At 40.8% G+C, this 115343-nt stretch carries 87 protein-coding genes, 1 tRNA gene, 2 pseudogenes and 1 CRISPR repeat array (2 of these 91 cut by a window edge); of the genes and pseudogenes, 31 read left to right on the forward strand and 59 right to left on the reverse strand.

Translation table 11 applies throughout. The annotated features are described in order from the left end of the window. Positions 1-8206: direct repeats of the CRISPR family, unit length 37 nt; unit sequence GTTTCAATCCCTGATAGGGATTTGTAGTAATTGAAAT; it begins 367 nt to the left of the window's first position. 235 nt (positions 8207-8441) lie between these two features. From cas2 to SYN7509_RS0219345, 8 genes are all read right to left on the reverse strand, one after another. Further along, positions 8442-8732 carry a CRISPR-associated endonuclease Cas2 gene (gene cas2 / locus SYN7509_RS0219310; protein WP_009632569.1) on the reverse strand — a complete coding sequence of 97 codons (291 nt, stop codon included), beginning with the start codon at positions 8730-8732 and terminating at the stop codon, positions 8442-8444. Between the two features lie 6 nt (positions 8733-8738). After that, positions 8739-9743 (reverse strand): type I-D CRISPR-associated endonuclease Cas1d, encoded by a 1005-nt coding sequence (gene cas1d / locus SYN7509_RS0219315; RefSeq protein WP_009632568.1) that lies wholly within the window; start codon positions 9741-9743, stop codon positions 8739-8741. Between the two features lie 20 nt (positions 9744-9763). After that, entirely contained in the window at positions 9764-10357 is a 594-nt protein-coding gene (gene cas4, locus SYN7509_RS0219320; RefSeq protein WP_009632567.1) for a CRISPR-associated protein Cas4, read from the reverse strand. A gap of 25 nt (positions 10358-10382) precedes the next feature. After that, positions 10383-11210 (reverse strand): CRISPR-associated endoribonuclease Cas6, encoded by an 828-nt coding sequence (gene cas6, locus SYN7509_RS0219325; protein WP_009632566.1) that lies wholly within the window; start codon positions 11208-11210, stop codon positions 10383-10385. 173 nt (positions 11211-11383) lie between these two features. Continuing rightward, positions 11384-13660, reverse strand: a complete 2277-nt coding sequence (gene cas3 / locus SYN7509_RS0219330) for a type I-D CRISPR-associated helicase Cas3' (protein WP_009632565.1) — start codon at positions 13658-13660, stop codon at positions 11384-11386. Beyond that, a complete protein-coding gene (cas5d, locus tag SYN7509_RS0219335; RefSeq protein WP_009632564.1) occupies positions 13650-14411 on the reverse strand; it encodes a type I-D CRISPR-associated protein Cas5/Csc1 in 762 nt (253 codons plus the stop codon). Before cas5d ends, cas3 begins: the two co-directional genes overlap by 11 nt. 3 nt (positions 14412-14414) lie before the next feature. Continuing rightward, a complete protein-coding gene (gene cas7d / locus SYN7509_RS0219340; RefSeq protein ID WP_009632563.1) occupies positions 14415-15431 on the reverse strand; it encodes a type I-D CRISPR-associated protein Cas7/Csc2 in 1017 nt (338 codons plus the stop codon). Between the two features lie 13 nt (positions 15432-15444). After that, positions 15445-18138 carry a hypothetical protein gene (locus tag SYN7509_RS0219345; RefSeq protein WP_009632562.1) on the reverse strand — a complete coding sequence of 898 codons (2694 nt, stop codon included), beginning with the start codon at positions 18136-18138 and terminating at the stop codon, positions 15445-15447. Positions 18139-18472: 334 nt separating this feature from the next. On the opposite strand from SYN7509_RS0219345, the gene SYN7509_RS0219350 reads away from it, so the two are divergent. Continuing rightward, positions 18473-19321, forward strand: coding sequence for a helix-turn-helix transcriptional regulator (locus SYN7509_RS0219350; protein ID WP_009632561.1), 849 nt, complete (start codon positions 18473-18475; stop codon positions 19319-19321). 55 nt (positions 19322-19376) lie between these two features. Here SYN7509_RS0219350 and SYN7509_RS0219355 read toward each other — a convergent pair whose 3' ends face one another. After that, on the reverse strand, positions 19377-19766 hold the full coding sequence (locus SYN7509_RS0219355; RefSeq protein WP_009632560.1) for a CAAD domain-containing protein: 390 nt from the start codon (positions 19764-19766) through the stop codon (positions 19377-19379). A 90-nt stretch (positions 19767-19856) separates the two neighbouring features. Next, the gene (locus SYN7509_RS0219360; protein ID WP_009632559.1) at positions 19857-20453 is read right to left on the reverse strand and encodes a DUF1517 domain-containing protein; all 597 of its coding nucleotides are present in this window, start codon (positions 20451-20453) and stop codon (positions 19857-19859) included. A gap of 71 nt (positions 20454-20524) precedes the next feature. On the opposite strand from SYN7509_RS0219360, the gene SYN7509_RS0219365 reads away from it, so the two are divergent. Further along, positions 20525-21367 carry a prephenate/arogenate dehydrogenase gene (locus SYN7509_RS0219365; RefSeq protein WP_009632558.1) on the forward strand — a complete coding sequence of 281 codons (843 nt, stop codon included), beginning with the start codon at positions 20525-20527 and terminating at the stop codon, positions 21365-21367. Positions 21368-21491: 124 nt separating this feature from the next. Here the strand turns inward: SYN7509_RS0219365 and xseB are convergent, their stop codons facing one another. From xseB to SYN7509_RS0219410, 9 genes are all read right to left on the reverse strand, one after another. Then, positions 21492-21728: an exodeoxyribonuclease VII small subunit gene (xseB, locus tag SYN7509_RS0219370; RefSeq protein ID WP_009632557.1), complete on the reverse strand. Its 237-nt coding sequence runs from the start codon at positions 21726-21728 to the stop codon at positions 21492-21494. Further along, a complete protein-coding gene (gene xseA / locus SYN7509_RS0219375; RefSeq protein ID WP_009632556.1) occupies positions 21728-22960 on the reverse strand; it encodes an exodeoxyribonuclease VII large subunit in 1233 nt (410 codons plus the stop codon). Before xseA ends, xseB begins: the two co-directional genes overlap by 1 nt. A 163-nt stretch (positions 22961-23123) precedes the next feature. Beyond that, positions 23124-23714 carry a sulfite oxidase-like oxidoreductase gene (locus tag SYN7509_RS0219380; RefSeq protein ID WP_009632555.1) on the reverse strand — a complete coding sequence of 197 codons (591 nt, stop codon included), beginning with the start codon at positions 23712-23714 and terminating at the stop codon, positions 23124-23126. A gap of 94 nt (positions 23715-23808) precedes the next feature. After that, positions 23809-23982 (reverse strand): 50S ribosomal protein L32, encoded by a 174-nt coding sequence (gene rpmF, locus SYN7509_RS0219385; RefSeq protein WP_009632554.1) that lies wholly within the window; start codon positions 23980-23982, stop codon positions 23809-23811. 98 nt (positions 23983-24080) lie between these two features. Beyond that, entirely contained in the window at positions 24081-24836 is a 756-nt protein-coding gene (locus SYN7509_RS27790; RefSeq protein WP_009632553.1) for a hypothetical protein, read from the reverse strand. A 300-nt stretch (positions 24837-25136) separates the two neighbouring features. Further along, positions 25137-25463: a Mo-dependent nitrogenase C-terminal domain-containing protein gene (locus SYN7509_RS0219395; RefSeq protein ID WP_009632552.1), complete on the reverse strand. Its 327-nt coding sequence runs from the start codon at positions 25461-25463 to the stop codon at positions 25137-25139. Positions 25464-25740: 277 nt separating this feature from the next. Continuing rightward, positions 25741-27510, reverse strand: coding sequence for a ribonuclease J (locus SYN7509_RS0219400; RefSeq protein WP_009632551.1), 1770 nt, complete (start codon positions 27508-27510; stop codon positions 25741-25743). Positions 27511-27674: 164 nt separating this feature from the next. Beyond that, the gene (gene dapA / locus SYN7509_RS0219405; RefSeq protein WP_009632550.1) at positions 27675-28580 is read right to left on the reverse strand and encodes a 4-hydroxy-tetrahydrodipicolinate synthase; all 906 of its coding nucleotides are present in this window, start codon (positions 28578-28580) and stop codon (positions 27675-27677) included. Between the two features lie 25 nt (positions 28581-28605). After that, positions 28606-29652, reverse strand: a complete 1047-nt coding sequence (locus SYN7509_RS0219410) for an aspartate-semialdehyde dehydrogenase (RefSeq protein WP_009632549.1) — start codon at positions 29650-29652, stop codon at positions 28606-28608. 453 nt (positions 29653-30105) lie between these two features. On the opposite strand from SYN7509_RS0219410, the gene tig reads away from it, so the two are divergent. From tig to SYN7509_RS0219430, 4 genes are all read left to right on the forward strand, one after another. After that, positions 30106-31536: a trigger factor gene (gene tig / locus SYN7509_RS0219415; protein WP_009632548.1), complete on the forward strand. Its 1431-nt coding sequence runs from the start codon at positions 30106-30108 to the stop codon at positions 31534-31536. Between the two features lie 144 nt (positions 31537-31680). After that, positions 31681-32358 (forward strand): ATP-dependent Clp endopeptidase proteolytic subunit ClpP, encoded by a 678-nt coding sequence (gene clpP, locus SYN7509_RS0219420; protein ID WP_028954445.1) that lies wholly within the window; start codon positions 31681-31683, stop codon positions 32356-32358. Between the two features lie 13 nt (positions 32359-32371). Next, positions 32372-33712, forward strand: a complete 1341-nt coding sequence (clpX, locus tag SYN7509_RS0219425; protein WP_009632546.1) for an ATP-dependent protease ATP-binding subunit ClpX — start codon at positions 32372-32374, stop codon at positions 33710-33712. Between the two features lie 3 nt (positions 33713-33715). Beyond that, positions 33716-34624 (forward strand): alpha/beta fold hydrolase, encoded by a 909-nt coding sequence (locus tag SYN7509_RS0219430; RefSeq protein WP_009632545.1) that lies wholly within the window; start codon positions 33716-33718, stop codon positions 34622-34624. A gap of 50 nt (positions 34625-34674) precedes the next feature. Here SYN7509_RS0219430 and SYN7509_RS26460 read toward each other — a convergent pair. Next, positions 34675-35368 (reverse strand): annotated as a pseudogene (locus tag SYN7509_RS26460) (IS1 family transposase). Positions 35369-36029: 661 nt separating this feature from the next. Between SYN7509_RS26460 and SYN7509_RS0219445 the strand changes: the two are divergent. Beyond that, complete coding sequence (locus SYN7509_RS0219445; protein WP_158506171.1) at positions 36030-38141, forward strand: M4 family metallopeptidase; 2112 nt, start codon at positions 36030-36032, stop codon at positions 38139-38141. 95 nt (positions 38142-38236) lie between these two features. Here SYN7509_RS0219445 and SYN7509_RS0219450 read toward each other — a convergent pair whose 3' ends face one another. Further along, entirely contained in the window at positions 38237-41080 is a 2844-nt protein-coding gene (locus SYN7509_RS0219450) for a UPF0182 family protein (protein ID WP_028954446.1), read from the reverse strand. Between the two features lie 352 nt (positions 41081-41432). Between SYN7509_RS0219450 and SYN7509_RS0219455 the strand changes: the two genes are divergently transcribed. Further along, complete coding sequence (locus tag SYN7509_RS0219455) at positions 41433-41804, forward strand: hypothetical protein (protein ID WP_009632541.1); 372 nt, start codon at positions 41433-41435, stop codon at positions 41802-41804. Positions 41805-41845: 41 nt separating this feature from the next. On the opposite strand, the gene SYN7509_RS0219460 is transcribed toward SYN7509_RS0219455, so the two are convergent. The 3 genes from SYN7509_RS0219460 to SYN7509_RS0219470 are packed head-to-tail and all read right to left on the reverse strand — an operon-like array spanning position 41846 to position 46646. Next, positions 41846-42622 carry a peptidoglycan recognition protein family protein gene (locus SYN7509_RS0219460; RefSeq protein WP_009632540.1) on the reverse strand — a complete coding sequence of 259 codons (777 nt, stop codon included), beginning with the start codon at positions 42620-42622 and terminating at the stop codon, positions 41846-41848. Between the two features lie 49 nt (positions 42623-42671). After that, entirely contained in the window at positions 42672-43787 is a 1116-nt protein-coding gene (gene recF / locus SYN7509_RS0219465; RefSeq protein ID WP_028954447.1) for a DNA replication/repair protein RecF, read from the reverse strand. A 54-nt stretch (positions 43788-43841) separates the two neighbouring features. Continuing rightward, positions 43842-46646 (reverse strand): cation-translocating P-type ATPase, encoded by a 2805-nt coding sequence (locus SYN7509_RS0219470; RefSeq protein ID WP_009632538.1) that lies wholly within the window; start codon positions 46644-46646, stop codon positions 43842-43844. 234 nt (positions 46647-46880) lie between these two features. On the opposite strand from SYN7509_RS0219470, the gene SYN7509_RS0219475 reads away from it, so the two are divergent. From SYN7509_RS0219475 to rpsU, 3 genes are all read left to right on the forward strand, one after another. Beyond that, positions 46881-48548, forward strand: a complete 1668-nt coding sequence (locus SYN7509_RS0219475; protein ID WP_009632537.1) for a transglutaminase domain-containing protein — start codon at positions 46881-46883, stop codon at positions 48546-48548. Positions 48549-48732: 184 nt separating this feature from the next. Next, a complete protein-coding gene (locus SYN7509_RS0219480) occupies positions 48733-49056 on the forward strand; it encodes an RNA recognition motif domain-containing protein (protein WP_009632536.1) in 324 nt (107 codons plus the stop codon). A gap of 139 nt (positions 49057-49195) precedes the next feature. Continuing rightward, positions 49196-49375, forward strand: a complete 180-nt coding sequence (gene rpsU, locus SYN7509_RS0219485) for a 30S ribosomal protein S21 (protein ID WP_009632535.1) — start codon at positions 49196-49198, stop codon at positions 49373-49375. A gap of 117 nt (positions 49376-49492) precedes the next feature. Here rpsU and pth read toward each other — a convergent pair whose 3' ends face one another. The 3 genes from pth to psbH form a co-directional block, all read right to left on the reverse strand. Beyond that, a complete protein-coding gene (gene pth / locus SYN7509_RS0219490; RefSeq protein WP_009632534.1) occupies positions 49493-50128 on the reverse strand; it encodes an aminoacyl-tRNA hydrolase in 636 nt (211 codons plus the stop codon). A gap of 18 nt (positions 50129-50146) precedes the next feature. Continuing rightward, a complete protein-coding gene (locus tag SYN7509_RS0219495; protein ID WP_009632533.1) occupies positions 50147-50461 on the reverse strand; it encodes a TatA/E family twin arginine-targeting protein translocase in 315 nt (104 codons plus the stop codon). Between the two features lie 128 nt (positions 50462-50589). Continuing rightward, complete coding sequence (gene psbH / locus SYN7509_RS0219500; RefSeq protein ID WP_009632532.1) at positions 50590-50799, reverse strand: photosystem II reaction center phosphoprotein PsbH; 210 nt, start codon at positions 50797-50799, stop codon at positions 50590-50592. 84 nt (positions 50800-50883) lie between these two features. Between psbH and psbN the strand changes: the two genes are divergently transcribed. Next, entirely contained in the window at positions 50884-51015 is a 132-nt protein-coding gene (gene psbN, locus SYN7509_RS0219505; RefSeq protein ID WP_009632531.1) for a photosystem II reaction center protein PsbN, read from the forward strand. Positions 51016-51120: 105 nt separating this feature from the next. Here psbN and SYN7509_RS0219510 read toward each other — a convergent pair whose 3' ends face one another. Continuing rightward, positions 51121-54339, reverse strand: a complete 3219-nt coding sequence (locus SYN7509_RS0219510) for an alpha-mannosidase (protein WP_009632530.1) — start codon at positions 54337-54339, stop codon at positions 51121-51123. A gap of 82 nt (positions 54340-54421) precedes the next feature. Here SYN7509_RS0219510 and SYN7509_RS0219515 point away from each other — a divergent pair, with 82 nt between their 5' ends. Beyond that, positions 54422-55834: a hypothetical protein gene (locus SYN7509_RS0219515; RefSeq protein ID WP_009632529.1), complete on the forward strand. Its 1413-nt coding sequence runs from the start codon at positions 54422-54424 to the stop codon at positions 55832-55834. Positions 55835-55900: 66 nt separating this feature from the next. Here SYN7509_RS0219515 and SYN7509_RS0219520 read toward each other — a convergent pair whose 3' ends face one another. Continuing rightward, positions 55901-58003 carry a cytochrome-c peroxidase gene (locus tag SYN7509_RS0219520; protein WP_009632528.1) on the reverse strand — a complete coding sequence of 701 codons (2103 nt, stop codon included), beginning with the start codon at positions 58001-58003 and terminating at the stop codon, positions 55901-55903. Positions 58004-58605: 602 nt separating this feature from the next. After that, the gene (selD, locus tag SYN7509_RS0219525) at positions 58606-60774 is read right to left on the reverse strand and encodes a selenide, water dikinase SelD (protein ID WP_009632527.1); all 2169 of its coding nucleotides are present in this window, start codon (positions 60772-60774) and stop codon (positions 58606-58608) included. 182 nt (positions 60775-60956) lie between these two features. Between selD and SYN7509_RS0219530 the strand changes: the two genes are divergently transcribed. The 3 genes from SYN7509_RS0219530 to SYN7509_RS0219540 all read left to right on the forward strand — a co-directional run bounded on the left by SYN7509_RS0219530 (position 60957) and on the right by SYN7509_RS0219540 (position 65485). Then, the gene (locus tag SYN7509_RS0219530) at positions 60957-62291 is read left to right on the forward strand and encodes an efflux RND transporter periplasmic adaptor subunit (protein WP_009632526.1); all 1335 of its coding nucleotides are present in this window, start codon (positions 60957-60959) and stop codon (positions 62289-62291) included. A 3-nt stretch (positions 62292-62294) separates the two neighbouring features. Beyond that, on the forward strand, positions 62295-65375 hold the full coding sequence (locus SYN7509_RS0219535) for an efflux RND transporter permease subunit (protein ID WP_009632524.1): 3081 nt from the start codon (positions 62295-62297) through the stop codon (positions 65373-65375). A gap of 38 nt (positions 65376-65413) precedes the next feature. Then, positions 65414-65485: transfer RNA gene (locus SYN7509_RS0219540), tRNA-Gly, on the forward strand. Between the two features lies 1 nt (position 65486). On the opposite strand, the gene SYN7509_RS26465 is transcribed toward SYN7509_RS0219540, so the two are convergent. From SYN7509_RS26465 to SYN7509_RS0219555, 3 genes are all read right to left on the reverse strand, one after another. Further along, complete coding sequence (locus SYN7509_RS26465) at positions 65487-66053, reverse strand: hypothetical protein (RefSeq protein ID WP_009632523.1); 567 nt, start codon at positions 66051-66053, stop codon at positions 65487-65489. Positions 66054-66122: 69 nt separating this feature from the next. Beyond that, positions 66123-66689, reverse strand: a complete 567-nt coding sequence (locus SYN7509_RS0219550) for a RidA family protein (RefSeq protein WP_009632522.1) — start codon at positions 66687-66689, stop codon at positions 66123-66125. Positions 66690-66722: 33 nt separating this feature from the next. Next, positions 66723-68273 carry a flavin monoamine oxidase family protein gene (locus SYN7509_RS0219555; protein ID WP_009632521.1) on the reverse strand — a complete coding sequence of 517 codons (1551 nt, stop codon included), beginning with the start codon at positions 68271-68273 and terminating at the stop codon, positions 66723-66725. Between the two features lie 664 nt (positions 68274-68937). On the opposite strand from SYN7509_RS0219555, the gene SYN7509_RS0219560 reads away from it, so the two are divergent. Both SYN7509_RS0219560 and SYN7509_RS26470 read left to right on the forward strand, forming a co-directional pair. Then, positions 68938-69759, forward strand: a complete 822-nt coding sequence (locus SYN7509_RS0219560) for an ABC transporter ATP-binding protein (protein WP_009632520.1) — start codon at positions 68938-68940, stop codon at positions 69757-69759. A gap of 51 nt (positions 69760-69810) precedes the next feature. After that, positions 69811-71148, forward strand: a complete 1338-nt coding sequence (locus SYN7509_RS26470; protein ID WP_009632519.1) for an MlaD family protein — start codon at positions 69811-69813, stop codon at positions 71146-71148. A gap of 107 nt (positions 71149-71255) precedes the next feature. Here the strand turns inward: SYN7509_RS26470 and SYN7509_RS0219570 are convergent, their stop codons facing one another. From SYN7509_RS0219570 to topA, 3 genes are all read right to left on the reverse strand, one after another. Beyond that, positions 71256-71930 (reverse strand): vWA domain-containing protein, encoded by a 675-nt coding sequence (locus SYN7509_RS0219570; RefSeq protein WP_009632518.1) that lies wholly within the window; start codon positions 71928-71930, stop codon positions 71256-71258. 110 nt (positions 71931-72040) lie between these two features. Continuing rightward, complete coding sequence (locus tag SYN7509_RS0219575; RefSeq protein ID WP_009632517.1) at positions 72041-72877, reverse strand: SWIM zinc finger family protein; 837 nt, start codon at positions 72875-72877, stop codon at positions 72041-72043. Positions 72878-72968: 91 nt separating this feature from the next. Further along, positions 72969-75593: a type I DNA topoisomerase gene (gene topA / locus SYN7509_RS0219580; RefSeq protein WP_009632516.1), complete on the reverse strand. Its 2625-nt coding sequence runs from the start codon at positions 75591-75593 to the stop codon at positions 72969-72971. 325 nt (positions 75594-75918) lie between these two features. Between topA and SYN7509_RS0219585 the strand changes: the two genes are divergently transcribed. From SYN7509_RS0219585 to SYN7509_RS0219600, 4 genes are all read left to right on the forward strand, one after another. Beyond that, complete coding sequence (locus SYN7509_RS0219585) at positions 75919-77049, forward strand: peptidylprolyl isomerase (protein WP_009632515.1); 1131 nt, start codon at positions 75919-75921, stop codon at positions 77047-77049. Between the two features lie 128 nt (positions 77050-77177). Beyond that, the gene (locus tag SYN7509_RS0219590; RefSeq protein WP_009632514.1) at positions 77178-78062 is read left to right on the forward strand and encodes a class I SAM-dependent methyltransferase; all 885 of its coding nucleotides are present in this window, start codon (positions 77178-77180) and stop codon (positions 78060-78062) included. A 60-nt stretch (positions 78063-78122) separates the two neighbouring features. Then, entirely contained in the window at positions 78123-78638 is a 516-nt protein-coding gene (scpB, locus tag SYN7509_RS0219595) for an SMC-Scp complex subunit ScpB (RefSeq protein ID WP_009632513.1), read from the forward strand. A gap of 200 nt (positions 78639-78838) precedes the next feature. Continuing rightward, entirely contained in the window at positions 78839-79183 is a 345-nt protein-coding gene (locus SYN7509_RS0219600) for a DUF760 domain-containing protein (protein ID WP_009632512.1), read from the forward strand. 2 nt (positions 79184-79185) lie between these two features. Here SYN7509_RS0219600 and SYN7509_RS0219605 read toward each other — a convergent pair whose 3' ends face one another. Together SYN7509_RS0219605 and dnaK are read right to left on the reverse strand one after the other, a co-directional pair. Next, positions 79186-80676, reverse strand: a complete 1491-nt coding sequence (locus SYN7509_RS0219605) for a SagB/ThcOx family dehydrogenase (protein ID WP_009632511.1) — start codon at positions 80674-80676, stop codon at positions 79186-79188. Between the two features lie 114 nt (positions 80677-80790). Beyond that, positions 80791-82707 carry a molecular chaperone DnaK gene (gene dnaK / locus SYN7509_RS0219610; RefSeq protein WP_009632510.1) on the reverse strand — a complete coding sequence of 639 codons (1917 nt, stop codon included), beginning with the start codon at positions 82705-82707 and terminating at the stop codon, positions 80791-80793. A 481-nt stretch (positions 82708-83188) separates the two neighbouring features. Here dnaK and SYN7509_RS0219615 point away from each other — a divergent pair, with 481 nt between their 5' ends. Then, positions 83189-85159: a serine/threonine-protein kinase gene (locus SYN7509_RS0219615; protein WP_009632509.1), complete on the forward strand. Its 1971-nt coding sequence runs from the start codon at positions 83189-83191 to the stop codon at positions 85157-85159. Between the two features lie 116 nt (positions 85160-85275). Next, on the forward strand, positions 85276-86013 hold the full coding sequence (locus tag SYN7509_RS0219620; protein WP_009632508.1) for a Uma2 family endonuclease: 738 nt from the start codon (positions 85276-85278) through the stop codon (positions 86011-86013). Between the two features lie 52 nt (positions 86014-86065). Here SYN7509_RS0219620 and SYN7509_RS0219625 read toward each other — a convergent pair whose 3' ends face one another. From SYN7509_RS0219625 to SYN7509_RS30505, 5 genes are all read right to left on the reverse strand, one after another. Then, on the reverse strand, positions 86066-86401 hold the full coding sequence (locus SYN7509_RS0219625) for a DUF5615 family PIN-like protein (protein ID WP_009632507.1): 336 nt from the start codon (positions 86399-86401) through the stop codon (positions 86066-86068). A gap of 2 nt (positions 86402-86403) precedes the next feature. Beyond that, the gene (locus SYN7509_RS0219630; RefSeq protein ID WP_038021040.1) at positions 86404-86745 is read right to left on the reverse strand and encodes a DUF433 domain-containing protein; all 342 of its coding nucleotides are present in this window, start codon (positions 86743-86745) and stop codon (positions 86404-86406) included. A 199-nt stretch (positions 86746-86944) separates the two neighbouring features. Further along, positions 86945-88675 carry a DUF262 domain-containing protein gene (locus SYN7509_RS0219635; RefSeq protein WP_009632505.1) on the reverse strand — a complete coding sequence of 577 codons (1731 nt, stop codon included), beginning with the start codon at positions 88673-88675 and terminating at the stop codon, positions 86945-86947. 480 nt (positions 88676-89155) lie between these two features. Continuing rightward, positions 89156-90184: a zinc-dependent alcohol dehydrogenase gene (locus SYN7509_RS0219640; protein WP_009632504.1), complete on the reverse strand. Its 1029-nt coding sequence runs from the start codon at positions 90182-90184 to the stop codon at positions 89156-89158. A 71-nt stretch (positions 90185-90255) separates the two neighbouring features. Next, entirely contained in the window at positions 90256-90420 is a 165-nt protein-coding gene (locus SYN7509_RS30505) for a hypothetical protein (RefSeq protein ID WP_192819842.1), read from the reverse strand. Between the two features lie 387 nt (positions 90421-90807). Here SYN7509_RS30505 and SYN7509_RS0219645 point away from each other — a divergent pair, with 387 nt between their 5' ends. Continuing rightward, the gene (locus SYN7509_RS0219645) at positions 90808-92232 is read left to right on the forward strand and encodes a slr1306 family protein (RefSeq protein ID WP_009632503.1); all 1425 of its coding nucleotides are present in this window, start codon (positions 90808-90810) and stop codon (positions 92230-92232) included. Between the two features lie 18 nt (positions 92233-92250). Here the strand turns inward: SYN7509_RS0219645 and SYN7509_RS27795 are convergent, their stop codons facing one another. The 11 genes from SYN7509_RS27795 to SYN7509_RS0219700 all read right to left on the reverse strand — a co-directional run bounded on the left by SYN7509_RS27795 (position 92251) and on the right by SYN7509_RS0219700 (position 104971). Next, positions 92251-94149: a diguanylate cyclase gene (locus SYN7509_RS27795; protein ID WP_009632502.1), complete on the reverse strand. Its 1899-nt coding sequence runs from the start codon at positions 94147-94149 to the stop codon at positions 92251-92253. A gap of 446 nt (positions 94150-94595) precedes the next feature. After that, positions 94596-95309, reverse strand: coding sequence for a DUF4336 domain-containing protein (locus SYN7509_RS0219655; protein ID WP_009632501.1), 714 nt, complete (start codon positions 95307-95309; stop codon positions 94596-94598). Between the two features lie 68 nt (positions 95310-95377). After that, entirely contained in the window at positions 95378-98344 is a 2967-nt protein-coding gene (locus SYN7509_RS0219660; protein ID WP_009632500.1) for a type I restriction endonuclease subunit R, read from the reverse strand. 156 nt (positions 98345-98500) lie between these two features. Then, positions 98501-98707 (reverse strand): hypothetical protein, encoded by a 207-nt coding sequence (locus tag SYN7509_RS0219665; RefSeq protein ID WP_028954451.1) that lies wholly within the window; start codon positions 98705-98707, stop codon positions 98501-98503. Between the two features lie 5 nt (positions 98708-98712). Continuing rightward, positions 98713-99090, reverse strand: a complete 378-nt coding sequence (locus SYN7509_RS0219670) for a GIY-YIG nuclease family protein (RefSeq protein ID WP_028954452.1) — start codon at positions 99088-99090, stop codon at positions 98713-98715. Between the two features lie 166 nt (positions 99091-99256). Further along, positions 99257-99661, reverse strand: a complete 405-nt coding sequence (locus tag SYN7509_RS0219675; protein ID WP_009629844.1) for a type II toxin-antitoxin system VapC family toxin — start codon at positions 99659-99661, stop codon at positions 99257-99259. Continuing rightward, positions 99658-100002, reverse strand: coding sequence for a hypothetical protein (locus SYN7509_RS26480; RefSeq protein WP_009629845.1), 345 nt, complete (start codon positions 100000-100002; stop codon positions 99658-99660). The genes SYN7509_RS0219675 and SYN7509_RS26480 overlap by 4 nt, the downstream gene beginning before the upstream one ends. Before the next feature lie 11 nt (positions 100003-100013). After that, positions 100014-100148, reverse strand: coding sequence for a hypothetical protein (locus SYN7509_RS31420; RefSeq protein ID WP_009629846.1), 135 nt, complete (start codon positions 100146-100148; stop codon positions 100014-100016). Positions 100149-100608: 460 nt separating this feature from the next. Continuing rightward, positions 100609-101208: a Uma2 family endonuclease gene (locus SYN7509_RS0219690; protein ID WP_009630366.1), complete on the reverse strand. Its 600-nt coding sequence runs from the start codon at positions 101206-101208 to the stop codon at positions 100609-100611. Positions 101209-101336: 128 nt separating this feature from the next. Beyond that, entirely contained in the window at positions 101337-102635 is a 1299-nt protein-coding gene (locus SYN7509_RS0219695) for a restriction endonuclease subunit S (protein ID WP_009630364.1), read from the reverse strand. Beyond that, positions 102635-104971: a type I restriction-modification system subunit M gene (locus SYN7509_RS0219700; protein ID WP_009630363.1), complete on the reverse strand. Its 2337-nt coding sequence runs from the start codon at positions 104969-104971 to the stop codon at positions 102635-102637. Before SYN7509_RS0219700 ends, SYN7509_RS0219695 begins: the two co-directional genes overlap by 1 nt. 227 nt (positions 104972-105198) lie before the next feature. On the opposite strand from SYN7509_RS0219700, the gene SYN7509_RS0219705 reads away from it, so the two are divergent. Further along, on the forward strand, positions 105199-106563 hold the full coding sequence (locus tag SYN7509_RS0219705) for a GTP-binding protein (RefSeq protein WP_009630362.1): 1365 nt from the start codon (positions 105199-105201) through the stop codon (positions 106561-106563). 227 nt (positions 106564-106790) lie between these two features. After that, positions 106791-107237 carry an ATP-binding protein gene (locus tag SYN7509_RS0219710; protein ID WP_009630361.1) on the forward strand — a complete coding sequence of 149 codons (447 nt, stop codon included), beginning with the start codon at positions 106791-106793 and terminating at the stop codon, positions 107235-107237. Here SYN7509_RS0219710 and SYN7509_RS0219715 read toward each other — a convergent pair. After that, complete coding sequence (locus tag SYN7509_RS0219715) at positions 107226-107528, reverse strand: DUF6439 family protein (protein ID WP_009630360.1); 303 nt, start codon at positions 107526-107528, stop codon at positions 107226-107228. The two genes, SYN7509_RS0219710 and SYN7509_RS0219715, sit on opposite strands and share 12 nt — an antisense overlap. Positions 107529-107563: 35 nt before the next feature. On the opposite strand from SYN7509_RS0219715, the gene SYN7509_RS0219720 reads away from it, so the two are divergent. Both SYN7509_RS0219720 and asnS read left to right on the forward strand, forming a co-directional pair. Beyond that, positions 107564-107926: a sll0565 family protein gene (locus SYN7509_RS0219720; RefSeq protein WP_009630359.1), complete on the forward strand. Its 363-nt coding sequence runs from the start codon at positions 107564-107566 to the stop codon at positions 107924-107926. 19 nt (positions 107927-107945) lie between these two features. Further along, on the forward strand, positions 107946-109334 hold the full coding sequence (asnS, locus tag SYN7509_RS0219725) for an asparagine--tRNA ligase (RefSeq protein WP_009630358.1): 1389 nt from the start codon (positions 107946-107948) through the stop codon (positions 109332-109334). 28 nt (positions 109335-109362) lie between these two features. Here the strand turns inward: asnS and SYN7509_RS0219730 are convergent, their stop codons facing one another. Further along, complete coding sequence (locus SYN7509_RS0219730) at positions 109363-109617, reverse strand: DUF2283 domain-containing protein (RefSeq protein WP_009630357.1); 255 nt, start codon at positions 109615-109617, stop codon at positions 109363-109365. Beyond that, positions 109614-109799 (reverse strand): hypothetical protein, encoded by a 186-nt coding sequence (locus SYN7509_RS31810; RefSeq protein WP_369792315.1) that lies wholly within the window; start codon positions 109797-109799, stop codon positions 109614-109616. The genes SYN7509_RS0219730 and SYN7509_RS31810 overlap by 4 nt, the downstream gene beginning before the upstream one ends. A 194-nt stretch (positions 109800-109993) precedes the next feature. Here SYN7509_RS31810 and SYN7509_RS0219735 point away from each other — a divergent pair. Then, a pseudogene (locus SYN7509_RS0219735) lies at positions 109994-110188 on the forward strand (amino acid--tRNA ligase-related protein); the annotation flags it as partial. 16 nt (positions 110189-110204) lie between these two features. Here the strand turns inward: SYN7509_RS0219735 and SYN7509_RS0219740 are convergent. Then, entirely contained in the window at positions 110205-111743 is a 1539-nt protein-coding gene (locus tag SYN7509_RS0219740; RefSeq protein WP_009630355.1) for a uracil-xanthine permease family protein, read from the reverse strand. A 166-nt stretch (positions 111744-111909) separates the two neighbouring features. On the opposite strand from SYN7509_RS0219740, the gene SYN7509_RS0219745 reads away from it, so the two are divergent. Further along, positions 111910-113094: an RNA-guided endonuclease InsQ/TnpB family protein gene (locus SYN7509_RS0219745; RefSeq protein ID WP_028954175.1), complete on the forward strand. Its 1185-nt coding sequence runs from the start codon at positions 111910-111912 to the stop codon at positions 113092-113094. 164 nt (positions 113095-113258) lie between these two features. Here the strand turns inward: SYN7509_RS0219745 and SYN7509_RS0219750 are convergent, their stop codons facing one another. Then, on the reverse strand, positions 113259-115343 hold the 3' portion of the coding sequence (locus tag SYN7509_RS0219750) for a chloride channel protein (RefSeq protein WP_009631458.1). Its footprint extends 591 nt past the window's final position; the window shows 2085 of its 2676 coding nt (coding positions 592-2676); its start codon lies off the right edge, out of view; it ends in the stop codon at positions 113259-113261.

Consider the following 115343-nt stretch of genomic DNA (forward strand, 5'->3'; position numbering starts at 1 on the left):
TTCAATCCCTGATAGGGATTTGGATTAATTGAAATCATTGGTTAAAGTCTTAGTAAAAATAGCACTGCCTGTGTTTCAATCCCTGATAGGGATTTGTAGTAATTGAAATTACCGTTATGTCTGGATGGAGGGCAGGCAGCTAAGTTTCAATCCCTGATAGGGATTTGTAGTAATTGAAATCAGGCTACGATTCTGGTTTCCCCGGCGCTGCACCTTACGTTTCAATCCCTGATAGGGATTTGTAGTAATTGAAATTTGCGCCGAAAGTAGGTAGCGTATCCAAGTCTAGAAGTTTCAATCCCTGATAGGGATTTGTAGTAATTGAAATGATTTTCTAATCTTGTAAAGGAATCAAAAGCAGAGGTTTCAATCCCTGATAGGGATTTGTAGTAATTGAAATGCTCATCTATTAATTCGGTATAAGGCGAAGAATTGTTTCAATCCCTGATAGGGATTTGTAGTAATTGAAATTTTCTGGTGTTCCTGCTGCTGCTATGGCTATAGCTCTGTTTCAATCCCTGATAGGGATTTGTAGTAATTGAAATACATTTATATGCTAAAAATGGCAATTGGGCATAGCGTTTCAATCCCTGATAGGGATTTGTAGTAATTGAAATTTTCCCGATGAAAGTTTATACAGTTCTTTTAGGTGATGTTTCAATCCCTGATAGGGATTTGTAGTAATTGAAATGCTGGAAAAGCCAGATTTAGCGTACTTTTTGCCACGTTTCAATCCCTGATAGGGATTTGTAGTAATTGAAATTTGTTTTCTTCTCCACTTAAAATTTCTTTTGTACGTTTCAATCCCTGATAGGGATTTGTAGTAATTGAAATTAGAGTAGACATTAATATTATTCCTAGATTTGCAAGTTTCAATCCCTGATAGGGATTTGTAGTAATTGAAATCGAACTTTTGCAGTATTATAGAAATCATGGATCTGTTTCAATCCCTGATAGGGATTTGTAGTAATTGAAATATTTTGGAATCCACGCAGATATGAATGTTCAAGGGTTTCAATCCCTGATAGGGATTTGTAGTAATTGAAATCAAGTAGTTTACGCGATGCGCTTTCGCTTGCTCGTTTCAATCCCTGATAGGGATTTGTAGTAATTGAAATAGTGCGATCGCGTACCTTATTTAATAAAGTAGCTGTTTCAATCCCTGATAGGGATTTGTAGTAATTGAAATTTGAATACGATCCATAATTACTGCCTCAATTATTTGTTTCAATCCCTGATAGGGATTTGTAGTAATTGAAATCAACTATTGGCTATTCTGTAAATGCGGTTATCAATGTTTCAATCCCTGATAGGGATTTGTAGTAATTGAAATGCTAACGCGAGACATAAAGACTTTTCATCAAAGCACGTTTCAATCCCTGATAGGGATTTGTAGTAATTGAAATGAGAATTACCCCTAGCCGGTAATTATCAAAAGTGCTGTTTCAATCCCTGATAGGGATTTGTAGTAATTGAAATCATATCGTCATGAGGCGAAATCGGAATATTATGCGTTTCAATCCCTGATAGGGATTTGTAGTAATTGAAATCATTTACTCTTTGTTTATTAGCAACAGCAAAGCTCGTTTCAATCCCTGATAGGGATTTGTAGTAATTGAAATAATATTGAATAGCTATTTGCTTGTTATCTTTGCCCTGTTTCAATCCCTGATAGGGATTTGTAGTAATTGAAATTTCCATTGGCTCAGTAGATGGAAAAAAGGGAATTGGTTTCAATCCCTGATAGGGATTTGTAGTAATTGAAATACTCATGCCCCAAATGCAAGTTAGAGATATGCAGAGTTTCAATCCCTGATAGGGATTTGTAGTAATTGAAATCTTAAAAATTTTACAAGAAATCCAGGCGATCGCTTTTGTTTCAATCCCTGATAGGGATTTGTAGTAATTGAAATGCTTTTTTATAAGCTTTTTATTTGTACCTCAAAAAATGTTTCAATCCCTGATAGGGATTTGTAGTAATTGAAATAATCTTGCATACACTTCGTGGGATTGAATGCCTTTGTTTCAATCCCTGATAGGGATTTGTAGTAATTGAAATACACGAACATATATATAGATCGCGCGCGTGTATTAAGTTTCAATCCCTGATAGGGATTTGTAGTAATTGAAATATTAGCTATAACCCTTATTAATTACGCACCTTAAGTTTCAATCCCTGATAGGGATTTGTAGTAATTGAAATCTGTTTGCGGCCCAACTTGTGGTTCTGGCAATTGACGTTTCAATCCCTGATAGGGATTTGTAGTAATTGAAATAGTAAACTAATGAGAAACAACAACCCAGCACACCACGTTTCAATCCCTGATAGGGATTTGTAGTAATTGAAATTTACAGACTTTTGGTGGTATTTCTTCAGTTAACAAGTTTCAATCCCTGATAGGGATTTGTAGTAATTGAAATCTGGAGTTACATTTTCATCGCATTGTATATCATTTAAGTTTCAATCCCTGATAGGGATTTGTAGTAATTGAAATTGGTAAGTATGGAGATAAGTTGGTATACAAAATCCGTTTCAATCCCTGATAGGGATTTGTAGTAATTGAAATATATATATTGAAGAATTAAGAGAATGGAAATTCAGCGTTTCAATCCCTGATAGGGATTTGTAGTAATTGAAATAAAAGGGTCACATACTTTTTCTTCAAGCATCGCATGTTTCAATCCCTGATAGGGATTTGTAGTAATTGAAATCCAAAGTATCCAAAGCTTTTCGATGGTTTCTGCCCCGTTTCAATCCCTGATAGGGATTTGTAGTAATTGAAATAATTGCTTCAATCTTTGAGCAATTCACTGAAAAAAAGGTTTCAATCCCTGATAGGGATTTGTAGTAATTGAAATAGGTATTGGTAGCGCTAATAATTGCTGCTTCTTTATTGTTTCAATCCCTGATAGGGATTTGTAGTAATTGAAATAGCCCCAGACGCAAATAAGCCTTTACTGTTTATAGGTTTCAATCCCTGATAGGGATTTGTAGTAATTGAAATGATGCCATGTACAACCCATAGTTGCTATCACTGCCAGTTTCAATCCCTGATAGGGATTTGTAGTAATTGAAATCTTTAAGATGCCTTTATTAAGGGCTAATTGCTCCGGTTTCAATCCCTGATAGGGATTTGTAGTAATTGAAATGTTTTTCGACTATTGCTTGCAGCATTTAAAATGGGTTTCAATCCCTGATAGGGATTTGTAGTAATTGAAATCTGAAAGAGTAAAGAAACGAAAGCACACCAACACGTTTCAATCCCTGATAGGGATTTGTAGTAATTGAAATGTAGAGCTACCATGAGATTTAATATTACTATCTAAAGGTTTCAATCCCTGATAGGGATTTGTAGTAATTGAAATTTTTTAACAATTCTACCTATTTTAAGCCAATCTTGATGTTTCAATCCCTGATAGGGATTTGTAGTAATTGAAATTTTACTCCACATAGTTGAGAGTATTCAGGATCAAAGTTTCAATCCCTGATAGGGATTTGTAGTAATTGAAATTACTAGCTAATACAGCTAATTGTTTAAGAACATTAGTTTCAATCCCTGATAGGGATTTGTAGTAATTGAAATGTCTATCGCCCGTACTACGTAGCTGCTTACTTTATGTTTCAATCCCTGATAGGGATTTGTAGTAATTGAAATAGCTAGTTATTCGTCTGTGACTTCTACTGCTGCAATGTTTCAATCCCTGATAGGGATTTGTAGTAATTGAAATTAAGCTTCACTTATTAAGGCTTCCATCCCGATAGGGTTTCAATCCCTGATAGGGATTTGTAGTAATTGAAATGATGATCCCAACTGGCTTACCAGGAGGCGGTACAGGTTTCAATCCCTGATAGGGATTTGTAGTAATTGAAATCAGTGCAAGCTCTGTAACACCAAAGCTTGCACCTTAACGTTTCAATCCCTGATAGGGATTTGTAGTAATTGAAATCCTTGGGCGGCTAATTGATGACTTTCTGTCCATTGGTTTCAATCCCTGATAGGGATTTGTAGTAATTGAAATCTTGAATCACGAATTGCCGAGATTAAAGCAAAGCGTTTCAATCCTTGATAGGGATTTGTAGTAATTGAAATTAGGAAGTATTACCTTAGTTCTTTGTGTAAAGAAGTTTCAATCCCTGATAGGGATTTGTAGTAATTGAAATCTTTCAAATAGATTATAGAACCGGTACAGGCGATCAGTTTCAATCCCTGATAGGGATTTGTAGTAATTGAAATTATCGTATATACTTGGATGGTGTTCTGGTACAGACGTTTCAATCCCTGATAGGGATTTGTAGTAATTGAAATTATAATCGATCTTCCCTTTGAAGTTCAGCAGTACGAGTTTCAATCCCTGATAGGGATTTGTAGTAATTGAAATCTTTTCTGTAGCCTTTCAGTATTGTATTAAACCCGTTTCAATCCCTGATAGGGATTTGTAGTAATTGAAATTTTCAAAACTTTAGTTTGCTTTACTCTAGTAGTCTCGTTTCAATCCCTGATAGGGATTTGTAGTAATTGAAATCTGCGCAGTATTCACATATCCTAGAATCCTCTGTAGCGTTTCAATCCCTGATAGGGATTTGTAGTAATTGAAATACCTAATTGTGGAGTTTGAGCCAGCTTTGACAAAGTTTCAATCCCTGATAGGGATTTGTAGTAATTGAAATGCTTTTTTGAGCCGTTGCAGCGCCGCCGGAAAATTGTTTCAATCCCTGATAGGGATTTGTAGTAATTGAAATTTGGTTTGCAGCCTTTACATTTTTGTCAAACCTACTGTTTCAATCCCTGATAGGGATTTGTAGTAATTGAAATGCAGTGCAAGGATTAGAATTTGTGAGCTTGTCATCAGTTTCAATCCCTGATAGGGATTTGTAGTAATTGAAATTGTTCCCTCATTTTTACGGTGCTACCTAGAGGCAGGTTTCAATCCCTGATAGGGATTTGTAGTAATTGAAATCTCACGAACGCGATCGCAAGATTAAAGAGGTATTCGTTTCAATCCCTGATAGGGATTTGTAGTAATTGAAATTACTTAATACCGTCACTGTCAGTGGCGGTTATGTGTTTCAATCCCTGATAGGGATTTGTAGTAATTGAAATCTCATTACTCATTGGCGAATCAGCAAGAATTACTCCGTTTCAATCCCTGATAGGGATTTGTAGTAATTGAAATCTTAGTAGAGGCTTTGCAAGCAGCTTGGGCATTTGTTTCAATCCCTGATAGGGATTTGTAGTAATTGAAATTTGAGCAAGGAGCAGAGTACACGGGGAAAATAGGTGTTTCAATCCCTGATAGGGATTTGTAGTAATTGAAATCTTATCCTTTGATTGATTTAGGTATCACCAAAGAAGTTTCAATCCCTGATAGGGATTTGTAGTAATTGAAATAGGAATAAACGGAAGATTGGTAACAAAATTGCTGATGGTTTCAATCCCTGATAGGGATTTGTAGTAATTGAAATCTTAATAGATGACCTAGAGAATAGCAAACTAAAAGTTTCAATCCCTGATAGGGATTTGTAGTAATTGAAATAGGAAACCTTTGGGGGTAATCAGCTAAAAAGGGAGTTTCAATCCCTGATAGGGATTTGTAGTAATTGAAATTTTCGACAATGAATACAAGGCGCTTCTTTTGTGTTTCAATCCCTGATAGGGATTTGTAGTAATTGAAATCTTATTGCCGCCGCGATCGCCTATGCCGCAATCGAGTTTCAATCCCTGATAGGGATTTGTAGTAATTGAAATATTGTGCTACTCACATATTCAGCTTTAACTGCACCTGTTTCAATCCCTGATAGGGATTTGTAGTAATTGAAATTTGCAAGTGGTGCAACAAATCCCTTGAGTTTCAGTTTCAATCCCTGATAGGGATTTGTAGTAATTGAAATGCCTTTAAGAGCGGCATCGTAAGCGCCTGAGATGTTTCAATCCCTGATAGGGATTTGTAGTAATTGAAATCTTTTCAAACACGATTTTCCCCTAAATTCAATATCGTTTCAATCCCTGATAGGGATTTGTAGTAATTGAAATGTAAAGAGCGTTTAGTTGATTCATTTGAATCGGCAAGTTTCAATCCCTGATAGGGATTTGTAGTAATTGAAATAAAAGCCTAGACTTCAGTTAAAAATCCACTATGTCGTTTCAATCCCTGATAGGGATTTGTAGTAATTGAAATCTGTCACTCAAAATCGCATAGTTCACGACTTAGGTGTTTCAATCCCTGATAGGGATTTGTAGTAATTGAAATTTCACCCCATCAGCTTCTAGTAAGTTGTTACTAGTTTCAATCCCTGATAGGGATTTGTAGTAATTGAAATATCTCTTGTTCACTGTTCAACTCGCACCAAATAATAGTTTCAATCCCTGATAGGGATTTGTAGTAATTGAAATATTATCCCAATCAAAACGGGGATCGCTTATTTTGTACGTTTCAATCCCTGATAGGGATTTGTAGTAATTGAAATAGCTGATAGTGCAACAGTTCACCTTGGGGATTATGTTTCAATCCCTGATAGGGATTTGTAGTAATTGAAATCATTCCTGTTGTATGGCAATGATCTATCATCGGAGTTTCAATCCCTGATAGGGATTTGTAGTAATTGAAATATTTAGAGCCGAATAGAAGCCGCCTATCTTTTGCAGTTTCAATCCCTGATAGGGATTTGTAGTAATTGAAATTAAAGAAGAAGCAAGCAAGGAAATTAAAAACTGATGTTTCAATCCCTGATAGGGATTTGTAGTAATTGAAATTGAAGTGCGCGATCGCCTTGGTAGTTTGAGCGATCCGTTTCAATCCCTGATAGGGATTTGTAGTAATTGAAATTTTTCCCCTCACCCACTTCATCGTCTGTACGTCAAGTTTCAATCCCTGATAGGGATTTGTAGTAATTGAAATAAACGGCAAAGACTACACTTCTGCCCTAATTGAAAGGTTTCAATCCCTGATAGGGATTTGTAGTAATTGAAATTTGTCAATTGATGAGGAACGCGATCGCCAACACCTGGGTTTCAATCCCTGATAGGGATTTGTAGTAATTGAAATTTTACCTCAAAGCCCTATGTTTCTACTTAAACCTGTTTCAATCCCTGATAGGGATTTGTAGTAATTGAAATGGATACCATTTGATTGCGCCTTTATTTAATAATGCCATGTTTCAATCCCTGATAGGGATTTGTAGTAATTGAAATAGTTGAACTTCCGCCAAACCCGTTAGCGCATCCTTGTTTCAATCCCTGATAGGGATTTGTAGTAATTGAAATTTGTTGATAATTCTTGATTATTGCCTAACCTTTTGTTTCAATCCCTGATAGGGATTTGTAGTAATTGAAATTTTTTCTAGTTCCTTTGCCTTTTGGATTAAAGAATTGTTTCAATCCCTGATAGGGATTTGTAGTAATTGAAATAGATTACAGGCTTACTTTACGATGGTTCTAAATACGTTTCAATCCCTGATAGGGATTTGTAGTAATTGAAATCTTTTTGGGGGCATGGGAGGATCTAAAGATATTAGTGTTTCAATCCCTGATAGGGATTTGTAGTAATTGAAATGGAAGTACAGAGATACTTTACATCTAATACCCTAAGTTTCAATCCCTGATAGGGATTTGTAGTAATTGAAATTAGCGGGTAGAACTGTTTGCCCATTGCAAGCAGCGAGTTTCAATCCCTGATAGGGATTTGTAGTAATTGAAATAAATTACATTTTGTCTCAATTAGGTACTGCTATCGAAGTTTCAATCCCTGATAGGGATTTGTAGTAATTGAAATATCGCCTCTGATACCCTTGGCGACTCTTTGACCTTAGTTTCAATCCCTGATAGGGATTTGTAGTAATTGAAATGACAGTTTTATACGCACTCGGTTATAGGCTACCAGTTTCAATCCCTGATAGGGATTTGTAGTAATTGAAATAGTTCCATACACCGATACAGCAACACCCAAGGACACGTTTCAATCCCTGATAGGGATTTGTAGTAATTGAAATCTGCTCTTAACGCCATGAAGGATGCCGATGATGCTGGGTTTCAATCCCTGATAGGGATTTGTAGTAATTGAAATCGAAAGCGATCATGTATAAGCAGCAAAGGTAAATTAGTTTCAATCCCTGATAGGGATTTGTAGTAATTGAAATTAGGAGAACTCAAAACACTGCTTTTCGCCTATCTCGTTTCAATCCCTGATAGGGATTTGTAGTAATTGAAATAACGGAAACCTGAAAATCTTACTATATTTGATTTTCAAGGTACAGTTGCGCGATATTAAATAATTATACCATTCAAAACGATAAAGGTTGTCAATATCCATAAGAACGATCGCCTAAAAACCTTACCATCACCAGTTATCAAACACTGCGCGATCGCCCATCCGCCTCCTTGTACCATCAAACTACTATAGAGAAAGACTTTCAGCGATTTTTAGCTTCATCTCAATTAAAACAACTACCCCTCCGCGCTGGAGGCAAAAAATATAGTCTCGTCGCGGGGTTGTTCTCCACCAATTCGCTCTACTTTACCTTGACAACAGGCACACAGAAAATAAAAGCGGATACTGTCAGAATCTGGCTTAATTAACTTACTTAAACGCGATCGCAATTTAGCATATTGCGTATCTGTCAAACTCGGACACTCAAACACGCTCAACTGCACCCATTGACCGTAAGATTTCAAAATATTGAATATCTTAGTTCGTCGCTTATTCTCCGTTATGTCGTAAGTAATCAAAACATTCATGGCTGTTCACTTCAAAATTAAAGGTGGATATTTCTCTATTTCTCCCATCAAATATTTGGCTAATAATCTTGCCTGAATTTCAAAGGCTTCTCGATAGGTACATTGTTTCTGCAAAACTGGATGCTTAAACTTTGACTGCTTTTTGAGTTCGTAAAGACGCAAAAAAGTTCGCAATCCTTCTTTCGTTAAAGAGACAGCATTGCTTAAGGGTTCGGTTGTAAAATCGGTGGGTACAAGACTTCGCTTATTTAACGCCGCTAGAACCACTGCATCGACTACCAAAGGGCGAAACTCCTCCATTAAGTCTAAGGCTAGGGAAGGACGACCATAACGCTCGACGTGCAAATAACCTAAATAAGGGTCAAAGCCTACAATATTGATTGCTCCTTGAACATCGTGACGCAGTAAAGAATAACCAAAGCTGAGTAAGGCATTGACGGGATCGGTAGGTGGGCGACGATTTCTATTTTTAAATTCAAATTCTGAACCTTTAATTAATTGGTCAAAACAACCAAAATAAGCCGCACTCCCCGCGCCCTCTAAGCCTCGCAGCGAATCAATGGCATTTGTTTGGTCAATAGGCGCGATCGCACTTTCTAAACGAGTTATATTAACTTGCAAATCAATTTCGCTACATTCTCTTTGTCTGCGTAAGAGTGTATGACGATAGTTTTTGAGTTTACCTCGCACAAAACCCCGAACTCCATGCACTGCTTGGGGTGATTCGCCTATAGCTTGCCATTGCGCTTTCCTGACAAAGATGTTTTTTGTTACTTCTGGTTCTAAACGTCCCAAATAGCGCCCGTTGGTTGTCAGAAAAGTTAATGGAATGTGTCGCTCTAAAAGTTCATAAATGGCTGCTGGCGAAACTGTAGCCCGTCCGATAACAACTACACCATCTATTTTAATTAAAGGTACGTCTAATAACGTTTCTTTGTTGGCTTTGACACTGAGGCGCTCGTCTATTTTGCCAATAAAAGCATCTTGTTCGGTTATATAAACTGTTCCCACTGGGTAATCTCCTTAAAAACTTATGAGTTGGATTCTTGATAGCGTTTTACTTTGTCGGCGGCTTGGGGTAAACATTGCTCGTAAAGGCTGCATCCCTGACAGCGCTTGCTATAAATAGCTTTGGGCATTGTTCCTGTTTGCAGTAAAGTTTGGACTAATTTGATAGTTGCGATCGCACTATTGCGTAATTCGGCGGTTATTGGTACAGTTTGGCGTTGATGAGAATGGGTGTAGTACAAATATCCTTGAGTAACGGTTTTGCCTGTCATTTCCTCTAAACACAAGGCTTGAGCGCAGACTTGCAACTCGTCGTTATCCCATTCTCCTCGATGTCCGCGTTTGTATTCGATGGGATACCAAACGCCGTTATTTTCTTCGATTAAATCCGCTTTACCAATCAGGCGATATTGCTCGGATTTTAACCAAATTGCCCGAATTTGCCTGATTTCTTCCCGGTGTCCTTCTCCTAAAGTGTGGATGCGATCGTGTAAGCTAGTACCTTCAATGGTGTATTGGTTGTCAGTAAACTCTCCGGCGCAAAACATCCGCCAGCAACGATGAGGACAGTAGGAGTATTGATTTAGGGCGGCAATGGAGATATATTCGTTATCCATAGATAGTTTTTTTAGTTTTTAATTGTCAGATAGTTTTACGGGGGGCAGTTTTTAGCCTTCTTACCATTCCCATTCCCATTGGTGTTTTTCGTCCAACCCCACTAAATAAAGCAAAATCTGTGATCGCATTAATCTGTTTAATTTTCAATGGTTCGACTTCGCCTAAAATCCGATAACAAATATTGCCAACACAGCCGATAAACTTGCTGCGAGCATCGGCAACTATTTCGGTGCGAATATCAAAATAGCTAGGAAAGATAGCTTGGGTAATATCTGGAGATAATTCAATGTTGCTGTATTTATGCCAACGGTTAATTAAACTGCTAAAAATACATTCTCTAGTGGGTAAAGCGCTGTCAAACTCCTGTTGGCGAAAGGCGGTAGGAGTATAAAAACAAAAATTGATTTGGCGATCGCTTTCTGAGGCTTGCTCGTATAGTTGACTGTAAGAACAATAATTTGCCCAAGGTTGCGTTGATTGGGGAGTACCTAAAACGCTAGTAATCTTTAAATCCGCCGCTCCCAGATGCCAAGCACGGGTAGGATTGAGGTTAAGCCAAAGTTGAGTAAGGTTACTAAATAAACCTTCATCTAACAGAGAAATTCTTAGCCAACAAGGTGTACCAGCTTCAATAGTTTTAGTATGTTCCCATTGCAGTTTAGGGTTGCTAGATACTTGTAACGGGCTGAGGGTAAAGGCTTTGTGGGTTTTGTCAGCGTGGAGGCGATCGCCCAGGGTTTTATCTACAGAACTAACTAAGGTTAAAAACAAGGCGTGTACGTGCTTTCCACTCAGATAGCCAGGAGAAATAGGTGATTGAGGAATGATATTAAGGACTAAACTATGTGGCATAGGTTTTTAAAATTAAGTTGTCAATTTGCTGAGAAACAATAGACTTCTTGCGTAATAATATTTTGCCCCCCTAACCCCCCAATCCTGGGGGTAACCGGAGTTTAAAGTCCCCAAACTTGGGGGATTTAGGGGGCGCTCCTGGATTTATATAAGAGGTCTAATGTCCTAAATGCCTAAGCGATGAAACATTCATCATCAGGAAGGCGCAACTGTTTACTTTTCATTGATATAGCTAAGATTCCTGCTAGTTCTGGTAGAAAGCAGTATTCTTTCTCCATGTCGTTGCAAACAACCGTAATTGGGTAGGATACAAGCCTTTCTTTGCGGAGTTGGTAAATAGCCGCAGCATTAGCAATCGGGCAAATAATCACGCCAGCTATTAAATGTTGTTCGAGTTCCTTTAATAAAGGCGTTGGTGCGATCGCTCCTCCCTGTTTGCGGATAATTCGGCAATTAGAAAAAGCAGTTAGCTTGTTGAGTTCTGTGTTAATAAAGTTCTGCCAGGTATCAAGATAACGTAAGCGAAAACTTAATTCATAAGTAGCTTTAGCTCGATCTGTTACTTCAATAAATTCACCATCTTTCTCAAATTCGTAGTATCGCAACAAGTGAATAGGATCTAAAACGGTTTCATCAGATTCATCTAATAACAAGCCTTTAGGATCGCGGATAGGCAAACTATTAAACAAACCAGAGCGGAATTTAAACAAAGGTGCATAACTAGCACTCCAAACTTCAGCAAAGTTTTTTAGTTCTTTAGCAGCTTCAGCATCTTCAAGAAAAAGCTGTTCGTATTCTTCTATCTTTGTCTGTTCTGCTTTCAATTGCTCGGCTTCAGCAGGATAATAGACTTCTAAAAATTTTCTAACAAAAGCCTGACCACCCTTGATATATTTCCACTTAGTTTTTAAAGACTTTTCCGATTCGCGGGCAATGTTTTCAGCACCTATTAAAACTCGCATTCTACGGCGGCAATAATTCCAATCATGACTTCCGCCTAAAGTCATTTTTAGCGTGTCAAAAAGCTGTGAAATAAACTCGTGACTAGATAAACCTGTAAGCAATTCCTCTATTTCTAAGAGGGGGCGCGCAATTTCTAAAAGTGCTTCTGAACGCCAGTAAGCTTGCAAAAAAGGCTTGTCCAGACACGGAATGTTATCGAGAGTGCGTTGAAGGGCTTCCCGTCCTCCCGAACAGTCAAGAGATGATAAGCCTTCGTCCCAGGCGCGATCGCTTAAATAGGCGATCGCATCTGAAGATATATTAGTCTCAGTTTTGCCTAATACCCGTCCCACTCGTCCCAAACGTTGCCAAAATGAAAAGCGATCGCGGGCTGAAAAAATTAACCAATCTAGATTTTGTCTTGTAGGTTGAGGATTTCTCTCAAAGTTAAATCCCACGTCTACGGTACTTGTTGCTAATATAATTGGTTTTTGGGCGGCGGATTTGCGTTCAGCAGAGGGCGTAGAACCTGTAATTCGTCCAAACTTACCGCCGAGTCCTTTTGCATACAATAAATCTGCCAAGCGATTGATATGGTCTTTAGCGTCAAGAATAACAGCACCGTTGCGATCGGGGTGTTTTTGGAAACGTTCGGCTACTTCGTTTGCTAACTCTGTTAACCACTGTTCCTTGTCAGTTTGCGATCGCAATTCAAGATTTACCGATGTCTGCGATGGTAAAAGATGAGAGTTGCAAGTCTCGCCATCAATACGAGCGATCTTGACTCCTTGGGCTTCTAAAGTTTGAAGTGCTGCTGCACAAGCGGGTTCTGGTGTAGCTGTCAACAGGACAACTCGCCGCCCATTTTTAAAGAAGCCAAAAATATGAGAATAAGCTAAATAAAATAGCAACCCAACTAGCTGTTTAGCATCATAAAGATGAAATTCATCGAAAATGACAGTAGCAAACTTACTGTAAAAACTACTAGCTAAATTAACGCGATCGAGCTTGTTATAAGCAAAAAATGTAGCGTAGTAAAAAATATCAGGGTTAGTAATTAAAAGAATTGGCTGATTAGCACCTACATCGGAGAAAACAGTAGCCGGATTGCGAAGAACATTGTATAGTTTTTCTCCAGGACGATTACCAACTTTATCGTTAGCCCATGCTTTAACTTCTTTGGCAGAGGCAGATTTAACTATATGAGGTAAACCCGCTTCTTTGACAAACTTTTCGGCGGCTTCCTTTTGCTGTTCTACTAAAGCATTTGTCGGCGCAATGTAGATAGCATTTTGCTGTGGTTCGTGTAATAAAACTGCTAATCCTGAGTCGGTTTTTCCTGTGCCAGTTGGGGCTATGTTGATGATAATGTCGGCGTTACGAGATTTTTCAAATACTTCTACTTGGTGCTGAAGTGCATTATTTTTAAAAGCCAGTTCATCAGGTAAAGATGCACAGCCGGAAATACTGCGAGGTTCAAGTTTAGTAAATAGGGTTTTATTGGTCATTGCTTGTACTTCCCGCGCAAAAATGTAAGTTAGCAGGAACAATCTTTTCTCCAACTTGCCAAGCTGCACCTCGGAAGTGAAGATTTTTTAGTAAAGGTGCAGGAGGCATAGAAATTAAATCGAAGGATAAAAGCTCTAAGTTTGGTGGTATATCGGCGGCGCTTAGGTAGTGTTGACTTTGATAATCACCATCTGGTAATAAAGTTATGTCAAATTTAGAGATAACATCTACTCTAACTTTGCTCATGAATTTACCCACCCGAATATAGTTTGGTAGTTCTCGATTACCAAATACCAAAGTTTGAAATTTATTGCCACGCGCGATCGTTCTTAATCGTCCAGTTTGAGGAAAATTGCTTGCTCTAAATGAGTTTGGTTTCTTCCCTTGTCTTTGAATTGGTACATCTTCCCGCGCGGTAGCAACACGGTTATTAGTCATTGCGTACCAATAGGAATCAGAAAGAGCATTAAATCGTTCAAATCTGTAATTAATACCGTTTACAGGTGAAGCGGGTAATACATAACATTCTTGTGCCAAAGGGATTAAATCTTCTTTGTAGGTTGGTCGTCCTGTAGCCATACCTTGAAGGCGATAAGGGGAATTTACCCAGCCAAAAGCATAGGCTAAAGCATAATTCCCGATCGCTCCTTCAGTGTAATAGGTATCTGACAACTCCCTAGAGGCAAAAAATACTGGTTCTGCACACCATAACTCAATAAGTCTTGCCTGTTGAAAGGGAAGTGTTGACATAGATTAGCTTTCTGCCTCAACAGTTTTTTTGTTCTTAGCTTTGCTCTTTTTCGACTCCGCCGCAGGTTGGCGAAAAGGCTCGTAGGATTGACTTAATCGCTTTAAAAACTCATCCCGTTGACTTTCCGACCAGTTATTATCTACATCTGCAATCAAATTTGTTATTTCTTCTTCAGATAACTGCACAGAAACACCTCGTTTATTAGTCCAAGTTGAAATTACTTGCTTGGTTGCTTCAATGAGCAAATCGATATTTAGCGGGTGTTCTAATGGTTGTGCTAAAACATCATAGGTAGCTTGTACCAATTCCAGAGAACTAGGAAGTTCGCTGGTACTGCCAAATATGCCTAATATTTGGTTTTCCATACGTCCAACTCGACTAGAAACCGCACCATAGCGGCTTGTGCGATGAATAATCCCAATTACATAACGCAACTCATCGGCGGTTACATCTTTAAGGGTGACTACATCAAGAAAATGAACTCCTGGCTTGATGTATTCGCTGGTATTTAAGGCAGTGGAGGCATTACCATTTTGATCGCGCATAGTGCCATTTTCGTAAATAGCGTTAATAGTGCGATCGCCTAAAATATCCGTAGCAGGTAAAACACTAAAAGCGTCTTCCGTCCAAATTCGGCTTTTTTGAGCGCCACCGCCACCAGCCGCGAAGCCGTAGAGAAAACAATCTACGCACATTTCGCAGGGTGCATTAGTATTTAATGAGCAAAGAGAGCCTTCTTTGGGGCTAGTGTAAAAAAGTTCGTGCGCTCTTAAAAATTCTCGTCCATACCGCCGTTCTGGTGCTACTTGTTTGCGTTTAGTCATTACCAAACGCTGAATTACAGATTTGTCTACTAATCCAGCTTGGACAAATTCACTACACATTGGTTCGCCAGAGCCTTCAGTACGAAAAATTGTTTCAGACTCGGTTTTTCTGAGAATAATTAGACTAATAAACCGTCCTTTGGGGAAGTTTTCGTAAGTTTGGGCAAGGACGGGGGATAGTTTGTTAATTGACATAAAAATCTCCTAATTAATTAGATGTGGTAGTTTCGTCGGCATCGTCTTCGGATTTTTTCTTTAACTGCTGTTGCGCTTCTTGAAAAAAGAACAGATAAGCAGCTTCAAGAGTGTCTTTATCGTTCAAAAGCTTTTCAGGACGAGAGTTATATACATCTTCGTAAAGATTGCGTAGAACTTGGTAATATTGCTTGACTTGCTCATATTTAGTAGAACCAACACCATGTTCGCGGATACGGTCTAAGCGAGTATGATATTGCTGAACTAAAGCAGCAAAAAGTAAGTCTAAGTCCATGTGAGATTTTTGAGAACGCACTGCGGCTGTAAAAGCCGTAAAAGGTTCAGATAAAGAGGTACGTTTAAACGAACTTCCCCGCAAACTAGCAGTAGCAGCAATTTGGCTTGCTTCTCGCAAATACTTAGTTAAAAGTGTATTTTCAGTAGACATAAAACTCTCCAGTAAAGTATTTAAAGGTTCACGAATCCGAATCCAGTTATGTTCTAGATTTGGTTCATTTTGTTCGCGCAAAATCCAGCGCAAGAGAACATAATAAAGTTCAATTGGTCGTGTAGCAGCACGGGCTAAATCGTATAAACAATCATCCGCTTTCTGAATGCTGGCAACAGTTATAGCAAGTTTTCCTATGCAGCGCAGTCTAGTAAGAATCTTCTCCGCATCTTGACGTTTGACATATTGTCCATCGCCAAGTAAAGATTGAAGTGAAGCTGGAATCCTGCTAACTTGACCATACATATTGTTAGCTGAATCTATTTCTAAACTTGAACCTAGAATAAAAGGAAAACCAAATTCTAAAGACAACGAAAGTTCTAAAGCTAATCGCAAAGATTTAAGTAAAGCAACACTTGTATTTGCATCTCCCCAAATTAGAGGAATAATAACAGTTGTATGGACAAAATCAGGACGTTTAGGTAAAGCAAGCCCAACAACTTTGTTAGCCTTAAATTCTAAAAAATTGTCTCGATATAGCTTAACATCATCAACAGTTACCGTACCACCTTCAGCATTTGTAGCCGCAAGTTGTTGTAAATATTCTCTCCATATTAACAACAGTTCTGGACAAGAACCTTTAGGTAAAGCTAGGTGCAAATAAAGCGGATCTTGTTTTTTAACTGCGGGAAAGTTTGCTCCCACTGCCATAATTTGATAGGACAAAGCGGCTATTAAATCTGCTTGCCTTTTTGGTTCTGAACTTATACCCCCAGGCAAACGATTAGAAAATATTTGCACTTTTGTACCTGGCGGCATATTGTCCGAAATCAAGTCATCTGTTTCGCCCAAAGTAGACCCTAAAGAACAGCGCTGTCTAGGATTTGTTTCTATATAAGAATCTAAATAAGCGCCTCCATTAAGATAATTAGTATTAGGTAAATTCAGCATTCGAGCAACGGCTGTCACCATTTCTGTAGAGGCTTCCGCAAATTGGCTTTTTTGCGTACTTTCTTTTCTCAGTTGGAAAGATTCATGTAGGGCTGCAATAATACTCTCGTTTCCATTAACAACGGCTTTTGCGGCAAAAAGCGATCGCCCATACTGTCCGTTAAATGGCTCAAGGGCTGTTCTTTGTTGCTCTGTAAGCCCCACATGACTAGCGATTTTGTCCCAAACATCTTTTGGTGATAGTCCCGTTTCTCGGTAGCTAAGATACGCGGCTTTCAACCCTTCGGCGATCGCAAATTCTTCGGCATTACTTACAGGCTGTAAACCAACATTGGCAGCATTTTTTACCGCATCATCCCCTGCTGTCTCTCCCCATTTTATAATGTCTTTTGCTACTTTTTCTGCTTTAAATCCAGCCTTCTTTTTTTCTAAAAGAGCCTGCACATTTAGCAGCACTTCTTCTATATTCTGTTGTATGGCTTGATGAGCAATTTTGATTCCATCTTTAGTAGGTCGTACTAATTGTTGAATGTTATTGCCAAAAACTTCATCTATTTTCGTTTGCCAAACTGCGGCTATTTCTGTAGTTAAATCAACCTCTGGTAAAGCTTCACCTTCAAATATTTCTCCATCAGGAAAAATTGCTAAAGGAGTCAGCCCATACTTTTTAAAGACCTCCTCGCAAGCACCTAGTAAGAGCGCTGTAATGTAACCCTTGTCTTCAGATAAGCGCACCCGCAAAAGTTTACAAGGTCGTCCTAAAGCAACGGTCAATTCTGTTTGAACTTTACGAAAGCGATCGCGCTCAGGAATCCCTAAATCGAACAAATCCGCCCCGGTTATCATCGCCGCCCAGCGATCTATTGCTGGATCTTCAGGTAAAAATATTGCCCCGTCGCTGCGGTTATGTCCAGAATGACGCTCTATTAGCTTTCTAACTAGCTCAAAGTCATCTTCAGTGACAACAAACTGACTAACACAAGCCAAGTTCAGTTGTTCTTGTAAAAATGCCCGATCTCTAGCTAAAGTTTTGACGTTGCGCCCTTTGGGATCTAGTTTATTGAGGTCATGAACCGCCGTTGCAGCTAATAGTTTTGGTCGTTTGTCTTCTGGTACTCCTGCGAGGCGACTAACGGTTAACATGAATTGACAAGCCGAATCTAGATGTTCAGCTAGGGTTGTCCCGGTTCTGACTCCATACTGATAATGGGCTGCATGGCGATCGTACAGTAAGGGTCTAATTTCACTAAAATATATTTCCTCTAAGCTTTTTGGAGGACGGTTTAAAAGCCGACGCTGATTTAACATTTAAAAATATTCCAATTAATGACTCGTGTGTTTCAACAAAAAATTTCAATTTTTCAAAAACATCTCAGGGGTAATAAACTTCTTATCTAAAATTGGAGTCTTATTTGTAACGAGTTTCTAGGCTGAATGCGTAGATATCAGCAATCAGCAAAGTGTAGAGGTAATTTGCAAATTACCAACTAACAACCTTAGAGTTCCCAAATTATTCAAAAAACAAACAATCTCAAATTATCTTTTAGCTTGCAGTGTTTTCTTATTTGCTAGTGCCTTCAACTACAGCTACAATAACTCTAAAACCTGGATGATGTCAAGTAGTGCATTTACACTTTAGTTAATGGCAAGAAAAAAAGAGACAATTACACTTTCAATTCCCCCAGGAACAAAAGAGCAATTAGAAGAACTCGCCCGTCGCCTAAACATCCTGTGGGGCAAAGAGCCGAGCGTTTCAGGGCTAATAGTTGCGATCGCCCAAAAACAGCTAGAAGTGGGGCAACCCTTTACTCTCAACCGCGAACGAGTCAACGCTTTAATGCCAGCAACTACAGGCTTAGTTGATGCTGGTAATATAGAAGCCGCCCAAATTGTACTTGCACTTTTATTGGATAAAGGTACACTTGAAACTCCTCTGCGTCAGTCTCTACTTAAGCAAGTTAGCGATTCTAGGAAGGGATGGCGGTTAGAAATTGATAACCTAATCGACAAAAAACAGCCTTTCCATCTTCTTTATCGCAATCCCCAAGACCAAGAACTTGAATATACCGTTCGTTACGGGGAGATTTGTTTCTACGAAAAACGCTCTTATTTATTGGTTTGGTGTGACGAAACCCAAGATGCTGAAAAAACTATCCCTAATTTACCTGAACTTTGGCATAATCGCTGTTTGCGTTTAGACCGAGTTGTGTCAATTTTGCCCATTAGTGGCGATTGGCGGGGTCAATTAGATTACTTAAAAGTGCAGTTACACTTTAAAAGGGGATTAGTAAAATCTTACGAATTTAAAGAGGATGACTTAGAGGAGGAAATGAATGGAGAAGTGCGGCAGGTGGTGCGGAAAGTAGTAAATTATTTTTGGTTGAATCGGGAAGTACGACGATATGGAAAAGATTGTGTAATTGTGTCGCCAGAAAATGTCCGCGACTGCTTTAAACAAGAACTGCAAGAGCTTTACAATCTATATTTTTAACTAGAAAAGCGATCGCACTTGGCAATTAAACTAGCGCGATCGCCTACAATTAAACCTACTTGTCTAGAAATCCTTGGATTTTTTGCCCCAACTCTTGTCGATTTGAGGTGTTGAGTAAAAATCGGCTGATAAACCAAATAGAATAGCCAATTCCAACTAATTCAAAGGTTGGTGCTACTAAAGGAATCTCATTAATAGCTGCAATCACAGCTAAACTTACTCTAAACGCAATAATTGCGCCGAAAATTAGTCCCAAGTTGATTAGTAGTTGTTGATTCTCGCCGAAAAAACTACCTAAGTTCTCTGATAGTTGCGATAAAAAGCTGACAACTTTACCAACTATCCATTGTCCTTTTTCTAGAGGTTTACCAAGCGGAGGTTCAGGCTCTATAATTACCTTGACTTCAGGAGTTTCAGTTACTGGTGGGGTTGGAGGTTCTTGCATAATTATGTGTTTTTTAACTCATCGAATAAGTGTAAATTACCATGCAAAGTTTAGGATTATGCTAGGCGATCGCACTTGTTGTATTTCTCTTTAAAGTGGGATTAATTCGGTAAAATTTTGCAACAACTGATCGTTGGTCAATTCGTCGCCTAGTTGCGCCGGGGAAAAATGGACTTGAATTGCTTGTAATTTCTCTTGGTAATGCAGATTAATCAAGGCTTTCAAGCCATCTTTGAGAGCGGTAATATTAGATAAATCGGTTTCAAGTTCTGGAACTTCTCCAGTAAACGCCGCCGTAATCATCACTACCAAGTTACGAGTTATAGGTATAGATAAAGGCTCGTCAGTGGGAGTGTTGCTAAAATCTGGTTCGCTGAGGTAGCGTTGGGCGGAATCGGTAAATAATTCATTAACGTAGTCTCCTGCTTCCCCTTCACTCCAAAATACATCGCCTTCATTCGCCGCCGAAAGCCAGTATTCATCGTATTGCAGCAGAGTTTGACATATTTCGACTAACCCCTCTCCCAATACCTCTAAGTCGCCATCAGCGTCCATAGCCGATCTAGCTGTACGATTTAAAACCCCTAATATTGGTGCTACTTCTTGTCCCGCCAGGTGTAAAAATAAACGAGAAACAACATAACGAGTACCACCCGTTAATTTACTAAAGCGATCGCGTAAACCCATATTTATTTACTCCACAACTTAACCTACTGTATCCCTGGCAAGATAATACTAACTAAGTTTTATTTTGAACTATGAATATTGGCATTATTGGACTGGGATTAATTGGCGGCTCTTTGGGGTTAGATTTACGCGCTTGTGGTTACAAGGTTTTGGGTGTAAGTCGGCGCGAACAAGTCTGTCAAAAAGCCAGCGATCGCGGTGTGGTAGATTTGGCAAGTATAGACTTTGCTATCCTCAAACAGGCGGAAGTTATATTTATTTGTACGCCCATAGCGGCGATTCTGCCTACCGTAAACCAACTAATTCCCTTTCTCAATCCATCCACCGTATTAACCGATGTTGGCTCGGTTAAAGCGCCTGTAGTCGAAGCTATTGCGCCTTTATGGTCAAACTTTGTCGGCGGACATCCTATGGCGGGAAACTCTGAATGTGGGATTGAAGCGGCGCAAACTAATTTATTTGTCTTTAAGCCTTACGTGCTTACACCAACTGCATCAACTCCGCTTACCGCCGTTGCTAAAGTTGAGAACATTGTAAAAAGTCTGAATGCAAACATTTATCACTGTACTCCTCAAGATCACGATCGCGCCGTTAGTTGGATTTCGCACTTACCAGTAATTGTCAGTGGCTCGTTGATTGCTAGTTGTCAAAGTGAAGCTAACCCAGAGGTTTTAAAATTAGCCCAAAACCTTGCTAGTTCTGGTTTTCGAGATACAAGCCGCGTAGGTGGGGGAAATCCTGAATTAGGCTTAATGATGGCAAGTTATAACCGCGATGAATTGCTCAGAAGTTTGCAATACTATCGTCAAAACTTAGATAGAATGATTCACCTAATTGAACAAAAAAACTGGGTAGAGTTAGAGCAGCAATTGCAATCTAATCATGCAGGGCGATCGCACTTTGTGCGGGAATAGAAAAGTTTAAACTACATTGAGTTATCGTATTGATAAGTTTACTTTTGCCAGTCATGGCAGCTTTCGATTTGCAAAAAGATATGATTCTTTGTTGCAAGTTACTCTATGACTTTTAAGTTAGTTTTTAAAAAGAATCGGTTTGCTCTGTCAAAGTTTCAACTAACAAAGTCATTTGCTGCTGCTTTTGGTTTAAAAACGCCTCGCACTCGCGCAAATACTCAACAGCCGTAGTAAATTCTGTAAATACTTCCGCAAGCTCTAATTCACCGGATTCTAGCTGGTTGATAATTTTCTCAACTTTGGCAACGGTTGCCTCATAATTCCAATTTGCTTTCTTTTTAGCGCGAGGAGAATCGGTCATTATTTATCGAAAATTTCTGTTACTTTGACTTTAACTTGACCTGTACCTAGTTGGACAAGCAACTCTTGCTCCTTCGCAAGTTCAGAACTAGAACGCGCGATCGCCCCTTTTTCTGTTCTCAATACCGCATATCCCCGTTTTAATACCGCTTTGGGGTCTAAAGTTGCAAGCTTTTCTTGTAAAAACCTACAGTGCAAAGTCACATTTTGTAACTGATTTTGCGTTACTTGAACTAACTGCTGTTTTTGCCAACCAATTAGCTGTTTTTGTTGCTGGATTTGCCGCTCTAAAGGTAAACGTTGCAAGCGACTTTGCAAACGATGTAGACGATTTTGGACGCTAGCAATTTGCCCTGTAGCGGCTCTTTGCAGACCTTGTAGGCGCTCTTGATGCTCGGCGTAAAGGGTCGTGAGTTCTGGTACAACTTGTTCGGCGGCGGCGGTGGGAGTATGAGCATAGGCATCGGCGACTAAATCGGCTAAAGATTCATCGCGTTGATGACCAATCCCAGTAATTACAGGAATTGAACAATTGGCGATCGCTCTTACTACTCTTTCGTCATTAAAACAAGCCAATTCCTCTGTTGCACCACCACCACGAGCTAATATTAGTACCTCCGCACGTTTATCTTTTTCTACTCGCTCTATGGCTTTGATAATTGATGCTGGGGCTTGTTCCCCTTGGACAATTGCCGGAGAAAATAGCACGTGTAAACCTGGGTAACGCTGTCCTAAAGTTTTTTGCGTATCTCCCCAAGCGGCGGCGGAGGCTGAAGTAACTACAGCGACGATTTGAGGGTGCGGCGGTAGGGGCTTTTTGCGTTCATTGTCAAATAACCCCTCTGCTTGCAAAAATCCGCGCAACTGTCGATAGCGCAATGCTAATAAACCAACTCCTGCGGGCAAACTTTGCCACACCGTTAACTGGTATTGTCCGCGCCCAGGATACAACCGGATACTACCTAAAACTATTACCTGCTCTCCCATTACAGGAATTTGTGCCAATTTTTCTAATTGACCATTCCAAGCAACACAACTAATTGCCGCTTTATCTTGAGGATCGGTGAGGGTAAAAAACAATCCCCGGCGGTGATGATTGGTACTAGAAACTTCCCCAGTAATCCAAACTTGGCGCAATTGCCCATCTTGCTCTAATAATTCTTGAATGTAGGCAGTAATTCCGCCTACAGAAATCGGTGCTAGTTCTGGTGCAGTATCCAGATTAAACGTCATTATTAATCCACGAACAAAAGTTAAAGAGCATTTAACAGCTTAAAGTACCGTTGGCGATCGCTAGAGCAATAGATAACTGCTGAACTGGCACTTTTTCCTAGAGCAAATTATTTATTTAATAGTACAGCGACACAAACCCGCGATGTCTGTGTCGCTGTACTTATCAGCTATAACGTTCTTCTGCCCAGGGTTCGCCCCGGCTATTGTAACCATTGCGTTCCCAAAAGCCTAATTCTTCTTTGTCTAGAAACTCCAAGCCATTAATCCATTTGGCGCTTTTCCAAGCGTAAATATGCGGAACAACTAGCCGCATTGGGCCTCCATGTTCGGCGCTTAGAGGTTCGTCAAAAACTGTATGGGCAAAAAAGTTTTCTTCCTTCAATAAGTCCGACATCGCAATATTGGTAGTGTAACCGCCATAGCAATGTTCCATCACATGAACAGCTTTCGGATCTATCTCAATTAATTTGATAAAGTCGGTTACTTTAATCCCTTTCCATTTGACATCGAGTTTAGACCAACGCGTAACACAGTGGAAATCGGCGGTAAACTCGTGTTGGGGTAAAGCCATAAAGTCCGACCAACTAAAAGTTGCCTCTTTTGCCAAACCCCAAACTTTAAACTGCCAAGTTTCCATATTGACTTGAGGAGTTTGCCCGTAAGTAAGTACAGGAAACCCTTTAGTTAAATATTGACCAGGAGGAACGCGATCGCTCTGTTCCTCGTTAGGTTTTTTAAAAAATTTTCCTAGCATTATTTCAGTTGCTTCAGCTTCCTACTCTATTGTGGAGTAAAATCTTTTAACTTACATTTTTGCTTTTCTAGTTAGTTAGCAACAAGTGATGAGTTTATTCTTCGGCTTCGTCTTCTTCCTTGGTAGGATATACAAACTTAGAGCGTCCGCTTAAAATCGATTTACCCAAGGAAAGAGCTTTTTGAGCCTCTACTACTGCTTTATGTTTCCAGGTTGCTTTACGCTTATCTCGTTTTGATTTGGATGTTTTCTTCTTAGGAACTGCCATAATAGCCACTACAATTTTTGACAACCTTTCTAGTATAAAGTCAAAAAGCCAGACCTACAACTTCAGGTATTGCCTAACCAAATTACTCTGTAGAGATTTTAAGGTTGATTAGGTGCTGGATTAGCTGGATCTACTTGGGGTAAGTTTTGAGGGGCTGGTGTTGTTATGGGGGCGACAGGGGTTGGTGTGGGAGCGATATTATCACCAGGGGAAGTTACGGGCGGTATTCCTGGCGCTTGAGGGCGGGGAACCAAAGCTGGACTTCCAGGAAGTGGAGCAGTTTCAGGATTGACGGGTTCAATAGGAGCATTATTAATAACTTCCCTAGCGCTACCGGGAGGATTATTTTGTTGTGGTGTGGGTGGTGGTGGAGGGGTACTTCCTGTTCCCTGGGGAGAATCGGCGGTAGCTAATTGTGGCTCCTCTAAACGTAAAAGACTGCGCGCACTATTGAAATATGTAAATCGATCGTTACCATCGCTCCATTGCGGACGACTCAAACCTATAGCTAAAACTGGCGCAATTACACCCTGATTTTGACCTAAAATAACTACCGAAACGTCAGTAACTTGAGAACCTTGGCTAAAGCCTTGTGAAAGGGCGGAAGTAGCTGCGAGTTCTGCTCTTTGGATTAGACTATCGTAGGTTTCATCTGGTTGGCGATCAATAGTAATATTATCAATCCGAGCCGTTTCAGCTTGAACAGTTTGTTGGCGGAGAAAACTAAATCCTATAAGTATTAACGATAAAGAAGTTAGTTGAGTTATTCTAGTCAGCGATCGCCCAAAATTAAGGCTATTTTTATTTTGGTGCTGCTCGGTCTTTGAGGCTTGGGGGCAAAAAATCAACCTCATAACTGCGATTGCTCCTTAAAGTAGTGATTTTACAATTAATTGCTTATATCTAACTGTATTAACACTGCTTTGCCGAGTATTGTTAAATATAGATAGATTTATTAAAATTTTTGGATGATTAAAAACCTTAAAATAGCTATTTTAGCTATAAGTAGTATGTTTTACCTGTTTTGCTAATTAGCTTGGAGAGAAAACAGTATTTTTTATACTAAGAAAAAAGAATTATATTTGAGTACCCAGCTAGGGTGGGGTTTTGTAATGAGGAGCAATTAAATTTCAACTAAGATCAAGTAAATATTTTTAGCAGTAAGCTGTCACATCTTCGCCGCATTCATCAGCCAAATAGCAGAGCGCCCGAAAACGTAAACCTACAACTTCCTCGTATACTGGGTTGAGTTTGCACATGGGAGGAATACGGAACAATTTACGACCAAATAGTTTGATATCGCGTTCAAAGGGACATTGAGCAGGAATTAGTTGGCATAAACGATGAGCTAGTTTTGGGTTACATACTTGGATGCGATCTAAGCGTTGACGCAGGGATTGGAAAATATCAAATTCTGCTTTTTCGCCTAGCATCCAGTTGTTAAGTGGGAAGTCTTGGTTTGCTTGTTGTGATAAGTTCATAATGCCTCTACTTAAATCGGGTAATTTGGGTGTTCTAAGAATATCTACAATTTGTCAGCGAATTTTTCGCAAGAACAAGGAAAAAGTTGATTTGTTATCATCTTGCTCAAAGTTACAAGATTACGAATTAGAGACATTACTGAACTTTTGCAGGGGTAAACTACTAATTTCCGTAAATGCACCCAAGAAAGTCAGCAAAATAGCAAAAATAAAGAGTGGAAAGAAGTTGTTAGCTTCTTCCCACCCCCTATTTAATTAGTAATGACGCTTGATAAACCTAAGAAGCTGCCACTTGTGGCGCTGTAGTGCGTCGCCGTCTTCTCCCATCTAAGGCTTTGGTGGGTTCATCAGGGGTTTGCATCAATAAAGTAACTGTCGGTTGGGTTTGCAATTCTCGGCGAATTTGACGCTGTAATTCCCGTTCTAGCTGCACTTGTACCCCTACCCAATCTACTTCTACAGGTTCGCCATTGACCGATTGAGTAAAACTTGACCAGCGATCGCTTAATACTCTTTCCATCCGCTCTTGTACCCACTGTTGCAGCTTAGGGCGATCGATGGTAGTAACTACACCCCGCAGGTGAATTTCTGGTTTCATCATCAATTTACCATTCCAATCTACCGCCGCCGCAATCGTAATAATGCCTTCTCCTGCCAATTGCTGCCGCTCTTTGAGGACGCGATCGCTCACTATTCCCGTGCGTGACATATCCACCAACTCTATTCCCGCCGGCACTTTCCCGGTGACGCGCATCGCCTCTGGTGAGACTTCTATCACGTCGCCGTTTTGAACAATTAGCATATTTTCGGCGGGAATGCCTGTACTTTGAGCCGTTTCGGCGTGCTTGACTAGCATCCTATGTTCGCCGTGAACGGGTAAGAAAAACTTAGGCTTAGTTAGTCCAATCATCAATTTTTGGTCTTCTTGGCAACCGTGACCGGATACGTGCAAGCCTTTATCTTTACCGTAAATAACGTTTGCACCCTGCATCATTAAGCGGTCAATGGTATTGACAACTGCAATAGTGTTTCCCGGAATCGGGTTAGCGGAAAATACTACCGTATCGCCAGGACGAATTTTAATTTGCTGGTGTTCGCCGTTAGAAATGCGGGTCATTGCGGACAATGGTTCGCCTTGAGAGCCTGTAGTTAGAATTAATACTTTTTCTTCCGGTAAGTTCCGCAAGGCTTGCAATGGTTGTAGCAAGTTGTCTTCGCACTTGATATAACCCAAGTTTCGGGCGTGAGCGATTAAGTTAAGCATTGAGCGCCCTACTACCCCCACCACGCGATTTTGTTTTCTGGCTATGTCCAAAATCATGTTGATGCGGTGGACAGAAGACGCAAAGGTTGTAACTAAAATCCGCCCTTTAGCTTGACTAAATACCCGTTCTAGGTTTGGATATACCGACCGCTCAGAGGCTGTATAGCCTGGTACTTCGGAGTTTGTCGAGTCGCTAATTAAGCAAAGTACGCCTTTTTCGCCGTGTTCTGCTAACCTTTGCATATCAAAAAATTCACCATCTACGGGAGTATGGTCAAACTTGAAGTCTCCGGTGTGGATAATTACTCCGGCGGGTGTGTGTAAGGCAATGGTAAAACTGTCAGCAATAGAATGAGTATTGCGGATGAATTCGACAATAAATTGCGAACCTAGTCTTACTGTTTCGCGGGGTCTAACGGTTCTCAATTCTGTGCGATCGCGCATTCCGGCTTCTTCTAGTTTACCTTCTAGCATTGCTAGTGCCAACCTTGGCCCGTAAATTACCGGAATTTCTAGCTGTCGGAGGTGAAAAGCTATACCACCAATATGATCTTCATGACCGTGAGTGACAATCATGCCTTTAATTTTATGGCGATTTTCCCGCAAATAAGTCATATCTGGCAGCACAATATTTACTCCGTGCATACCATCGGTGGGAAAAGCTAACCCTGCGTCTAGCAAAATTATTTCGTCTTCGCACTCAAATACACAGGTATTTTTACCAATTTCATGCAAGCCACCGAGAGGAATAATTTTTACTGTTGGTGATGTGTTTTTTGCCATGTCAATCCTTTTGTTAATTGTGTTTAATAGAAAAAACTGTAGAAGTTCTCTTTTTTCCCGTAGGTATCTAAAGTTTCTAGCAAATTTTTTAGGTAAAATTTCTGCAATTAGAGGTAAATTAAGACCTCATTTTTATGTATTCTTTCTGCCTTTTTAGAAAGTAGTTAATAATCCAAATCTTTGTTTTTGCTATCCATAGCTTGCAAGACTTTTTCTAAGGTATTACTTACCTTTTCTTCCTCTTCGCACTGTAATGGTAGACGAGTAGAACCGACATCCCAACCTTTCATTTTTAAAGCCATCTTGACTGCAATTGGATTAGTAGTAATAAACAAAGCTTTAAATAAGGGAAATAATTGTAAATGAATGCTAGTCGCTTGTTGAACTTTTCCAGTTTCAAAAGCTTGAATCATTTGTTGCAATTTTAGTCCTACTAAATGACTAGCGACGCTGACTACGCCTTTAGCACCCACCGCTAACATCGGCAAAGTTAGGGAGTCATCACCGGAGTAAATTTGAAATTCTCTAGGCGTTAGGCGGCTAATTTCACTGGCTTGGTCTAAGTTGCCCGTTGCTTCTTTGATGCCTACAATGTTATCAATTTCGGCTAACCGAGCTACCGTCTCAGGCAGGAGATTTTGGCTGGTACGACTGGGGACGTTGTACAACACTATCGGCAAATCGGGAGAAGCGGAAGCGATCGCCCGAAAGTGATGGTATAATCCGCCTTGAGGTGGTTTGTTATAGTAGGGAACGACTTGTAAAGATCCATGTACTCCTATTCTAGCTGCTTTTTGGGTGGCGGCAACAGCTTCGCTGGTCGAATTTGACCCTGTACCTGCCATTACCAGTGCTTTTCCTTTTACCGCCTGCAATACAACTTGAAATAACTGATATTCTTCGTCCCATGTTAGGGTTGGCGATTCTCCGGTTGTCCCGCACACTACGATTGTATCGCTGCCATTGGCGGCTAAATGTGCGGCTAATTGTTCGGCTACAGCATAATTTACACTACCGTCGGCTTTAAAGGGCGTAACCATTGCTGTTACAACTTTTCCAAAATCTACCACCCGTTTTTACTCCTCACCGTAGCTTTTAGCTATTTGCTGTTTGATATTTTGGCGCTGACAGTAGATTTTTTTCTACTAATAATTCAGCAATTTGGACGGCGTTTAGGGCTGCACCTTTACGTATTTGGTCGCCACACAGCCATAGTTCTAAACCGCACTCGTGGGATATGTCTTGACGGATGCGACCTACTAACACTTCATCAATGCCTGTAGCATCTATAGGCATGGGAAAGTAATTTGCTTCCCAATCTTCCACTACTCGCACGCCGGGAGCTTTGCTTAATATGGCTTTGGCTTCCATAGCGCTCATTGGCGATTCAAACTCTAGGTTAATTGCTTCCGAGTGGGCGCGGAGTACGGGAACCCGAACGCAGGTGGCGGTAATTCTTAGATGGTCGGCATTAAATATTTTTTTAGTTTCGTTGACCATTTTCATTTCTTCTTCACAGTAACCATTTGCAGTCATGGGGGAGTTGTGAGGAAATAAATTAAATGCTAAAGGATAAGGGAAAATTTCTGGAGTTGGAGACTTTCCTTGTAAAATTTCTTGAGTCTGGTTTAAAACTTCTGCCATTGCCATCGCCCCCGCACCGCTAGCAGATTGGTAGGTAGAAGCAACAATTCGGTTGATTTTCCTAGCTTTGTATAGTGGATACACCGCCACCGCCATCAAAATTGTTGTGCAGTTGGGGTTAGCAATTATCCCTTGGTGGTGGGCAATTGCGTCAGGATTAACTTCGGGGACTACTAGAGGAACTTGAGGGTTTAAACGAAAAGCACTAGAATTATCTACTACTACCGCCCCGGAAGCTACGGCGATGGGTGCGAGGGTTTTGGAAATAGAACCCCCCGCCGATGCTAGTACCAAGTCTATGTTATTGAAAGAGCGATCGCTCACCTCCTCAATTACTAAATCTTCTCCTTTAAAACTCATAGTTTTCCCCGCACTGCGAGGAGAAGCTAGTAGCTTTAGCTCTGCTACCGGAAAATTCCGGCTTGCGAGTAATTCTAATAATTCTGTACCTACAGCCCCCGTTGCGCCTAAAATTGCCACGCGATAGGATTTTGTCAAGTTTTGCTCCTAATCAGATTGATTTAATTTTGTTTAGATAATATAGCCAGCTTCAATAAGGAATTAAATTTATATAGTTAATTATTTTAGGGGAATATTAAACTTTTAGTTAAGTTATAACAGTTTGATAAAATTCTTCAAGCAACTTCAATATTCTGTGGTTACTAGCTTATCAGCAAACGTGCGATTGAAACAGCACGGGACAAAAGTGTAAAGGATTAGGCGATCGCATCAAATTATCGCTAAACTAAGAACTGCTCGAAAAGCCACAAATTTTATCTATACTGGCTAGGATATCACGGTGTCGTTGCCTCTGCCCTGCCAAGATAAAAATACTTTTAGCCCGTAGTAGGGATAAAACCGTTGTAGGCTTATAGCTTTCTCCGTCAGCAATCAGAGCAAGCCTAAGTAATCTAGTTCCCTTTAGTCAAATTGTCAGATAAAACTGTAAACATGAAAGTCACCCAGGAAAAACTCCCCGCAAGTCAAGTCGGTTTGGAAATAGAAATTCCCCCCGAAAAGTCCAAACAGGCTTACGAGCAAGTAATTCAAAACTTTGCTCGCTCTGCCAATATTCCTGGGTTTCGTAAAGGCAAAGTTCCGCGCCAAGTATTAATTCAACGGCTAGGAGTAGTCAGAATTAAAGCCGCAGCTTTAGAAGACTTAATCGAAAGCGGCTTAACAGAGGCTCTCAAGCAAGAAGAAGTTAAAGCCATTGGTCAACCTGAACTACGCACCTCTTTTGACGAATTAATCGGTCAATACGAACCCGGCAACCCCTTGACTTTTAAGGCGGCGGTAGACGTGCAGCCAGAGGTGAATTTGACGCAGTACAGTGGCTTGCAGGTACAAGCAGAAGAAGTTAAATACGACCCCGCCAGCGTAGACAAAGTTATTGAAGAAAATCGGCAAGAGATGGCAACATCAATACCCGTAGAAGGACGCGCGGCGCAAATGGGTGATGTAGCAGTAGTAGACTTTAAGGGTATTTTAGTCAGCGACGACGAGGAGGCGGAAGTAGAGGAAATTCCTGGGGGTGAAGCGACGGATTTTCAAGTAGAGCTACACGAAGATCGATTTATTGAGGGTTTTATTCATGGCATAGTGGGCATGAATATCGGTGAAACTAAAGAAATCAACGCTAAATTTCCGGCGGAATATCCTCAAACAGAGTTGGCAGACCGCAAAGCCATGTTTACCGTGACTTTGAAGGAATTAAAGGAAAAAGAACTGCCAGAAGTTAATGATGAATTTGCTCAAGAAGTTGGCGAATTTGAAACTTTAGACCAATTGAAAGCATCCCTGGAAAAAAGGTTCACTGAAGAAGCAGAAAACAAGACCAAAGTCAACAAGCAAAAAGCTTTAACAACAGAATTGGTCAAAAATGTTGAGGTAGATTTGCCGGAAACATTAATTAACCAAGAAGTTGATGCCATGTTGACTCAAACTGCCATGCAGTTGAGCAGACAGGGAATTGATGTTAAAAAGCTATTTACCCAAGACATCATACCTCAACTAAGAGAGCGGTCGCGCCCCGAAGCCATTGACAGCATTAAACGCACTCTGGCATTACAAGAAGTAGCAAAACGCGAATCAATTGAAGTTGAAAGTGCGGCTATTGAAGCGCGGTTTACGGAAGTGATGGCAGAATTCACCGAAAAGGATAAAGATATTGACCAAGATAGGTTACGGGAAGTTCTCGCTGATGAATTGCTCACAGAGAAAATTTTTGATTGGCTGCAAGCAAACGCCACTATTGAACTGGTGGAGGAAGGGACTTTAACCAAGCCAGAAGAACTCCTTGAGGAATTTGGCGAAGAAGACACTTTGAATCCGCCCGTAGAAATAGCTGAAGATGCTACCGAAGAAATAATAGCAGAATAAATGTATTGGGGCGATCGCTCGATAAAAAGGGCGGCTTCTCCATCTCTAAAATGGATAAGCCATAATAGGTTACAGATAGGTTAATTAATTAGAGTTAAAACCTACTATGCTTTCCATCGGTGACATTTTTTAAGTTTGTGATTTATGCTTGAATCAAAATCTATGTATCCTCCCATCAGCAGCGCCAACTATCTAGAAATTAATAACATCGTTCCTACCGTTGTAGAACAGTCGGGTATGGGGGAACGGGCTTTTGATATTTACTCTCGGCTGCTAAGAGAGCGGATTGTATTTTTGGGAACGCAAGTAGATGATGCTGTCGCGGACTCAATTGTGGCTCAGTTATTATTTTTGGATGCTGAAGATCCAGAAAAAGACATTCAGTTATACATCAATTCTCCGGGCGGTTCCGTAACGGCAGGAATGGCAATTTATGACACAATCCAGCAAATTCGTCCAGATGTTGTTACTATTTGTTTTGGATTAGCTGCAAGCATGGGAGCATTCTTATTAACAGCCGGAGCAAAGGGTAAAAGGATGTCATTGCCCAGCGCCCGAATTATGATTCACCAACCATTAGGTGGCGCACAAGGTCAAGCGGTTGATATCGAAATTCAAGCAAAAGAAATTCTTTATCACAAAAGTAGATTAAACGAGTTACTAGCTCATCACACAGGTAAGCCTTTAGAGAGAATTGAAGCTGATACGGAAAGAGACTTTTTTATGTCCGCCGAAGAAGCAAAAAATTACGGCTTAATCGACAGCGTGATTTCTCGGCAAAATATCCCCCAAGCAGGCGCTACAGTTACTCCAGTTAACTAATTCGAGGCTTTTTATGGTAAAGTACGACTCCCATCTTAAATGTTCATTTTGCGGCAAGTCTCAAGAACAGGTACGCAAGTTGATTGCGGGGCCGGGAGTCTACATTTGCGACGAATGCGTTGACTTGTGCAATGAAATTCTCGATGAAGAATTAATTGAACACAACACAAGCAGCGCCGCCGCTCCAGCACCCCGTCCTGAGCCACCCCAAAAGCGCCGTCCTCGCTCGGCAAATTTATCGTTTAATCAAATCCCCAAGCCGAGAGAGATTAAAAACCACTTGGACGATCATGTAATTGGTCAAGAGGAAGCTAAAAAAGTATTATCAGTAGCAGTCTACAACCATTACAAGCGCCTCAGCCTCCTACAAAATAAAACTAATGGCAAAGGCGCAGAAGAAGCGATAGAACTGCAAAAGTCAAATATTTTGTTAGTGGGTCCCACAGGTTGCGGGAAAACCTTATTAGCTCAAACTTTGGCAAAAATATTAGACGTACCTTTTGCCGTTGCTGATGCTACAACTTTAACGGAAGCGGGATATGTGGGCGAAGATGTGGAAAATATCCTGCTGCGCTTATTGCAAGTGGCGGATTTGGATGTAGAGGAAGCCCAACGGGGAATTATATACATTGATGAAATAGACAAAATTGCCCGCAAAAGCGAAAATCCTTCGATTACCCGCGATGTTTCCGGGGAAGGCGTACAGCAAGCTTTGTTGAAAATGCTGGAAGGCACGATCGCTAATGTACCACCTCAAGGCGGGCGCAAGCATCCCTATCAAGACTGCATTCAAATTGACACCAGCAATATATTGTTTATTTGTGGTGGGGCTTTTGTGGGGTTAGATAAAGTGGTCGAACAGCGCATTGGTAAAAAATCCATGGGCTTTATTCAACCAGGGGAAGGGATATCGAAAGAAAAACGCGCAGCAGACGTGCTGAAGAACCTAGAACCGGGGGATTTGGTTAAGTTTGGGATGATTCCCGAATTCATCGGACGCATACCTGTTGCGGCGGTAGTAGAGCCATTAGACGAAGATACTCTAGTGGCAATTTTGACCCAGCCGCGCAGTGCTTTAGTCAAGCAGTACCAAAAGCTGCTGAATATGGATAACGTACAGCTAGAGTTTAAGCCGGATGCTTTGAAAGCGATCGCTAAAGAAGCTTATCGGAGAAAAACTGGTGCTAGAGCGTTACGTGCCATTGTCGAGGAATTAATGTTAGAGGTGATGTACGAATTGCCCTCAAGAAAAGATGTTACTTGCTGCACAATTACGCGAGAAATGGTAGAAAAACGCTCTACGGCGGAATTGCTAGTACATCCATCTTCTTTACCTAAACCGGAATCTGCCTAAATCATGCCTTACATTCGCGTTCGCGGCGTTGACCATTATTATGAGTGGGTCAAATCGCAATCAAGCTCTAAAGTTAAGCCAGTAATGGTATTTATTCATGGTTGGGCAGGGTCTGCTCGTTATTGGCAAAGTACCGCCAAAGCTTTGAGTGAAGATTTTGACTGTTTGCTGTACGATATGCGGGGATTTGGACGCTCTAATGGCAAATCGCCTCTACTTAAAACAACCGAGGCAGTGGCGGACTCTCTAGCGACCCCAGAACAAACAGAAACTATAGTAGCATTGACCTACGAGCTTGAGGAATACGCGATAGATTTGGCAGCTTTGCTCGATAGATTAGAGCTAAAAAAAGTTTATCTCAACGCTCATTCAACGGGTGCATCAGTAGCGACATTATTTTTAAACCTTTATCCAGAGCGCGTAGAGAAAGCAATCTTAACCTGTAGCGGCGTTTTTGAGTATGACGAGAAAGCCTTTGCGGCTTTTCATAAGTTTGGCGGCTATGTAGTTAAATTTCGCCCCAAGTGGTTAGCTTTAATTCCCTTTGTGGATCGAATGTTTATGGCGCGATTTTTAAAGCGTTCAATTCCAAAGTGCGATCGCAAAGCGTTTTTAGATGACTTTTTGATGGCAGATTATGCTGCCGCGATCGGTACAATGGTTACGGCGGTAAGTGAAAATGCGGCAAAATTTATGCCCGGAGAATTCACTAAATTAAATGTACCCACACTTTTAGTTGCTGGAGAATACGATCAAATTATTCCGCCAGCTATGGGTCGTCAAGCCGCCGCCTTGAGCGATAAAGTAGAATTTGTGTTGATGCCGAATACAGCACATTTTCCGATGCTGGAAGATCCGCAAACTTACCTTGGTTGTGTACAGCAGTTTTTGCAGGGACCAAACAAGGCGTAAGATGTAAATTATTTTATTTATTTACGGGCGTTGCTGAATGAAGAGATGAATCATCCGGGGACAGGGACATCCCCAAATTTGAGATAATGAAGTAGCAATTTAATCGAGTGTCTCAGCATTTCCTCGGTCTTGGAATAACACAATGTTTTGCGATGTAATCGAGCGAGATAGTGCCGTAGCCGTGTGTTTTCACCTTTCACTCGTGTCATGTACGTCTTGCTAATAATCTGATCGCCATTGGGAATAAAGCTAGGGTAGACTGACCAGCCATGGGTAACGTAGAAATAGCACTGCCAAGGGGCTACAATCTCTCATAAAGGTCGAAAGGTTTCAGCACTGTGGTCGCCCAAAACCCAACCTAAAATTCCGGCTTTGAAGTGGTCAACAGCTGTCCAGAGCCAAATTTTGTTTTTTTTGACCTGACAAAGGTTTCGAGTACACCCTCGTTCACCAACTTGGGGAATGGTTTGCGGTTCGTAAGCATCCGGGAGCAACTGTCCCACCGCTTTAACCCAGCTAATCACCGTCGTGTGATGAACTCCTTTGACCCGTTCAATCCCTCGCAAGCCCATGCCATTGACGTACATCTTCAAACAGTCTCGCTTAATTTCCTCTGAGTAGCCTTTCGGGGGTTCATAGCCATCGATGAACTGGCGACAGCAATCAACACAAATGTGATGGGTGTTTACCTTTTCTTTTCCCATTTTTACGGATATGAGTTGAGTTACATTCAGGACACTGCATCAGGATTGACCTTAATTTATCTCTCTATTATGCAACGCCATTAATTGAATATTTTACAACCCAGCTAGACTTATTCGCCAGCAAAGGCTAAATACCAATATTCAGCGACCTACATGAAAAAAATGTAAAGAAAAACACAAGACTTTGTAATCTTTGCGGAATTCTTCGTGCATAGATTGAATACCTAAGATATCAAAGCAAGTTAAAACCTTGTTTAACCAACAAAACTATTGTTCATTTGGAGTTATAGTTATTAGTAACATTTTACACGCTGTATATGAGTAAATACGTAAATAGCCTTTAGTTCAAGCAAACGTAGGTTGATTGTATTGGCAGTAATAAATAACCATCATTTTTTAGCTCAAACCTATCTGCTTTTAAGTGCATTGTTTTTATCTGTGCGATTTAGTGCAGCTAATTGTTGAGCTAGGCATGACTAAAGACTTCGTTAGTAGGGATTCTAAGTTGCGATCGCTTTTTTCAATTCAATTTTCCTTCTTTAGTTCTTCTCGATCGCCCTCTAAATTCAAAACCTAAAGCCACAAGAGTAAATCTATTCCCAAAAATTACTTTGAGGCATCCCCCAAATTTAACTGTAAGTACCATGATAAATAACAAACATTTTTTGGCTAAACCTTCTCTACTTTTAACTGCATTACTTTTGTCTATACAATCAGGTGCAATAGCTGCTCCTAATAATGATGCAGGATTACAAAGTTCTGGTGCTACTTTCAAACAAGACCCCACAACTGGCAAAGTCACTTTTATTGGCAGTGGTTCACCTCAAGGAATCAAACTTCCTTCCACTGTTCCTAGCTTTGCCAGCAATCCCCAAGAGAAAGCTAGAGATTTTGCTAGAGCCTATGCGCCTTTGTTTGGTGTAAATAACCCTGATACAAATTTAGTTGCCAAAAAGTCATTTACAATTGACTCTTTACCCACAGTCAAGTATCAACAACTTTATAAAGGCATACCAGTATTTGCTTCGGAGATTAACGTTAATCTGGACAAAACTGGCAACTTGCTAGCAATGTCTGGTGAAGCAGCATCAAATCTAAACTTAGATGTAAAAGCTAAAGTTAGTTCTGCCCAAGCATTGAAGACAGCATTAGGAGTTGTCAAAAAATACTATAAGTTGACCGCATCAAGTGTAAACGCCTCCACACCAGAGCTAAATATTTATCAGCCCGAACTCATTGGCCCTGGTAATGGTCGAGCAAAGTTAGTCTATTTGGTGATAGTAAAACCAAAAGCCCTGAAACCAATTCAACAGTATGTATTTGTAGATGCAACAAAACCAAATACCGTTGCCCTCACATTCAATAACAACCCCGATGCTAGAAATCGCTTAACTTACACAGCTAATCATACCGAGATATTGCCAGGAACGTTGGTATGCAATGAGGCTAATGTAACCGCCAACTGTGCAGCCGCCGGAACTAGCGATGCGGCTAAAGCCCATACGTTTGCACGCGATACTTACGACTTTTACTTTAGTAACCATCAACGAGATAGTATTGACGGCTATGGGTTGCCGTTAGTCTCTACAGTACAATTTGGCGTTAATCTTCAAAACGCCTTTTGGGACGGGATTCAAATGGTCTACGGTGACGGCTTTTCCAAGGCAGATGACGTTGTTGGGCATGAACTTACCCACGGAGTAACCCAATATACCTCTAACTTGTTGTATTACTACCAATCTGGAGCAATTAATGAATCTTTTTCAGATGTGTGGGGGGAATTTATTGACCTAACAAACGGTAGAGGTAACGATACAGCAGCAGTGCGCTGGAAAGTGGGAGAAGATATTCCTGGTATTGGCGCAATCCGGGACATGAAAAATCCACCCCTATTTGGCGATCCCGATCGAATTCTTAGCCCCCTTTACTACAAAGATAGTGATGACAATGGAGGAGTACATTTTAATAGTGGAGTCAATAACAAAGCTGTTTTCTTAATGGTTGATGGCGGCACTTTCAATGGTAAAACTGTCGTTGGGCTGGGAGCTGCAAAAGTTGCCAAGATTTACTACAGAGCGCAAACAACTTTATTGAGTTCTGGTTCTAACTACAACGATTTGTATACTTATCTCAATCAAAGTTGCACAAGTTTAGTTGGAACTTCAGGAATCACCGCCGCAAACTGTACGCAGGTAAATAATGCGCTTTTGGCTGTGCAAATGAATTTGCCACCCTCTGGTGGTTTCCAACCACAAGCCGCCCTTTGTCCGGCGGGTAAAACTGTCTCTAACACTTTCTTTGATAACGTGGAAGGCAGTTTGAAGTGGCATCCTTTAACTTTAGCAGGCAATAATCTTTGGACAATAGGTACAAATTTTGCTGCTTCTGGGACTAATTCTTTGTTTGCGGCAGATATCGATGGTAATAGCGATTCTATTGCAGTCCAGAAGACAGGAGTGCTGATTCCCGCCGGTGCATACTTGTACTTTAAACATTCCTTTGATTTTGAAGCACCTAACTATGATGGAGGAGTTGTAGAGTACAGTATAGGCGGTACAGGCGTTTGGCAAGATGCAAGACCACTATTTTTAGCTGGTCAAAATTATAACGGCACTATCGATACAACTTCTGGCAATCCTCTTAAAGGACGACTTGCCTTTGTTGGTGTTAGTCATGGCTATGTTTCTAGCAAGTATAACTTAGCTTCCCTTGCAGGTAGGGTGGTTCGTTTTCGCTTCCGTCAAGCTAATGATGCTTCTGTGGGCGCTGGAGGCTGGGATGTAGATGATATAAGGGCTTATCGCTGTTTATAACTCCCATAACTTGCTTAACTAATACTCAATAAGGTTGGATGCAGAAATATAAAAGCCTGCATCCAACCTTAAATTGCATCAAAGGGGAAAGTTCGCTACGATCCTGGAGACTCTACAGGACGAATAATTGCTGGGGTAGTCGTTTCTGATGCTTGAAAAATTGCCCTCAAAGCTTGGTTTAAGGTTTCTGCCATTACAATCCGATTTTCGTAAGCAACTACCACTCGCACCAAAGTAGGTAAACTATTTTGCTCGGCTTCTAAATAAATTGGCTCTACGTACAGTAAAGACTGTTCGATGGGGACAATTAACAAATTGCCTTGAATAGCTCTAGATCCTTGCCGATTCCATAGGGAAATTTGCTGCGAAATTACTGGATCTTGATTTATCCTAGCTTCGATTTGCTCAGTTCCATAAACTAATTGCTGCTTGGGAAACTCATACAACAATAACTTACCGTAGTTTTCGCCATCGGAACGCGCGGCTAACCAAGCAACTAAGTTGGTGCGTTGCCTTGGAGTGTAAGGCAGTAGTAAAATAAATTCTTCACTAGGCTCATCGGGTAAGCTAGTAATTAAGTAATAAGGCTCTACTAATTTAGGTTTATTGCCGTAAACTTCATTGGGAATTTGCCACTGATCTTCTCGATTATAAAAAACTTGGGGATCGGTCATGTGGTAAGTTAGCAACCGCTCTGATTGAATATTAAAGAAGTCTACGGGATAGCGTGAATGGCTGCGGAGACTTGCAGGCATGGCGCTAAGAGGCTTAAATAATTTAGGAAAAAGCTGCTGCCAAGTATTAACAATTGGATCGCTCTGGTCGGTGATATAAAAGTCAACAGAGCCGTTATAAGCATCAATAACGACTTTTACAGAGTTACGAATGTAATTGATGCCTTGACTGCCTCGATCTGAGTAGGGATAGCGATCGCTTGTGGTATAAGCGTCAACTATCCAGTACAAATAATTGCCTTTTTGCCTTGGGATTTTAGTATCTGCTACTACTAAATAAGGATCGCCATCGTATTGTAAAAAGGGTGCAATTTCTCGGATGCGTTGATTAATGTTGCGTCTAAATAATACTTTGGTGTCAGGCAAAAAATTTCGTGTCAGTAACATTTGCCAATCGTTTAAGTATCTAGCAAATAAACTTTTGCGCCAAAAAGAACCTATATTAATTCCACCCCTACCATCGTAAGTATTGTAAACATTCTCGTTACCACTGGGATAGTCTAATTCTTTAACTTTAGTCCCCGTCATGACGTAAGTATTCGCTATCTCTCCGTAATAAATTCGCGGTTGTCCAATGGGAATACTGGCGCTGATAGCGGTGCTAGAAGTGTCTAAGGCGGTAGCGCCACCAATATCTTTAATAAAATACTCTGGTAAGCCACTAGGGGCTACAGTATTTACTGGGCTGAGGGTAAAGCCATAGCCATGAGTGTAAGTTAGGCGTTTATTAACCCAAGTTTGAGCTTGCTGAGGTACGGCGCTATAGTCTAATTCTCTTGCCGCAATTAGAGTTTGGCGTTTTTCGGCGTTGGTGGAATTAGATTGCAGAGTATAACGATCAATATCAGCGTCAAGAAACTGATAGTACAAACGGATTTGTTGCAACTGACGATTGGTATCTAGTAAGGGTTTACGATCCCAAAGGCGGATGTTATTAATGGTGAGAGCATTCGCTTGAATATCAGTGTAAGTTAAATTACCAAGAGGATTAAAGGCGCGAATTTCAATATTATCTAGGTCAAAAGCCTGTCTAGTTAAAGCTATACTTCGCTCAATGTAGGGGCGCTCTCTAGCGAGTTCGTTGGGTTGGACAATTAAACGTTGTACTACTATAGGCAAAATTAAGTCACTAGAAATCGCAATTGTGGCATATAGTCCCAGTCCATAAACTATCAATATAGACTTTTGGGCGATAGCGCCAGCTAATAATAAAGCGATCGCAATTCCCATAATACTTAGCAGCGTATAAATTGGTAGTTGAACTGCAATATCCGTATAGCTTGCGCCATAGGCAACTCCTCGCGTTGAATACAATAATTCGTAACGACTTAGCCAATAGCTAAAGGCAACTATCAACATCAAACCGCTACCTAATGCGAGTAAATGCTGTTGCTGAGGGCGAGAAAATCCGCGAAATCTACCTTGGCTTAGGCTATCTCCCGATAGTAAATAGGTAAGCGCTACAGCAATTAAACTGTATAACCCTAGTCCAACTAGCCAAAATTCTAGTAGTCTCCAAATTGGCAAAGTAAATATGTAAAAGCTGATATCTTTATTAAATAGAGGTTCAATACTATTAAAAGCTGTAGGATGTAGATATTGCAGTATGTTCGCCCAGTGAGCGGATAATACTAAACCCATAATTGCACTCAGTAATAGCGCCACTACTTTTAACAATAACTGTGGATATATTAATAGGGCGACTTGACTACTCAATAACAAGCCCAATGTCAAAGATTGCGAACCTAATTGCTGGCACATTTGCCAAAGTAAGTCTAAATTAAATCCAGCAGGAATCGGTGGCGAGATATTGGGTAAGCTAAAGTTAGGGGGCTGCCAATAACTCCAACCAACTTTGCTGTAGTAACTTGTTAATATTGCTAAAAGTAAGTTTAAACCCAAAACTCCTGGTAACAACCAGTTTAATTTAATACTTGGCGATCGCTTGATTTCCGCAAAATTCTGTGGCGGCTGAGTATACTTTAGTCGGCGGGCTACTTCTAAGTTTCCTAGCAAGTAGAGTGCCGTTGTGCTACTTGCTGTTACCCATACTATAGTTTGGGTCAATAACCGTAACTGCAATACTTGTAAATAGCCGACTTCTTGAAACCAAAAAATCTCTGCTCCTATTTGAGCAAGCAAACCCCATACTAGCCATAGCCCCATCAACAGGCTTATTAGTTGAAAGCAACGTTTCCAAAACACAAATTTTTATATTGGCTTAAGCCTGAGTTACACTTTAGATCGTAGTAATTCTATTATTATTTACTTAAGGACTTTGCTTCTCACAAATATAAAAATAATATTTTGACGGTTAAACTTAAGTATACATTTCTTTCTTTAGTTAAATTTCTACTTAAGCGTATTTAATTATACATAAGCTATTGATTTGGAGAAAGATCGAAAGTTGTCAATAAAGTAAATTTATTAAGGTAGTAATTTATAGCTTTGAGCTATGAAAATTTATAAATAACTTCTGCACCTTATAGTAGATGTACTGTTAAAAATAGGCATTCAGAATTGATAGGTAGGTATTGAAGAACTTAAGGTAATTACTATGGATAGCAATAAAATTATTGAACAATATTTAGCAATTAGTAATTCTGTTACTCAGACAAACCAAAATGAAGTAAAACTAGAAAATGTAAAACCTATAGGTGATGTTGCCTCCGATCAGATAGTATTTTGGGGAATTACTGGTTTTGCAGTTTGTTGGGTAGCAATCTTTTTTATGTTATCTAAAAGGGTAAGATTTGCACGTAAGGAAATTGCTGTTAATATCAAAGTTTTACATCAGATTCCGTGCAAAAATTGTAAGTTTTACTCTAGCGATCCTCATCTTAAGTGTGCGGTAAATCCTTCAACAGTGCTAACAGAAAAAGCAATTGATTGTTCTGATTATACTGCTAAAGAAAATAAATTATCTTAATTTAGTTGCCGCTTAAAAAAAATATATAACTACATTTTTGACTAGCGATAAGACTTTAATAACCGAAAAAACTTGTTAATATCGAAACTTCTGGGATCGATTCTTGAACCTGAACGATCTACGGCTTTATGGGTAGTAATTCGAGCTTCTGGAACTCTACTTTGAGCGATTAACCAAGCAAGCGAATTGTATTGCACCTGTGTATAACCGCTATGGCTTTTACGATTGTTTCGACCATCCGGCGGGGTTTCAAACGCAACATGATAAGCAAAATTATTCACCGAAGGGGGAAACTGTAAATGGGTTTTTACAGTTTCAATTCCCTTTGCACCTCTAAATACAGAATTACCTGCACCAAAAGCCCGAAACTGTGGCGGTACTATATAAACAACTGTTCCATCTAACTTAATTAAAGCGTGATAGCTTACTTGAGCATTCTCATTAGTATGAGGAGTTTGAAAATTGTTTATAGCACTTGCAGCAGAATTAACAGTTTCATGAATAACTACAATTGATTGATTATTTACAGGTAAGCCATTAACATTTTGAGTATAACGCTGTCCGTAGTTGTTGGGATGCGCCCAGCTAATTTCGTATCTAGGCTGATAATTGGCTACAAACTCAACTTTATTAATTTGGTGGCTAGAGGTAGTTTTAGAAACTTTTTCGGGCGGAATAATTGGAATTGTAACAATAGCAGGCATTGATGTAATGGCTTGATTTTCTTGAGGCTTTTGTCCAACAATTACAACAATAATTAAAGCTGCCAACTGGGAAAAAATTAGTAATCCTCTAGCGATCCAAGTATTACCTCTCATTAGGCTTAGTTTTTAACTACAATAAATATTATTATAGTCGGTTCTATATTCATGTTGATATTTGCCCAGCACAAACTTTGAGAATTTGCGAAGATTTTAACCACTGAGCATCAAAAGAACCAAGATGAGTAGTAGTAATTAGAGTTTGAAATCGGTCTTGAATGGCATCTAGTAGTTGATTTTGACGGTTTAAATCCAGTTCTGCTAAGACATCATCAAGTAATAATAGAGGGGGTTCGCCAATAACTTCTTCAATTAATTTTAGTTCTGCAAGTTTGAGAGCTAATACTAAAGTGCGTTGTTGACCTTGAGAACCATAGGATCTGGCGGGAGTTTGATTAATAATCAACTCAATTTCGTCGCGGTGAGGGCCAACTAAAGTAGTTCCTTGATGAAATTCTGCGACTTCTCTAGTAGCAATTTTTGTTAAAAAAGCTTGCTGTACTTGCTCCGGTTCGTTGTGTTCAGTGGAAATATTTGGGGCATATTTTAGTTCTAATAATTCGGTACTACCACTAATGCTAGAGTGCCAAGCAGAGGCAATAGGAGCTAATCTTTCTACAGCCCGCGATCGCCTTCTCGTGACTCTAGAGCCTGTAACAGCTAACTGCACGTTCCAAAGCGCCAATTCTTGCTGGCTTTCTTTAATCCCCAATTCTTGAACTTTCTTTAAAAAAGCATTGCGCTGTCGCAATACTTGGTTGTACTGCTGCAAAATGTAGGCATAAATCGGTTCTAGCTGAATTAATAAAGTATCTAACCAATGACGGCGTTGTTCGGGTCCACCCCGCACTAAGTCTAAATCTAAGCTAGAAAACTGTACGGCATTTAGTACCCCCAAAAAATCCAACTGACGGCGCAGAGTTTCGCTATTTTTAGCAACACTGCGGCGACCGTTGCGACGTAAGGTTATAGATAAGTCGCTAATGCCATTAAGACGTTCAATAGTGGCGCTAATTTGCCCTACTGGTTCAGATTCTCTCACTAGATCACGATCGCGGCTGTTACGGTGCGATCGCAAAGTAGCTAATAATTCCACTGCTTCTAGTAAATTTGACTTTCCCTGAGCATTATCGCCAACTAAAATTGTTTTTGGGGCAAGAAAGTCTATTTTTTGCTCTTGGTAGTTGCGAAATTGGCGAATTTGTAGAGTTTTTAGGTACATAGTGTAGGGGCGCATAGGTGCGCCCTAAAAGCAGAATTTAGCTAAAAATCCCTTCTATGCTTTCTTTTTAACCAAGCGCACAAACAATTTTTCGCCTTCAATCCAGACAAACATTAAAGCACTAAAGCCGAAACAAATAGCTAGTTCAAAAGGAGATAGGTAGTAAGTGCCAAAAAATTGCTGTAAGGGTGGGACGTAAACTAGCAATAGTTGTAAGCAAGTTGTAACTACGACCGCCGCTAGCAAAAAGGGATTAGATAGAGGATTTAGCTCTATTGTTAGCTGGGTATTGGAACGAATGGCGATCGCGTGTCCCATTTGAGCAATACACAAAGTAGTAAATACCATTGTTTTCCAAGTGTTGGGATCGCGGGGATAACCAGGAGCATTAGTATAGCCGTAAGCCCATACCATTAAAGCAATGGTGATGATTGCAAAGACAATCCCAATTCTTACCATATAAGAACCTAATCCCCTAGCAAAAATGCTTTCGCGTGGATTAAAAGGCGGACGATTCATTACGTTTGGTTCGGCGGGTTCTACAGCTAAAGCTAGTGCTGGTACGCCATCAGTAACTAAGTTCATCCACAAAATTTGTAATGGACTTAAGGGAATCCCACTTAGTCCTAAAATTGGAGCGGCGGCGATCGTAATTACTTCCCCGATATTGCTACCCAAAATGTACTTAATAAAGCGGCGAATATTGGTGTAAACAACTCTACCTTCTTCGGTTGCGGCGACGATGGTAGCAAAGTTGTCATCTAGCAAAACCATGTCGCTTGCTTCTTTACTCACATCTGTACCTGTGATGCCCATAGCGATACCGATATCGGCTTGTTTGAGTGCCGGGGCATCGTTGACTCCATCGCCCGTCATAGCTACGAATCTGCCCCGCTTTTGCAAGGCTTGGACGATGCGTAATTTGTGTTCCGGGGAAACTCTGGCATAGATGCTAACTAAATCTACTTCTTTTTCTAACTCCTCTTGGCTCATGCGTTCCAATTCTTGCCCAATTAAAACGCGATCGCTTGCTTGAGCAATTCCTAAATCCGCCGCGATCGCTCTAGCCGTTAATTGGTGATCTCCAGTAATCATAATTGGACGAATCCCCGCTTGGCGACACTTGGCTACAGCATCTCTTACTTCTGGACGTGGTGCGTCGAGCATTCCCACTAAACCTAGCCAAACTAATCCAGCTTCTTCGGTTTCTTGAGAGTTGTCTGGGGGTATATTTGCAAGGGGTTTGTAAGCAAAACCCAAGACTCGCAAGCCGTTACTTGCCATTTGGTCGTTTTGGGTTAAAATTTGCGCTCTTTGTTCTTGGCTAACGGGGACAATTTGTTCGCCTGTGTGAATGCGATCGCATCTTTCTAAAGTTAATTCTGGTGAACCCTTTGTAAACATTACATAGTTTTGTGCCTCTAATAAGCCATTTTGTAATGCTTGGCTGCTAACTTCTGGTTCTACCGTACAAATAACGCTCATCCGCTTGCGTTCGGAGGAAAAGGGAAATTCAGCGACGCGGGGTAAACGAGCTTGCCATTGATCTCTTTCTACTCCAGCTTTACCCGCCAAAGATAGTAAAGCGCCTTCAGTGGGATCGCCGATAATAATCCATTGTCCTTGGTCTTGTTGCAAGTTTGAATCGTTACAAAGGGCGCAAGCAACTAACAATGCTTGTAATTCTGGGTACTCTTGACTATTAGTTTTAGTTCCATCGATTTGAAACTCCCCATTGGGTTCATAACCTTCCCCAGTAACTTTAAAAGCGCGGTGATTTGTGTAGGCATTTTGCACCACCATTTTATTTTGCGTCAATGTCCCAGTTTTATCTGAGCAAATAGTTGTGACGCTGCCAAGAGTTTCTACGGCGGGGAGTTTACGAATTAATGCTTTGCGTTTTACCATCCGTTGCGTTCCCAAAGCAAGCGTAACGGTAATTACGGCGGGTAAGCCTTCAGGAACTACCGCTACAGCCATACTTAAAGACACTTCTAGCAAGCCTTCAAAAGCTCCCCATCCGGCGCGGAGTACGCCTACTCCTACTACTAAAGCCACTAAAGCTAAAGAGCCAGAAACTAAGACATTTCCTAGTTGTTCCATTCTCTTTTGCAAAGGCGTAGGTTCGCTTTCCACCGACTGCAACAGCGCTGCAATGCGCCCCAGTTCGGTTTGCATTCCCGTACCCGTAACGATCGCTTTGGCGCGTCCTTGGACGATCTCAGTGCCTTGAAACACTAAATTAAGGCGATCGCCTAATGAAGTATCTTCAGGCAATTGCAACTCGGCTTGCTTTTCAACAGCGTGAGCTTCTCCAGTTAAAGCCGATTCCCGCACTTGCAAATTAGATTCTTCGAGTAAGCGTCCGTCGGCAGCTAATTGTACGCCTGCTTCTAAAAGCATTACATCCCCTGGGACTAATTCTTTAGCAGCAACTTCGCTCAGTCTACCGTCTCGTAAAACGCGCACTAAGGGCGAGGAAAGGCGTTTGAGGGCGGCTAGAGCTTTTTCGGCGCGGCTTTCTTGGAGGTAGCCCAAAATACCGTTAAGAATCACAATTAAAGAAATGGCGATCGCATCTTTGGGAAAACTGCCGCTTCTAAGATCCAAAATTGCTGATACCACAGCTACAGCAATCAACATCAACAACATGATGTTTTTGAACTGATCAATCAAAATTACAAATGGGCTGCGTCCAGCAGTCTCCTGTAACTCGTTTGGGCCGTATCGCTCTTGGCGTTGCTGTACTTCAGTAGAGCTTAAACCTAGAGTGCGATCGCTTCCCAGCACTTGTAAGGTTTTGTCAATTTCTAAGTTGTGCCAGACGGAGGGTTCTTTAGGTAGAGAATTTGCAGACATGGGGTAGTTTTAAGTAAAATACTTACTAAAAATCATAGTGGAGCTAATATCTATTGAGCTTAAAAATTAAACTTATTGGCTCAATTTGTCATTTTTGCTGTTTTTGTGCTAAAAAAGCTCAAGTTACAGCGCGTACAGATTAAAGTTACAAAACTTGTTTAGGATTGGTATTAGGTTGTTAGTTGCTCTTTAGTAATTAGCCACCTAAAAATTAATCTACTAAATAAATTTAGTATGAATCCTGTGAACTCGGTTTCCCTCAGCAATGATACGTCAGGACGACGGAGAACAATTAGACCCATTGGTGCTGCTGCAATTGCTGGCATTACTTTTTTGGGGGATCGACTCCTGGCTATTGATACGGTAAAAGGGCATTTATTACAAATAGATCCCACTAACGACAATACAACGATTCTCAATACTCTCCAGGCAGCAGATTTTGTTGATGTAACTGGTTTGTGCCTATGGGAAGATACTTTATGGTTTGCACAAGGTGACACCGTTTACTTCTGTCCTAAGGGAGAATTTCAACTCAAATCTTTTGTAACTTTGCCTTATCAAGCTGATGGCGTTGCAGTTTGGGAGTCTACGGTTTATGTTACTTGCCAAAAAGCAGGCTATATTTTGATCTACGATCGCAATACCCGCAGGCAAATTACCAAATTCTACGCGCCAGGGGTAGGAATCGAAAATATTACTATTCGCGGCGAAGAAATTTGGGTTAGCGATATCACCGAACAAACGGTATATTGTCTCGACAGGGCAACCGGAGCAATTAAGTTTAGCGTTCTAACTCCTTTTGAACGTCCTACAGGTTTAGCTTTTCATACTAATTCTGAAACTAATGTATCGACGCTGTACATAGCTTACGCTGGAGAGGAAGCTTATATTCGAGATAATCCCAATGCTGACCCCTCCCACGAATTAACTTACCGCGATCGCACTTTTATCCATCCTCTCGATTTTCACTTCAATCCCCAAGGACGTTTTGCCCTTTCTAATGGCTATTTAATCGAAGCGTCTTATGTGGAAGAAATAGCACCCCTAGAGGAAGTTGATATTAAACAAGTAGAATGGCGCATTGCTTTACCATCAGAAAGCGATCGCCAAAAAGTTAGAAGTATTGAAAGCGTTGGCGTACCTTTTATTACTGAAGAAGTAAGCGGACAAAAAGTCGCAGTATTTAAGTTTGATAGTCTTAAACCCGGCGAACGACATATTTTTGGTTGGAAAGCTTTAATTGAAGTGCGTTCTATTAAGTATCGCCTTACGCCTAAAGATATCGAAAAAATCCCCGAATTAGACAAAGAAATGACTTTGCGTTATTTGGTAGATGATGATGATTTAGCAATGGATACACCAATCGTTACTCGTGCTGCCCGTGAAGCTATTGGTACAGAAACAAATCTGTTGCGGAAAATGTACAATATCCGCAATTACGTTTACGACCAACTTTCCTATGGTATTAAGCCTCATATTGATAGCCCAGATATCGCCTTAGAACGGGGCGTTGGTTCTTGTGGTGAGTACGTAGGGGTTTTACTTGCTTTATCGCGCTTAAATGGCATCGCTTGCCGCACTATTGGGCGTTATAAATGTCCTCCCTTACCGGAACAAAAAAACGTCCCTCTGCAACCAGATTTTAATCATGTGTGGTTAGAATTTTACGTGCCGGGAATTGGTTGGCTACCTATGGAATCAAACCCCGATGATGTCTCTGATACTGGCCCTTATCCATCACGGTTTTTTATGGGTTTAGCTTGGTATCATATTGAAATTGGTAAAGGGATTACTTTTGAAACTTTTACATCTTCTGGTGTCAAGTTAGAAGATATTTCAATTGGAGACTTGGCGATTAATCACATTCGGTTTACAATTCTTGAAGAATTGCCAGGTTTTTGAGAACTTCAGAGCGTTGCTGCCATTGGCTTGAGGGCAAGCCAGAGGTAACGATTGTGTGTTAAAATATCAACCGTGAGTCAGATTCGGTTGAAGGCTTTGTTATTTGCTACAAAACCTTTTTTTCTATGCCGACGGGTATATCTCCGAACTGGAGCGTTTTTACATTGATTTTTGGAGATATTTCATGTCGATTTATGTAGGGAACTTATCCTACCAGGTGAATGAGGAAGACGTTACGGCAGTCTTCAAAGAATACGGAAATGTGAAGCAAGTACAAGTTCCGATGGATAGAGAAACTGGTCGTCCTCGTGGTTTTTGTTTTGTAGAAATGGAAACGGAGGCAGAAGAAACGGCGGCTATTGATGCTCTAGATGGCGCGGAATGGATGGGACGCAATTTGAAAGTCAATAAAGCCAAACCCCGCGAAGATCGTGGCGGACGTTCCGGTGGTGGAAATCGCGGCGGTGGTAATAGATTTTCTCGTGGTGGCGGTGGCGGCGGCTATTAAGCCCGAATTTATATTTGCATTGTAAGGGTGCAAATCATTGCACCCTTACAAATATAATTTTTGCTAACCAAAGCCAGAATTGATAGCCAATAGTGAAAGGTTTTTTTATAATGAAAGTTACGAATTAATAGGAGTAAGAATGACCCAAGTTGTATTAGGCGAAAATGAAGGCATAGACTCAGCTTTACGTCGGTTTAAACGGCAAGTTTCAAAGGCAGGAATTTTGGCTGATGTTAAGTATCATCGGCATTTTGAAACGCCCCTTGAGAAACGCAAGCGCAAATTAGTTGCCGCTAGACGCAAACGTCGCTTCAGATAAAAGTATTATTTGCGATCGCAGCTTGGTTTGTCAGGAATAAACAAACTTTAGTTATTTGCATACATTAAAAAAGCGGACGGGGAAGTATAAACCCTATCCGCTTTCTAGTTTTGTTTATCAATCGCTTTTTACCAAAATACTGCGACTGTTGTAGCGATTCATCGCTTGTTCTACTCCTTGCTTTAAGCAAAGTTCTACGCAATCTACCACTACGTTGAGAACTTCTGTAACTATGGGGGATTCTTTCGCGTCAAATTGTCCTAGTACATAAGAAATAGTTTTTGCATCATCGCCAGAAGCCGCATTTTGAGGTTTTCCGATGCCTATCCGCAGCCTAGGAAAGTTTTGCAATCCCAAATGTGCGATCGCGCTTTTCATGCCATTATGACCTCCTGCCGAGCCAGACAAGCGCAAGCGCAGTTTTCCTAGGGGCAAATCCATATCATCGTAAATAATTAATACCGATGTTGGCGGCAACTTAAACCAATCAATCACGGCGCGAATTGATTGCCCGGAACAATTCATATAAGTAAGCGGTTTTAGTAACCTAACTTTATTTAATTGCTTTTGTCCTTCGCCAAATTCTCCTTGATATTTGCGGTTTTCTGAGAGATTTATTTGCCAAGCGCGGGCGAGTTCATCAATGGCTGCAAAGCCGATATTATGGCGAGTGCGATCATACTTTGGTCCAGGATTACCTAAGCCAACAATTAGTTGGGGAATTACTATTTGGGAAGCTTGAGCTTCAGTCATTAGAATTATTGTTAATTTTTAGCTAGGTTCGGAAGTAGCAACAGCTTGACTTTCTGCCTCTGGGGTGGCGGAATGTTCGGCTATGTTTTCCGCCGCAATTGGGGCGGGAGTGATTTGTTTTGGTTCAATTTCGGCGGTAGTTTTGACGGCGGTTTCTATTTGCTCGGCTTCGCGTTTGAATTCATTTTCAAAATCTTTAGAGGCATCTTGAAAGCTGCGAATTGCCTTACCCATACTTCTACCTATTTCCGGGAGTTTTTTCGGACCAAATATTAGCAGCGCTACCACCATAATCAACGCCATTTCTGGTAAACCAATTCCAAAGACATTCATAAATACAACTCCTACAACTTCTTTACGATCTTAGCTTAGGAGAAGTAGCTCCTTGGGTATCATTTCAATAAAAAACCCGGACAAGCCGGGAAAAAATACCATCTAAGTAAAAATGCAAATATTGCTATTTAGTTGCCTAAAGTTGTCCAATCAGGGGTTATGTCTACTCTTTCAATCAATAGCGATGAGTTGTAGATTTGCAGAATAATCAGCAAAAAGACAAAAAATAGCAGCATAAACACAGCCATTACGGGTGTTGTTCCCCAACCGCGAGCAACTTTACCGTATTCAGAGTTTAGGGGTCTGAGGATTTCTCCTAACCAAGTCCGTTGTGCCATAACTTACCGTTTAATAAATTCTAGAAGCTTTTTTTAATGTTCTGTAATATTCTATAGGAATAGCACTCATAATTAAAATAGGTCATGGAACCCGCAACAGTTCTTAGCATTTCCGTCTTTGCGATCGTCATTGCCATTACGGGTTTATCGATATACACGTCTTTTGGCCCTCCTTCAAAAGAATTAAGCGATCCCTTTGAAGACCACGAAGATTAAATTTATACTTTTTTTGACTTAAAGTCCTAATTACCGAGTGTTTGGTGTGAATTGAGGCTAAACACTTAAGTAATTTCTGGGTAGAGCAAGAATCAAGATTTAGCTTTAACTAATGCGATCGCACTTATCCGCTTCAATTACAAAATTAGCTATTTTCCAAGGCTTAATATCAAGGCTTGTTTGAGTCGGAAACTCTAAAATATCTACTTGTTGAGCTACTTCTAATCCCAAAACACTTTGCAAAGTTACCTTTTCGGCGACTAATCCATAACACTCGTAGCAGCGCAAAATCCACTCTTTGGGGTTGTCCTCCGATTGTTTAAAGGCAGTTATTACTAGATTGTCGGCGGATAGATTTAGAAAACTCCCAGCTTTTGGTAGAGTACCTGTTTTAGCTTCAGAAGTTGCGGGTAGTTGAATTACTTGGAAAGGTATATTTAATTCGTAGCCATGCTGGACAGTCTGGGCGGCTTGCCAAGTTCCAGAGTGAGGATAAATAGCATAAGTAAATTCGTGATGTCCTTTATCAGCTTCAGGATCTGGCCAACTAGCACTTCTAAGCAAAGTGAGGCGTAGTTGGTTTGGTTCGCTATCGTAGCCATATTTGCAATCATTGAGCAAACTTACACCGTAGTTATCATTGCTTAAATCTGCCCAACGTAAAGCCGGGACTTCCCACTTAGCTTTTTGCGCGGGTGTTGTAGGTTTAGTTAGTCTAGAAATAGTCCCAAAAGGAATTTCGTAGGTAGCGCTATCGGTTTCAAAACTGAAGGGAAAAGCAGCTTTTACTAATACTTCCCTGTCTTGAAAGTCTACGGTGGTAGCTATTTTTAGGATGGGTGAATCTTTCTGTAGGATGTAATCGCAGCAAAACTCCGATTTTCCTAATTGTCTTACTACTCGTAAACGGGTTTGAATTGCTCCTTTTTCCAGCCATTCAATAGATTTTAATTGCGATGATTCTAAAGGATATTGTTTATAGTTTGGGTCTATATTCCAAGCATCCCAATATTGACCATTATCTTTATAAGCTTGTAGTTGATTTCCTCCGCTTTTGTTGAGGATTTCTTTATTGTTAATTTTGTCTAAAATACTGGCTAAATCACCACTATTACTATCGACAATTACCCGGAATAAATTATTCTCTAAAACCCAATCTTTTGTCTCTAAACTATTAATTTGACTAAGGAGGCAGTTTTCTGGTAAATTTAAAATGCTATTCTGGCTTATACTATTGCCTGTAGGTACTGAATCCCGATTTTTGGACGTATTTGCAGTAGTTTCAGCCGTTTCAGAACTTAGCCAAAACAAAGAATAGCCTACGCTCTCTACTTTTTTTGCTAAAAATACTAAAGTTGTTTCGCTGGTAAGCTGGGTAAGGAGTTTATCGCCACAATGGTTGTATACGTGCCATTTGCGCCCTGGATTGGGTAAAGAAATTGTGACTATTTGGGAAGAAACCCAGTTGAGAGGGTTGAAGACAATAACTGGGATACTGTTCGGTTGGGGTGGAGAAGGCAGAGTAATTAGAGATGCGATCGCCTTCAAAGATTTCTCTATCAACTCTGTAGTAATTTGTTCTACTTCCTGCCAATCTGCGTTTGCATCTACATACACTTGGTGAATAGACGAACCGGGAAGAATATCATGGAATTGGTTGATAAGTGTCTTTTTCCATGCTGCCTCTATCTCCGCTTTGGGATAGGTCGTATTAGCGCTGATAGTGGCTAGGGAAGCAAATAATTCTGCTTGGTATAGCAAACCTTCACATCGGCGATTAAAACGCTTTTGGTCGGCGTGGGTGGTGTAGCAACCGCGATGAAATTCTAGATATAGTTCGTCGTCCCAGACGGGAAAATCATCAGGAGTTGCTTGGATGTCTTGTAAATATTCCTCTGTAGTGGTGAATTTTGGAGTCGGGAATAAAGGCGACGAATCCCAGCGTTTGGCTAATTCCAACATATCGCGGGTAGGGCCACCACCATGATCGCCAACTCCTGGCAACCACATAGACGATCGCAAATTAGTTTGCTTTTCATAGTTGTAACTAAAAGTTGCCATCTTGACGGGATCTATACCTTCACCAATGGGCGCAGACATGAGACTAAATAATTCTGTACCATCAGGCGATCGCCACCAAAATGCAGCATGAGGAAATTTGGTTGTATCGTTCCATAGCAATTTTTGGGTAACAAAGTATTTAATCCCACCACTAGCAAAAATTTGAGGTAAGGTTGCACAAAAACCAAAAGTATCTGGCAGCCAAGCAACAGTAGAAATTTTGCCGAATTTTTCTAAAACATAACGCTGTCCATAGAGTAATTGACGTACTATAGATTCGCCATCAATTAGATTAAGTTCTGGCTCTACCCACAAGCCGCCGACAACTTCCCAACTTCCAGCAGTTACTTGTTTTTGAATAGCTGCAAATAAGTCTGGACAATGTTGTTCTATATAGCTATAAATTGCTGGGGTGGAGTGACAAAAAGTTAATTGAGGATATTCTGTTTGCAATTGTAAAACTGATGTAAAAGTCCGCGCTGCAACTTCCCAGGTTTCGCTAATTGCCCACAGCCAAGCTAAATCTAAATGAGCGTGTCCAACTAAATAAATCTGTCGCTGTTTGATTTGATAGCTAAAACTTTCTACATATTTAGAGCGTAGTTGTAAAAGACTCTGCTCAAACTTAGCTTTATCTGGCAAGGCCGACCAATCAAGAGTTACATCAATTTGCAAAGGTGAATTGCTGCCAATGGTTGTTAAATATTGCTGCACAATTGCTAACTCATCTGCAACAAAACTAGGTTCGGGGATTTCCTCATTATTTGATTGATAAATAAGTTGACTTTTTACTAATGCGCCGTTGTCGTGACTGGGACTTACTAGGCGCAAAGCAACAATTATTTCTTGTTTTGGTGTAACTTCTGAACTAAGTAAAATTCTTGTCGAACAATCAAATAAATCTCCTTCTTGAACGAGCTTACCGTCAACAAAAATTTGAGCTTCTTCCGCCCACCAAAGTAGAGAAAGTCTTAAAGATAAACCTGTTAATGGATAGTTTTGCAGAGTTTCGGGAACGACTATTTTTTGGACTAACCACAATACTTTTTGTCCTCTAACCCAAGGAATATGACCTTTTTCGTTTAACTTTTCTTGCCGCCAGCGATCGCAATTAGTGGGTGCTAAATCTCCTAAAACTTCAGTAATGGAAATATCGGCTTGGTATATTTGCCATTGGGGGAGAATGTCTAATTGACTTAGCGATCGCAAACGGGCGATCGTCTCAGATAATAAGTTAGTAAATTCAGGAGTTAAATAGTACATAATTTCGATAAGATTGGGACATATATTAAACCCGTGAAGGCGCAAATTATTTTTTGCACTTCTCTACCACGCTAATAATCTTATGGCTTCTGCTTCTTCTCACCGCTATCAAAGCAGACTTTTTAGTTTTATTCATAAGCAATCGCGCATCTTGACAAATCGGCTCAGTCGTGCATTGAAATCTTTGCAATCTGCTACCAGTTGGATAACGCCGATAGTATTTTATCCATCCTTGCCACAATCGGCTTCAAAACAAAATTTACTTCAGTTACCAAACTCGCCGCTAACGGTGGATACACCAATTAAACAAGTCTTGCTTTTAGTTGAAACTTTACCTTCACAAGAGCCTGTAACTACAGCACCATCTAAAAATTTATTAGTTTTTTTGTGGAATAAGTTTTTTCCTAAAGCCAATACAAAATTAGTTACTACTGCCAATTCTTCCCAACTCCTAGAGATTAGAAACAATAATACTCCTAATTCCTTAGCCCAAAACAGTCCTAAAGTCCAGGGAATAGCAAGCTTAATATCTAACCGTTTACTTGTATTAGTTTCTCCTGCTAATGAGATTTTAGATATTTTAACTAGCCAACAACAGCAGGTATTGGAAGCACGAATTATTAGCGAAGTTACAAGTTGGCGGTTACAAAGATTACTACCATCAAAACCAGCTACTACCAAGCAACTCCCAGCGCGTCACAGCTGGTTATTAGCGCCCGTAAAGGTTATTAGCAGTATTGCTGATTGGACTCAAAGAGATAAACAGCAAGGAAAATTAAGTATTTTTCCCCAGGATGCGATCGCATCCCTAGACCTCACCATTGCAAAATTTGAAACGGAGAATTTAGCACCTATAGCCAGTGTTACAAAGGGTTTTCAGATTCAGGGATTGATTTGGGCAGCAATAGATTATTTTTTTGGCGATCGCACTTCTAAATTACCCCAACCTACCACAAATAACTTAGAAGATCCTTGGCTAACAATGAGCGATTTATTTGGAAGTGAAGTAGCCGAACAATCTTTAATTTTAGATAATCCTGCAAACTCAAAAATTGCTTACTTGCCAGAAGATAAAAACTTAACTCGCTCTTCTCAAGAATTAAATAAGTATTCGTTGCGAAATTTATTTAGTCGCGGGCGACAGCTAATTCAAAAAGACTCAGCTTCCTTGTCTGTACAAACTCCCCAAATTACCAAGATTTTAGTTAAAAATCAACAACAAAAACCTTCTAGCTTAATAAGTCAAAATCATAATATATCCCAAAAACTAAAAGCAATAGTTACTCTAAAGTCACCCTCTTTAAACTTAGGTAATAGCGTTGCTGTAAAATCTTCCGAGCGCTTAGAACATACGCCAGACTGGATTGAAACCAATGCAACAACAATGGGCTATGTAAAGCATCCCTTAGAACAACTACTAGAATGGCTAGACCTGGCGATGTTGTGGTTAGAAAATATGTTAGTTAAGGTTTGGTATTGGTTACAAAAACGTTAAATAGTTGCCAATAAAAAAGTACAGGCTATTATGCCTGTACTGAAAATCAATTAGATTTAGAGAAAATTAAGAAGCTTTGGCTAGAAAATTGTTAGTATCTATCTTTGACCCACCATTACGACCAACCGCAGGAATTTCTAACATATCAACGGTAGCTCTACCCGTACCGTCATTAGTGACAGAATTAGTACCGCCGGGATGACCGTTAGTAATAAACAATTGTGGGTGATCGAAAGGTGCTTTTTCCAAACGAACGCGCTCGTCAGTTAACGATTGTAAAAAAGCTACTAAAGCGTTTTGTTCATCTTCATTTAAACCAAGATTTACAATATCAGGATCGAGATCCTTAATATTTTGTTCGTGGAAATCTCCACCTCGGTTGTAAAACTCTACAACTTGCTTAAGATTTAACTGTCCACCATTGTGGAAATAAGGAGCAGTTAGTTCAATGTTACGCAAGCCAGGAGTTTTAAAAGAGCCATCAACAGCAACTCTTTCTGTTGCACTAATTGGGGGACTCAAATTAGGATCTGTAAACTTACCTTGTTGCGCCATTCGAGAATCGGATAATGGATTACCAAAAGGATCTTTTCCGCCTACACCCAAATCTTCTAAGGTAGGTCGAACCCCAATGTTATAAAAGCCATTATCGTAAACTGCAACACCGCCATCGCCCATTTCCATCCGTTCTAAACGCTCGTTTTTTACGTTTCTAACTGAAGCATTGGTAAACTCCGGGCCACCGTGACAATTGATACACTTAGCTTTACCTTCAAAAAGCTCTTTTCCTTGCTTTTGTTGGGAGGTTAAAGCGCTGCTATTACCATCAAAATACTGGTCAATAGGTGCATTATTAGAAACTAAAGTAGATTCATACAACTGAATTGCCAATCCCATAAATAATGAGAAATTGTAATCCATTAGCGTAAACTCGTTAGTAGCCAATGCGCCTTGAGGTTGCTTGAAAATCCGATTACCGTCTGTACCGACTTGAATAATTTGCTTAGAATCCCACCATTGACGTTGAAAAGCATCTTGAATCATCGTCTCGTAGTTTTTCAACTTCAAGCCTAGTTTTGGTGCTTGACTGTACTTACCTAGTACGCTGTCGTCTGGGTGGACAATTTGTTTTCCTAGGGGTGTAAGATATTTTAGCTTTTTACCAGTCTCTCTAGGCAGCTTTTTCACCTTGACTCTATCAAATTTTTGACCGATATCAGGAAAAACACGACCAGTAGCAGATTCCTCAACCGAACTCAGGGGTGGCCCTACCGCCTGGGAAGCCGCCGAAGCATTGTTTAGACTGATTTTGACCTTTTCTAACGCTGACTGCTTTGTAGGCGCTTTAAGGACGTAAGCATTGGGATCTCTTGAACCAAAGGGATTTACGCCATTAAAGTCATTTTGAGCGCGTCCATCCCAGAAACTACGGAAGTTAAATATAGTATTGATGGTGCTAGGAGAATTACGTTCTGTAACTTGGCGGACATTTGTACCGTCAATGTTAAATACCCGGTCTGGCTGTACGGTGGCACTATCTACCGCACTACCAGGAACTATGTCATTAAACTTAGTTAAATCGATACCTTGAGAGCCAGCAATATCATTAGTATCTGATAAAACTGTGGAATTGCGATCGCCTGGATTTGATAATTTATGAAAGGGGAAATCTCCAGGTTTGAGGGTATAGTTTAATCCACCGATATCAAAAGTTTCATCAGGGTTGGGACTACCATCAGCATTTACACGCAATAATCCAGGACTAAGTTGATTTTTAGCCCTCGTATCTGCACCGGCATGAAAGTGGCAACTAGCGCAAGATTGCAACCCGTCGCTTCCCACCTGCATATCCCAAAATAAAGATTTTCCCAGTTCAATTGCGGCAGTTTTATTTTTAACAAACTCGCCTAAATTGCTAGGTTCAGGGATAGATACGCTTTTTAATGAACCTAGAGGTTGAGAAGGCGGTAATACTTGTGCTGATACTGTATGTCCAGCCAAAATTGCTGTCGTTACTAAAGCTGCGATCGCTACGCTACTTTTTAGGCGTTTTGAAGCTTTAATAATTAATGCTAAAAACCTATTTGGTATAAGTACAATGTTGCGTAACAACACACGCAATTTTAATACTATTTTAGCACTTGCTTTTTTTAAATCTGACTCCGGCAAGTTACCAATCTCCCTGTATTTACTATTTATTGCACGACAAAATTTAGCAAGAACTTTCCTAGCGTCTTGCTATCAGAGAGGGCGATTATTGCTTTTTCATTGTTTGGTCAAACATCTATAAGTAGTTGTTTAACTTCAAACCTGGTTATTGGTAATAACCCAAAAGCTTTTGTTCTGACTTTTTCCAACTTCAGTTTAAATTGAGATTTTAGTAGAGATTGTCACTTTTGATTGTGGGCGATCGCTACTAGATTTTCTCACCCCATCCTAAAGTTAGCTAAAACTATTTCATTTAATAGCTATAAAGCCAAGGACTTTTTTAGTTTTACACACCCAAATATTTTGAATGTCTAAGAAATGAATAGGATATGTAAACTTTATGTATAAGATACGTGCAAAGTAAAATCTATATCTTAAGTAGTAGCAATGCTCAATCGATTATTGGCTGAATATCTTTAACGAAAATAGTGAGCTAGGATGGCAAAAGTAATTTCTCCAATAATCCAAGTCCAACGCTCTACGGATTGAACTTTAAAAAGTTACAAATTAAAAGTGATTAACAAAGCTTTTTAAATTCAACTCAACCAAAAAGGCGATCGCACTTAGAAATTGAGATGTACCCGATAATCTTCTGAATGCTGGACAATACGACCGATAATTATAGCTTGCGGATATCCTAAAGCTTGTAATTGAGCAACGCAAGCATTGGCAACTTCTTTAGGAATTGCTGCTAATAAGCCGCCCGATGTTTGCGGATCAAATAGGACTGGATAATTTAATAAGTCGCAAACTTTTTCTATATTGTCGATATAACGTGAAAATTGGAGGTTCTCAGGATGCAAAGAACTAAATATTCCTCTTTGTAAGGTAACTCTTGCTCCTGCTAATACTGGTATAGCGTCAAGGTTTAATTCCACACTAACGTTAGAAGCTTTCACCATTTCTATTAAGTGTCCAAGAAGTCCAAAACCTGTAATATCTGTACAGGCTGTAACTCCATATTCCATTAAACAAGTAGCTGCCGCTTGATTAGATAACAGCATTGATTCAATTGCGCTATCAATCCACTGATTTTTAGCTAAACAGCGCATAGCTGCGGCAAACAATGTTCCCGTACCTAGAGGTTTAGTTAATATTAATAATTGCTCTGGTTGCATCCCGGCTTTTTTGAGTAGTTGATTGGGACTAACTAAGCCATTACAAGATAAACCAAAACCTAATTCCAATCCTGCGGTAGTGTGTCCGCCAATTAAAGGAATTTGTGCTTGATTTAAAACTTTGAGAGCGCCAGATAATAGTTGATAAAGAGTTTCTTCAACTTTGGATTCAGTCGCGTAGGGAATAGATGCGATCGCAAGTACACTTTGAGGAGTTGCACCCATAGCAAAAATATCGCTCAAACAATGATTGGCGCTGATTTGTCCAAAAATAAACGGGTCATTTACTAAGGCACGAAAATAGTCAATAGTATGTACCATTAATTTACCTTGTGGTACTTCTACTACCGCCGCATCGTCTGGCGCATCCAAACCAATAATAATATCCGGGGTGTTTTCAATTCTGTCTAAGCGTTGCAATACGCGCTCTAAAACTGTACTTCCAACTTTTGAGCCACAACCAGCACAACGCATAGCTTCTACAGGTTCAGACATTGATGGTAATTTGTGAAAACGCGCCATAAACTGACGATCAATTTTGTCTTTCCAATTCCACAGCAAACGCGATGCACCAGTACCGAAATTACCCCAAGAGGCGATCGCTTTTCCGTCTCCTGTACCAATTAAACTTAAATAGTTTTTTTGCGGCTTATAGGGCTGTAAAGGCTGCGATAATAAAGTTTTTTGTAAGTTATTAAACAAGGGTTTTCCCTGTCTAACCGCAAATACCCCAGCTTTGGGACGCGGATAATTAACCATTGTGGCAATATCTCCCGCCGCAAAGATATTTGGATGAGAAACAGCTTGTAAATAATCGTTTACTTGTATAAATCCTTGGGAATCAGTAACAAGTCCGCACTCTTTAATCCAACTAGGTGCAGAGGCTTGAGTTACCCAAAAAATGCGATCGCATTCTATTTTTAATCCTGACTTACAACTAATTTTATTTGGCTGTACCTCGGTAACAGTTTCTTGCAGATGTAAATTAATTCCCTTGGAAGTCAACACTTTTTGCAAACAGCGACGCACTCCACCGCCATAATGAGGCATAATTTCCACCTCTTTATGAAACAAGTGAATTTCTTGGTTTTGCAAAGGTCCTTGCATGGCTAAAGCTAATTCCACACCCCCCGCACCACCGCCAACAATCCCCAAACTTAGAGGCTTTTCTACAGTTTCAACTATTTGTTGCCATTGAGTTAGAAGCTTGGCTACTGGTTTAGCGGCGATCGCATACTCCCTAGCACCGGGTACATTTATACTAGCGGGAGTGCTGCCAATATCTATAGATAGTAGGTCAAAAGCTACCGGCGGACGATGGGCGCACAAAACTTGTTTATTAACTAAATCTAACCCGACAACGGTATCAATATATAGTTGCGCTTGGGCAAATTGAGCCAAACTCCGCAAATTTATATGACATTCCTCATGGGTATAAAATCCGGCAATATGACCGGGTAACATTCCTGAATAAGGTGTATTGGATGACTCAGTAATTAGGGTTAGTCGCACCCCTTCTAGAGGCTTCATAGCCCACATTCTCAGCGCGATCGCGTGACTGTGACCGCCACCAATTAGCACTAAATCTTTAGTAATCGGAGTGCTTGTCTGCATAGAAGTTAGGAATTTGATTAATTGCGGCTTATTCTTCTATCTTGCTGCTTTTTCAGCCGGAGGTTAACTTTGCCACGATGTCTTTCTTTAGCCATACGCACAAATTTCCTAAATAAGCAAAAATATTGAGATATATTAATTAGAGTGCTAAGTTTTTTATAAAATAACAGGCAGGCGATCGCGTGGCTGAAACTGTAAATGTCGCTGAAAATCAAAAAACTGTTCCAGAAATGGAGCAAGTAGAGGAATTTAACAAAAATAAAGAGGTAGAAACCGATTTAATTCTCGTCAAAAAACCACGACAACGCAAGCGAGGGTGGCTAGTACCAATGCTGCTAGGTACGGGAATAGGAATTGGTTTAGCGGGTTTAGGCATGACGGTTATGAATCGTCCCAATACAACCAAACCTGCGGTAACGCCGCCTAGTACAAATTTAGCGCCCACGATGACGGTGACTATAGCCCCCGCCCAACTTATCCCCGTCGCCCGGAGTCTTAACGTTACAGGTACAGTTAACGCGCGGGATTTGATCCCAGTTTTGCCCCAAGCCACAGGCTTACAAATTAAACAGATTTTGGCAGATGAAGGTGACTCCGTAAAACAAGGACAAACTCTAGCGGTTTTAGATAATTCTGTACTGCAAACCCAAATCGCTCAAGCAAAAGCCGAAGTAGAATCAAATCGAGCCGTAGTTAGCCAAAGAGTTGCGGCTCTTGCTCAAGCCCGTGCTACTTTAGCGGAAGCTAATAGTAACTTGGCTCGTTACCGAGGACTAGCGGACGCGGGAGCAATTAGCCGTCAAGAATTAGAAACTCGTTCTACCACCGCTACAACCGCCAGAGAAGCTATTAGCGTCGCCCAGGCAAATATTGCCAGCGCCGAAGCCGATGTACGTATTAGTATCGCCCGTGTCCAGCAGCAACAAACGCAACTAAATCAAACTATAGTCCGCGCTCCTGCCAGTGGCATAATTGCCGAACAAACTGCCCAAGTTGGCGATGTAGCTAATAGTACGCAAAAAATATTTTCAATTATTCAAAATGGCTCTTTGGAATTGCAGGCAAAAGTACCCGCAACTAACTTAAATCAAGTAAAAATAAACGCTCCTACAGTAATTACTAGCGACTCCGATTCCCGCGTACGCTTGCAAGGTAATGTGAGGGAAATAGCGCCCTTAGTAGATCCCCAAAGCCGCGAAGCTACAGTCAGAATTGATATCCCTGCAAATTCTTTATTGCGTCCGGGAATGTTTGCAAGTTCAGCAATTACGATCGCCAATGTCCCCGGAATAGCTATACCTGCTAAAGCCGTTTTACCTCAAACTGACAGTAGCGCGATCGCATTTATCTTAACTGACGGTGATATAGTCCGCAGTCAAAAAATAGAAGTAGGGGAAGTTATTGGCAACGGGAATGTAGAAATTATTAAAGGTTTGAAAGTAGGCGATCGCGTTGTAGTAGCGGGGGCTGGTTATCTTAAAGATGGCGACAAAGTACAAGTAGTAGTAGGTAAATAAACTATGGCTTTTAACCTTTCTGCTTGGTCGATTCGCCGCCCTGTCCCCACCATAGTTTTATTTTTATTTTTAACAATTATCGGCTGGTTTTCCTTTACAAGTTTAGGGATTGATATTAATCCTAATATTGATGTTCCCGCCGTTTCTATTACCGTTACTCAACCAGGAGCAGGGCCAACAGAATTAGAATTTCAAGTAACCAAGCCTATAGAAGACGCAGTAGCGGGTTTAGGAAACATTGATAATATAATTTCTACCGTTAATGACGGCGTTTCCACCACAATTATTAACTTTGATTTGGGTACAGATAGCGATCGCGCAACTAATGATGTCCGTAACTCTGTAGCCCAAATTCGCCAAAATTTACCCCAAGATATCAACGAGCCAATTATTCAAAGGGTAGAATTTTCTGGCGGCGCAATTATGACTTATGCCGTAGTTTCTAACCAACAGTCGGTAGAGCAATTAAGTAATTTAGTAGATGATACAATTAGCCGTGCGCTTCTATCAGTAAAAGGCGTTGCCGAAATCCGCCGCGATGGTGGCGTAGATAGAGAAATTAGAATCAATTTAGAACCCTCTCGTTTACAAGCATTGGGAATTACCGCAACGAGCGTAAACGATCAAATTCGCGCCTTTAACGTCAATTTACCGGGAGGAAGAACCGAAGTTGGCGGTAGCGAACAAAGTATTCGGACTTTAGGAAGCGCCGCTACAGTAAAAGAATTGCAAAACTATCAAATTGTGCTGCCTAATGGTAGTTTTGTGCCTTTATCTAGTTTAGGGGAAGTTGAAGATAGTTTTGGCGAACCAAGAACGGCGGCTTATCTCAATAACCAGCCAATAGTTGCTTTTTCGGTACTGCGGAGTACGGGTACAACCTTAGTATCGGTAGAAGAAGGAGTTATTAAAGCTGTAGAACAACTGCAAAAAACCTTGCCTAGAGATGTGAAATTAGAATTAATTTTCACCCAGGGCGATTTTATCCGCGAATCTTACGAAAATACGATTGATGACTTGGTACAAGCTTCGGCTCTTGCCGTCATTACGATTTTAGTATTTTTGCGTGACTGGCGAGCAACTTTAATTACGGCGATCGCATTACCTCTATCTATTCTGCCTACTTTTGCCGTCCAACAAGCATTAGGCTACACCCTCAACAACATGACTTTGCTGGCGTTGGCATTGGCGGTGGGTAACTTAGTAGACGATACGGTGGTAGAAGTCGAAAATATGGAAAGGCATATTGGCATGGGCAAAACTCCCCGTCAAGCTGCCTTTGATTCCTCGGCGGAAGTGGGTTTAGCGGTACTCGCCAGCGCTGCAACCATTATTGCGGTATTTTTGCCTGTAGCATTTATGGGCGGGATTCCTGGGCAATTTTTTCAACCTTTTGGCGTAACTGTTGCCGTTTCCACGATTTTTTCTACTTTAGTGGCGCGAACTATTACCCCAATGTTGGGGGCTAGGTGGTTTAAAACAAAAACAAATAAGCAAATTCAAAAAGATGAAAGTCGTAGCAGTAGAAAGAGATTTCAACCTTACAAACAGTTGTTAAGTTGGGCATTAAGTCATCGCTTGACAACTATCTCAATTGCGATCGCATTTTTCATTGGTAGTTTAGCCCTGATTCCTTTAATTCCTCAAGGATTTGTCGATAACGGCGACTTGGGAATTTCTACACTAACTATAGAATTGCCCCCAGGCTCGACTTTGGAAGATACAAGAAAAGTAGCCGCCCAAGCTACAGATATTTTACGCTCAAGTCCCGCCGTTGAAAATATATTAGCCACTCAAGAAGTAGATTCAGCGACGCTGAGTGTTAACCTCAAGCCCAAAGCGGAAAGAAAATTATCTCAAGTAGAATACGAACAACAAATGCGCCCGTTGCTGCAAAAAATTCCTGGTACGAGAATTAGTTTTCAAAGCCAAGGGGCGGCGGGTAGTACAAAAGATTTAACCATTGTTTTAAAAAGCGAAAATCCCCAAGCTTTAACCCAAGCGGCTAACGATTTAGAAAAGCAAATGCGGGGTGTACCAGGATTAGTAGAAGTTGCTTCTACCGCTAGCTTAGTTAAACCAGAAATTTTAATTATTCCCAATCCCGAAAAAGCCGCAGATTTAGGCGTAACAGTTCAATCAATTGCTCAAACAGCATCATTAGCTACGATTGGAGATAATGAAGCCAACCTAGCTAAATTTAACTTAAGCGATCGCCAAATTCCCATTCGCGTCCAAATTGCCGAATCTGCTAGAAAAGATATTGATACTCTCAGAAATCTGCGCGTACCAGGTGAAAACAACACCTTAGTTCCTTTAATTGCCGTTGCAGATATCCGTAACGGTAGCGGCCCGGCGCAAATTGATCGCTACGACAGATCCCGTCAAGTCTCGGTACAAGCCAACTTACAAGGACTTGTTTTAGGCGACGCGGTGCAAGCGGTGGATAAGTTACCGGCTCTTAACCCATTACCGCCGGAAGTAGTGCGCCAAAGTGCAGGGGATGCGGAAATTATGCAAGAAATCTTCGGGCGTTTTGGTACAGCTTTAGCGCTGGCAATCATGTGTATTTATGCTATTTTGGTGCTGTTGTACAATAGCTTTCTGCACCCGCTCACAATTATGGTGGCGCTACCTTTATCCTTGGGTGGGGCGTTATTGGGCTTATTGATCGCTCAAAAAGCTTTAGGACTTTATGCCCTAATTGGGATTGTCTTACTAATGGGAATTGTCACCAAAAACTCAATTTTGTTAGTAGACTACACCATACTTTATCTAGAAGAAGGTAAAACCCAACGTCAAGCGCTTATAGAAGCTGGTTTGTCGCGCCTTCGACCGATTTTGATGACCTCTCTAGCTACCGTAGCCGGAACTATACCCCTGGCGATAGGACTGGGGGCGGGGGCAGAAGTCCGCAGTCCAATGGGTATTGCGATTATGGGCGGCTTTACAACTTCTACGCTGCTAACGCTAGTGGTAGTGCCAGTATTATTTACCTATGTAGACGGTTTTCAATCTTGGCTGCTCAAGACATTCAAACATGGATGGGGCAAAAAACCAAAGCGCAAGCAAGTTGTAGAATAACTGACACAAAAAGTTGTAGTATAATGAGAATCAGTTTTGCGGGTATAGTTCAGTGGTAGAACGTCAGCTTCCCATGCTGAATGTCGTCGGTTCGAGTCCGATTACCCGCTTTTAACGATAACCTGGATCGGTTTCTTCTAAACTAGCGCCACTAGCCGCCGGAGGAGCATTGTTTGGAGAAATTGGTGCAGCTTGTGGTACTGAATTAGTAGGACTGGGTGTGGGTGTAATCGGCGGATTTAGAGGAGTGCGGGGAATATTTTGTGCTGGTGGGGCGGGGGTTCTTTGCGGTTGATTGAAGCCTAGTAAGACGGCGGAAGTAGCAAAATATTTTGTCCACTGTCTAATAATTGGTTGCTGTTGCCAATCGGTGCGAGAAACTCTAGAAAATAGTAGCGGTACTTGTTGCCCTTGGCGATCGCCTAAAATAGTTACAGCAATTTCTGTAATGCTAGAATTTGTCGCAAACTCTTGTTCAATTAAACTCATAGCTTCAAGTTCTGCTTGTTGGATTAATTGATTAAATGTTTGATTCTCTTGAGTTTTTAAAGTAACATCTATTTGCCGAGGAGAGTTAGCAGGATTTACTTGTGCGAGTCTCTGTGCTTTTACGGGAAAAATCGCGCTGAGGCTAAAAATAAAAATTGCTGCGGTACTTAACAACTTGCTGTAATTCATTACCAATTACCTACATACTAAAAATTCCCAAAAAACAAGGAAGGCGGCTTAAGTCTTCCTTGTAATAATTTATCTTCTACCCCCTCTTTTTGGGTAAACGGCAACCGCTTCAATTTCAACTAGCCAACCAGGATCAACTAACCCAGCTACCGCAAGGGTCGAACGAGCAACTTTAGGCACGTTATTGATGTTAAAAAATTGAGCGTAAGCATCAAACCAACCTTGATAATCAACTCGTCCTAAAACTGGATCGTTGACCAGGTAAACCCGCAGATAAACAACATCATCTAAACACAATCCCCCTTCAGCTAATAAAGTCTGAAACCGAGTCAAGATACCTGTAGCTTGAGTTTTTGTATCTCCATAGCGATCGCGCGTTCCCGTAGGAGCAGTAGGATTGATTACGGGTGGTACTGTCCCACTCGTCCAAAAGTATGCTTGATTTTCTGGCACTGCTACCGCCGATAAAATTGGCGATGTTGCTGTACCGTAACGGGTCACTTCTCTAGGTTCACCGGATCTCATCGCCGCTTGTACCGAATCTAAGCTGGCAAAATTTAATAACAGCAAACTAACACCAATAGTTAGTATCAACCAGCGCCCAAGTTTAAACCATTGGCTGACGGATCTTTTCATTGCTTATTTCTCTACTTTTTGTTACTTGTATTTTTAGGCGGGTATTGCATTAATTTTTGAAGTTACCAGTCGCGCCGATTCAAAAGCGCCAGCCATCCATCCGGTAAGATAACTGAGGTGTTCCCCTGCTAAATAAATATTCCCATCCGGTTGGTTTAGTCTGGGGTAATACTGTTCCCTGACTGCGGTAGTGTAAGATGCCCATCCGCCTAAGTTGTAGGGAATTTTTGGCCAATATAAAGATATTCCATTTTCAAAGTGGCTTCTATACTGGGGATGAATTTTACTGCCTTGATCCAAAGCTAAAGCTAGGCGTTGGGAGCAAGGCAAGTTGCCGACATTAGAGGCGTTAGTCCCAAAGTTGTAATACCCTAACATCACTCCTTTTCGTGACAAATAACCGGAGGATGGATACCAAACTTGAGTAATTGGTTGATTTGTACTGGTGATGCCGCCATAGATATCTTCGTCCTCCTCCCAAAAGCGACGATTGAATTGCAATCCACTTTTGCCAGTAATTGCATAATCCACACTAGAAATTGCGGCTTGCATATCGGGAGCAAAATCCGAGGGAATAGTTTTTAATACTGATAAAGGAATAGTGCAAATGCAGTAATCACCAGATACTTCTCGCCTTTGACCATTTCTACTATCAGTGTATACAATGCGAACGCCATTAGGTGTTTTGCGAATTTCTTTGACCTCAGCGCTAAAAGTAATCAATTGCTTGACTCTGTTTTCCATCGCCTTAGCAATTCGATCCATTCCACCTACGGGTTGAAGCATGGTCATTTGTTGGTCGTAACCCCACTCAGAAGCCTCATATCCAGCAAATCCTAGCTCAATCAAAGACTTAAGATCGTAGGGATCGGCTAATATTCCGGGATTATCTGCCGCACCTTGGGGAACAGCATAACCGCGCCTGCTTGACCCTTTGTAAAATAGATCGGGATTAAGGTTGCCATAGGTACGGAGAAATTCGATTAGTTTTTCTTTATCTGTGCCAGATAATGTAGCATCTAGCGCGTCTTGATTAACCGCTTTAGCTAACAGTTCTGAGATATAACCGCGCATATCAGTTATCGCTTCCCGCGCCCGGACTTTTTTACCAGATAAAGCCCCTACATTCTCGTTGTAGTAATACTGTTGGCGATTGAGATTAGTAAAAGTTTCTAGTTTTACACCAAGTTCTCGGCAATAATCTAAAGTTACGTGATGTTGAGGAATACGAGCAGGTCCAGGATTAAAATACAAACCTGGATCGAATTTTACTGTCTCTGTCTGTCCGTCAATATCTGTAAACTTATCTCCACCTCTAAGCGTCCAACATCTACCCCCAGCGCGATCGCGTGCTTCCAAAATTATGCATTCATAACCGATTTTTGCCAACTCATAAGCAGAGGTCATCCCTGCCAGTCCCGCACCTAAAATAATAACTTTCTTGCGTCCTCCTCGACGCTTTAGCTCAAAGGGTCGTTGTGGCTGTGCTGTAGCTGGTTGCTCTAGTAAATCCAATGCTTTCATCGCCGCATAAGCCGAACCCGCAGACGCAGCTACTGCGGTTATGAAGTCTCTTCTCCTCATCCCTACTCCTAAAATATTTCCCTTCAAGCCGATCTTGCTTGGCGATCGCTTTTGGCAATTAACTAATTTTTTAATAGCCGCACGTCTGCTGCTATTACCAAGGTTTGGCTTGCAAGCTTTTCAGACAATATAGTTATCAATAACAGCATTTTGTAGCTAGTTTTACAATTTTACTTTTATAAATTAATAGTTTTGTAACAATTCATTCAACTGCTTAAAAATGGTCAAGCAAAAACTTTTTTAGATGATTATTTTTGACTTTTTTATAGATATAAATGCTACAAACTTACCAAAAAATACTTAAGCATCAGCGTTTTAAACCATCATAATAAAGCACATAAATTAAAAAAGTAAATTTTACAATAAATGGACTAAAAACAAAAATTTTATGTCAGCAATCGATTACTAAAAAATAATATTTGGATAACAAAACTGTTTTGCTATCTATAAAAAATTCTAATCACTTTAATTAATCTTTAGAGGGATGAAAGTTTGTTTTGTAGTTATAAATACATTTAATTCAAGTTTTAGGGATTCGATGACAAATCTGGCTAATTTGAAAAATTGTTGTTTAGCAATAGTCAGCAGAAAACTAGATGGTAGGAAAAGTTGGTAACTTATTTTGCTTTGCGCCAAAATTGTCAGTAGCAAGTTCAAAAGTAAAATGCAATACCTAGATGCAACGGAAACCTCACCGCCCACCACAGCAGAACCAATAATTGAATTAAAAGGGATTAGTAAAAAATTTGGTAACAATGTAATTTTAGATAATGTGGATCTAAAAATTTATCGAGGGGAAGCCTTAGCAATTATTGGGCCTTCAGGTACTGGTAAATCAACGATTTTACGGATTATTGCCGGATTATTAGCGCCAGATACGGGGGAAATCTATGTAGAAGGACAGCTAAGAGCAGGCTTAATTGAAGATGGTAACGATCCAATTGGCATTGGGATGGTATTTCAACAAGCCGCTCTATTTGACTCGCTTACAGTAGAGGAAAACGTGGGATTTTCTTTGTTTCAACATTCCCGCCTCAAAAAGTCGCACATTAGAGAACTGGTGAAGCAAAAACTAGAAATGGTGGGCTTAGGAGAGGCTGGAAGTCGTTACCCTGCGGAATTATCGGGAGGAATGCGTAAACGAGTTAGTTTTGCACGGGCAATTATGGCTAACCCCAACAATCCTAAAGATGCTTCAGAAATACTTCTGTACGACGAACCTACCGCCGGACTAGATCCCATCGCCTCAACGGTAATTGAAGACTTAATTCGTCGGTTGCAATGCGTTCAGGAAGTGTGTAGCACCTATGCAATTGTGACTCACCAAGATAGTACGATTCGTCGCACCGCCGATCGGATAATTTTTTTATATCAAGGTAAAGTGCAATGGGAGGGAACCCAAAACGATACTCAAACTACCGATCATCCGTTAATTAGACAGTTTTTTAGCGGCAGTGTCGAAGGGCCAATTCATATAATTGGTTAAAGTAGAAGCGTTTGCTCCTTGATCGCTGTTCATAGGTAGGAGAATAGTTTAATGCGATCGCGCACTGTTCGAGAAGGCTCTGTTGGTTTATTAATTCTCCTAGGAATAGGACTACTGGGCGGGTTTATACTTTGGCTCAAAGGAGTGCAATTCAATCAACGCAGCTACAAAGCCATTGTCTTTTTTACCAATGTAGCTGGGATTCAAGAAGGGGCAACCGTTCGCTATCGTGGCGTAAATATAGGTAGTGTAGTAGCAATCAAACCGGGAGCAAACGGCGTAGAGGTCGAGATTGAAATTAGTCCTGCCGATATCATAATTCCCAAGGATGCTGTAATTGAAGCCAATCAATCTGGCTTAATTAGCGAAGTGAGTATTGATATTACACCTATTAGTCAGCTATCGCCGCAATTAGTTGTCGCTAAACCCTTAGATGAAAATTGCGATCGCAATCTAATTGTCTGTAACGGCTCTCAACTTCAAGGTAAAGTTGGTGTTAGTCTAGATGCGCTGATTCGTTCTTCCACCAATTTTGCTAGTATTTACGGCAACCCAAAACTTTACGCCAGTTTAAATAATGCTGTAAATAATGCGGCGGTGGCGGCGGTGGGAGTGACAGAGCTTACAAAGGAACTTGAAGTATTATCAAAGTCTACTCGTCAGCAATTAAGAACCTTCTCTACGGCGGCAACTTCGGTACAGCAAGCCGCCAATGAAATTAGCGCCTCAAGTAGCAAAACTATTACCCAGTTTGGTAATACTGCCGAGGGATTGAATTCAACAACGGCTAATGTCAATCGCTTAGTAAATAATGTTGATAGTTTGGTAACGACAAATCGCTCTACTTTGGTTACTACCCTTAATAATCTCAACCAGGTAAGCGAACAGTTGCAAGGAACTTTTAGGGATCTTTCCCCAACCCTCAATCGCGTTAACCAAAGTCAATTAATCCAAAACTTAGAAACCCTATCTGCCAACGCTGCGGAAGCTTCTACTAATTTACGCAATGCCTCTAATGCGTTGAACGATCCCAATAATATATTGGTATTGCAACAAACTTTAGATTCGGCACGAGTAACTTTTGCCAATGCTCAAAAAATTACGTCAGACTTGGACGAATTAACGGGAGATCCTGAGTTTCGCCAAAATGTCCGCCAAATAGTTGATGGCTTGAGCGGTTTAGTGTCTTCCACCCAACAATTAGAACAGCAAGTACAGGTAGCTGCAAGTTTAGAACCGACAACACCAGAACAAATAAATCTGAGTACAACTAGCGCTCCTGTTTCCGTCATGCCAAACGTAGATAGTGCGGAGTTTTCTTTAGCTCAAAAAACTTTAAAGCCAATTTTATCTACAACTGAATTAGAAGGCAGTCAGGAAGCTAAATAAAAATTGGGCGTTGTTTGAGGGCGCAGGGGAAATTAACTAATAAGGCGATTTTCAAGCCAATGTAAGAAAGACGTTGCATGGCAACGTCTTGTTGTCAAAATTTATCTTCAAACTATACCCCAACCAGGAGGCGGCAACGGTATTTGCTCGTCCATTCTTGACTGCGATACTCGCTGCATACTGGCAGAAAGCCAGATAAACATTTCTTGAAAGTTTAAACCTACTAATTTTAAAGGACTACGAGCAACAATTTGAGAAAGACGAGTCATATTTGCCCCTTCTACCCCTACGGCAAAGAAGGCTACGCGCTTATTGGCTTCATCTTCTTTAATGCGTTGTGCTGCTTGCTCAATCAGGCTATCTGGTTCGCCTTGGGGTTCTCCATCGGTAATTAAAAATACCCAAGGGCGATAGTAAGCTACCCCATTGGCACTGTACTCGGCTTTGCGACTAGCTACCATATCTAGTCCTTTATGAATTGCCGAACCCATCACTGTCAAACCTTGAGCTTTCAAAGTTGGTGGTTCAAATTGGTCGGCGGTAATAAAATCTTGAACGACATTTACATCACTGTTGAAGGTAAGGATTGCAACTTCAACACGCTTTTTAGCTAGGTTATCGCGGTTTAGCTCCTCTTTGAATATTTTTAATCCCTCATTTAAGGCGTTAATTGCCTCACCTTGCATTGAACCCGAAGTGTCTAGCAACAATACGCAGGGACAACGTGGTTCTGGATTTTCAGCAAATTCAACAGCATCTTCAAGTCTTAAAAAATCAGGCATAGTAAGAGCAATTATATGACTAGAATTCCTAGTTTAACTGGGCGTGTGAAAGCCTAGCATCTGTTTTATTGTAGAAAAGATGGCAAAAATCAGCAAAATATATTGTTTAATTACAAATTCATCGCTGAAATTGCGGCTTTTTGGCTAACTTGGCTGTAGGCACTACTCAAATATGCGATCGCAGCTTCCGAGACTGTAGCATCAAAGTTAGAGTTTCCCGTACCATCAATTGATAGAGGAATAGGCCCTAATATATCTAATATTGATTCGCTGCTCACCGGGGGCGCAATGACAACTAAATTTGGGTCTAAGGGTCGATCGTAGCGCCAAAATTGACTAATATTTGGAGTATTAAGACGATTAGGGGAAATAGGAATGTTTTGTAATTCTGTTGTCTCCTCGGTATTTTTAGGAGTGCGTAGCTGACGCAAAGCCGCGATAATTTGGTCTTTAGAGCTACCGCGCAGTTGAAATAATACAAAAGGATCTTCGCTAAAGCGATCGCCCAATTGATAATATACTGCCCCTATATGCTTGCAGGGGTTGGCTTTGTCGGGACAAGAACATTTGCTGCGAATATCGCTCAAACTAAAGGGAAATAGCGACACGCCATTGGCGGTAAATACTTCTTCAATATTTTGCGGCATTTCCCCAGCCAATAATTTTGCGGCAAAAAATGCCCGATGGGACATAGTTTCAATTACAAAACCCCATTGTTCGGCGGTAAAAGACTCCAAAGATAAAGAAACTTGATAAGGTTCTATTTCTGAACCTTGCACGTTAGCAGACACCTGAGCGCCTCGAAACTTAATGCTCAGGACATTTCCCTGTCTGGAGTAGGTTCTTGCTCTTTCTAGACGCTTTTTGAAGCGGTAGGAGTCTAGTAAATCTAGCCATCGTTGCGCCCACCATTCACGGCTTGCTTGGGCGTTGTAACTGGTCGTCATTGTTTTGCATTTAACTAGCGTTTGTTTATTTTAAACAAATAAATGCGATCGCATCTATGGAGTATTTTTTCTCAAAGTGCGATCGCTTAGATTACAGTTTTGTACTTGATTTTGCTCTAGATTTGGTTGTTGTAGTTTTCTTCTTAGTAGTAATGGTATTTGCTTTGGTTGTGCGTTTAGCGGTACTAGCTGGCTTTTTAGTCGCCAATAACTCTAAAGCTGTAGCTAACGTCATTGTTTCTACGGTTTGACCTTCCGCTAAACCCACATTAACTTTACCGTGCTTGATATAAGCACCATAAGGGCCATCGTAGATATTAACGGGTTCATTGTCTGCTGGATGAGAACCCAATTCTTTTAAAGCTTGCTTAGACTTGCTGCGCCCCGTTTTTTTCGGCTCTGACAAAATCTCTAAAGCTCTTTCTAAAGTAATTGTAAACACATCATCACCAGCTTTAAGACTGCGGTAGTCTTTTTCATCCTTGCTTTGATTGTGGACGATAAAAGGCCCAAACTTACCAAGTCCTGCTTGGATTTTGCCATTGGTAGCCGGATGAACCCCTAACGTGCGGGGTAAAGCCAATTGGTTAACAGCTATTTCTAAAGTCACATTGTCAGGACTAACACCCGCAGGTAAAGAAGCGGTTTTAGGCTTTTTATTTTGCTCCGAGGGTTCGCCTAGTTGTAAGTAATAACCGTTGCTGCCAATCTTGAGATAAATTGTTTCTCCAGTATCGGGATGTTCGCCTACTTTATTTGGCCCTTGCAACAATGCTTCGACTTGTGCAGAATTTATATCGGCGGGAGTTAAGTTTGGTGGAATTGAAGCTGTGACCGTTCCATTCCCGTTATTTGATTCCACGTAAGGGCCAAACTTACCAATGCGGACTTTGACATCCAAATCGTCTAGTTGTACCGTTGTCGCTTTAGTGCGGTCGATTTGGCTTTCTCTTTCTTTGACTAAAGTTTCTAGCCCTTTATCTCCCGAATAAAATTGTCGCAGATAAGGCAGCCACTTAACTTCTCCAGTAGCAATATCATCTAAAGTTTGCTCCATTTTTGAAGTAAAGCTAGTATTGACCAAATCAGGAAAGTGTTCTTCTAGTAAAGCTGTGACAGCAAAAGCTGTAAAAGTGGGAATTAAAGCATTATTTACTAACTGCGCGTAACCCCGGTCGATAATCGTGCCAATAATACTTGCATAGGTACTAGGTCGCCCAATCCCTTCACTTTCTAGCATTTTGACTAAAGAAGCTTCCGTATAACGAGCGGGAGGTTGGGTTTCGTGACCTACGGCATCTAATTTAGTACAATTGGGGCTGTCACCTACTTTTAAAGCTGGTAAAATTACCTCTTGATCTTCCAAGGCTGCATTTGGGTCATCAGAACCTTCTACATAGGCGCGGAGAAACCCAGGAAAATCAATCCGTTTCCCACTAGAACGAAATCCCGCATCTTCTACTTGAGTTTGCACAGATATTTGGGTTTGTCTTGCGTCCGCCATTTGACTTGCTACGGTGCGCTTCCAAATCAAATCGTATAAAGAAAATTCTCGACCGCTTAAGCCTGTTTCTTGGGGAGTGCGAAAAGTATTACCCGCCGGACGGATAGCTTCGTGAGCTTCTTGAGCGCCTTTGCTTTTGGTTGTATATTGCTTCGGAGCGGGGCTAAGATACTCTTTGCCATAGAGTTTTTCTACACAACTGCGGGCGGCGGAAATAGCCTCTGCGGACAAATGCACCGAATCTGTACGCATATAAGTAATATATCCTTGCTCGTACAAACTTTGCGCCGTCCGCATTGTATCCCGTGCCGACATTCTCAGTTTGCGGTTAGATTCTTGTTGCAGGGTAGAAGTAGTAAAGGGTGGGGCAGGTTTGCGGGTAACAGGGCGCTCCTCTAAGCCTGTTACTTGCCAAGGTTTACCCCTTAGACGTTTTTGGAGAAGGAGCGCCTCTGCTTGGCTAAGTAGCGTTACTTTGCGCCCAGCAATAATTTGTCCGGTGGCTTCATCAAAATCGCTACCCGTCGCTACTTTTGTTCCTGCCAAAGTTACTAATACGGCACTAAAAGGATCTTTGTTTTGCTCTAAAGTTGCTTTTAAGTCCCAATAACTACCTTGGCGAAAAGCGCGGCGTTGACGTTCCCGACTAACTAAAAGTAATACTGCTACCGATTGTACTCGTCCGGCGGAGAGTCCCCAAGCTATTTTTTTCCAGAGTAAGGGCGACAGAGTATAGCCAACTAAACGATCTAAAATTCGTCTAGTTTCTTGAGCGCGGACTACTTGCTCGTCAATATTGCGACAATTTTTGAGAGCTTTTTTGATTGCTTCGGAGGTAATTTCATGAAATACCATCCGTTTAATCGGCACTTTTGGTTTTAATATTTGCAATAAATGCCAACTTATGCTCTCTCCTTCGCGATCTTCATCAGTCGCCAGAATTAATTCATCGGCGGACTTGAGAGCTTCTTTTAGCTGAGTAACAATTTTTTTCTTATCCTTGGGGACAATATACAAAGGCTCAAAATCTGCCTCTACATTGACACCCAAATTTGCCCATTTTTCTGATTTTACCGCCGCCGGAATATCACTAGCCGATTGCGGTAAATCGCGCACGTGGCCCATTGAAGCTTCCACGCGGTAGCCTGCGGGCAAATAATTACGAATAGTACGAGCTTTAGTAGGAGATTCAACAATAACGAGGGTTGGCATGGGAACTTTTGGAGCAAGTAGCAACGAGGCTAATAAGTTCAAGGATTAAAGAATTTTCCTTCTAATGTCAAGAGGGAAAATTTTATTAAGAGATAATTTTATCTACATTAAGTTATTTCAATCTTTAACCTATATCAGAGGATAGTGGCTACAGCCACAAATAAAAAATATCCTCAACCAATTACCGGATAAGGGTTACAAGAATTGTGTAACTTGTGCTAAAAATTACTCTTTTTGCTTTCTTCGCCCAAACTTGGCTGCAAAAAAGTCAATAGTGCTAAGTATCTAAATTGAACTAAAGCCCAAAATCCACTAAGGTGAATTGATGGCGCATTCTTTAAGCTATCCCATGACAAAATTGTGGAAACGCTGGCTTAGAGCCAGCTTGATTGTAACTCTGCTCGTTGCCTTTGTTTTTGGAACACTGGTTTCTCCCAGCAACGCCGCTTTACCTGCGGGTAATGCAATTACTGATGGTAAAGCATTGTTACGCTACTCTTTACCCATTGACAACCCAACGGTACGAGAACTACAAACCTCTTTAGAAGATATTGCTGCTCAATTACGGGCAAATCGTCGCTGGGGTGCGATCGCAGCCGATCTAAAAAAAGCAACTAAAATTGTGAAAGAGCGATCTGCTAAGTTGTTAGCAACAGTTCCCGAAAATCGCCAGCCTCAAGCAAAGACTTTAATTGACCAAATCCAAGCGGGGATAGAAACACTCCAACCGGCGGTAGAAGCTAAAGAAAAAAACCAAATCTGGGAAGACCGAGCTAAATTATTAACTTTAGTCGGACAGTTAGAAGAATTAATGGCGGTAGGTTTTCCCTTTGAAGTACCTGCCGAGTACAGCAACTTACCTCAACTTAAAGGTCGCGCCACCGTAGAAATAGCTACAAATAAAGGCGACCTTACAGTAGTTTTGGATGGTTACAGCGCCCCAGTTACGGCAGGAAACTTTGTTGATTTGGTGCAAAGAGGTTTTTATAATGGGTTGGAGTTTACGCGCTCAGAAGACTCCTATGTACTGCAAATTGGCGATCCCCCAGGTAAAGAAGAAGGATTTATCGATCCTGATACTGGTAAATATCGCGCTGTGCCTTTAGAAGTGCTTGCCGAAAACGATAAAACTCCTACCTATGGCATTACTTTAGAAGATGCGGGACGTTACCGCGACGGGGTAGTATTGCCTTTTTCTGCTTACGGAACTCTAGCTATGGCTCGTCCTGAAAGCGAACCAAATGGCGCTTCTTCGCAATTTTTCTTTTTCCTATTTGAACCAGAACTTACTCCCGCCGGGAGAAATTTGTTAGATGGTCGCTACTCGGTGTTTGGCTATTTGACTGAAGGGAAGGAAGTTTTGGAACAACTCAAAGCGGGAGATGTTATTAAATCGGCTAAAGTTGTGGCGGGATTAGAAAACTTAGTCGAGCCAAAAGTTGCTTCTAGCAAATAATCAGGTCGAGTTTTAGAAATTACCCTCGCATCCTCTGCGGGGGATTTATGTAGGCTCAATCTAGTCGATACAATAATACCTAGGGAAAATTTCAGTCCGATAATTCGTCAGTTTGCTCAAGGTAAAAAATGGCAACAAATTCACAGCAGTTAGCTAAAACGCTTTCAAGCTCGGTGTTTTTAAGCAGAGGTCGTAGTCTTTGGGAATTAAACCAACAAAATTGGGAACTACCATTAACAAAGATAGAAAAGCTACTGGTGGGTATGTATGTGATTTTGGAGGATTACTCCCAGGGGAAGTTCCCACCCAGATTTGACGACCAAAAATTGGCTCACGATGCAGAAATTGCCTATCGTTTTTCATTGCCAGGATTAACGGAGTTTGATGTTGCTGATAGTGAGATTCGTAAGCCTTTTTGGTTTGGTTCTGCAACAGGAAAATATCTTACAGATTTTATCAACTTAGTTTTTGTTTTAGAAAAGCTGCAAATTTCTCCACCACAAAAATTACTCGAACTTGGCTGTGGAACTGGATGGATGTCAGAATTTTTGGCTTTGATGAAGTTTGAGGTAATGGCAACTTCTATCTCTCCTCACGATATTAGAGACGCTCAAACCAGAATTAAAAGCCTTGAGGCTAAAAATCTCAAGCCTAACTTGGAATTTATAGTTTCTTCGATGGAAACTGTAGCCGAGTCCGTTCAAAATCAAGGGTTGTTTGATACTGTGCTAGTTTTTGAAGCGTTGCACCATGCCTATGATTGGAGAAAAGCAATTAATTCTAGTTATAGCTGCTTAAAAAGTGGCGGGTGGCTCTTAGTGTGCAATGAACCTAATTTTTTTCATACGGCGGTTTCTTATCGGATAGCTAAATTGTCTAATACTCACGAGATTGGATTCAAACGCTCGGAACTGATACACCACCTAAAACAAACGGGTTTTCAAGATATTCAGATTATGAAAAACAAGATGGATTGGTTGGTTAAACCCCATTGGATAGCCGCTCAAAAATAAAATTAGCGATCGCCTATTAATAATTGACTAGATTAATTAAAAATTCTCTATTTTTATAAAATGCGCCTAGCTACCACAATCGAAGCTATCCTTTACTTGAAAGGTCAGCCGTTAACTATTACAGAAATTGCTGAATATGCAAAAGTCGATCGCTCTAGTGTTGAATATGCCTTAATTGAACTAATGGACGACTACGCCCACCGCGATAGCGCTCTAAATGTAGTAGAAACTGATTCTAGTTACAGCTTGCAATTGCGATCGCACTTTCAATCATTGGTACAGGTTTTGATTCCTTTAGAATTAGGAGTTGGGGCTTTGCGGACTTTAGCTGCGATCGCTCTTTATGCCCCCATTACTCAAACTCAATTAGTCGATTTGCGCGGCTCTGGCGCTTATCAGCACGTCCAAGAACTGGTAGAGCTAGGTTTTATCCAAAAACGCCGAAAAACTGATTCTCGCTCTCATTTGCTATCGCTAACGCCAAAATTTAATCAGTATTTTCAGATGGATAAATTACCCCAAGAATTTCTCCATGTTCAGCTAGAAATGGAACTTACCGCTACAAATCCGAACTAAAGAAAATTTGGGAATACCCCAGTAAAGCTAAAATTTATACATTACAGAATTCTGAGAGTTGATATAATATAAGCAGAAAAATAATATTTGTTGCTTGCTTGAGTTACAAGTAATTCTAAAATTAACATAACTTTCAAATAGCAGGTTGCTGTAAAGAGCGATCGCAAGTCACAGTAAAGATTGATTACATAAAATTACACATGGTTTTTAATTCTGACTTTCTCAACGACAACGCCCAAGAAGACCGAGTAAATCCCCTGTTGAAATATCTCCAAACTCAGTCTCCAGAAATTTTATCTCATGTGGCTAAGTCTGCCAGCCCAGAAATCAAACAAATAATTTCTCACAATGTTCAAGGGTTAGTCGGAATGATGCCTTCGGAACATTTTAATGTCAAAATTACCACCGACAAAGACAATCTAGCCGGGTTACTAGCTTCAGCAATGATGACTGGCTACTTTTTGCGCCAGATGGAGCAAAGAATGCACTTAGAAGATTTAGCTGACTCCGTAGCGTCGCCGCACGATCCTACAAGCAAAGATTAGTTCTAGCGCGGACGACCTAAAGTAGTAATGTAAATTGCCGCTTCATCAACGGGAATGCCCAAAACTTCATTAACGCGATCGTCAAAAAAGCCCCCAATTCCGCTTACGCCCAAGCCCAGACGGATAGCAGCTAAGTTAAGGCGTTGTCCCAAATGACCCGCATCCATGTGCAGATAACGGTAAACGCGATCGCCATACTGAGCTATAGCAGCTTTTAAGTCGGCGGTATGAAATACAACGGCTGCCGCATCTCGTCCCAAATCTTGCCCCAAACATAGAAAATGCAACTCTCGGCGGAAGTTTTTGAACCGAATTTGCCGCAACTCTTGACTTTTGGGCGCGTAGTAATAACAACCAGATTCTAAGCCTTCTACCCCAGAGACAGCAATAAATGTTTCAATTAGCTGCAACGCAAAATAATCCGGCGCTCCATCCAATTCTTGATCGATATAATTTTGGGGTTGGTAGGTAAAATCGAGTAACGCTTTGAGTTCGTCTAAGGTCAAATTTTCGCCATTGTAAGCACGAGTAGAGCGACGTTGAAAAATAGTCTGTTTTAGTTTCTCTAATTTGCCTTCCCAATCAATCGGCGCGGAAATAGTGGGAACTTTTAGGCAAAATGGGAAGTTATATTTATCTTCAACAGCACTTGAAAGCTCTAATTGTGGCGGATTTGAATCAATGGCTGTAGCTTTGTGGTAGTAAGGTAATAATTGACCATCGGGAATAGCTGGATAGTCGGTTTGGATCGCCGAAGCTAAAGCCGTTAAACCACAAGATAGGTTTTGTTGAACATCAAGCAAATCAGCTAATCCAATAATTGCAATTGCTCCTTCGTTATCAGTGTCTAAGTAAAGCAAGTTATTTACCGCTTCATCAATAAAACCGCCGATTAAATGAGGGCGAAAGTCATTGATAGCGCCTGCAAGTTCAAGATTTCCTAATAAATGCCCTGTATCTAAAAATATCCGCCGATAAGCTCTGTCTTGATAGCGCCAAGCCGAGCGATGAAATACTGCCGTAATGGCGATCGCTATTTGGGTATCTTGAAGGACAGGATGCCAGCAGCAAGCCGATTGTAAGCTTTGCCAAACTTCATCTTCCCAAAAATGTACTAACGAATGAGTCTGAGCTTGATAGTTGTATAGTCCGGGTGGAAGTAATGGAGTACCGCGAGAAACTAAATAAATTTCCGCCGGATATAAGCCTCCCGCCGACGGTGCAGCCCTTAAATATATCGGCGCTCCGATTGTATCGATCCTAGCCGTTAAGCCATAGCTGGATAGTAGTAGCCGCGACAATCGCTTCCACCATACCTCGGTAGTGTCTTCTTGGAGGTAGGATTTTAGATCGATAATTTTTCCTAGCTTATACTCTTTAAACGGTACTGGTTGTTTGCTCCAGTCTAAACCTTGACTTTTAGAGGCGATGGTTTCCTCGTCGTATTTAGTCCGTTCGTGGTAATGCTGAGTTATAGAAGGTTGTTGTGACATCGAAGTTTAAATAAGCTTTTATATAGTTAGATAGTGACATTTTTTTGAATTTCTCAAACAAAACAAAGGAGGAAATGCGATCGCACTTCCTCCTTTGCTAATTAACTAAATTTACTATTTAGATTCAGTAAAATCAGCATCAATTACATCATCGCCACCACTAGGGGGATTAGCACCACCATCATTATCGCCAGGAGTGCCACCAGGAGCAGCACCCGCGTCACCACCACCTTGCTGATACAAATTAGCGCCGATAGTGTAGAGTGTTTGCTGTAGTTCGGGCATCAGAACTTTGATTTGCTCGTCATTTTCTGAAGCAACGGCATCTCTGAGGTTTTTGATCATTCCCTCAATTTTGGTTTTATCATCAGCAGGGACCTTATCGCCCAAGTCAGCAATCTGCTTTTCGGCTTGGTAAGCTAAAGAATCTGCCTGATTTTTGCGTTCGATTTTCTCACGCCGCTCTTTATCGGTAGAAGCATTTTGTTCTGCTTGCTGTACCATCCGCTCAACTTCCGACTTATCGAGGGTAGAAGCGCCGGTAATGCTGATAGATTGCTCTTTACCACTACCTTTGTCTTTAGCGGTGACATTGAGAATACCGTTAGCATCGATGTCAAAGATCACCTCAATTTGGGGTACACCGCGAGGTGCGGGGGGAATCCCATCTAAACGGAATGTTCCCAAACTCTTGTTATCGGTAGACATTTCTCGCTCCCCTTGAAGAACGTGAATTTCTACATTGCTTTGACCATCTACCGCCGTTGAGAATACTTCAGATTTTTTGGTAGGAATGGTTGTGTTGCGAGGAATAATTTTAGTCATTACGCCGCCGAGAGTTTCTACACCCAAGGATAGCGGACTAACATCGAGTAACAAGATCCCTGTAACATCCCCAGATAATACCCCAGCTTGAATTGCTGCACCTACGGCGACTACTTCGTCAGGGTTTACAGTTTGGTTAGGATCTTTGCCGAGTATTCGTTTTACCAAATCTTGAACGGCGGGAATCCGGGTAGAACCACCTACTAACACGATTTCGTTGATGGCACTTTTGTCTAACTTAGCATCGCGCATCGCGTTTTCTACGGGAATGCGAGAGCGATCAATTAAGTCAGAACAAAGTTCTTCAAATTTGGCGCGGGTTAGAGTTGTATCTAAGTGCTTGGGCCCGTCTTGAGTAGCGGTAATAAAGGGTAGGTTGATCTCGGCTTGAGTAACACTCGATAGCTCGATTTTTGCCTTTTCTGCCGCTTCAGTTAAACGCTGTAAAGCTTGCTTGTCTTTGCGCAAGTCGATACCTTCAGAGCGTCTAAATTCGTCTGCTAAGTAGTCAACAATCTTTTTATCGAAGTCGTCACCACCTAAGTGAGTGTCGCCGGAAGTAGCCAATACTTCAAATACACCGTCGCCAACTTCTAGCACTGATACGTCAAAAGTACCGCCACCAAGGTCAAATACTAAGATTGTTTCGTTGCTCTTTTTGTCGAAACCGTAAGCCAAAGATGCGGCGGTAGGTTCGTTAATGATCCGCAGTACGTCAATTCCAGCAATTTTCCCTGCATCTTTAGTTGCTTGACGCTGGGAGTCATTGAAATACGCAGGAACGGTAATTACTGCTTGGGTAACAGTTTCGCCTAAGTATTTACTGGCATCTTCCACCAATTTTCGCAAAACTTGAGCAGAGATTTCTTCGGGGGCAAATTGCTTACCAGCGCCGGGACAGTCTAACTTAACATTGCCACTACCATCGCGGATTACTTTGTAGGAAACTTCCGTTGCTTCGTGGGTTATTTCCTCAAATCTACGTCCGATAAACCGCTTGACTGAATAAAAGGTATTTTCAGGGTTCATTACCGCTTGACGTTTAGCGATTTGACCTACTAAGCGATCGCCATTTTTAGCAAAGGCAACCACCGATGGTGTTGTCCGAAAACCTTCAGCGTTAGCAATTACAGTGGGTTTGCCACCTTCCATTACTGCTACGCAAGAATTTGTTGTACCTAAGTCAATTCCAACTACTTTTGCCATTGGAGATATTTGGCTCCCTATAACTACTTAAACTTTATGGACAATACAAAACTATTAATTGCACTCAGTACGCTGATTTTTGTACTAATTTATATACTGAGCTTGACTAGCCAAGGCTTCCTAGGGGGGTTTTCCGAACCTGTAATAGGGCGGTCAACTTTCTAGGAATATGGGCTAACAAAATCATCGTCACTTGCCGTTAATTACTTTCACTATTGTTAATGTAAATAAGTTTGGGGTGTAAGTAATTAGTGCGAACCGTAATTTAATAGTTGTGTTTGCCGTCCGTAGGCTTGTTTTTGTCTATATAGCTGGGCAATCAATCAAATTTTTACAATAAAAACTACTGCGATCGCCTAAATATATGTCAATTACTGCCCTGATTAGTTTGATAGTGTATAAGGCAAGTATTCTATATCAAAATATTTTAAAATTTCGTTTTACTGGCGGTAGGGTAAAACGCAGTTAGGGTTTGCGTTTTATGATGTCAGGCAAGTTATTAAAGCAGCGTTACCAAATAGTTGAAATTTTGAAGACTGGGGGATTTTGTCAAACCTACTTAGCTAAAGATATTGCCCAGCCAAATTTGCCCAAATGTATTATTAAGCAACTATCACTACCAAAGAGCGATCGCCCTAATTACTTCCAAAAGAATGTCTATCAGTCCTTAAAAAGAGAAGTAAAAGCCCTAAAGACTCTCAACACTTGCGATCGCGTCCCTCAACTTTTGGCTTACTTTGAAGAAGATCGACAGCTTTATTTAGTCCAAAAGTTTATTGACGGATATTCTCTAGCTATAGAAATCTATCCGGGTTGCTGTTGGAGCGAAAGTCGAGTTATTGAACTTCTTTGCGAAGTATTAGAAATTTTAGCTGTAGTGCATAGTTACGGGTTCATCCATCGCAACATTAAACCCAGTAATTTGATTAGGCAAAATAATACGCATCGATTAGTTTTGATTGATTTTGGCGCGGCTAAACAAACTTGGCAGCAAATGGCTACAGAGTCAGAAAAAAATTATCCTACTTTCGTTGCTAAAGAGGCTACAGTTGCTATGGGTACGCCGGGATATATGCCCGCCGAGCAAGAACGAGGTACACCCCGCCCTAGTAGCGATATTTATGCTTTAGGGATAATGGCTATTCAGGCATTGACGGGTTTAAGTCCTACTCAATTGCTAATAGATTCGGAAACCGGAGAAATTTTGTGGCAGCAACACGCTAAAGTTAGTCGAGAATTTGCTGATATTTTAAGCTCAATGGTGTCTTATCACTTTAAAGATCGCTATCAATCGGCAGCAGAAGCTTTAAACGCACTCCAAAAAACTTTAGTTAATCTACCTATTTCCTCCACACGGCAAGAAATGCCAGCGCCTGTAATTGCAAATGCTCCCCTTCAAAAAATTGCGACTAATCCCAATGTTTTGAAATTCAAACCAAGTTTATCTATTATATTTAGCGCGATCGCCTTTGTCTTAACTTTGCTAGGAGGCAGCTACTATTTGCTGCAATCGCCTTCCTCTACGTTGAAAGCGGAAAAGTCTTTAGTTACTGCTGCTCCAAAGGTAACTTTAGTTCATACCTTAGAAAGCCATACAAATGTTGTTTGGTGCGCTGTTTCGAGCTTTGACGGTCAAACTCTAATTAGTAGTAGTGGAGATAAAACTATTAAAGTATGGAACTTGCTTACAGGAAAATTGCTACGGACTTTGAAAAGCAATTCCCAACCAGTTTTGTCAGTGGCGATTAGTCAAAGCGATCGCACTATTGCTAGTGGTAGCTACAGTAATAATCAAGCAGTTAATCTTTGGGATTTTCCTACAGGTACACGTCATAATCTGAAGGGCGATAGCAACGGTGTATGGTCTGTAGCTATTAGTCCGAACGAGCGATTGCTTGCCAGTTCTAATCAGGATGGTTCTATAGAGGTCTGGAATCTTCGCGATCGCAAATTACGTTATCGCCTGTTGGGACATTTAAACGCTGTTTGGTCTGTAGCTATTAGTTCTGACAATCAACTGCTTGCTAGTGCAAGTTCTGACAAAACAATTAATCTTTGGGATTTACGAAGTAGAGAGTTATTGCATACTTTTAGTGGACATTCTGACCGAGTTAGAACTGTTGCTTTTAGTCCTAATGGGCAAATTATCGCTTCTGGTAGTTGGGATAAATCGATAAAAATTTGGAATGTGAAAACTAAAGCTTTACTAAGTAACCTTTCTGGGCATTCAGATCGTGTCAATTCTGTAGCTATTAGTCCTAACGGTCAACTTCTTGCAAGTGGCAGCGATGACGGTACGATCAAACTTTGGGATTTACCTACAGGGAAATTGCTACAAACTCTAAAACAGCATTTTGGCAATGTTAATTCTGTCAGCTTTAACCCTGATGGCAATATTTTAATTAGTGGTAGTGGCGATCAAACGATCAAAATTTGGTCGCTCAAGCCTTAAGCTTCAATCCAAAATATTGCGCTCTGGAGGGGAGTTTAGCAAGAGCGATCGCATTATTACCAAGCAGCAGGCGATAAAATAAATTAACCAACTTTTCACCTTCCGCAGAGGTTGCCGTGTCTGTGATTACTCAAACCCCTGTCTCAAAACTAACCATTTCCTATCCTCCCTTGCCGGAAGATTTTATTCTTCCAGATGACCCAGTGGAAAATACAGACCAGCCTCTATTAGCGGCGGCTTTACGCCAACCTTTGACAGCGTTTCCCGATCTAATGCAGGATGCTCTAGTAGTTTCTAACTTTGCTTTGTGTGCCGCAATTGAGGGGCGAATTATCTGCAAAGCACCAGACTTTCTGTATGTGCGCCCAGTACAGCCATTAACTTCGTCTCAAATCCGGCGCAGCTACACTCCCCACACTGAAGGGGTAATTCCTCAAATAGTGATGGAGTTTCTTTCAGCTACCTATGGCGAAGAATACTCCGTTGAGTTTACAGCAGGTGTAGGTAAGTGGTTTTTTTACGAGCAAGTCATTCAAGTACCGCGCTACATAATTTTTCGACCGGATACCGGGCGACTTGAAGTTTATGCAATAGAATCTGGACGCTATCAAGTTCAAACAGAAGAATCAGGGCGTTACTGGATACCTGGATTAGAGCTATTTTTGGGAGTCTGGGAAGGAAGCCACGAAAGCAGAACGGGCTATTGGCTGCGATGGTGGAATGCTCAAGGGGAGCTACTATTGTGGTCGGAAGAACGGGCAGAACAAGAGCGCCAACGGGCAGAACAAGAGCGCCAACGGGCAGAAAGATTAGTAGAACAGTTACGTCAGTTGGGAGTAGCTCCAGAGGATTGAAGTGTTGCAACCGAAAGTGCGATCGCACTTTTTTGCTATGGCGCGATCGCATTTATTTTAGCGGTCGGTTAACTCTAATTAATTTGCCTCTCAATATTTCAATAGTAGAAATAGCCTCATGAATGCGTTTCGCCAATCCATCTAAATTCCGGTCATCTGTGCAAACTATTATGCCAGCATGGTCTGGTTGTTGAATGTGTAATCTGATGAAATCACGGCGATTTTGGGTCAGAACTGCTCGTTCTGTGCTTATAGCAAAGGCTAAGACTTCTGGATCGGAAAATCCAGCATTTCCTGCTTCTTGAACAGTCAGAAGATCGTGACCTAAAGTGCGTAGTAATTCTACTGCTGGTAGGGGAAATTGTTCGTCGGCGTAGAGCCTTGCCATAATTATGCTTGATATTCCATTGCTCGATCTTGCTGTTGGAGTGCTATTTCAATTTCCTCTAAGTGTGCATCGGCATAAGCCCAAACATTCACTAAGTCTGCGGCACTAAGATGAGGATAAAATTTGAGAATTTCAGCATCATTTGCACCTTGACGACGCAAACTAACAAACAGCCACACTGGAAGGCGAGTATTAACAATACAGGCATCACCACCACACACTTCGGGAGTTTTTGTAATCCCTAATAATTTGTTGCTTAAAGTTTGAGTAAGTATTTGTATAGCTTCAGCTTTCTGAATTAGGTTCAATGAAAGCAGTTGCGCCTCTAATTCTTTCAGTGTCATAGTCATTTTTATAGTAAATATTCTTTTGTTATAAAGGGTTTAACTAAAAAGGAGCGATCGCTTTTCTCTATTGTTAGTTCTTAGTTGTGCTGGCGATCGCTTTTCTCTGTTGTTAGCTGTACAGGCGATCTCATTTATTTTGACTTTGTTTGCAGGTAGCTACCACTACAAGTAGAGAGTTACTACATACTTTTAATGTTTAATCACTAATTTTGAAATCGCTCATACAAGTAAAAAGTGAAGCAATTTCTATTACATTCTGTATATTTACTTTTCTATTGCCAGTTAAGTCTATACGAATTTCGCCATACTTATCATGTGCAAGGAGGCGCTTAAAGGTTCTCGGCGTTTCAGGCGGGAAGCGTCTACTTTTTAGAGTGTCATACGTGCCAATAAAATCGAGAGTCATCAATCGTTCAATATCATACTCACTGTCCTTAATCTTTGGCACTAAAAAACTAATAATTTCATCACAAAATTCTGAGGTGTTATCAACCTTCCAACTTTCTCCATCTAAATAGTAGTTAACAGGTTTATGTTTTTCTGATCTTATTTCATTTGAAGCAATTTCAGCTTTTGGAAAGAAATATCTGTGGTACAATTCTCCATCAAAAACATCAGCTTCATCCATATTATCAATTTGTTGCCCAGAACGAGTACAAGTGGGATTCTGGTCAAATAGTCTTTTTTTCATTTCCAACTTATCTTTAAGCGGTTTAGGATCATCGTGAATTTGTCTTAATCTGTTTTTCCAAATCACGACTCGCTCATTTAGCTTTTGTCCACCATGTTTAACTGCATCTATGAAATGATTGTCATAGGACGATAGATCGAGAAAAGCTTCGTAGATAATATCCGCATTTTCAGATATATCTTCCATCTCGCGCTCGGCAAACCCAAGCATTTGAATATCAAAGACAGCTTGATTAAGAGTTGAGGCAAATTGAGCTTTATACTGCTCTCTTTCTCTTTTTACAGCGAAGACCTTAAAATGATTTTCTTTAAAAACTAACTCAATCATATCGAAGACTTTTTTGAGTAATGATTCAAGAGTTACTAGGTCTTTTAGTATAATATTTGTATCTGTGCAAGTTGTTCCACCGTCATGCTTCATTCTCTCTCTCATGTAACTATTGAGAGTTTCTCCTTTGGCTTCCAGAGATTGATTTACATCTAGTTTATATAGCTCGTAAAAAGACAAAAACCTAAGTATAAGCTCAACATCAAGCATTCTACTTTTATCTTGCTCGCTACTTCCTTTCTGCTTGAAAGCTGGAAATGGATCGAGTAACCTTCTATAAACGCTGCTAGTGCTTCGATAAAGTAATTGCTTAGTAGTGTCCTTACTTCTTTCTATCAAAAATTTATTACCACTGCATTCAATCAAAAAGTCATTGAATACACCATGGAACATACAGTTTCGTAATTCCTGAGCATTAAGAGATACTGCACCTCGATTGAGCCTACCAAATACCTCGAACTGAATTTCTGGTTGTGTTTGACTCTCAATGACAATTGTAGAAATTTCTCTTTGCTTAAAAAATTTACTAACATTATCTGGTAGTAGCTCAAAAGTAACTCGATTAAGCTGAGGTAAAGTTGATAAGTTTTTGAGGACTAATTTCTGACTACAAAATCTAACAATAGTAGTTAGCCTCTGAACACCATCTATTACCTCAAAAACAGTGTTTCCTGTATCTTCATCAAGTTTTTCAAGAAAGAACATTGCCGGAATTGGAATATCCATAAAAATAGACTCAATAAAGCAACATTGTTTCTCGTCATCCCATACGAAAGTGCGTTGATATTCTGGAATAACAATTTCTTTTCGGTTATAGGAATCTACGAGCCATTCAACGGAGCGAATTACTGCTCTTTTAGATACTTTTACTGCTTGAAGCTGTGATAGAAAATCAGGTTTAATTTCCATATTAATATTTTTTAAATTTGGTTACTATAAGCTTGTAAATTTGTTTAGCAATCTTTATTCTTGAAAGCAATTTTCAAAGTAGCAAGCTTCTGTTAAGCTGTTGTGCATTTAAACCGCGTATTTAGGAGGCTAAAACCCAGTACTGGCTTAGATTAGCTAAAAAATCTAAATGACTAACAGCTTGTTTCAACCAAGTTCTCAACCTAAGCTTGCGATAAACTCAACAATCTTTAGTTAGCTGATTACTAAAAGTTTTTAATAAACACACAACTTCGCAATCAAAAATACTGCAATATATGCACTAGCAGGTGACATATCACGTCATGTACTTAAAGTATAGTTACCCTTTTTTTATTTTGTTGTAATTCGAGGAAACACTTAACACAAAAAGGCTAATACCTTATAGCTGCGGAGTCTATTTAGGTAGATATATTGCTAAAGGGCGAAAGTAAGCTTATAAATTTTTTGATATTTTTTTAGCTAAGGCGCGATCGCAACTTTAATTACTTTGCGCTCTTTCATATCCTGAAACACCTGCTCTAATTCTTGCAACGGGCGTTTTTCACTAATTAATAATTCAAAAGGTATACTTCGACTAGCTAAAAGTGCTAAGGCTGCTCTTACATAATTTGGTGTGTTGTGAAATACGCCTTTAAGTGTTAGTTCGCTGTAGTGTAATTGTTCGGTGTTTACAGTGATTGTGGTATCTCGCGGACAACCGCCAAATAGATTAACGGTTGCTCCTGGACGCGCTAAAGCGATCGCATTTTCCCATACGCTCGGTACGCCTGTCGCCTCAATTACTACATCTGCGCCCCTTCCATCGGTTAAATCTTTTACTACTTGGGTAGTGTCTGTTATTTGCTTATAGTTAAAGGTTTTAGATGCACCTAGTTTTTCTCCAATTTGCAGCCGCGTTTCGTTTCCACCAAATAGTAATACTTCTGCGCCTATTTGATTTGCTAATACTGCCACAAACATGAGTCCAATTGCCCCATCTCCCAACACTACAACGCGCTTACCGGGCAAAACGTTCGATCTTGCGACTCCATGCAATACGCAAGCCAAAGGCTCGGTGATTGAGGCTAATTCATCGGGTAATTCGTCGGGAATCGATAATAGGTTTTGCTGGACAATTGGGGCGGGAATTTTTAGATACTGAGCAAACGTGCCATTATTCCAAGTAATATTTGGACAAAGAGAGTATTCTTTTTGTTGACAATAAAAGCATTTTGTGCATGGGGCGGAATTATTAGCAACAACGCGATCGCCTATTTTCCAGGTTTTGACATTTTTTCCTACGGCGACAATAGTTCCCGCCGCTTCATGTCCAAATAAAGTAGGAAGTTGTAGCATTTTGGCATGACCGCCACGCCGCCATACTTTCAAATCAGTACCGCAAGTTGTGGCGGTGGAAACTTTAATTACGACTTCTCCATCGGCAATGATAGGATCGGCAACTTGTTCTAAGCGTAAATCTTCCTTGCCGTAGAGTAAGGCAGCCAGCATAGGTTTATTGTCTGTAAGTCGGGTTTCACGATTTTATCAGGGTTAAGACAATTTTTGGCTGGCATTATCTACTAACGTTTGCCTATAAGGTTTGGTTCTTTGGGTGGTATTTTGCTCACAGCTAAAATTGGCACTTCTTGCCAACAAGATGTACAAAACCAATATATTCCTCGGTGTCGAACGTGCCGTAATAGCGGGTTACCGCAACAAGGACAATTACTGTAATGGTCTGGCATAGTTTTATCTCCGTATTTAAGAGAATTGAAAGGTTAATTTTTAAAGCAAACCTACAGATTGAAGCAATTGTTAAATTAAACTTAATAAAGTGAGTTAATGGTTTTGAGTGTGTTAATGCTTACCAGGTTTTTTTTAGAATTAAGCTTTTGTATAAGCAATTGGCGCATATACTAAACAAGATAAACCTTAGTTCTTAAATACTTCTCTATCTTGGGGATCATTAAATTGCCAACATTTTTTTAGCGATCCCCAAAGCAAAGAAGATAAATTTTTAACTTAAAGATAATGGCTGGGCCTGGGCAGTCAGTAACCCTCTCAAGTAGCATAATGAAAAAAGGTAAAGTCAAAAAAGTTTAACTTGGTGTAGCTATTAGAGGAGATATTTAATGGTGGGATGGCGGCGACCGATTTTAGTAGGTGGAGTGGGTTTATCTTTGCTACTGTGGCTGTGGCAAAGCTTTGATAGCTCTGTAGGACAATTGAGTGAATGGGGAATGTTAAGTACGATCGCCCTAGGTACTTGTTTGTGGTTATGGCAACAAAATAAACTTAAAAAAGCCACCGTAGTTGATAACTCCCCCCCAAATCGAGAGAAAGTAGAAAAAGCACTTGCTCTTGCTAACAATGTAATTAACCAATTGCAAGCCGAAGCTGTAAACCACGCCGCGTTATCTTTACTACAAGAGCAATTTACAAAACTAAATGACGATTTAGAAAGGCAGGAGCTAAATATAGCGATTATAGGCGGTAAAGCCGTAGGTAAAACATCACTACTACAAGCATTATCTACCTGGGAAAATACTAGCAATAGACCTGTAACTTTCCAAGAAACGAAGCCTTTATTTACGCCAGAAAAAAACACTGTAATAGAAGCAAGTTATGCAGACTTAGTAATATTTGTTACCAGTGGAGACTTTACCGATTCCGAGTGGCAAGTATGGCAGCAAATGCGATCGCACAATCAACGCATAGTATTAGTTTTTAACAAGCAAGACCAGTATTTACCCGACGCAAGAGCAAATATATTATCTTCATTGCAGCAGAAAGTTATTGATGTTGTAGCGACTTCCTCAAATCCAAATCTTGTAAAAGTCCGTCAGCATCAAAGTGATGATTCGGTACGCGAATGGTTAGACAAACCCGCCGCCGATATTAGCGAACTAAGTAACTATTTGCAGCAAGTAGTAGTTAAAGAAGGACGAGAATTAATTTGGACGACAACGATTAGACAAGCAGTTAATTTACAGATAAAAGCAAAAACTGTTTTAAATCAAGTCAGACAGCAAAAAGCTATCCCAATTATCGAACAATACCAATGGATAGCCGCCGCCGCCGCCTTTGCAAACCCCGTACCCGCTTTAGATTTACTCGCTACTGCTGCAATTAACGCTCAGTTGGTAGTGGAATTAGGGAATATTTACCAGCAAAAGTTTTCCTTCCAGCAAGCCCAAACTGTAGCTGGAACAATGGGAAGCTTGATGTTGAAGTTGGGATTAGTAGAATTATCCACAAAAGCGATCGCAACTCTATTAAAAAGCAATGTAGTTACTTTTGTAGCAGGTGGTGCAATCCAAGGAGTTAGCGCCGCTTATCTGACTCGCGTTGCTGGGTTAAGCTTGATTGAATACTTCTCTAGTCAGGAAGTAGCTACAAGTTCGGAATCTGGCTTAAATCTAGATAAACTAGGTCAAACTTTACAAAAGGTATTTCAGCAAAATCAACAAGTTGCTTTATTGCAATCTTTTGTACAGCAAGGAATCAGCCGTTTATCGCCAGAATCTCAAGTTAAAGCTAAAAGCAGCGTATCTTAACTCAATTAGGTAGAAGGGCTAAATTGCGTCTAGTTGATAAATCTGTACGCGATCGCGCCCTTTATTTTTAGCTGCATAGCAAGCAATGTCCGCCTGTCTTAAAGTCTCAATCAGACTCGGACTATCGGGTGCGATCGCTACTATCCCAATGCTGACCCCAATTCTAAAAGTTTTGTCCTCCCACACAAATTGAAAGTTATGGACGCTTTCGCGCAGGGCATCAGCAACCCCCAAAGCTTTCTCTAAGGGGCATTCATTAAGCAATAAGCCAAACTCATCTCCACCTAAACGGGCTAAAACATCAACGGAGCGGACTTGACTAAGCAATAATGCTGTTACTTGGCGTAGTAGTTCGTCCCCAACTAAGTGACCGCAGGCATCATTAACAATTTTGAATCGATCCAAGTCTAAATAACATAGTGAATACTGAGAGTTATTAGCTTTGGCACTATTTAAAGCTTCAGCTAAGTGCTGTTCAAACTTTCTTCTATTTACTAATCCAGTTAAAGCATCGTGGTTGGCTTGCCAAGCTAAAAGTTGTTTGCTCTCTTGTAACGCTACCTCTGCTTGTTTGCGAGCGGTAATATCTCTGACTACATGACAAAAAACTTGTTTTCCAGCATAAGAAATTAAGTTAACATTTACCTCCACATCAATAAGATCGCCATTTCGGGAGGAATATTGCTTTTCGCCAGTAAAACTTTCTGCTTTGGTTGATAGGTACTGTAAATATTTATCGTCGTTAGAGCGATCGCTTGCAACTACATTATTAATAGTTAATTTAAGTATTTCTTCGCTACTATAACCAAGTAACTTTTCAAAAGCACCATTCACTTCTAAAAAAACTTTAGTTTCAGCATCTACCAAAAATATACTTTCCGTAGCTTGTCCTACAACAATTCGATAGCGGGCTTCGCTTTCTTGGCGATTTAGTTGAAAGGTAATTAATTTCTGTAAAAATATTTGAATGGCGATTCCAAATACGAGCCCCACAAATATTAATGACATAGTTAAGTAACGTAAATTACTTTTACCTTGTAGATAAATTTCTCGCTTTTTTTCGACACGCATTATTAAGGCTGGTTTGCCATAAATATCATTGAGATAAGTATAGCCAGCAATTTTTTGTTCATTCAAATTTCGTACTACAATTAAAGTATTTGCCGATAAAGCCAAACTTGCCTCTTTAAAGTCTTGGGGTATTTGCTGCTCGTTAATTGCATAGATGCTGATAGATATGCTTTCAGAATTACTGCCCGTTATCCGTTTAACAATTTCGGATTTTTCTACATAACTCCCAAATATAAGACCTCCACGACTGGGTTCTTTACCTACAGAGTCTAGAATTGGTAGCGCACTAATTAAGGTTATTCCTTCAGGCAAGAGCATAATTCCTGTTAAATCTTTGCCTGAACTTGGATACTGAACGAGAATATTTTTTGATTGAATTTGTTGTGCTAATAATGGTGGAATTGGAAGTATTTTTTGATATTTTTTATTCCATTGACTAGCCAGAATAGTTTTGCTGTTTCTGTTGAAAATTACTACTATATTAAGATTAGAACTAGAAAGTATTTCTAAACTAAAGTTTTCTTGAATGAAATTTGGTTGAGGATTTTGCACAAACTCATAGCTTTCATCCCACTTAGAAAAGGGAAGATTTGTGTAATAAAGATCCTCTGCAACTTTACTATGACCGTGCAAAACTTCATTAACGCTTTGACGAACATTTTTTTCTTCAGCAAGTTTAATATTGTTTAACATTAAAGATGAAGCAATTAAATATACGATGCTCAACAAGCTTGCCAAAGGTAAAACAATTAACAATAAGGTAGCTGTACGGGTTTTTCCCTCAAGAGCCTTATTATTTATGTTATTAAAAAACTTTAGCAATAATATGAGGTTTGTTAATGACATTTGTAAAATAAGCAATTTTAACAAGTAAGCAAAAGTTATTTTTGTAATTTTATAATATTTAAAAAAACAGTATAGTTTACTTTAAAAATATGAACTTAGTAAAAATATACAAACTTATAAATCTAGTATAATTTATATAATAAAGTATCCTAACTGTAGGAAATACTGAGATTTAATATAAAGTTATGAACAAAATAGGTAGAGCAAACTTTATCAAATGAATTAAATAGTTGCTCACATACAGCAATCGGCGCGTCAACCCTTTCCCTTGAGAATTTCACACCCTAACCTTCAAGGGAGAGGGAGACAAGACTCTTAGCCACCTCCAATTAGGGGTTGGGGGCTATGCATCTCTTATAACTCAAACAGGATGCTATAGCTACCCTGTCAAATTCATGAACATTACCAGTAGAGATAAAGGCATTAGGCCCTTGTAATATTTGCTGTTAATTTAAGATTTTATTTAAAAAGCTTTCATATCCTGCTTTAAACTTTTGCTTCCCTTGACTATTGATAATGCTACCGTGAGCCATAATCACGCGCTCAAAATCCCAATCGAGAATTTTTTGCACTGCTTGCTTTACTTTGGTTTTTTCTATAGTTGCAACTTTTTCTAACAGTGAAGGACTGAGACTGTTATATCCTCCCAGAAGTCTAGCGGCAAATTGGGTAATTAAGGGAAAGCTATTATCAAAGTGAAAGGCGATATCTGTAAGGATTAATGTTCGGCTTTTGGCGTGAAAGAAAACCCATTCATTGACTATATCCAAACCTTTCAAACCAAGGGTTTTAAATCCATCAAACAACACGCATTGAAGATCGCTAGGAAAACTCTCGGCATCATTACTAATTATGCGATCGATAGGAAGTTCTGGTTTTTTGACTTCCATGCCTGATGTAGCCCAAAATATTGCTTTTGGGTAAAGTGCTTTAAAATCTGCTGCAAATATATAGTGGTAAAGGTTTGGCGCAATAATATGGCTAACTGTGCCAAGTTTATTAAGTTGCTGGGAAGTTTCATTATCAACCGGAATTGGCGAAATAACAGCTAACTCCTGATTTGCCAGCCGAATAACCGTCATTCTTGTACCAACACTTAGTCCAAAATATTTGAATGGCGCATCGGCAACCCAAATATCTGTAGCAATTTCTTTGAGCATATTTGCTGAGATTCTAATTGTAGTTCTTGAAAGTGCGTGAGGATACAATCTTATTTTAAATTGACGCGCTACCCGCGCAATTTATCTAGTTGTTCTGGAGTGCTGCGAATTAGTAATTGCATGATACTTGCGTCAAAAGTTCGCTTAAAATCGGGGTCGGAAGCGTAACGTTTATAAAGGTCAAGTTCTCGCTTTCGTTCTTGGCTAACTGCTTGTTGGATTAACTTTTCTAGTGCAATACGGCGGTTTTGTTCGTCTTGATTGTCAACTACTTGGGTTTGGTAATTGGGATTGTTAATGACGTGTTGGGCAATATTGATAAATTTTACTCTTTGCTCCTGGGGTGTCGCATCCCAACCAGAAAAAAAGCGATTGTTAAAAGCATCAATAATTTCACTTAGGGGATCGCTTTGAGGTGCATCGCCGCGATAGCCGCGCAAGTTGGAGTTTTGGGGGTCGATTTCTGATTGTTCTGAGTCAAGAGCGATCGCATAATTGAGATGTACTCTTTCTAAACCATAGGTAGATAAATCTATACTTTCGAGCAATTCGTCAATTTCATCTACGGCGGAATCTCTAACAACTAGCTTGGGAATGAGGAATTTTAAAAACCAATACAGTTTTTCCCACCCCAGATTGTTGTAAGGAATTATGCAAGCCATTTGCCCGTAGATTTTTACAAATTGTTTTGCCTTAATTTTAAAGTCAATTTTTACTTCACTTTCTAACTCTAATTCTTGATTAAATCTAGCCGCCGCTACGTCTATTAAAGGGCTAAGATCCTCTGCGGGAGCTTTATTAAAAAATAGTTGGTTAAACTCCTCAATTTCTTGCCATTCATAAACACCCACTATTGCCAAGGCTTCTTGTAAATCGTGTAAAACGTTGACATCGGTAGGTTCGCTTAAAGATGTAGAGGTGTAAAAGTCATCAAAGGCGTGTCTAATATCATCAACAGTATTGAAAAAGTCAAGCACAAAAGTATCAACTTTGCCCATTTTGTTGTTGCAACGATTGAGACGCGATAGACATTGCACCGCGAGAACAGATTGCAGCTTTTTATCTACATACATAGTATGCAAAAGCGGCTCGTCAAACCCGGTGAGAAACTTATTAGCAACGATTAAAATTTTGTAGTTATCTTCTTTTAGCTTTTGGGGGATATCTTTACTAGGAAAGCCGTTGAGGGTGTCTTCAGTATATTCGATGCCATCTACAGTTTTTTTGCCAGAGAAAGCAACGATCGCATTAAAAGGAGAATTTTCGCGTTTTAAGGTTTTACGAATAGCAAAATAGTAGTTTATCGCCGCTTCAATGTTGCGGGTGACGACCATTACTTTAGCTTGTCCTTTGAGCTTTTTGGGCTTGTAGACTTGCTCTAAAAAGTGATTTACCATGATATCGGCTTTGGCGGCGATCGTCTCTTTATGCCCTTCTACATAGGCTCTCAGCTTCTTTTGAGCTTTAGAGGTATCAAATAAAGGATTGTTTTCAACAGATTTTTGAATTTCGTAGTAGCTGTGGTAGGTTGTATAGTTTGCCAGCACGTCAAGAATAAAACCTTCTTCGATCGCTTGTTTCATTGAGTAAAGATGAAATGGCACAAATTTTCCATCTTCGTTTTGCTGTCCAAATTTCTCAAGGGTGGCGTTTTTGGGAGTGGCGGTAAAGGCAAAATAAGAGGCGTTTTTACCTAGTTTGCGTCCTTCCATTGCTTGAAGAATCTTGTCTTGGATATCTTCGGGTTCTTCTTCATTGCTACCCAACGCTGCGTTCATTGTGTCCGCCGCTTGACCGCTTTGGGAGGAGTGCGCCTCGTCGATAATTATGGCAAATTTGCTGTTTCCCAAATCTTCTACACCGTTGACAATAAAGGGGAATTTTTGAATAGTTGTAATAATAATCCGCTTTCCGGTTTCTAGCGCGGTTTTGAGTTCTTGAGCGTTTTCTGCATGGGTAATAATATTTTTAATTTCTGAAAAGCCTTGGATGTTGTCGCGGATTTGTTTATCTAGGTTGGTGCGGTCTGTAACTACAACTACTGAATCAAATAGCGGGTAATCGCTGCCTGGGGTGTAGAGTTCTATTAGTTGGTAAGCTGTCCAAGTAATAGAATTAGATTTGCCAGATCCTGCGGAGTGTTGAATTAAATAAGTGTGTCCTACGCCATTATTTCGCGCATGAGTTAGCAGTTGACGGACTATATCAAGTTGGTGATAGCGGGGAAAGTAGATAGATTTTTGCTGAAGCGGGGTTTTGCTATCTTGGGGAGCTAAAATTGCAAACTGTTCGATGATATTTGTAAGGCTGTGGCGGCTTAAAGTATTTTCCCAAAAATAGGCGGTTTTGTGTCCGTTGGAGTTGGGGGGATTGCCTTTACCAAAGTTAAAGCCTTTGTTGAAGGGTAAAAAATAAGTATTGTGTTTATCTAACTTGGTAGTCATCCACACTTCATCTGTATCTACAGCAAAGTGGACGACGCACCGCGCAAATTGCAGCAGGGTTTCGGCGGGGTCGCGGGTAGTTTTGTATTGTTCTTTGGCGTGGTAGACCGTTTGACCCGACCAGGGGTTTTTTAATTCTATAGTGGCGATCGCAATTCCATTGATAAATACCACCATATCAATAGAAAGCAGTGGATCGCGTTGTGAGTAGCGCACCTGGCGAGTGACAGAAAATATATTGCGCTCAAAGTTCTCTAAAACCTTGGGGTTTGCCTCGTTGTAGGGGAGGCTATAAAGTAATGTTAGATGCGCGTCATCAATGAGTAGTCCGTTTTTTAACACTGCAAGAATGCCGCCAGTTTTAATTTTACGGTCTAGGCGCTCTAAAATAATTCTTTGCCAGTTGGGACGATCTTTGAGTTTTTCTAGTTCTTGTGGTTGGGTTGTTTCTAAAAATCGCCAAAACTTGGCGCTATCAATAGCAAATTCGCGCTCAAAGTCAGCCGGGTTGCCTTTTTCGTAGCGGGAACGATCTATTAGAGAAGTTTCAATGCAATTTTCTAGCGCCTTCTCGTTGGTTTGGCTAACCATGTTATTTCCTGCAAATAGGATATTTTAAAATAGAGTAAATCTTTAAGTCAGGCGTAAGGGCGCAACCCATTGCGCCCTTACAAAGGTATATCGCTATGACATCTATTTGTTTATGTCATTCCATAGTTCAGAAATGGGGTAAGTTTGCGACTTTTTTTACAATCCGCGTCCTGGTTTGCAATCTGCAAAACCTAGTGCTTCTGTGTCGAGGAAGCTGGCGATCGCCATCTCAATAACAGATTCAATTGGATATTCAATTTCGTTAGCATGAGCAACTAGAGCCACTCGGATTCGCTCAGGTAAACGCTCTAAAATGACTTCGGCATCAGCAGGGGAAAGTTGCTCTTGAAGTTTGGTTTGCATAACTTCTACCTTTCGGTCGGAATTTGGACGTTGTAAGGGGGTTCAGTGGCTCTTAAGATGATGGCTTCTAGCTCCAATAGTAACGCAGGGTTTCCCCAATAGGAAATGACTTGTACTACAAGGCGCACATCTTCATCGCTATATTTATCAAGCCACGCCCATAAAAAAGCTTTGTGTCCACCGCTAAAGCGTCCTCGTAAACTCTTGGTTTTACCGATGTAGAGCAATCCCTCAGTTCTGTGCCTAATTGCATAGATGCCAGGACGAACAGGAATGTTGTTAAACTGACGGTTCAAAGGTTGGCATTGCTCAAAGGGAGTGAAGGCAATTGCGTCTAAGATTCTCCGAGCTTGGGTTTGCACTTCAGAGTCGTTTGTTGACATGGGAGCAAGAAAGCTAATGATTCATTAGCGGGAATTGTCTATTAGAGAAGTTTCAATGCAATTTTCTAGCGCCTTCTCGTTGGTTTGGCTAACCATGTTATTTCCTGCAAATAGGATATTTTTAAAATGCTTTGATATCTAGCTATTCATTTCATCCTAGTTTGGCTCACCAGATGGTCTGAATAACTGATAGCGCTCTGATTTTGCAATCTTTCGTAACCAAAGGTAAACCAAGGCAAAGTGCTGTAGCGGCAATAATGCGATCGCCCATTTCAGGAACAGTTAGGCGAGGAATGTTAGCTAAAGACTCAGCTACTAACAGATCCATTGGTGCAACAACTAAACCAACATTAGGATCGCTTAGAGCCTGTAAAAGTTGTTCTAGGGCTATTTCAGGAATCTTACTTTTTTCAACTAGGTAGGTTATTTCTACAATTGAAATTGCTGATATATAAATTGCATAACCATTATTAATTGCGCCATCGAGAGCTAATGTGGCATCCGGTGATAACTTTTCGGAGTTTTGCAAATACCAAATAATTGTATGAGTATCAGCAACTACCGCGCTCATGATTCGATATTCTCTGAGAAATCCCACATTTCCTGTCTAGCTTCTGTAATTTCTTCCTCAGTAATATCAATAGGTAAGTCTGCCCAAAGTCCTTTTAAGCTATTACGCGGATGAAGGTTTGTTTCTTGAAGTTCTTGAAGATTTCTTTTAAACACTCCTTTTATAATATTAAGAGGATGAAGGCTTATTTCTTGGGGTTTTTGGGGTTTTTGGAGATTTCTTTTAAACTGCAAAAAATCAACAAACTGAATTACAGCTTCCTGTTCTTCTGGAAGCAAGGTTTCTAACTTTTGAAACAGTTGCTCTTTGACCGTCATAATTGCTTCTCCATTACTTTGCATTTAAAAATGTGCTACCCATACATCACATTTGGATATTCAATTTCGTTAGCATGAGCAACTAGCGCCACTCGGATTCTCTCAGGTAAACGCTCTAAAATGACTTCGGCATCAGCAGGGGAAAGTTGCTCTTGAAGTTTGGTTCGCATAACTTCTACCTTTCGGTCGGAATTTGGACGTTGTAAGGGGGTTCAGTGGCTCTTAAGATGATGGCTTCTAGCTCCAATAGTAACGCAGGGTTTCCCCAATAGGAAATGACTTGTATTACAAGGCGCACATCTTCATCTGAGAGGATGTTTTAAAAGGTATGGTTGGTCAAAAGCGATCGCGCGGTTGATCCCCCCTAGCCCCCCTTAAAAAAGGGGGAAAATATAGAGTAGCCACTTTTTTTAAACAAAAGTGCAACTATTCGACATTAATTACAAGAGTTTTAAAACTCTTTTGTCGATGACAAATTATTTAGATTCTCTTAACTCTCTCTTTCTAACCGGAAGTAAGAGATATTTTCCCCCCTTATTAAGGGGGGTTAGGGGGGATCTCCTGCGATCGCCTGATGGTAGCGTTTTATTGTCCATTTATACGCGGTAATCATAGGATATTAACTATTATTTAATTAGGCTTCAGGGCGTTGCGAAAGGTGGTGGCGGCTTCTAATCGAGACGTTTGGGCAATTAATACGCAACGGGTAAGCAAATCTATATCGAGGGTTGCAAGTTGTGAAATCTCGCTGCGGGAAATCTGTTCGTAGCTATTATCTCGCAAATAATAAAGGCTAAATAGCCCATCTTGCCATAACCATACTTCAGGGACATTAAGCGCCTGATATCGCTGGAGTTTTTTGGAATTACCGCTATGAAAAACTACTTCGATTACTAAATCGGGGGTTGGCTTTGATTCTCCAAAACAGTAAGATTCATCCGCCTCGGCTGAGACTTCCCCTTCTCGCTCTTGCGTCATTGAACCTGTAGGATCAAATTCGATTGCCATCTCTATACAGAATAATTCGAGCAGCATCCCAATGATGGTTTTAAAAAATTCGTGTTCGCGTCCCGGCATAATAATTTCGATTTCGCCGTTGTAGTAGGATAGTCTGACCCCTGGAGACTCGGCAAAACCTGCTTGAATCAGCTTAAAATGTTGCCAGGTAATACCCCCATAAACGAGGCGCTGATCGGTGGAGGGTTGGTTAATAAGGGGAGTTTGTACCATTGCCATAGCTCAGAATTGCGCTGCATTATACCTTTGATTTTAAGACTTTTTTATCGGTAGACATCCCCGCGATCGCCAGCTTTTTTAAAAGTAACTACCTACGAAAACTCAAGCGATCGCAAAGATCCCTAAACTTTAATTTTTCCAGTTACAGCTTGAGAGATTAAAATAGTTTTTTGTTCTTGCAGTAGTTTAATAAAGCGCTGTTCATGGGCGATCGCTTGGTCAATTTCGGAAGTTTTGCGATCAATAAATTTAACAATTCTGTTTTGTTCGTTGAGGAGAGGGATCGCAATAGAAAAATTGCTGAGTTCCAAAGAAGTAATAGCGGGAAAACTTACGCCTTTTGAGTGCCTTACAACTTCATCTACAAATAGCTCTGATTGTAGTAAGTAGCTGAAAAATTTATTATCAAAAAAATTGTTAGGACTCAATACAGAGAATCCAGTTGAGAACACGCAATCAGCATATTCTTCTTTTATATAGGAGATTGCTTTTAGGTATGTACGAACAGTTGAAACTATTGTATCTCCTTGTTTTGCCAATCTTCTAGCTCTTGACGGAGCATCTTTAAAAAAGTGATGTTCCACTTTTTCAATTTCACCTTGGGATACAGACCCAATATCTATGTAACGAATTTGGAGTTGTGGATCGGTATCTTCTCGGAGAGTACGTGCATTGTTTCTACAGCAAAACTTAAGTTTTTTAACATCCCAGTGGCTAGGGATTTCACCAAGCCACCCAACACCCCGATCGCACATAGGAACATTTGGGTCTAAACCTTTGGTGACAGCTTGATTAATCAGAATAGCTTTTTGTTCTTGTAGGAGTTCGATGAGGCGCTGTTTTTGGTCGATCGCTTGGTCAATTTCGGCGGCTTTGCGATCAAGAAATTCAACAATCCTGTTTTGTTCGTTGAGGAGGGGGATCGCAATAGAAAAATTACTGAGTTCTAAAGCAGTAATAGCAGGGAAACTTACGCCTTTTGAGTACCTTACAACTTCATCTATAAATGGCTCTGATTGTAGTAGGTAACTAAAAAACTTATTATCAAAAAAATTGTTAGGACTCAGCACAGAGAATCCAGTTGAGAACACGCAATCAGCATATTCTTTTTTTATATAGGAGATTGCTTTTAGGTATGTACGAACAGTCGAAACTATTGTATCTCCTTGTTTTGCCAATCTTCTAGCTCTTGACGGAGCATCTTTAAAAAAGTGATGTTCTACTTTTTCAATTTTCCCTTGAGATACAGCCCCAATATCTATGTAACGAATCTGAAGTTGTGGATCAGTATCTTCCCGAAGGGTGCTTGCATTGTTTGCACAGCAGAACTTAAGTTTTTTTATATCCCAATGGCTAGGGATTTCTCCCAACCACTCAACCCCACTATCTTTGTAACTTTCATACTTGGGAAAAGTCACCATTACTCAACCTCCCCAAAACTCACCAACTTCTTTAATAATCCTTTTGTCTCTTGTTCCAACGTCAAAATCTCCGCCGTCACTTCCTTAAGACTTCGCAACGACTTATGTTGATAGAAATATTTATTAAAGCTAATCTCATAGCCAATCTGGGTTTTATCTAACGCCATCCACGCATCATCTACATGGGGGCGCACCTCGCGGACAAAGTAATCATAAATATTATCTTTCAACGGCACATTTTCAGTGTCTCTTAGTTCGCTGTCTGACTCGTACTCAATCCACTGTCCCGGCTTTTTCCCTACCCAGTAACCAAAATCTTGCAAACAATCCTCGCTGGTGTCAAATTCCAGCAACAAATCGCTCAACGCCTCATCCTTTAACTTGTGAACCTTCTTAACTACCTTTTCCGCCTTTTCATCGCGCCAACTTACCGCACTTACTAGCTGATTTTTCTCACTAGCAGAAAGCTTAATAGCCAGCTTTTTAATAGCCGCCTCTAGTTTTACCAAAAACTCATTAAAATCCAGCCACAGCCCTTGTCCTACCTCGCTCATCAGCTTTTCGCCCACCGCCAATAGCTCGCGTCCAGTTTCCCAAGTTTTGATTTGTAGTAGCGCCTCCCGTTTTTTCTTATCAAGGTCAATGCCTTCTTGCTCCAAATAAACCTCAATAGCGGCTCTATGCTCTGCCAACTCGCTGTAAATAGCCTCTCCCCATTGCTCGTACACCCACTCCATTACCTCCCGCAAAGACGAATTAAACCGCAGCGCCGCCAACCTTTCGGGGGTAAACTGCGCCGCCAACCGCAACGGACGCTCTACAGTAACTTTGTAATAACCAAAATCGCTATTATCAAACACTTTAGAAACACCTTGGTTAGGCATCTCCAAATAAAGGTGAGTAATTTTATCAATATGTTCAGCCGAAAACTCGCAATTTTTCGCCCCCAAATTCTTCCGCAACTTCTGATAAAGCTCCGAAGCATCAATTAGTTGCACCTTTCCCCGGCGATGAGCGGCTTTATTATTCGACAATATCCAAATATAAGTAGTAATTCCCGTGTTATAAAACAAATTATTCGGCAACTGAATAATTGCTTCCAAATAATCATTTTCAATAATGTAACGGCGAATATTACTTTCTCCGCTCCCCGCATCCCCCGTAAACAGCGACGAACCATTATGCACCGATGCAATTCTCGACCCCAAAGCGCTATCTTTTAGCGGCTTCATCTTGCTAACCATATCCATCAAAAATAGCAATTGCCCATCCGACGATCGCGGCGTTGCTGCAACGGTTTCCTCAACACCCTTGAAGTTTTTTAGCACCACCTGAAAGCGCGGATCGAGAACATCCTTACCATCAAAAATAAACTTCTGCTCCGATTTGTAAGACTTGCCGTAAGGCGGGTTTGACAGCATAAAATCAAACTTCGTCTCCGCAAACTCATCGGTAGAAAGCGTTGAACCGAACTTAATCTTCTCTGGATCGTTGCCTTTAATCATCATGTCAGACTTACAAATCGCGTAAGTTTCGCCGTTTATCTCCTTCCCATGAAGATAAACCGCCGCATCAAAACGCACCCCGCCTTCGGGGTTTTTAATAAAGTCTTCAGACTCCGTAAGCATTCCCCCAGAACCGCAAGCCCCGTCATAGATTAAAATCACCGCAGGCAACTTATCTTTTACAGGGATAAATAATACGTGCGTCATTAACTTAATAACCTCACGGGGGGTAAAATGTTCTCCCGCTTCCTCGTTATTTTCTTCATTAAACTTGCGAATCAATTCTTCAAACACATAACCCATACCCAAATTGCTCAAACCCGGCAATCTGCGCCCCTCTGGATCTAGCCCGTCATGAGGACTGAGATTGATATAAGGGGAAGTAAATTTTTCCAGCACATCTAACAACACATCAGCTTGCACCATGCGCTTTATTTGGCTTCGCAGGTCAAATTTGCTAATAATTTCCTTAACGTTGTCGCTAAACCCATCTAAATAGGCGCTGAAATTGGCATCAAGAATCTGACGGTTATTTGTGGCGGTTTTAACCAGTTTTTTCAAAGTCCAATCTGAGATATTGTAAAACACATAGCCCGATGCCTGTTGTAGTGCGATCGCATCCAATGTTGTAAACCCAGCTTCCTCGCGCTGAAATCGTACTTCCTCTGTAACGGCTTCTTTCGTCACCTCCAGCAAGCAATCTAGCCGCCGCAACACAAACATCGGCAAAATTACATCTCGATACTTACCCCGCACATAAACATCGCGCAGACAGTCATCAGCAATTGACCAAATAAAGGAAACGATTTTATTTTGTAGTGATTGATCCATTAGGTAGTTACTAAAATAATTTTATTGATAGATGGCGATCGCCTAACACATAGATTATTCCCAAATGTAGGGGCGCAATGCATTGCGCCCCTACAATATTCGCAATTGCGCCCAAAAATCTTTGTAATTGAGGCAAGAAAACCTTTATAGTTACGGGTGATCGCATCTCAAAGCGACAGAGTTTTATAATAAAAGCTTAAGGACTTATAAGCTAAACAATTCAGCCTGTGAGCATTCGTCAAACTTCCTCTGTACCTACTACTGCGGACTCTCACATCAACCGCGCTCGTGCTAGTATCCGCCAAGCGCAATCTTGGTACTCTAATAATTTACGCAAAGCCAATTCACAATTTTCTAACGCAGACTTACTAAAAAAGCTAAAACCAGAACTAACAGTTTTAAACTCCTCTCTCAATAAACTAGACTCGAATGTAATTGCGATCGCCGCTTTTGGTTTAGTTAGTCGCGGTAAATCTGCCGTTTTAAACGCTTTACTCGGACAAAAAATCTTGCAAACTGGCCCTCTTAACGGTGTAACCCAATGGTGTCGCTCGGTGCAGTGGGTAGCCAACGATAAAATCCAAGTAGAGCTAATTGATACGCCAGGATTAGACGAAATTGACGGCGAAGCACGTAGCCAAATGGCAGAAGATGTAGCTCGTCAAGCCGACTTAATTTTGTTTATAGTGGCTGGCGATATAACCCAAACTGAGTATCAAGCCCTGTGCAACTTGCGTCAGTACCAGAAACCCCTAATATTGGTATTTAATAAAATCGATCTTTATCCCGATACTGATAAACAGGCAATTTACAATAATTTGCGAGAATTAGGAGCAACAAGCGGCGAAATGCTCCCCGATGAAATAGTTATGGTATCCGCCGAACCAGCCCCCATAGAAGTGCGTATAGAGTGGGCTAATGGCGAAATTGGCAACGAATGGGAAACACCTTCGCCGCAAATAGATGAATTAAAACAAAAAATTCTCAACATTCTCAATCGAGAAGGTAAAAGTCTTTTGGCGCTAAATGCTTTGGTACAAGTGCAAAAAGCCCAAGCAAACATTGCTTCTAAAACCGTAACCGAGCGCCAACAACAAGCAGAAGACTTAATCTGGAAATATACCAAATATAAGGCAATTGCGATCGCTCTCAATCCCATTGCTGTCATAGACTTATTGGCAGGATTTGTGACTGATTTAGCCTTAATTCGGGCTTTAGCACGGTTGTATAACTTGCCTATGACTGGTTACGAAGCCGCCAAGCTATTAAGAATAATCATATTTAGTTCCGGTGGCTTGCTCGTGGGTGAATTAGGTAGTAGTTTGTTTTGGGGATTGGGTAAAAGTACAGCCGCTATTTCTAGTGGGGAAAATCCCTTAAATCTTTCGACTTATGCAGGTGCGGCGGCGATTCAAGCCGGAATCGCCGCTTATGGTTGCTATGCTGTAGGACGAGCGGCGCAGACATACTTAGAACGCGGTGGTACTTGGGGACAATTTGGCGCTAGTACCGTAATTGGGGAAATTCTAGCTAGTACCGAGCCAAATACAATTATTTACCGCCTGCGGCAAGAATTATTGTCTTTGAAGTAAATAAATAAATGTAAGGCATTGGAGCAGATATTAACAAACTGCTTGGGGAATACAAGCAAAAATGATAGGATGAAATTGTAATGATAATTATTTAGACAATATTCCCATCGCCTTTAAAAACTCTCTCCCGATTCTACAAGGCGCATAAAACATGACTATATAGCTCGCGTGAAAGACCAAAAAACAAGCAAATTAATGTCTAACCAACAGCTACGGGGTTTTTGTACGTGATTACTATTTCACCACGTCCAGTCGGACGCAATTGCAGCACGATTAGCTTTGCCTCAACTCTATACCTTTGCCCAATTTTAGATTTACTTTTGGCAGAAGTGCCGGAAAAATGGCACGCCGAACTAAGATTAGGATTGCAAGAAGCTTTAGTCAACGCCGCCAAACATGGCAATAAGCTTGATCCCGGCAAAGTTGTAATTGTCCGCTTTTTCTTAGCTAACGAATTCTATTGGTGGGAAATTGTCGATCAAGGTCGTGGATTTAAACCCGATTGTAAATGCGATCGCGATCGCACCGACTATTTACCCCCAGAAACTTCAGAAAATGGTCGCGGAACGTTCTTATTAAAAACAATTTTTGACCAAGTACATTGGAATGAAGAAGGGACAGAGTTGAGATTGTGCAAGCAAATGTCCCGTTTGCGCTTTCCTTTATTTAACTAAGTCTGTTGAACCATGACTAGGACAGGGAGGCGCAGAAATAGAGCGATCTAACCATGCTGTAGCTTGTTGTAGTCTTAATAAAGCTTCTTCTGGTTGATCTTTGAGCAAAAATACCAAAGCCGCCGCCGCTTGTTCTCTAGAACGGGCTTTACGATTAGACTTTAACTTGTGCCATTCGTTGGGAGAAATAGTTAGCCTTTCACTCAAAGCTTGGGCTAATTGCAGAGTGCTGAAGTCATTAAGGTTAGAAGTTTTGATACAATCGGTACTTTCAAGCATAAAATCGGGCATAAAGTTTATTTAGTCCTACTGTATCAAGGGATCGTATGCAGCCGCCGCCCGAATCATCAACCGATGTCACAAACGCAGATATTGAGGGCAATATTGCCGAAGTAGAGCAAGCATTAGTTGCTCTAAAACAGCGTTATGCTCAGATAGAAAGCGATCGCCAACGTAAGGTAGAGCTTAAGAACCGAATAGAAGAAATTAGACCGCAATTAGCCAATAATAAGCTACCAGCCTTGAGTGCGGAACTCAAAGAAATTAAAACTCAGTTGGAAACAATCGAGGTGAATTTAGAAAGCCAGCTATTTTCTGTAGATGTGTTTAAAGAACCATTTTGGCAAGCAGTGCGCTTCGGTGGACTAGGGATTGTTGTAGGCTGGATATTAAAGTCTTGTACTAGCTAGAACGAACTATTTACCTACGATGACGAGAAGTATTGCAGATATATTAAAAAACGGTCAGCCAGAAGCAGAATTAACTATCAAAGGCTGGGTACGCACCAAGCGCGATTTAAAAGGATTTGCCTTTATTGAAGTAAATGATGGCTCGTCTTTAGCTAATTTGCAAGTGGTGCTAAATTCGCAAATGCCCGATTACGAGGATTTGTTAAAGCGGCTCAATACCGGGGCTTCAGTAGAAGTTACGGGGAAATTAGTTCCATCACAAGGCAAAGGGCAACGCATTGAGTTACAGGCGACAACAGCCACCGTATACGGCGAAGCAGATGTTGATACCTATCCTTTGCAAAAAAAACGCCATTCCTTTGAATTTTTGCGGACTATTGGACATTTGCGATCGCGTACTAATTCTTTTGGCGCAGTTTTTCGGGTTAGAAACGCCTGTGCAACCGCCATTCACCAGTTTTTTCAACAACGGGGTTTTTTGTGGGTACATACGCCCATTATTACCAGCAGCGATTGCGAAGGCGCGGGGGAATTATTTACCGTAACTAACTTAGATTTAAAGAAAGTTCCGCTTACAGACAAGCAAGAAGTAGACTACAGCCAAGACTTTTTTGGCAAACCAGCTTATTTAACCGTAAGTGGACAGCTAGAAGCGGAAATTATGGCAATGGCTTTTAGTAATGTTTACACTTTTGCACCGACTTTTAGAGCCGAAAACTCTAATACTTCCAGGCATTTAGCAGAGTTTTGGATGGTAGAACCAGAAATGGCTTTTTGTAATCTGCAAGGAGATATGGATTTAGCCGAAGCATTTTTAAAGCACGTCTTTAAGTATGTGATGGAAACTTGCCCGGAAGACATGGAGTTTTTTAACGATCGCATTGATAAAACAGTCCTTGAAACCGCGCAAAATATTATTGACAATGAGTTTGAGCGTTTAACTTATACTGATGCGGTTTCACTTCTGGAAAAAGCTCCAGTAACTTTTGAGTATCCTGTAAGCTGGGGCTTAGACTTGCAATCGGAACACGAACGTTATTTAGCGGAGCAGTTATTTAAAAAACCTGCGATCGTCACTGATTACCCCGTAGGGATCAAAGCTTTCTATATGCGTTTAAACGATGATCAAAAAACCGTCAGCGCAATGGACATTTTAGCGCCCAAAATCGGCGAAATCATCGGCGGTTCGCAACGGGAAGAACGATTAGACGTATTAGAACAAAGAATGCGGAATCAAGGCTTGAATCCAGAGGATTTGTGGTGGTATTTAGATTTGCGCCGTTATGGTACAGTTCCCCATGCTGGTTTTGGTTTGGGTTTTGAGCGATTGGTGCAATTTATGACCGGAATGGCAAATATCCGCGATGTAATTCCTTTTCCCCGTACTCCATTAAGCGCAGAGTTTTAGGAATTAAGAATTGTTTAACTATTCATTACTAATTCAGCAACACCCGTTTTTGATTGAAAAACTCTTTCAAATTGCCTAATTCTTCAACGCTAAAAAGATGGGCAATTTTTTTATATAAATCTATAGGTTGTTGCTTTACATTAATAACCTCAACACCTACGATTGTGTCGTTTATACCATAGTCACAAGTAACGCTATCCAAAATTTCCTCAGAGTCGATAATTTCGGAATTGTTTAATTTTATGTAAAGCGCGTCTGCTTGCTCATCAAACTTAATATTCATAACTTCCCCTTATATTTTCGGTCAAAATGCACAGTAATAATTAACCAGGGACTCTCGTTAGAATCATAAACAACTTTAAGAACATTATTGTTACATTCAGAAATTTCTCGATACGCCTGAGTAAGGTTTGTCTTTAGAGGGTCTGGCTCTAGTTTCTGGGGGTTCTGTAATGTTCTACTTATCCATTCTTCTTTGAGCTATTCTATCTTTTGCATGAACAGTTAGACGGTAAGATAAATCAGCCAAAATTGCGCTACTTAAACAAATAAATCTACTATAATTCAAAAAATTGTTATAGTCACCCTCAATCTAAAACCAAGCAAGGGAGCTAAAAATTTCTAGTGCGCTCTTGAAAATTAAAGTTTTACTTGTCTAATTAGAACAAAGGATGAGAAATCAAGGCTTAAATCCAGAGGATTTGTGGTGGTATTTAGATTTGCGCCGTTATGGTACAGTTCCCCATGCTGGCTTTGGTTTGGGGTTTGAGCGATTGGTGCAATTTATGACGGGAATGGCAAATATCCGCGATGTGATTCCTTTTCCCCGCACTCCATTAAGTGCAGAATTTTAATTGTCCCTTAGCTCTCCTAAATATCTACAATCTCTCCGTCTTCTGCCACTACTGAACTAGCAGCAGGTGTTGGATTTGGGGGTAACAACCAACTGAGCAAAATGGCAGTTAAACCACCCGTTGAAGTCGCCGAAGCAAACATATTTTTGATAATGGCAGGCTGATTATTAAACAATTCTGGTACGAACACCACACCTAATCCCAACGCTAACGAAACTGCAATGATAATGGTGGAGCGACGGTCTAAATTTTCTGATGCAATAATTTTGACTCCAGCAACGGCAATCGAGCCAAACATGACCGTAGTTGCTCCGCCTAAAACTGGTTGGGGAATGGATTGGAAAGCACCGCTAACAATCGGCAACAGTCCTAATACCGCCAAAATACCTGCAACAAAAAATCCCACATAACGACTGCCTACACCCGTCATTTGAATCACACCCGTGTTTTGGCTAAAAGTGGTGATAGGAAAGGTATTGAGCAATGCTGCTAAAGAGGAGTTTAGACCGTCTGCTAACACTCCAGCCTTGATGCGGCGGATGTAAACAGGGCCGGCGATGGGTTCTTTAGAAACCATTGAGGTTGCAGTCAGGTCACCTACAGATTCAATAGCAGTCAGTGGGTAGAGAATTAGAAAAGGAATCAGGGCGCTAAATTCAAAACTCATGCCGTAGCGAAAGGGAACAGGCAAACTAATAAGTGAAAGCGTGCTGAAAACACTAAAATTGACCATACCCATGAATGCGGCGAAGATATAGCCAATAAGCAACCCAATAGCGATCGCTCCCATCCGAATATACTGATTTTTGGCAAGCGTTAGCACAATCACGATCAAAAATACGCCGCCACCCACCGCCATATTTTGAGCATTGGCAAAAGTATTGTTCTGTAAAGCCACCGTGCCGCCCGCTAGACTGGTAATACCTGTTTTGAGTAAGCTTATTCCAATTAGCATTACCAAAGTTCCCGATACGATCGGTGTGACTATTTTACTAAGCAGATGCAAAAAACGACTTAGCATTACATTGGCAAACGCACCAAAAAAGCAAACGCCAAAAATCAGAGACAGCGCCTGCTCTGGTGTTCTTCCGGCTTGAATAGCAGTATTTGCCACACCCAAGATAGCACCAAGAAATGCAAAGCTAGTTCCCTGCAAACTGAGTAAACCCGATCCTACAGGGCCAAAGGTTTTACATTGAATAAAGGTGCAAATGCCAGAGGCAAGCAGCGACATACTAATAATGAAACTGGTGTTAGCAGGATCGAGTCCTAAACTGGTGCAAATGATTAGTGGTGGTGTGACAATGCCGACGAAGGCTGCTAAAACGTGCTGTACAGCAACAAAAAACGACTCGACTATCGGCGGTCTGTCATACAGTCCGTAGATCAGTTCCGAACCCGTTGCTGATAGGTCTGGAAAACCTTGAGCTTCAGGTAATTCAGATTCCTGCAAAATACCAATTTCTTTTCGCTGTGCCATATTTTTGCGATCGTATCCCAAGCTTCTATAACTAGGCTTAAGTTTAAGTTGAGGTATATTGTATACACAAACCATAGCTTTAAAGAGTAGCTTAATTTACATAATAGACTCAACTTCCTGCGCCTTCTCATCGGGATTCTCCGGGAAACCCCGTTGCTTCAGCACGGGGAGGGATAGGAGGGGAATCGATGGGGTTCAACACCCCGGAGATTCCCACATATTTTGTGTTATAATGTGAGGTATGCAAAAAGCTTACCGTTACCGCGTTTACCCAACTTCCGAACAAGAAACCTTGTTGCGGAGAACTATGGGTTGTGCGCGTTTGGTTTACAACCGAGCGTTGGCTTCCCGGACGGAAGGTTGGTACGAAAGGCAAGAAAAGGTTGACTACATCAAAACTTCTGCCATGCTTACCCAATGGAAAAAGCAAGAAGACTTGCAATTTCTGAACGAGGTTAGCTGCGTACCTTTGCAGCAAGGACTTAGACACTTGCAAAAAGCCTTTGCAAACTTTTGGGCGGGACACGCTAAGTATCCCAACTTTAAAAAGAAGCATAATGGTGGCTCTGCTGAGTTCACTAAGTCCGCTTTTAAGTGGAAGGATGGGCAAGTATGGCTTGCCAAGTGTACTGAAGCGCTGCCGATTCGTTGGAGTAGGCAACTGCCCAAGGGATGCGAACCGTCTACCATCACGGTCAAGTTGGATGCGAGTGGGCGATTCCACGTTTCTTTGCTCGTAGACACAGTGATTGAACCATTGCCAAAATCCAATAAATCTATTGGTTTGGATATGGGGATAACTAGCTTGATTGCTACCAGTAATGGGGACAAAATCGCTAATCCCAAGCACTTTAAACGCAGAATCGCAAAGCTTAGACGAGTCCAGAAATCTTTGTCTCGTAAGCAGAAGGGGTCGAACAATCGACATAAGCAAAGGCTCAAAGTAGCCAAAGTACATGGACAAATAACTGATAGTCGCAAAGACTTTTTGCATAAGCTAACTACTCAACTGGTGAACGAAAACCAAACCATCGTGGTTGAGGATTTGGCAATCAAAAACATGGTCAAAAACCATAAATTGGCGCTCTCGATTAGCGATGCTAGTTGGGGTGAATTTGTCCGCCAGCTTGCTTACAAGTGCGAGTGGCACGGGCGAGAACTGATTAAAATTGACCGATGGTTTCCTTCCTCCAAAAGGTGCGGAAACTGTGGGCATATAGTAGACAAAATGCCGTTGAATGTACGTGAGTGGGATTGTCCTAAGTGTCAAACTAACCATGACCGTGATATCAACGCGAGTAGGAATATACTTGCCGCAGGGCTTGCGGTGTCAGTCTGTGGAGCGAACATAAGACCCGATAGGCAAGAGTCTAAAAGGCAGTTGCAAAAAACCCGAAAGGGAAAGAAACAGAAACCTAAGTCGTGAGTCTTAGGAATCCCCGTACCTTAAGGTCGGGGAGGAGGTCAAAGAGGACGAATGCCGCATTTCGAGATTATTACACGAGGCGCGATCGCGGCAGCATTTTTGAAAGAGACGATTGGAAGATGAGTATTTTAATGATATGTAAGAGGTTTGTTATCAAGCCTCGTTTAGCTACCAGAAATTGCACTACGGACTAAAATCGCCGTGCAATCTACTTTAAGCGCAATTTCTACCGGAATATTGCCATTTATTGCTTGTTGGAGCAATCCTTCTCTACTTGCGCCTAAAACTACAACATCAAAGTTTTCTGATTTAACTTGCTCGATTACACCTTCAATTACAGAATTAGCTTTAAGCGGTGCAGCCGTTACAGGACTTTTTACGTGGCGCTGGCGAACTAAATAACGCACAGCTTGTTCTAAAACCTGACTATTTGGCAAAGACTGATTTGGACTAACTACTTGACAAAAATGCACCGATGGCGAAGCAGAAAGAGCTAGTAACGAGGGTAATAATTGAATTGCTTTTTGAGAATTTGGGCCGCCTGCAATCGGTACAAGCCAACGATTTAAGTGAGTATTGGGAAGCAAACAGTAAGGCAATGGTGCGGCTGGTTTGCGTTTGGTGGGGAGAGAAAAATAGATGTTTTGAGCCGAATCTTGAGCAAACTTGATTAATACTACTTCACAGCTTGCTTGTCTAATTAAAGTATCGGCAACACTGCCAAAAATCCGCCCTGGGGTAAGAGTTTTACCTTTCCATCCCATTAAAACTAAATCTATATGCCTTTCTTTAATTATTTCTAAAATAGCCGAGGCGGGATCGTGAGCGACGCGAATTTGGGTATGCAAAGGAACATTGAATTTACGCGCCTCCGCCTCTGCTTGACGCAATAAACGCCGACTTTTGGCAGTATTTACAGGGGTTTCCGCCGGAGAACTATTGCGGGAAACTAAAATTATTTGAACGCACTCTAATTCGTAATGACGATCGCGCGCAATGGCTAAAGCAAATTGTAATAAAGCATTAGCTGTATGAGGATTAGCTAATGGTACTAGCATTCGGCCTTGTCCAATAGCAGGCGATCGCGTTTGATAAACTGTATAAGCAGGCTCTGGTTGCGGCCCCACTTGACGATTTTCGCCATTAAGCTTATCGGCTTCAGCGCGAATAATATCAGCGCGGGTAATAATCCCAATTAACTTTTTTTGCTCAATTACAGGCAATCTACTAAGCTTGTAGCGATCGAGCAAGTATAAAACATCGCTTAAACTTGCACTAGGACTCACTGTTACAGGGCTAGGAGTCATTATTTCACTTAAATGAGTATCTCCCGGTAAAGTGCGATCGCGCATTTTTGCTATGTCTGTTTGCGTCACGATCCCCACCAACTTACCGTCATCTACCACCGGAAAGCCGCGATGGTGAGAGCGAGAAAATGCTTGTACCGCCTCGTCTAGAGTCATTGTTGCCCCTAAAGTTTCGACGCGGGGCTGCATGACGTTTTCGGCAGTTAGTGTTGTTAGTAAGCCTTGATTTGGGGCTGCATCTAGATTAATGCCATTAAAAGCTAAAATCTTGTCGTAGAGAGAACCAGGGGCAATTTTTTCGGCAATTAAATAAGCTGTAACTGAGCCAATCATTAACGGCAAAACTAGATTAAAATCTGTAGTTATTTCAAAGACAATGGCGATCGCTGTTAAAGGAACTTTGGAAACGACGCTAAAAAAAGCCCCCATTCCCGCCAAAGCATAGGTAATTGGGGGACTCATCCCCGTTAAGTTGTATTCCACTACACCCACCAAATAGCCCAGCGCCGAACCCATAATTAGGCTAGGAGCAAACACCCCTCCCGGCGCACCAGAACCCGCCGCAATTACAGTAAGGAGAAATTGGGCAATAAAGGCGATCGCTGCTACATACGGGCGAGCTTCCCCCGTTAGCACAAATTCCCGCAAGCCTGTATTATCGTGAAATTGTTGCGGTAGTAAAGAAACAAATATGCCCGAAATAGTGCCTGCGATCGCAATCCGCAACGGTAAACTGACGTGCAATCTTTGGTATAGTTTTAAACTTGTAATCACTCCTTGATTAAATAACGAGCCAAATAGCCCCGCCAAAATTCCTAAAATTATATAAAAAGGAATTTCCCCTAAAGAAAAGCTCGTAACATTTGCTGTTAATTCTAAATTTAGTTCTAAACTCTTACCACCCAAAAGCCGGGAAACTACCGCCCCCACAAAGGAAGCAAT

Source organism: Synechocystis sp. PCC 7509, from assembly GCF_000332075.2.
Lineage (GTDB): Bacteria > Cyanobacteriota > Cyanobacteriia > Cyanobacteriales > Chroococcidiopsidaceae > Aliterella.

Bases quoted from the DNA above. Each gene is read 5' to 3' on its own strand.
- SYN7509_RS0219655 (WP_009632501.1), bottom strand. From the start codon at position 95,309: ATGCTCAAAGAAATTGCTACAGATATTTGGGTTGCCGATGCGCCATTC.
- clpP (WP_028954445.1), top strand. From the start codon at position 31,681: ATGCTTGAATCAAAATCTATGTATCCTCCCATCAGCAGCGCCAACTAT.
- SYN7509_RS0219660 (WP_009632500.1), bottom strand. From the start codon at position 98,344: ATGGTTAGCCAAACCAACGAGAAGGCGCTAGAAAATTGCATTGAAACT.
- SYN7509_RS0219360 (WP_009632559.1), bottom strand. From the start codon at position 20,453: ATGGGTTTACGCGATCGCTTTAGTAAATTAACGGGTGGTACTCGTTAT.
- SYN7509_RS0219715 (WP_009630360.1), bottom strand. From the start codon at position 107,528: ATGCCCGATTTTATGCTTGAAAGTACCGATTGTATCAAAACTTCTAAC.
- rpmF (WP_009632554.1), bottom strand. From the start codon at position 23,982: ATGGCAGTTCCTAAGAAGAAAACATCCAAATCAAAACGAGATAAGCGT.
- SYN7509_RS0219555 (WP_009632521.1), bottom strand. From the start codon at position 68,273: ATGAGGAGAAGAGACTTCATAACCGCAGTAGCTGCGTCTGCGGGTTCG.
- SYN7509_RS0219430 (WP_009632545.1), top strand. From the start codon at position 33,716: ATGCCTTACATTCGCGTTCGCGGCGTTGACCATTATTATGAGTGGGTC.
- SYN7509_RS0219535 (WP_009632524.1), top strand. From the start codon at position 62,295: ATGGCTTTTAACCTTTCTGCTTGGTCGATTCGCCGCCCTGTCCCCACC.
- SYN7509_RS0219665 (WP_028954451.1), bottom strand. From the start codon at position 98,707: ATGCAAACCAAACTTCAAGAGCAACTTTCCCCTGCTGATGCCGAAGTC.
- SYN7509_RS0219355 (WP_009632560.1), bottom strand. From the start codon at position 19,766: ATGCAAGAACCTCCAACCCCACCAGTAACTGAAACTCCTGAAGTCAAG.
- recF (WP_028954447.1), bottom strand. From the start codon at position 43,787: ATGTACCTAAAAACTCTACAAATTCGCCAATTTCGCAACTACCAAGAG.
- tig (WP_009632548.1), top strand. From the start codon at position 30,106: ATGAAAGTCACCCAGGAAAAACTCCCCGCAAGTCAAGTCGGTTTGGAA.
- SYN7509_RS31420 (WP_009629846.1), bottom strand. From the start codon at position 100,148: ATGCGAACCAAACTTCAAGAGCAACTTTCCCCTGCTGATGCCGAAGTC.
- rpsU (WP_009632535.1), top strand. From the start codon at position 49,196: ATGACCCAAGTTGTATTAGGCGAAAATGAAGGCATAGACTCAGCTTTA.
- cas6 (WP_009632566.1), bottom strand. From the start codon at position 11,210: ATGCCACATAGTTTAGTCCTTAATATCATTCCTCAATCACCTATTTCT.
- pth (WP_009632534.1), bottom strand. From the start codon at position 50,128: ATGACTGAAGCTCAAGCTTCCCAAATAGTAATTCCCCAACTAATTGTT.
- SYN7509_RS0219675 (WP_009629844.1), bottom strand. From the start codon at position 99,661: ATGAGCGCGGTAGTTGCTGATACTCATACAATTATTTGGTATTTGCAA.
- SYN7509_RS0219475 (WP_009632537.1), top strand. From the start codon at position 46,881: ATGAATCCTGTGAACTCGGTTTCCCTCAGCAATGATACGTCAGGACGA.
- topA (WP_009632516.1), bottom strand. From the start codon at position 75,593: ATGCCAACCCTCGTTATTGTTGAATCTCCTACTAAAGCTCGTACTATT.
- SYN7509_RS30505 (WP_192819842.1), bottom strand. From the start codon at position 90,420: ATGCCAGACCATTACAGTAATTGTCCTTGTTGCGGTAACCCGCTATTA.
- SYN7509_RS0219350 (WP_009632561.1), top strand. From the start codon at position 18,473: ATGGCAAGAAAAAAAGAGACAATTACACTTTCAATTCCCCCAGGAACA.
- SYN7509_RS0219630 (WP_038021040.1), bottom strand. From the start codon at position 86,745: ATGACACTGAAAGAATTAGAGGCGCAACTGCTTTCATTGAACCTAATT.
- psbN (WP_009632531.1), top strand. From the start codon at position 50,884: ATGGAACCCGCAACAGTTCTTAGCATTTCCGTCTTTGCGATCGTCATT.
- SYN7509_RS0219690 (WP_009630366.1), bottom strand. From the start codon at position 101,208: ATGGTACAAACTCCCCTTATTAACCAACCCTCCACCGATCAGCGCCTC.
- SYN7509_RS0219365 (WP_009632558.1), top strand. From the start codon at position 20,525: ATGAATATTGGCATTATTGGACTGGGATTAATTGGCGGCTCTTTGGGG.
- SYN7509_RS26465 (WP_009632523.1), bottom strand. From the start codon at position 66,053: ATGAATTACAGCAAGTTGTTAAGTACCGCAGCAATTTTTATTTTTAGC.
- SYN7509_RS0219560 (WP_009632520.1), top strand. From the start codon at position 68,938: ATGCAATACCTAGATGCAACGGAAACCTCACCGCCCACCACAGCAGAA.
- SYN7509_RS0219745 (WP_028954175.1), top strand. From the start codon at position 111,910: ATGCAAAAAGCTTACCGTTACCGCGTTTACCCAACTTCCGAACAAGAA.
- SYN7509_RS0219395 (WP_009632552.1), bottom strand. From the start codon at position 25,463: ATGAACTTATCACAACAAGCAAACCAAGACTTCCCACTTAACAACTGG.
- psbH (WP_009632532.1), bottom strand. From the start codon at position 50,799: ATGGCACAACGGACTTGGTTAGGAGAAATCCTCAGACCCCTAAACTCT.
- scpB (WP_009632513.1), top strand. From the start codon at position 78,123: ATGCGCCTAGCTACCACAATCGAAGCTATCCTTTACTTGAAAGGTCAG.
- SYN7509_RS0219590 (WP_009632514.1), top strand. From the start codon at position 77,178: ATGGCAACAAATTCACAGCAGTTAGCTAAAACGCTTTCAAGCTCGGTG.
- SYN7509_RS0219585 (WP_009632515.1), top strand. From the start codon at position 75,919: ATGGCGCATTCTTTAAGCTATCCCATGACAAAATTGTGGAAACGCTGG.
- SYN7509_RS0219670 (WP_028954452.1), bottom strand. From the start codon at position 99,090: ATGTCAACAAACGACTCTGAAGTGCAAACCCAAGCTCGGAGAATCTTA.
- cas2 (WP_009632569.1), bottom strand. From the start codon at position 8,732: ATGAATGTTTTGATTACTTACGACATAACGGAGAATAAGCGACGAACT.
- SYN7509_RS0219645 (WP_009632503.1), top strand. From the start codon at position 90,808: ATGGTGGGATGGCGGCGACCGATTTTAGTAGGTGGAGTGGGTTTATCT.
- SYN7509_RS0219625 (WP_009632507.1), bottom strand. From the start codon at position 86,401: ATGGCAAGGCTCTACGCCGACGAACAATTTCCCCTACCAGCAGTAGAA.
- SYN7509_RS0219455 (WP_009632541.1), top strand. From the start codon at position 41,433: ATGGATAGCAATAAAATTATTGAACAATATTTAGCAATTAGTAATTCT.
- SYN7509_RS0219695 (WP_009630364.1), bottom strand. From the start codon at position 102,635: ATGGTGACTTTTCCCAAGTATGAAAGTTACAAAGATAGTGGGGTTGAG.
- cas5d (WP_009632564.1), bottom strand. From the start codon at position 14,411: ATGTCAACACTTCCCTTTCAACAGGCAAGACTTATTGAGTTATGGTGT.
- dnaK (WP_009632510.1), bottom strand. From the start codon at position 82,707: ATGGCAAAAGTAGTTGGAATTGACTTAGGTACAACAAATTCTTGCGTA.
- SYN7509_RS0219730 (WP_009630357.1), bottom strand. From the start codon at position 109,617: ATGAATATTAAGTTTGATGAGCAAGCAGACGCGCTTTACATAAAATTA.
- SYN7509_RS0219605 (WP_009632511.1), bottom strand. From the start codon at position 80,676: ATGTCACAACAACCTTCTATAACTCAGCATTACCACGAACGGACTAAA.
- SYN7509_RS0219515 (WP_009632529.1), top strand. From the start codon at position 54,422: ATGGCTTCTGCTTCTTCTCACCGCTATCAAAGCAGACTTTTTAGTTTT.
- SYN7509_RS0219470 (WP_009632538.1), bottom strand. From the start codon at position 46,646: ATGTCTGCAAATTCTCTACCTAAAGAACCCTCCGTCTGGCACAACTTA.
- SYN7509_RS0219380 (WP_009632555.1), bottom strand. From the start codon at position 23,714: ATGCTAGGAAAATTTTTTAAAAAACCTAACGAGGAACAGAGCGATCGC.
- SYN7509_RS0219460 (WP_009632540.1), bottom strand. From the start codon at position 42,622: ATGAGAGGTAATACTTGGATCGCTAGAGGATTACTAATTTTTTCCCAG.
- SYN7509_RS27795 (WP_009632502.1), bottom strand. From the start codon at position 94,149: ATGTCATTAACAAACCTCATATTATTGCTAAAGTTTTTTAATAACATA.
- cas3 (WP_009632565.1), bottom strand. From the start codon at position 13,660: ATGACCAATAAAACCCTATTTACTAAACTTGAACCTCGCAGTATTTCC.
- SYN7509_RS0219345 (WP_009632562.1), bottom strand. From the start codon at position 18,138: ATGTTAAATCAGCGTCGGCTTTTAAACCGTCCTCCAAAAAGCTTAGAG.
- SYN7509_RS0219720 (WP_009630359.1), top strand. From the start codon at position 107,564: ATGCAGCCGCCGCCCGAATCATCAACCGATGTCACAAACGCAGATATT.
- clpX (WP_009632546.1), top strand. From the start codon at position 32,372: ATGGTAAAGTACGACTCCCATCTTAAATGTTCATTTTGCGGCAAGTCT.
- SYN7509_RS26480 (WP_009629845.1), bottom strand. From the start codon at position 100,002: ATGCAAAGTAATGGAGAAGCAATTATGACGGTCAAAGAGCAACTGTTT.
- SYN7509_RS0219700 (WP_009630363.1), bottom strand. From the start codon at position 104,971: ATGGATCAATCACTACAAAATAAAATCGTTTCCTTTATTTGGTCAATT.
- SYN7509_RS0219495 (WP_009632533.1), bottom strand. From the start codon at position 50,461: ATGAATGTCTTTGGAATTGGTTTACCAGAAATGGCGTTGATTATGGTG.
- SYN7509_RS0219510 (WP_009632530.1), bottom strand. From the start codon at position 54,339: ATGTACTATTTAACTCCTGAATTTACTAACTTATTATCTGAGACGATC.
- SYN7509_RS0219480 (WP_009632536.1), top strand. From the start codon at position 48,733: ATGTCGATTTATGTAGGGAACTTATCCTACCAGGTGAATGAGGAAGAC.
- SYN7509_RS0219575 (WP_009632517.1), bottom strand. From the start codon at position 72,877: ATGACGACCAGTTACAACGCCCAAGCAAGCCGTGAATGGTGGGCGCAA.
- SYN7509_RS0219615 (WP_009632509.1), top strand. From the start codon at position 83,189: ATGATGTCAGGCAAGTTATTAAAGCAGCGTTACCAAATAGTTGAAATT.
- SYN7509_RS27790 (WP_009632553.1), bottom strand. From the start codon at position 24,836: ATGAGGTTGATTTTTTGCCCCCAAGCCTCAAAGACCGAGCAGCACCAA.
- xseB (WP_009632557.1), bottom strand. From the start codon at position 21,728: ATGACCGATTCTCCTCGCGCTAAAAAGAAAGCAAATTGGAATTATGAG.
- SYN7509_RS26470 (WP_009632519.1), top strand. From the start codon at position 69,811: ATGCGATCGCGCACTGTTCGAGAAGGCTCTGTTGGTTTATTAATTCTC.
- selD (WP_009632527.1), bottom strand. From the start codon at position 60,774: ATGCAGACAAGCACTCCGATTACTAAAGATTTAGTGCTAATTGGTGGC.
- cas4 (WP_009632567.1), bottom strand. From the start codon at position 10,357: ATGGATAACGAATATATCTCCATTGCCGCCCTAAATCAATACTCCTAC.
- SYN7509_RS0219570 (WP_009632518.1), bottom strand. From the start codon at position 71,930: ATGCCTGATTTTTTAAGACTTGAAGATGCTGTTGAATTTGCTGAAAAT.
- SYN7509_RS0219400 (WP_009632551.1), bottom strand. From the start codon at position 27,510: ATGGCAAAAAACACATCACCAACAGTAAAAATTATTCCTCTCGGTGGC.
- asnS (WP_009630358.1), top strand. From the start codon at position 107,946: ATGACGAGAAGTATTGCAGATATATTAAAAAACGGTCAGCCAGAAGCA.
- SYN7509_RS0219550 (WP_009632522.1), bottom strand. From the start codon at position 66,689: ATGAAAAGATCCGTCAGCCAATGGTTTAAACTTGGGCGCTGGTTGATA.
- SYN7509_RS0219600 (WP_009632512.1), top strand. From the start codon at position 78,839: ATGGTTTTTAATTCTGACTTTCTCAACGACAACGCCCAAGAAGACCGA.
- xseA (WP_009632556.1), bottom strand. From the start codon at position 22,960: ATGACGTTTAATCTGGATACTGCACCAGAACTAGCACCGATTTCTGTA.
- SYN7509_RS0219740 (WP_009630355.1), bottom strand. From the start codon at position 111,743: ATGGTTTGTGTATACAATATACCTCAACTTAAACTTAAGCCTAGTTAT.
- SYN7509_RS0219640 (WP_009632504.1), bottom strand. From the start codon at position 90,184: ATGCTGGCTGCCTTACTCTACGGCAAGGAAGATTTACGCTTAGAACAA.
- cas7d (WP_009632563.1), bottom strand. From the start codon at position 15,431: ATGTCAATTAACAAACTATCCCCCGTCCTTGCCCAAACTTACGAAAAC.
- SYN7509_RS0219635 (WP_009632505.1), bottom strand. From the start codon at position 88,675: ATGGAAATTAAACCTGATTTTCTATCACAGCTTCAAGCAGTAAAAGTA.